The sequence below is a fragment of the uncultured Desulfobulbus sp. genome, from assembly GCF_963662935.2.
In the GTDB taxonomy this organism is placed as follows: domain Bacteria; phylum Desulfobacterota; class Desulfobulbia; order Desulfobulbales; family Desulfobulbaceae; genus Desulfobulbus.
On sequence record NZ_CAXXTL010000001.1, the window covers coordinates 288,358 to 403,700 of the forward strand.

The window sequence follows — 115,343 nt, forward strand, 5'->3', positions numbered from 1 at the left end:
CATTGTCGAGCGGGCCATTGCCTTTATGGCTGGTTACGGGATCAAGGGCTATTTCATCGTCCAGGACACCAAGCAGCTCAATTCCGCCTACGGCCAGGATAATGCTCTGATGGCGAACTGCCATGTGCGCATTGCCTATGCACCGAACCTGCCGGAGACCGCTGAATATCTCTCCAAGCTCACCGGCACCACCACGGTTGTCATGAAGAAGCATTCCATTTCCAGGGGCAAAGGCGGCCGCTCCAAAACGACCTCCGTATCGGAGACCTCAAGACCCCTGTTGACACCGGATGAATGCCTGCGGCTCCCCGGACCACAGAAAGACGCCACCGGCAAGGTCACCGCTCCCGGCGACATGCTCATCTTTACCGCCGGGCAGTCACCGATCTATGGCCGTCAGATTCTCTATTTTCTCGACCCAATCTTCTCAGTACGCGCCAAGATCCCCAGCCCAACCCGTTCCGACAGCCTGTACCTGAGGCAGGTACCTAAACAACAGCCGAAACCGGTCGCCGAAACGGTTCTGGACATTCAAGCTGATTATGAAACGTACCTTATATCTTAGCCTGAATGCGTTGATCCTGCTGACGATAACGTGGGTACTCGGATTCCGAATGAACGTCACCCCTTCGTTGCCTTACGGCATTTACCGGTTCACAGCCAGACCCATTGTGCCTGAATGCCTCGCTTCGTTCTGCCTGGCATCGGAGTTCAGTAATTTGGCTCGGGAACGGGGCTACCTGGCAGTTGGATCCTGCCCCTCGGGTCTGCGGCCTCTTCTCAAACAAGTCGCTGGCCTGCCAGGTGATGTCATCGAATTTCGAGATGGTTTGATTTCGCTCAATGGCCAGGTCATGGCCAACACCGCAATGGCTGTCAGCGACAGCCAGGGCCGCCCTCTGCCCACCTCGCGCCTGCGAGCTGGTGTCATTCCCCAGGGACAAGCATTGATGCTCTCGCATCGCAGCGATAGTTTTGACAGCCGTTACTTCGGCCTGGTGCCACTGGACGATCTCCAGTGGGTTAAGCCGATTCTTACCTTTAATAAAAAGTGAGGAGGAACTCGTATGCAATCACAGGAGCAAGAATATCTGAGTGCTGCAGCACAGCTGGTTGAGCAGCAGGCCTTGGATAATCCCGGCATTGGCATCCCCGTGGATCCCGACTTGGCTGACTTCATGGGAGCTTTTGAAAGTTCAGAAAATCTTGGTGAGGTGGTGACTGCCAACCTTGGAGGGCAGAAAGATGACCACTGAGAAAACAACCCGCAAAAGTATTGCCGAAGAATTTGCCGGCCGAATCATCGAAGAACTCAAAGCAGGAACGGCTCCCTGGCAAAAGCCGTGGGAGGCCGGAGAGCGGACTTTGCCTTTCAATCCGTCAACCGGGACGGTCTATCGGGGCGTCAACACAGTCATGCTGGCCCGGCATGGGTATGCCGATCCTCGCTGGATGACCATGCGGCAGGCAAACGATCAGGAATGGCGGGTAAAAAAAGGCTCAAAGTCGCAACAGGTCGTCTTCTGGCAATGGACAGATCGTCAGCCGGTCCTTGATGACTCCGGCAAGCCGGTCCTCAAGGACGGCCAGGAAGTAAAGGAAACCGTGCAGCTTGAGCGGCCGCGTCTGCACGTGTATTCGGTGTTCCACGCCAGCCAGGTGCAAACCCGGGACGGTGAGGACATTCCGCCCTATGAACCTCAGGAGCTCGCCTGGGACCCCTTTGACCGGGGCGAGGCCATGCTGAGGAATTCCGAGGCATCGATCAGCCACGATCAACATGATCGTGCGTTTTACCGGCTCGATACCGATGAAATTCATCTCCCGCCGCGTGAGCATTTCCCGGACGCTGGTAACTACTACAGTACCGCCCTGCATGAACTGGGTCATTGGACTGGCAGTGCTGATCGCATGAACCGAACCTTCGGCCCGCATGGATCGGAGCTGTACGCCAAGGAAGAACTACGTGCGGAAATCGCCTCCTGGATGCTCAACCAGGAATTAGGCTTGCCGCACCAACCGGATCAGCATGTGTCCTACGTCGACAGTTGGGTCAGCGTCCTACAAAAAGATCCGTATGAAATCATGCGTGCCTGTCGGGACGCTGAAAAAATTAAGGAGTACGTCATGGGTATGGAACAGGTGAAAGACCAGGCAATAGAACAGGATTTGACAGCAGCAAGGCCAGAACCGGTTGATATAACGTCAGCATCTCCGGAACAACGGGGCGAAATTATCGCCCCGGAAGGTGGGCAAGGCTCTGAAACGTATGAGGAGAAGGGACACCCTGCATTTATTATTGCCGACGATTCGTTCTCTATGGTGACCGCTGAAAATGGCTTCGGTACCACGGAAGAAGCTGTCAAGTTTACCGATCTTGCCACGGCCCTGGAAACGGCCCTCAAGGTGAGGGCCTTACAGCAGGAAAGATTGGAAGGGACGGAACTGTTCATCTACACAGTGGATGCAAATAATGACCTCTCAGAAAAACCCGTCATGCAAACCGGAACCCTTCATGAAATGGCCTTAGCCTGGCGGCTTGACAGAGGACCGAATCTCCCTTTGTTCCTCCAGGAAGAACTGGTGCAACACCATGCCAAGGGAGAGCAGGGCAAAGTGTATCTAACCGTGCCCTATAAAGAAAAAGACAAGGTCAAGGCCGCGGGCGCAAAATGGGATAGAGAGGCTAAGCTCTGGTATGCACCAGAAGGTTTAGACTTAAAACAGGTGGCAGCCTGGCTTCCCATCAATGAACCTATAACCGTTCCCGGCCAGTCTCCACAGGAAGAATTTGCTCAAGTGCTACAGAGCGCCGGTCTGATCGTGGATGGTCTACCGCTGATGGATGGTCAGATACACCGGGTGCCGGTCGAAAACTCTAAACCCGGGGCCAAGGATGGGGCGTATTGCGGCTATCTGGATGGTCACCCCAACGGTTGGCTGCAAAATCATAAGGCCGGCACCAAAGAGAAGTGGGTTGCCACCGGTCAACTCCTCTCCGCGGAACAGAAAGCAGTCCTCGCAAAGAATACGGCCGATCAATTAGCCGAGCGGGACCGGGAGATTCAAGAAAAACAGATCCATGCACGAAAAAGAGCTTACGCCCGGTGGATAAACGCCCAGGAGGTCTCGGAACATCCATATCTCACAGCCAAGGACGTTGCAGGGTTTGGGCTGAAACAGGACGAGAACGGCAACCTCCTGGTGCCGGGTTTTGATCTCCAGACCGGCAGATTACAAACCCTGCAACGGATCAGCCCGCAAGGGGAAAAACGGTTTGAAGTAGACTGCCCGAAGAGTGGCGCGGTCTGTCTGATTACTCCCAAGGAGAATGCAGACAAGCAGCTCAATGGCGAAATATTAATCGTCGAGGGTTACGCCACTGGTGCAAGCCTCCACCAGACAACCGGAATCCCCGTCGCCGTGGCCTTCGACGCCAACAACCTGTTGGATGCAGCCCGCAACATCCGAGCAAAATATCCGGCAATCGGGATCACCATTTGTGCCGACGACGACCACAACAACAAGCTGGGCGTCAATGTCGGCGTCGAGAAGGCGGAAGAAGCCGCTTTGGCTGTTGGCGGCAAGGTCATTGTGCCGGTGTTCTCCAAAGAGGAGAAGGAAAAGGGGTTGACTGACTTCAACGACCTGCATCAGTCCAGGGGTCGAGACGCCTTGGCACGCACTTTCCTTCGCTCCAGGAATGACGGAGTGGAGCGGTGAAAAGAGCGGCAATTACCTTTGTCCTTCTTCTGGTTCCTCCATCTCTATTGGCGGAACAACAATCCCTGACCCCGATGTTTCAGGAGGCCGCCCAAACCTGGGGCGTCCCGGGCGCTTTAACCCAGGCCATTGCCCGGGTAGAAAGCGGCTTCTCCCCCTGGGCAATCAATATCGAGGGACGGAGCTATATTTTTGTCTCCAAAGAAAAAGCCCTCGAGAAAGGCCAGGAGGCTCAAAACGCCAACCGGTCGTTTGATTCCGGGGTCATGCAGGTCAACAGCTTTTGGTTGAAAAAATATGGCATCCCCCTGGAAGCGGCCTTGGATCCCGGAGCGAATATCTTTCTGGGATCATGGATATTGAAGCAGGAAATTGAACGGCTCGGTCAGACCTGGAATGCCGTGGGCGCCTATCATTCGCCCAATGAGGCTAAGAGCCGCCGATATATTGAGTTGGTCAAGGCTGCCCTGGGAAAAGAACCCGTGAAGGTTGTGCGCCCAACCCGGCCTGTCCCACCAGCGCTATCACCTACGAAATTGACTGAAGCCCGGCAGCCCGCGGAGCAATCGCCCCTGGTCGTTGTTCGCCGGGGCAACCCGGTCAAACAGGTAGGCGATGCGTCCTTTGTCCAGCGGCCAAACAGAAAAGGGATATAAGCAGGCAAAAACAATCTGGCCGTTCCGGTTCTCCGTAGCGTGCATCTTTTTTCAGGTGCGATTCCGGAAATTGTTTTTGTTGAAACAAGCCCGGCTGGCGGTTGTTCAGCTTGCGGTGTGCTGCATTGGGCCACATTGCCAGCCCTGGCCGGGCTTCATTCTCAAATGAAACGAGTCATGCCAAGCGTAAACCGTAAAGTAATAAAATCCTACCTGACACCTGATGAGTATCGGGAAGTGGCGCGCTCAGCGATGAATGCGGGCTTATCCGTCTCGACTTTCGTCAAACGAATCTGTTTGGCGCAGGTTGTCCACAGCATAGTGGATCATCAAGCAGTCCTCGTGTTGGCCAAGGCTAATGCCGACATGGGCCGGTTAGGCGGGCTGTTCAAGATGTTTTTGTCGGAAGGACGAGCCGGGCAACATGCTGACGAATTACGGGCGGTATTGCGATCAATCGAGACCACTAAGGATCAACTGGCCAGGGATTATGAGGCTGTTGCGAGAGGGTTTAGCCGGAGAGGCAGACGCTAGTATGACCACGCGGTTCAAGAGGAGGTAAACAATGGGACAAGGTCTGATATTCTTCTTCTTTTATGCTTTATTTCAGATTGTGGTGTGGATAGCTGGGGCTATTGGATACCTGCTCGGGTTTCTCATTGTTGGAGTTCAATCCGTATTCAACCTTGTTTTCAAAAAAGTGAAGAAATTGTTGATGGGAAGCAAGAATGATCGCCAAACGAATTAAAGCAAAGCCTCAAAACGATAATTATGGCCAGTTGGGCAAATACATTGCCGATGCCAGTCATGAGGGTGAAAAACTGCTATTTGCCTGGCACGCCGGTTGTCTGTCCGAGACCTATGAGACTGCCTTGATGGAGATTCAAGCAACCCAAGCCATGAATACCCGTTGCAAGGGGGAGAAGACATATCATCTCGTCGTAAGTTTTCGACCAGAAGATGAAGCGAAATTAACGCCTGCAGCGTTCCAGGATATTGAAAAGGCCATGGCCGAGGCACTTGGACTGGGCGAGCATCAACGGCTTTGCGGTGTGCACCAAAACACCAACAATATGCACCTGCATATTGCCTACAACATGATCGATCCGGAACGGTTCACTAAAAAAGAACCGTACCGTGATTTTTACAAGCTCAGCGAGGCCTGCAGGGCCATGGAAGCAAAATATGGCTTGGTTGCTGATAACGGCATCAGCAAAGAACGGGAAACGCAGCAGATCTGCCAGCGAGCGGCTAGCATGGAAGCGCAGTCCGGGGAACAGTCGTTTCAATCGTATGCTCTGGAGCGCAAAACTGCCCTCCTGGAGGTCTTAGAAAAATCAACAAGCTGGCGGGAGATTCATGCCGCGCTAGCCGAGTATGGCATGGCCATTAAGCCACATGGCAACGGCCTGGTGGTGGTGAATATGCATGGAAAAGGAACGATCAAAGCCAGCGCTATTCATCGTAGCTTGTCCAAGAAATGCCTCGAGGACCGATTTGGAGCGTACACCGCTTCCACCGAAGGAGCGTCGCCCTCTCAATATAACCGGAAACCCTTGCAGCCAAAGACTCCTGAGCGCGAAAAACTGTATTTGGAATACCAGAAACTTTTGGAACAACGGCAATCACAGCTTGATGCAATGCGGAAACGCAACGACACAGGCTGGTTATCAATAAAGGACAGGTTCTGTGGCGAGCAGAAGGCCTTGGAAATGCGCATCCTTCCGCGCAGGACTAAAAACAGGCTGCGGCACATCCTCAAGGTAAAAGAGCAGCAAACCGTGGAAGAGTTTCGGTCAACCGGGCAGGGCAGGGTGAAGGAGATTAGGGATATATACCCCTTTCACAACTGGAACGGATTTTTGAAGTGGCAGGCGGATAAAGGGAACGAAACCGCTCTGGCCGTGCTGCGCTCGCGGAAACTTGAGACTGAATCAGTCGAAAGGGAAACCCCGGAAACATATTATGCAGCCCGGCGAGAGATCAAGCGATTGGCTCTGGAAAAAGAGCTGCAGATTGTGGGCTCATCGATTGGCTGAAAACATCAAAGCGGACTGGTCGCCATTACGCGGATGGAACAGCTTGCGGCACAGGAAATCCTGCAACGGGCATCAGGCATGGGCGACCAAGCTCACATGTTTTCCAGAGTCCAGCACACCATTGATAATAGCGGCATAATCATTTTTCAACTGATCAACGGAGGAACGATCCGGGACACGGGCAAGAAAGTGTATTTTTCTTGTGACGAGACCACACGCAAAGCCGCGTTGATTTACGGGCAGATGCGATTTGGCAAGAACATCCAAATAAACGGTAACACCATCGAACGGAAACCTCATGGAAAACAAAACCGATACTGGGCAGGAGATCACAAGCTTCGTCTTGCTGTCATTAAACAAATCTGTCGAAACGGTTTGCGCACACTGTCCGAACTCAATGTGGTTCGGTTCGGCAAAAGAACAAAAATGCTTTTGTCGGGTCATGCACGCCCTGACCTGGAGCGTTGAAGAAAAATATCAGATTACGCACTGCGATGGGGAACTCTTAAGGGGAGAATAAAAGTTGAATATAGACATTATCCATCAAGAGCTTGGAAAACGTATGACCGTTAAAGAAGTCGCAAGTCTTTTCGGTGTTGACGTAAGGTTTGTCCGCCAGCATTATACTGAGCTGGGTGGAATGCGCCTTGGTAACCGAATTTATGTTTTTTTTGAAAAGGAGGTTGTCAATGCCATACAAAGACAAAACAAGCACAAAAACGCCGTGGGTCGGGCAGGTAAAGATCAACGGAAAGAAAATCAAGCACCGCTGCCAAACACGAAAGGAGGCAATAGAATGGGAAGCGGCACAAAGGCAAAAAACAGCAGGAGAGAGGTCGGAGACCCATACAATCTCACTGCTTGAATGGGCCACGGCCTATCTGGAGTTCTGCGAAAAGAAATTTGTGGTAAATACCTTTGAGGAGAAAAAACGGGCTTTCAGAATACTCTTTGCCGGAGGGGTGGATCCTCAACTACCTGTCGAAACCCTTCAGCCATTTGTTTTACTTAAGCATTTCCAGAAACAAGCTGGAGAACGTTCTGGTAACGCGGCTAATAAGGACAGAAAAAACTTGTCAGCAGCATGGAACTGGGGGCGGAATTATCTCGGGATACCGTTTGAGAATCCATTCCAGCGTACCGGAAAACAAGGGGAGGTTAGGCACGATCGGAGGATTCCGACACTTGCCGAATTTTGGAAAGTATTCGAGACGACAACCGAGCTGCAAGATAAGAGAATGCTGCTCTGCTACCTTTATTCAGGAGCTCGAAGAGCCGAACTTTTTCAACTTAGATGGCAGGACGTTGACTTTATTAATGGCCGGATTCGCTTGTATTGGAAAAAGAATCAGCTTGGCACGATGAAAACAGCTTGGCTCGCCATGACTGATGAAGCCATGGATGCACTGCGCGAACAACACAGATCAACAGGAAAAAGCAAATGGGTGTTTGTCGAACCTGGGACAGACCATCCATATAAGTACCGCCTGCAGTGGATGCGCAGATTGTGTAAAAGAGCAGGCGTTGATCGGTTCGGATTCCACGGTATCCGACACTTGTGTGCCTCGATACTTGCGGGGAAAGGTGTTCCGTTGGTTGACATTCAGGATCATCTTCGGCATGACCATCTTTCTACTACTGAAAGATACATCCATAAAATAAAAGAAACCCGATCAGTGGTTAACGCACTGACCGGGTTAAAGGGTGCTTTTTCAGGTGAAGGCCCCCAAGAGGCCCCCGAAAAAGTTGATACAAAACTTACAACTGTCAGCAAGTAGCTGGAATTACTTGGTGACCCCAAGGGGACTCGAACCCCTGTTGCCGGCGTGAGAGGCCAGTGTCCTAGGCCACTAGACGATGGGGCCATGAAGAGTGGGCGATATCTAAAATATCTCGGAGCCTTTGTCAAGTTGCTTTCTTCCACACCGGCTAGATTCGAGAATTCTTTTCTGTTTTTTGCTGCAGTTTGGAGTTTCATCCCGCCTACCCGTGACCAATTTCTAGAAAGCGCGGGAATAAAAGATAAACAACCGACCCCAGGAGGGGCCGGTATTGATTACCCTCTGAAAGGGGAAAAGCAATTTATCCCCATTCCTTGTCAAAATAGGAGTCCTTGTTGTTCTTGCCGACGTTCTTCCTTTTCCTGATACTTTATGTATTTTCGCGCCATTTCATCATCGAGCCCAACGGTATCAATACAATAATCTTTGGACCAAAATACAGCCAACGCAAAGCGGCATCATTTTTTAGTCCGGAGGCCGGGTTGAATAGTGCACAGAGCTCGTCCCCCCTGGCTCCTTACAGCCAATCCGATAATGATAGCCCTACCCCCACCCGGTTGACGTACTGATCATAGTCGATCAAACTTTCACCATAACCGCTGTAATACTGGACATAGCCGCGGAGAAAGGGCCAATTGCCGAGCGGAAAGCTCCAGCTGGCCTGGACAGCACCCCGATGAAAATCAGATTCAAAACCGTTGCGGGTCATCAGGCTGAAAGTGTGCTCATCCCATTTGTACGCGGCCCCGATTTCGTAATGCCCCATGTACTTGGTAATATCAGGATTATCGTCGTCACCCTCGCTTTCCGGGATCCGGTACCAGGGGGTGAATGAGAGGCCGAGGTCGCCGTATTCAAAACCGAGGGTGGCAATGAGTCGATTCCAGCTTCGTGACAGATCACCACTCTGACCGTTGGATTTGTGGTTGATGCCGAAGGAATTGCTGGTGTTGACAATGCCGAAAAGTTCCCAGCCTGGGTTAAACTGCACCCACGCCTCGGGTTCATGGTTGGTTTCACGAAACGGCGCTGAGATATCGTTGTTATAGACCTGCCAGAAGCTGTGGTTAGTGTAGGCGGCATAGATATCCATGGAGTTGTCGAAGAGTCCGACCACCAGCGGCGACTTGATGCTGATCTGAAATTGGGCCTCGACCGGATCAAATTCGTACGAACTGTCTCCATTGCTCCGTTGGTGATGTTCAGCGTTATACCCATTCGAGTTGTAGGCCAGGGGAAGAATGTAGTTGGGCCGGTGCGGCATTATGCTAAAAGACCTGGCCACATTCTTCCGTTCCTGCTCCAGCCTTTTTTCCACAGCGCCCTGCCGTTTCGGAAGGCTGCGCTCGACGCCGACCGCATTTTGCAGACATTGCCGCCGTAGATCGCCAACGGTGACACTATCATCGGCTGAGGCCAGCTTTCCCTGCACACACTGCTCAAGCTCACTGGCCTGAAGTGTCTTTAAGCTGAAACAACAGGGGCTGAGGGCTGCCCCGGTGAAAACGACGCAGCAACGAACAATTGAACGAAGAATAAAACGATTCATAAGAGTGGATGTGTTTGGTGCGCGAACCGGTCAGCGCCGGTTGACGTTACAGGATTGAACCTGGGCCATGATGACCGCCAGGTTTTGAAAAAAGTTCTCGCTTGCCAGATCGTCTGGGTATTGCTCCCGACGCTGTTCATACCGGGCAAACAGTTGGGTCAGCACCTGCAGGGCCTGATCCTCTTCGAGTGAACCGAGCGCTTCCCAGAGGTCGTTGCTGTTCATATCATTTCCCTTCCCCGCGATTTTCCGTCTCAGGCCCCGTATTGTGATCACCCGGTTCCTGATCCTCCAGGATGTACCCCAAACCCAAGCAAGCCGGGCACTCTTCACGGGTGATAAAAAAACGGCTCTCGCCTTGGAAAAAGCCGATCTCACCGCTGCCACCGCAGGTGTTGCACATTTTTTTGGATTCACTCATGGCCGACCTCGATCAAGATCAAACAATCCCCGCTGCCTGCTTGGCGGCCTGCAGGGTGTTTTTCATCAGCATGGTGATGGTCATGGGTCCAACGCCACCGGGAACCGGCGTGATGGCTCCTGCCTTGTTGACCACATCGGCAAAATCGACATCACCGGCGAGAATGGCCTTACCGCTAGGTGCCTGTCCGATGCGGTTGACGCCAACATCGATAATGACGGCGCCTTCCTTGATCTGATCCGCCTTGATCATTTTGGCAACCCCGGCCGCCACAATCAAAATGTCGGCCCTACGGGTGTGAAAGGCCATGTCCCGAGTGCGGGTGTGGCAGATAGTAACCGTGGCATTGCCGCCCGGCCGTTTCTGCAGCATCAGGTTGGCAATCGGCTTGCCGACAATATTGGACCGTCCGACCACCACCACCTCAGCCCCGGAGGTTTCGACACCGGAGCGTTGCAGCAATTCAAGAATGCCGTGCGGGGTGCAAGGCAGGAAGCAGCGTTCGCCCAGCATCATCTTGCCAACATTGACCGGATGGAAGCCATCGACATCCTTGTCCGGGTCAATGGTGCACAGAACCTTAGCCTCATTGATATGGCGCGGCAGCGGCAACTGTACCAGAATGCCATGAATGGCGGAGTTACGGTTATACCCGTCAACAATCCGCAGCAGTTCGGCCTCGCTTGTTTCCGTCGGCAGAGTGATCTGCTCGGAATGAATTCCCAGGGCATGGGCGGTCTTATTCTTGGCGGCCACGTAGGATTGAGAGGCGGGATCCTCACCCACCAGGATGGTGACCAATCCGGGGACAAGACCAAGTTTGTTTTTAAGATCGGCTACTTCAATGGCGATCTCTTCGCGGATGGCTTTGGCGGTTTCAACGCCGCTGATAATTGTTGCTTGCATGGTATGTGTACAAATTCCAATAAAGGAGGGCAAAAAAGAACCCAGGGGTGTCAGGAGCCGCTTAGCCTAGCACAATGGGTGTTTTTTTCAAGTTGAGACTGTTCAAATCTTTGGCACTTTTGATGCGCCTCTTTCTTTCCGTGGCTCTCAGGTCACGACTGGACGATATTCGCGGATCAGCAGAGAAAGCGCGGTCTGACGTTTGGAGGTGTCTTGATTATGTACCGCCATGGCTAAGGCTTGACGGGAGCCGACCAGCACCGCCAGTTTTTTACCCCTGGTTAGGCCGGTATAGAGAAGGTTGCGAAAGAGCATACGAAAATGCTGACTGAGCACCGGGATAATGACCACATCGAACTCTGACCCCTGGGATTTGTGGATGGTGATGGCGTAAGCGAGATCAAGCTCGGCGATCTGGTCGCGATTGTACTCGACCCGCCGTTGGTCAGGAAAAAAGGTGACCACCAGACTGAGGTTGACATTGTCGATGGTCGCAATCAGGCCGATATCGCCGTTGAACACGTTCAATTCGTAATTATTGCGGCGATGAATGACCCGGTCGCCGGTGCGGAACAGACGTTCACCGATGGCAAGTTCGGCCCTGTCCCGGTCCGGCGGATTCGTGCTTTGCTGCAACATCGTATTGAGGTTGGCAGCACCGAGCGAGCCGCGGATCATCGGGGTCAGCACTTGGACTTCAGCCCCGGGAAAATACTTGGGAATCCATTCGCCGTAGAGTTTGCGCACCACGTCGAGTGCGGTCAGGCCGTAATAAAGCGAGGACCAGGGATGGGTTTTTTTGGCCAGGACCAACAACTCAGAAGCTGCCGAATCGGCGGTGACTAGGGCCCCCAGGGAAACATGCTGAAATTGCTCCGGGATAGCGAATGTATAGGCCGTCGCCTCCTCCTGCAGTTGCGGATCGTAGGGTGTTTGGGCAAAGAGGGCTTCCCGCTCCTCAACGCCGCCATAGCGCAGCTTCACCCGATTGATAAACTGCACCTGCTGCTGGGTGGCCTCGGCGGAATCGATGAAAAAACAGTCAGATTGCTTCCATATCTCTGGCGACTTAAACGGTGACTCCAGAGTGGGCATCTCACCGCGATTGACCTGGTGGGCGGCATTGATAATCACCGACTGCCTGGCCTGGCGAAAAATGGTAGTCAGGCGGAAGCAGGGCAGGCAGCCGCTGCCGATCAGATCGCGGAGGACATTGCCGGCTCCCACCGAGGGCAATTGGTCGGCATCGCCAATAAAAAGCAGGGCAGTTTCCGGGGCCACCGCCTTGAGCAGGGCGGCGGTGAGCGTGATATCGAGCATCGAGGTTTCGTCTATGATCAGAAAATCGGTGTGCAGTGGGTTCTCCTCGCACCGCTTAAACCCGGACCCTTGAAATTCGAGGAGACGGTGGATGGTCTTGGCTTCCCTACCGATCACCTCGCCCATGCGCTGAGCGGCCCTGCCTGTGGGCGCTGTCAGGGTCACCCTGAGATGCAGGGCTTCAAGCAACGCCACAATCACCTTGGTAGTGGTGGTCTTGCCGCAACCCGGCCCGCCGGTCAGGATCGAACAGCGCTGATCAGCCACCGCGAAGACCGCTTGAGCCTGCTCGGCACTGAGTGCCATGCCCTGCTGCTCGGTGTAACGGTGCAGCCAATCCGAGGCCCTGGAGGTATCAATGCCGCAATTACCAACCGATTCGGCCAAACGTCGGGCCACATAGTCCTCATCGTAGTAAAGCGATTTGGCGTAATAACAGGGGACCGGCTCGCCTGTTTGCATCTCCGGCAAGATCCGCACCCGCAATTGGTCTTGCCGCTGCATGGTTGCCAGATGGTCCGGAATGGCCTCGGTCAGTTGCAGACTGAGCAGTTCCTCGACCTGGGCGGCAATCTGCGCGCGGCTGAGATAACAATGCCCCAACTCGCGGGAGGCAGAAAGGACATGACGGATGGCGGCCCGAACCCGGACTTCGGAATCCGGAGCAAAACCAATGGAGAGGGCCACCCGGTCGGCGGTAAAGAAGCCGATGCCGTAGAAATCCTGGGCCAGTCGATACGGGTTTTCACAGACCATGGCTATCGAACGGTCACCGTACTGCTTATAGATGCGAACCGCAAACAGGGTGGAAATACCGTGCGACTGAAGAAAAATCATGACATCGCAAATGGCCCGGTGCTCGACCCAAGCCGCCTTGATCATGGTCAGTTTTTTTTCGGCAATGCCGGGAACATCGGTCAATTGGCCTATATCCTCCTCAAACACCGTCAGAGTCTGGTCACCGAAGTGGCGGACGATGCGTTTGGCGATCTTGGGGCCTACCCCCTTGATGAGGCCCGAACCCAAATATTTTTCCAGGGCTGCAGCGGTTGCCGGTTTCAATTCGGCGGCGAACCGGGCTTTGAACTGACGGCCGAATTTCGGATGCAGCGTCCAATTGCCGGTGAACTCCATGGTCGACCCGGCAAAGACCCTGGTTTGATGGACAGTTACGGTTTCCAACTGGCCATAACCGCGGAACGGAGCGACTTTAAGAACCGACCAACCACTAGCGTCATCATGATAGGTAACACGCTCGACTATACCACTGATTTTTTCTTGAATTTCCGACTGTTGCAACTCTGATGACCTGATATTGAAATTGTTTTGTTGTCTGATCGTTCTAATGATGCTATATTCGCCCCATTCATACTACAAGATTGCAATGTGGTAAAGGAGTCATTCATGCAACAATTACAGGAAACTGTTGAAAAAGTACTGGGGCAGATTCGCCCCACTCTCCAGCGTGACGGCGGCGACGTCGAATTCGTCGAACTTGGCCCAGATCAGGTGCTCAAAGTTCGCCTCACCGGGGCCTGTCAGGGATGCCCCATGTCACGCGTTACTTTGAAGGAGGGTATCGAGAAGTTCGTCAAGAGCGAACTCCCGACCATCCGGGCCGTAGAGGCGGTTGAATAATTTTATGCCTATTGGTTTTGTCGAAAGCCTGCTCTGGCTGAGTCTCAATGTCTACCATGAATCACGGGGTGAACCCGAAATCGGCCAGTTGGCCGTGGCCCATGTGACCCTCAATCGCGCTCTTGAGGACAACAAAAGTTTAGCCGACGTCATCTTGGCGCCTAATCAGTTCAGCTGGACCTTCCAGAAAAAAGCCTATGCGCCCCTGGAAATCAACCCTCTCCAGGAGAGCCTGCGCGTTGCTCTCAAGGCCATGGCCACCCCCGATTTCACCAGCGGTTCCACCTTCTATCACCATGTGGATGTCGCGCCGAAATGGACCACGGGCAAATCGTTTATTGGCCGGTATGGGTCACATAAATTTTACCGCCACAACGATCCGCCCATATCAGCTGCTGCCTTTTAAAACGGCAACATCGCACCACTTCCCCCTGTTTTTCCTTTCCATCTCGTCCAGGAGTTGACAAACCTCCTTATCTTTTTTATAGAACAAACCATCGCTAGGGGTGCATCTCGCTGAGAGGAAACCATCCAACCCTATGAACCTGATCCGGCTAATACCGGCGAAGGGAAGCGGACAAGACAACGAATATCCGGAAATATTCCGGTTTTCCGGCCATTAAGCCGCTTGCCCTTTCCTGAAGGACAAGCGGCTTTTTTTATTTGGAGGGAACGGCATGGAACTGTTCATTAACGGAGAGAAGGAAACCGGAGAGCCCGGCACCATTGCCGAATTGGTGGTGCGCAAAGGGTTGGCGCCGGGGGCGCTGGTGGTGGAGTTGAACCAGCAGATTATCAAACAGGAGCAGTGGCCGGACATCCAGCTCAAAGCTGGCGACCGGCTTGAATTACTTAGTTTTGTCGGCGGAGGCTGAACCATGAAGGACGACGTACTGATACTTGGCGGCAAAAGCTTTACCAATCGCCTGCTGACCGGAACCGGCAAATTCTCCGCCAATACCCAGATCCCAAAGATGCTGGCGGCCAGCGGTTCGCAGATGATCACCGTTGCCCTGCGGCGGATCGACACCACCACCCGGTCGGAAAACATCCTCGATTTTATTCCTAAAAATGTGACCCTGCTGCCCAACACCTCCGGGGCGCGGAGCGCGGAGCAGGCGGTTCGCATTGCCCGTATCGCCCGTGAGGCCGGGTGCGGAGATTTCATCAAGATCGAGGTGATCACCGACATGAAGTACCTGATGCCGGATAACTGGGAGACCCTGAAGGCCACCGAGATTTTGGCCAGAGAGGGCTTTATCGTCCTGCCCTATGTGCTGCCGGATCTGCCGCTGGCTAAACGACTGGAAAATGCCGGGGCGGCAGCGGTGATGCCGCTCGGCGCACCCATCGGCACCAATCGAGGACTCGAGACCAAGCCGCTGATCGAGATGTTAATCGAAAACTGCCGTGTGCCAGTCGTGGTTGACGCCGGTATCGGCAGACCATCACAGGCAGCAGAGGCCATGGAAATGGGCGCCGACGCGGTGCTGGTGAATACGGCTATTGCTACGGCTCGCGACCCCGAAGCCATGGGTCGGGCCTTTGATCTGGCGGTCAAGGCAGGCAGGACTGCCTACCTGGCAGAACTGGCTGCAGAGTCCACTGTAGCCAGAGCCTCGTCGCCACTCACCGGATTTCTCGACGATTAACGGTTTCACTTTTCCGAGGATCAGACCATGTCATTCTTTGAGGTTGTCGAACAGTACAAGGACTTCGATTTTCCCCGTTTTTTCGATCAGGTGACCGATGCGGCTATTGAGCAGAGCCTGGCCAAAGAAAAACCTGGGCCCATGGATTTTCTTACCCTGCTCAGCCCTCAGGCTGCCGGGTATCTCGAACCCATGGCACACAAGGCCCACCAACTGACCGTGCAGTATTTCGGACGAACCATCCAGATGTTCATCCCGCTCTACATCTCCAACCACTGCAACAATCGCTGCGCCTACTGCGGTTTTAACCACAGCAACCCAATTCTTCGCCGTAAATTAAGCCTCGAAGAAATCGAGAGCGAGGCGCAAGCAATTGCCCATTCAGGCATGCAGCATGTGCTCTTTCTCACCGGCGAGGCACACCACATAACCCCTATGGACTACCTGGTGGAGGCGGCGCGCTGCCTCAAACGCCACTTTGCCTCGGTAGCCATCGAGGTTTATCCGCTGGAGGTTGCAGAGTACCGGCAATTGCAGGAGGCCGGGGTCGACAGCATGACCGTTTTTCAGGAGACCTATAACCAGGAGGTTTATAAACGGGTACATTTAGGCGGCAAAAAGATGGATTACCACTGGCGGCTCAACGCTCCGGAGCGGGCGGCCCAAGGCGGTATGCGGGCGGTGAATCTCGGAGCATTGCTGGGCCTGGCCGAACCGCGCAGCGAGATCTTTTTCACCGGTCTCCATGCCCGGTACCTGGAAAACAAGTATTTGGAAACCGAGGTGGCCCTCTCGCTGCCGCGCTTCAACGAGGCTGAAGGCGATTTTCAGCCCGATTACCTGGTAAATGACAAAACCTTTGTCCAGTTCATGACCGCTTTGCGGATCTTTCTGCCGCGAGCCGGCCTCACCATCTCCACCCGGGAAAGCGCGGCCTTTCGCGACCGCATCCTGCCTTTGGGCGCGACCCGCTATTCCGCCGGTTCCAGTACCGGAGTCGGCGGCTATACCGAGATCAAGGTGGAGCAGACACCCCAGTTCGAAATCACCGACGACCGGAGCGTCGAAGAAGTGGCACGAGCCATCGTTGCCCTCGGTTACCAGCCGGTCTTCAAGGATTGGGATCTGATCGTATGAACATCGGCATTGCAGGCGTTGGGGGCATTGGCTCCAATGTGGCGGTCAATCTAGTACGCAGCGGCGTTGACACCCTCAAGATTGTCGACTTCGACCGGGTGGAGCTCTCTAATCTCAACCGGCAGTTCTATTTTTTTGATCAGATCGGTCGGCTCAAGGTCGAGGCCCTAAGCGATAACCTGCAACGCATCCGTCCGGAGTTACGCATTGAGGCGCTGCCGGAACGGATTGATCATACCAATTGCCGCGCAATTTTTGCTGACTGCGACCTGATCGTTGAGGGCTTTGACCGGCAGTGGGATAAAAAGATGCTGCTGGAAACCTTGGGGACTGACCTGATCGTGGTCTCGGCCTGCGGCATTGCCGGCAGCGACCTGGATGCCATTCGAACGCGTCGGCTCGGTAACTGCTGTATTGTCGGCGATTTCACCACTGATTGTGCCGACGCCCCCCTTTTTGCCCATAAGGTGACCACCATCGCCAACCACATGAGCGCATTTATTCTGCATCAACGAGGGAAGTTCCATGAAACAAAAAACGCCCAGTAAACCTGCCTTTCCCACCGGCGTCTACGGCATCACCGCCGCCAAATTTTCTGCCGGCCGCTCCAATGTCGAGGTGGTCCAGCAGATGATAAAAGGCGGTATTCGCCTGATCCAGTACCGCGAAAAACGGCCGCACAAAAGTTTTGCCGAGATGCTGGAGGAGTGCCGGGCCATCCGCCACCTGACCCGCGAGGCCGGCGTTCTCTTTATTATCAACGATTACCCGGCTATTGCCCAACTGGTCGACGCCGACGGCGTTCATGTCGGGCAGGACGATTTCCCGGTCCCTGCGGTGCGCCAACTGATCGGGCCCCACAAACTGATAGGCCTCTCCACCCACGGCCCCCAGCAGGCCGCAGCAGCCGTTGCAGCCGGAGCCGACTACATCGGCGTTGGCCCCATTTATAGCACCCAAACCAAAGAGGATGTCTGTGCCCCGGTAGGGCTCGGCTACCTTGACCATGTGGTGCGTACCTGTCCCCTCCCGTTTGTCGCTATCGGCGGCATCAAGGAGCATAATTTGGGCGAGGTCCTGGCATACGGCGCTACCACCGTCTGCCTGGTCACTGAAATTGTCGGGGCTGCTGATATCACTGCTACATCCAGCCGGTTGCAGGCTGCCTGCTTGTAAAAAATTAAAATAAAAAATCTTCATTCAAACAAGGAGAAACAAACATGGTCCATGCAACCCAGATGGCTGCCGCCCGCAAAGGCATCCTCACCCCGCAGATGCAACAGGTACTGGCCGCCGAACGAATCCATGAGGCCGACCTGGTGGAGCGGGTCGCCAACGGCCGGATTGCCATTCCGGCCAACCGCAACCATAAAAATCTCATTGCCAAGGGCATCGGCCAGGGGCTCTCGACCAAAATCAACGTTAATCTCGGTGTTTCCGAGGATTGCTGCAATGTTGAGAACGAACTCAGCAAGGTGCGTCGCTCGATTGAACTCAAGGCCGATGCGATCATGGACCTCAGCACCTTTGGCGATACCCGCGCTTTCCGCCGCCGCACCGTTGAAATCAGCCCGGTGATGATTGGCACTGTGCCGATCTACGATGCGGTGGCCCGCTACGGAAAAAAGGTCGCCAGCATCTCGGTGGAGGATTTTTTTGATGTAGTCCGCATCCATGCCGAGGACGGGGTTGATTTCATGACCATCCACGCCGGTCTGACCCAGATGGCAGTGCAGCGGTTGCGCACCAATCCCCGCCTCACCCATGTGGTCAGCCGGGGCGGCTCGTTGCTGCTCGACTGGATGGTGACCAATGAACGGGAAAATCCCTTTTATGAGCATTTCGACCGGCTGCTCGAACTCTGCCGGGAATACGACGTGACCCTCAGCCTAGGTGATGGGCTGCGGCCTGGTTGTCTTCGCGACGCCACCGACGCCGCTCAGATTCAGGAATTGATTATTTTGGGAGAACTGACCAAACGCTGCTGGCAGGCTGACGTCCAGGTAATGATTGAGGGGCCAGGTCATGTGCCGCTTAACGAAGTGGTGGCCAATATGCAGTTGGAGAAAAAACTGTGTCACGGCGCACCGTTCTATGTGCTGGGCCCGATCGTCACCGATGTGGCACCAGGCTATGACCACATCACCTCGGCCATTGGCGGGGCGCTCGCTGCCACATACGGCGCCGATTTTCTCTGTTACGTCACCCCGGCGGAGCACCTGCGTTTGCCGGATGCGGACGATATGAAGGAGGGCATCATCGCTTCCCGCATCGCTGCTCATGCCGCCGATGTGGCCAAGGGCATTCCCGGCGCCATCGACTGGGACAACGCCATGAGCCAGGCACGTAAGGAACTCGACTGGACCAAAATGTTTGAACTGGCCATGGACCCGGAAAAGGCCAAGGCCTATCGCGCCTCTTCCCAGCCCATCGATCAGGAGGTCTGCACCATGTGCGGCGATTTATGCGCGGTCAAACGCAGCCGTAATATCCTTGAGAAATAATTATTGATTCCCGTGACTGCATCAGGGAAATTTGTCGGTTGACAAGCAGCTGGAACGGGCAAAGAGTATGGACTAATAACAAAGGGATCATATCGAATGTCGCAAGTGCCTTTTTGTTCTACTAACTCGTTCTGCGCCACCGATTGATTGATTCGATTTCTTTAATGCCCTTTTCCAGGAGACATATATGAGCCACTATCAAATTGCCGTGATTGTCGGCAGTCTGCGTAAGGATTCCTTTAACCGCACCCTGGCAACAGCCCTTGCCAAGCTGGCGCCGTCGGAATTCACCTTCAAACAGGTGGGAATCGGTGATCTTCCCCTCTACAACCAAGACGATGACGGCAATCCCTCCGCATCTGTCAAACGGCTGAAAAATGAAATTGCGGCGGCACAGGGCTTACTGTTCGTCACCCCGGAATACAACCGCTCCATCCCCGGGGTGTTGAAAAACGCCCTTGACCAGGCTTCCCGACCCTACGGCCAGAGTGCTTGGGCCGGCAAGCCCGCCGGTGTCATCGGCATCTCCGTTGGAACCATTGGCACCGCGCTGGCACAACAGCATCTGCGCAACATCCTGGCCTACCTCGATGTGCCAACCCTGGGTCAGCCCGAAGCCTTTCTGCAAGTTAAGGAAGGCTTTTTCGATGCAAGCGGCAATATTGGCCCGGAGAGTAAACCCTTCCTCCAGGGCTGGATGGACCGCTACGTGTCTTGGGTGCAGCAACACGCAGGTTGAGACACCGAATAACCTGCACGGTGAACTCTCCCACCCTGCAGGAAGCGCTGTACGTACCGGAAACACAGGAAGGTGCGTACAGTGTCCCTTCATTGGCTGAATACACCACGATGTTTTTCATAAAAAAAGGGTTGGCGCTCACCAAACGCGCCAACCCTTTTCTTGTTTTTTTGAGGCACTCCATCAGAGATGCCTTTTCCTTCCTCAATAAACAGAAGGAAAAGATTTGGCCGCATTTTCTATCTGATCGTGGCCAGGCAGGTCTCGTTGACGCGCTCCCAGCTGATCACATTGAAGAAGGCCGAGACATAGTCAGGGCGCCTGTTCTGGTAGCGCAGACAAGAGGCGTGCCCAGAGAGATCGATACCGAGGATGGGGATTGTGCAGGTCATTATTGCCGGGCAATCCTGGTTGGCAGCGCATGGATCATGCGCAACTTGCCGTTATCGGCCACTAGCCAGGACCAGCCGTTGCCACACAGCTTGACCGCAGCCGTGGAAAGCGGGAGGACGGTTTTTTGGGTCGCTGTCCCGATAGCCCTTTTCTTCCGAGGATGCCGGAAAAGGAAACAACAGTGCAAACCGTTACTCGCCAACGGGGGGCGGCATCTGGGCGCGGGTTTTGCTGCGCTCGATGGATTGCAAGGCCAAGTAGTTAATGCCAAATTTTTTCATATTACCCAATTCGACGTCGTACTGGTCATAATGGCGCTCTTCGTCGACCACCAGAGCTTCAAATAATTTCTTAGAGACGCTGTCGGCGTTGGCGCCGCACTCGTTAGCCCAAAGGTTGTAATGCAGGGCACTATCCAACTCCATCTGCCGGGCCATGACCAGCATTTCGTTGACATCCTGAGAGGGGGTGACCTCAGCGGAGGCTTTCATCACTACGTCACCACCGAGGAAGAGGATGCGTTCGGCCAACCGCTCGACATGGAGCATCTCCTCAATTTAAACAGGCCGGCCAGGAGGTCATAGCCCTGGTCATCGCAATGAAAATGGAAATACATGTACTGATGGAGAGCAGTGATTTCTTCGCTCACCGCCTGGTTAAGGAGCTTGATGCTGTTCTCGTGCATACGGTTCACCTCAGTATTATTGAAGGAAAGGAGTAAAGATAACTGCTGATTCTATAATATTTTTCAAAAATTGAGTCGATAAACAACCAAGGGGTGGGCCGATTATCTCGACCCACCCGTTCCAGTTGAAAAAAAAATGCCGCAATCAGTTGAGCTCAAACCGGTCCAGATTCATGACCTTGTTCCAGACGGCGACGAAGTCGCGCACAAACTTTTCCTTCGCATCGTCCTGCGCATAGACCTCGGCCAAGGCGCGCAACTGTGAGTTGGAGCCGAAAACCAGGTCTACGCGGGTCCCTGTCCATCTGAGCTCGCCCGTCTTACGATCGCGGCCTTCGTAGGTGTCCTTGACTGCGTCGATGGGCTTCCATTCGGTACTCATGTCGACCAGGTTGACAAAGAAGTCGTTGGTGAGCGTTCCGGTCCGCTTCGTGAACACCCCATGCTGTGACTGGCCGATGTTGGCACCTAATACACGCAGACCGCCAACAAGTACGGTCATTTCCGGTCCGCTCAGGGTGAGAAGTTGGGCTTTGTCCACCAGCATTTCCTCGGCCGAAATGGTATAGGCCTTCTTCCGGTAATTGCGGAAACCGTCGGCCTCGGGCTCCAGCACAGCAAACGAGTGGACGTCGGTCTGTTCTTGGGTGGCGTCGGTACGTCCAGGAGTGAAGGGGACATCGATGGCGTGCCCGGCAGCCTTGGCCGCCGCTTCAACGGCAGCGCAGCCGGCCAGCACGATGAGATCCGCCATCGAAACCTTTTTCCCACCCGTCTGGGCACTGTTGAAGGATTGTTGAATGGATTCAAGCGATCCCAGCACCTTGGCCAGTTGCGCCGGCTGGTTGACCTCCCAATCCTTTTGCGGCGCCAGACGAATGCGGCCGCCATTGGCACCACCACGCTTGTCGGAGCCGCGGAAGGTCGATGCCGAGGCCCAAGCAGTGGCAACCAGTTCCGTCACCGACAGACCCGAGGCCAAGACCTTGGCTTTGAGTTCGGCGATGTCCTTGGCATCGATCAGGGGGTGATTGACAGCCGGGATAGGGTCTTGCCAGATCAGGTCTTCGGCCGGGACTTCCGGGCCGAGGTAGCGGGCCTTGGGCCCCATGTCGCGATGGACCAGCTTGAACCAGGCGCGGGCAAAGGCATCGGCAAAGGCCTCCGGATTCTGGTGAAAGCGGCGGGCGATGGGTTCATAGATCGGGTCGAAGCGCAGCGAAAGGTCGGCCGTGGTCATCATGGGCCGGTATTTTTTCGCGGGGTCATGGGCCCCAGGAATCATGTCCTCTGCCTTGACATCCTTGGCCAGCCATTGCTGGGCGCCGGCCGGGCTTTTGACCAACTCCCACTCGTAGCCGAACAGCATGTCGAAATAACCCATATCCCATTTTGTGGGGTTGGGTTTCCATGCACCCTCAATACCGCTGCTGGTGGTGTCGCCGCCCTTGCCGGTGCCAAATGCGTTCTTCCAACCCAGTCCCATCTCCTCAAGCGGCGCGGCCTCGGGCTCCGGACCGATCAGCATCGGGTCTCCAGCGCCGTGGCACTTGCCGAAGGTGTGGCCGCCGGCAACCAGGGCGACGGTTTCTTCGTCGTTCATGCCCATGCGGGCGAAGGTTTCACGCACATCGCGGCCCGAGGCCACTGGGTCAGGATTGCCATCCGGTCCTTCGGGATTGACGTAGATCAGGCCCATCTGCACGGCGGCCAGCGGATTTTCCAGATCCCGCTCACCGGAGTAGCGGCTGTCCGGTTTGTCGCTGGTTGCCAGCCATTCTTTCTCGGCTCCCCAGTAGGTGTCCTCTTCGGGCTGCCAGATATCTGCGCGGCCCCCACCGAAGCCAAAGGTCTTGAAGCCCATCGACTCCAGGGCGCAGTTGCCGGTGAGGATAATCAGGTCTGCCCAGGAAATCTTGTTGCCGTACTTCCGTTTGATCGGCCAGAGCAACCGGCGCGCCTTGTCGAGGTTGACGTTATCGGGCCAACTGTTGAGCGGCGCGAAGCGTTGATTGCCGGTACCGCCACCGCCACGTCCGTCAGCGGTGCGGTAGGTGCCGGCGCTATGCCAGGCCATGCGAATAAACAGACCACCATAGTGGCCCCAGTCTGCTGGCCACCAGTCTTGCGAGTCGGTCATCAGTGCGTACAGATCTTTCTTTACGGCGGCCAAATTTAGCTTCTTGAATTCTTCGGCATAGTTGAAGTCAGGCCCCATCGGGTTGGAGGCCGGCGCGTGCTGGTGCAGGATGCCCAAGTTGAGTTGGTTGGGCCACCAATCGCGGTTTGTTTTGCCTCCACTGGCAGGAGTTTTACCGGTTTTTCCTGTTACGGGACACTTGCTGTTGTCGCTCATCGTCGTTCTCCTTATATGGAAGAGGTTACACAACTCAGGTTCTGGTTGCCGGGGAGCGGAGCACCCGCGTTAACGGTCAGTTTCTTTTTGTCCTTTGACATCGGGGACCTCATTGGTTTGGGGTGAACATCATCTTCCTGAGGGGCGATTGCAAGCAGCCATCATCTGAGTAACAACCTAACGTACGACTTAATTGATGTCAACATCAAATAAGAAGTATTATTAAAAAGGAACTGGGGTTGATTTTAGTCGGTTGTGACGGAGCTCACCCTGGAAAATCCTTTTTCTAAAAGAGGTGCAGGAGAAGAAGCAGGGGAGAGTGGGGTAAGGGTTCCGTCATCCCGTACCAGCCAATAGGCGATGTATTCATTTTTTTGGTTGATTTTTCGGTGTGCTCCATGGGAATGCTCTCTGTGCAGGTAGAACTGCGAAAAACGAAGCCGCCTATGAATGCTTGTACCCGAGGATGGAGATCATCATGCCCAAACAACGAGCCCAGCGAAATGCAGCTTCCTACGCCGCCGATTTGCACACCAAGGATAAACTCCTGTCCTCGATTCATAAAATCTCCAGCCTGCTCACGCGTCCCATCTCTCTCGATACCATCCTGACTTCAATCGTTCAAGAGACCGCTCTTGTTTTCGGTTTCATGCGGCTGGCCATTTTCCTAGTCGATAACGATAGGAAATTACTGGAATGCCGTTATATTCATGGCTTTAACCCTCATGATTCGGAAAGGGCTCTGCGTTTTCCGTACCGGTTGGAAAGCCATGATTGCGTTGAAACGCGAGTCGCGAAATACGGAAAAACCATTTTTGTGAAAGACTATCTCAACGATCCCAGGATCACCCCCGTCGACCTTAAGGTCAGCCGTATCATGCGGCGTGTTTCGACGATCGCGGTGCCGCTGAAGATCAAAAAAGACATTATCGGATTGATCACGGCTGACAAGGACGAGAGCGGGCTCTCCTTGACCAAGAAGGACATCGACACCTTGTCCACTTTTGCCAATCAGGCAAGCATCATTATCGAAAATGCCCGGCTGCAGGAACAAAACCAGAAAAAGATCAAGCAACTCCTCACGCTGCAGGAAATCAGCAAAAAAACAAGTTCCACTTTTCATCTTGAAAAGTTGTTCCAAGTGATCAGCGCCAGTGCCCTGAAACTTACTAAAGCAACCAGCAGCGCTCTCTTGTTGCTCGATGACGAAGGCAAACATCTTACCATCGCCTCTGCCAAGGGATTTGAACCTGCGGACAAGGAACTTTTTAGGCTCAAAGTTGGCGTAGGCATCATCGGTTGGGTGGCTCAAACAGGCACTCCTGCCTTGGTCAATGATGTGCGCAACGACCCGAGATACCGTGAAATCATCGAAGGAGTTGTCTCGCAGCTCTCCGTTCCCCTGATGAATGACAAGCGTGTTGCCGGGGTTTTGCATGTCGCCAGTCATGTTCGGGCTGCCTTCTCCGAGGATGATCAAAAACTACTGTTGATTTTTTCCGGCCATACGGCCAGCTTGATAAAAAATGTCCGGTTGTATGGCCAGGTGATGACCGAGAGGAATTTTAGGGAAAACATCCTCGAAAGTTCCCCCAACAGTGTGGTTACCATTAATTTGAAAAAGGAAATTTCTTCAATCAACAAAAGAACCGAGGAAATGTTCCACCTGAGGAGAAAGAATGTTCTGGGGGCTCAGTCGAGCACGGTCTTTGAAGACGACATTACCCGAATTGTTGATCTCGCCCTTGAGCACCACGCAGTCGTTGACAACAAAGAGATTCAAAGGGTCCGCACAGATGGCAGCCTTGCTCTTTTGGGGATCACGTCCTCTTTACTGCGCAATCATCAAGGGAACCTGATCGGGGCGATGATCATTCTTCGCGATTTGACCGAAGAGAAGAAAACCGAAGAATTGATTCGAAGAATTGACCGGCTGACCTCGCTCGGGCAGTTGTCCGCCGGGATTGCCCATGAAATCAGAAATCCCCTCGCCAGCATCAATTTCAATGTCCAACTGCTGGCCAAGAAAGCCGACCTGCCGGAGACTGCGCTCAATCTGATTAAGGATACCCAGGAAGGCATTGATCGAATCAGAAACCTGGTCAAAGGGATGCTCGACTTTGCCAAACCCTCGCGCCCGTGTCTGAAACGCTATGCCCTTATTCGCGTTGTCCGGGAATCGATCACGTTGATGGATTCTCAACTCAAGGAAAAAAAAGTTGAGGTTCTCTGTGCGCTGCAGGACAACCTGCCGGAAGTCATTTTGGATGCACACCAAATTCAACAGGTGTTGGTCAATTTATTGCTCAACGGCATGGAGGCCATGCCTGAGGGGGGCACTATTCGTATTTCCGGTCAATGGGAGAAAAAAGGCCCGAGGAAGCGCTGCGAGCAGATCGTCCTGCAGGTGGCTGACCAAGGAACCGGCATCTCCCGCGACGATCTGCCCCGAATTTTTAACCCTTTTTTCACAACCAAACCTGAGGGAACCGGGTTGGGCTTGTCCATCGTGCACAAAATACTCGAGCAGCATAGTGCCTCGGTGGACGTTTTCAGTGACAAGAACAGGGGGACGACCTTTACTTTGCGATTTCCCATCCACTCAGACGAGGAAAAGCGATGTACCGATATAAGATCCTAATTGTTGATGACGATAGGCTGCTCCAAAATTCTCTGCGAACCATCCTTTTCGAAAAATATGAGACGCTGATTGCCGGAAGCGGCGAAGAGGCCCTTCGTCTGCTCAAGAAAAATCCAGTCGATCTAGTGTTGCTCGACATACGGCTGCCGGGGATTGATGGCATCGAAACTCTCCAGCAGATCAAGGCGCTGAACTTGGATCTACTGGTTATCATGATGACGGCCTACGAAGATATCAAGACGGTCATCACCTCCATGAAGATTGGCGCCTATGACTATCTGGTCAAACCCTTGGAGGTAGAGATATTTGAGTTGGCGATCGAAAAAACCCTGGAGAATCTCAGGCTTAAAAAGGAGGTGGAGGAGTTACGCCGGGCCTATCGCAAGAAGTTCAATATTGAGAACATTGTCGGCGAGAGTGAGGGATTCAAGAAGGTATTGGAATTTGCGGATAAGGTGGCCAAGGGCTACGACACCACGGTGCTGATAGAAGGGGAAAGCGGGGTGGGGAAAGAGGTCATTGCCCGGTTGATTCATTACCGGAGCGTCCGTTTCGATAAGCCTTTTGTGGGAATCAATTGCGGGGCCATCAGCAAGGAGCTCCTGGAAAGCGAGCTGTTTGGCTACGAAAAAGGCGCTTTCACCGGCGGCCTGCACGAGGGTAAAAAGGGGAAGATTGAGATGGCGGACAGCGGCACCCTGCTGCTCGACGAAGTCAGTGAACTGCATCCCTCCGCCCAAGTCAATCTGTTGCGTTTTTTGGAGGAGAGAGAATTTTATCCGGTGGGCGGCACCCAGAAGAAGAAGGTTGATGTCCGGGTCATCGCCGCCACCAATAAAAGCTTGGCTGCCCAGGTGCAGGCGGGGACCTTTCGGGAAGATCTCTACTACCGGTTGAATGTTGCCCAGGTGGTCATCCCCGCGCTGTTGGCAAGAAAAGCCGACATTATCCCCCTGACAGAATTTTTCATGCATAAGTTCAATGAAAAATTCAGCAAGAACTTTCGCGGGATCGTGCCGGAGGCCCGGAAAATGATGGTGCAATACCCCTGGAGAGGCAATATCCGAGAGCTGAAAAACGCGGTTGAGCGAGTGATCTTGATGGAAGACGGTGAGCAGGTCGAACCTGCCCATCTCGCTTTCCTGGCCTTTCCCTACCGTGCAGCCCAGCAGCAAGAAGAGCCGGGGATCAAAATACCGCCCGAGGGAATCCAACTCGACGATTTGATCAAACGGCTGATCGTCCAAGCCCTTGAACTTAGCGGCGCCAATAAGTCTCGTGCCGCCAAGTTACTTGGCATTTCAAGACCAACCTTGATCTACCGCATCGAAAAGCATGGCATTGAGGTGACCGGGAAAATCGGAACAACCGCCTGAACCAGGATCTTCTGTTTGTTTTTCAGCAGCCAAGAGTCGTGTTGGGGATTTTATCGGCCTCACATGGCCTATCTCACCGCATGCAGGGCATGACCTGAAGGATGCCATCCCCTGTTCTTTAGCCCCTCAACTGTACGCCTCGCTGTAGATGCGGGCGTCCGGGCAGCGTTGGTCGAGCAAATGGGTCATGTCGGTGATCATTGTCCTGGAACCGCAGAGATAGAAATCATACAGACCGGGCTGAAGGTGGCGCTCAATATATTGGGTGACATGCCTTTGCTGCAGATCCGGTACGGCTGTTTCAGCGTCGAACGTTCCGGAGACGCAGGGAATATATCGTTTAGCGGCGGCGATGAGTTCCCGTCGGTAGAAAAGCCCGGAAACCGTCCTCGCCCCATGGATCAAGGTGAAACCGGTGACACCGGCCGCAACCATGGCCACAAAGGGCGCAATCCCTACCCCGGTGGCCACAAAAAAGACCGGGCGATCCGGTGACCGATAGGTCAGGTAGCCCTTTGCCTTGCTTATGTTGAAAACCGTGCCCGGCGCACAATCTCCCAGGGCGCCGCTCAGCTTGCCCCCCTCGATTCGTTTGATCAGAAACCTCAACACCGAAGCCTCCGGCGGCGAAAGGAGAGTGTATTCCCGCGCCTCTCCCCCAAACATGATCGAAACATACTGACCGGCTTGAGACTGAAACCCTGGAGGGCAACTGCAGGTTAAGATAAAAACCTCCTCATTCAGCCAGTCTCTGCTGATCACAACCACAGTATGATTGAACAGGACCGTGTCGATCATTTCTTCCAGGTTTTGTCAGCGGTCCCCAAAACCTGATTGAGATAGCGGGCGAGAACAAAAAGATAGTCGGAGAGCCGGTTGAGATACACCTGGATAGCAGCCAATTCGCCGTTGCTGCTATTGGAGACCTCTATCAACTCGGTCAGGCGCCGTTCGCAACGCCGGCAGACTGTTCTGGCCACATGTGACCAGGCAGCCACCGCCTGCCCGCCGGGAAGTATAAATTCCTTCAACTCTGGCAGCACCTCGGAAAGGGCATCGATGCGCTTTTCCAGATCCTTGGAGACGGTTTCCGGTAAAACGGTGAGGTACCCCGTCGCGGAAGACTCGGGGGTGGTAGCCAGCCAGGCTCCGGCAAGAAAGAGATTGGACTGAATACTGTCAAAATCGTCTCGGACAGCCTGCTCGTCCGCCGGTAGGGAGGCGGCCACGACACCGAGCATGGAATTGAGTTCATCGAGATCGCCATAGGCTTCGATGCGGATATGATGTTTAGGCACGCGCTCACCTGAAAAAAGACTTGTTTTCCCCTTGTCACCGCCGCCAGTATACACTTTCATCCGAGGACTCCTTTGATTGTATTAGTTATAGGGCTCCTGCCTCTTGACCTACCAAAAAAAAATATAGAGACTACCGAAAAAAACAACACAAGCCCCATTGAGAGGGGGTGCCTTGGGTCTACTTGATTCACAAGGAGAGAATGGGGAAGAATGCTCTGACCGAAGACGCCTTGTAGCCAAAGCTCGCAGCGCCCGCTATTTGCCCCATAAACAGTGAGAGGTTGTACTCGAAAACAGATTTCGCCACAATATGGTATCTGGTGCAATCCCTCCTATTTATTTATCGGCGGAGGCTGCGTCGTTGGCTTTTCCCAGGTTGCCAAGACCATTACGATCCGGAAAAACATACGAGAAGCAACGTCTTTTAACTGGCTATTTTAACGTGTAATGCTTGCTAGCCCTTCAGCATGGCTCATTCTTCCTGCATTTTTTGCTGTTGACAAAAAGCCCAATCTCAAATAGGTAGTTGCTACGTTTAAGTTAATTAGTTCTAGCTTGTTATTCGTCTTTTCCGTCTGATTCTGCGTTCGAGGATTTTACCGGAATTTTTTTATTGTCGAAACCTGCCTTAATACACCTTTGCGCAGGGTAGAAAAAAATGAGGTCGCACGAAAGAAAGAGTTAGCTAAAGGCTTTTCCAGCCAAACATCAGGAAAAGACCTGTTTTTCCCTTGCAGTCGAAATCTGGTTCGTCTTCTCTCTGTAGAATCCCAACCGGCAGGGCATATCATCTGAACATACCCCATTTTTGGGGTAGAACCATTTGAGGAAAATTGGCTCAACGTATGACAGGAAGAATAATCACAAAGGCAGTACATCTTTACCGATCGAGTCAGAAAGAAGGCCGGCAAAATATCAGCTATTAAGCTGATATTTTCCGGCTTTTTTTTTGTATAGGGGGATCCGGGAGCCACGAGGCGTGGCAAACGGGTAATAAAAACGCTCACAGATAGGAAGAGGTACACATTGGAAACTAGCGCAAAAATGTTTTGGACAGGTTTATCACCCGACGATGCAAGGGAAGCACTTGTCAACAAAGACAAGTCAAAAAAAGACAAACGGATGACGCTGAAAGAGGCTGTTTCCCGTTTCGTTAAACCTGGCGACAATGTAGGTATAGGCGGCTTCGTCAACGTCCGGCAACCGGTAGCTATCTGCCATGAGATGGTCCGTCAAGGATTCAAAGATCTGACACTCTCCTTTCAATCCGCAGCCATGGGACCTGAGCTTTTGGCGGGCGCGATGATGATCAACCCCGATCATTGCTCAATTAAAAGAGTTGAACTGGCCTACTGGGGTCACGAGGCTTTTGGTCTCTCCCCGGCATGGCGCTATCTGGCTGAGCGCGGCATGATCGAGTTCGAGGACTGGAGCAACTACAATATGTCCGCCCGCTTCAAAGCAGGCGCCATGGGCTTACCTTTTATTCCTTCCCGCGGCCCGCTGGGCGGAGACATTAAGGATTCCAACCGCACCAAGATTATGGACTGCCCCTTCACCGGCCGTCCCATTGCACTCTTGCCGGCATGCCATCCCAACGTGGCTCTTATTCACGTCCAGGCAGCCGACATGTATGGTAACTGCATCATCCGCGGAACCGACGCCACCTGTGCGGAAATTGCCATGGCCTCAGCCCACACCATCGTTACCTGCGAGCAGCTCGTCTCCCACGAATTGATCGTCAGCAATCCGAAAGATGTCATGATCCCCTTCCCAGCTGTTGACGCGGTCATCGAGGTTCCCTTTGGCGCCTATCCGGGTGCTTGCCGCCGGCACTACTATTTTAATGGCGACCATATCCGCGAGTTCCTTGCCTGCATCGCACCGATGGTCAAAGGTGGATCAGCCGATGCGTTGAAAGCCTGGTATGACGAGTACATTTTCGGCGTCGAGAACTTTGAGGATTACATCGAAAAGTTCCCGACCAAGAAGCTGATCGCAGATCAGGCCGCAGAAAGTTACCACTGCGAACGTTTTTTCTGATCTTCAACACGTCATTACTATTGCATCGGAACCTATAGATAAGGAGTCATCATGACAGTTTCAACAGATTATACCGCCCAAGAGATCATTGTTGTGGCGGGTGCAAAAGCTCTCGAAGACAATAAAATAGTCTTTGTCGGGACGGGCCTCCCCATGGTTGCCTCTCTCCTGGCTATTCTTACTCATGCCCCTGGATTGATACCGGTTTTTGAGGCTGGCGCTGTTGGTCCGCCCCTCAAACACGGCCTCCCCATCTCGGTTGGTGATTCAAAAACCTTCACCGGCGCTTCGTATGTCAAGGGCCTCAACGGAGCTTTTGAGTTGACCCAACGCGGTTTTGCCGACTTTGGTTTCATCGGCGGCGCTGAGGTTGATATGTATGGCAACCTCAACTCCACCATGATGGGTGATTTTCCTGGAGGATATGGAAAACCGAAAGTCCGGCTTCCCGGCAGCGGCGGTGCCAGTGACATGGCCGCCTCCTGTGAACGAACCATTCTTATCGTCCCCCATGACAAGAAAAAGTTCAACGAGAAGCTGTCCTACATCACCAGCCCCGGTCATCTCGACGGTACCCCTGGCGCCCGCCAGAAAGCTGGTATGCAGGGCAAGGGTCCCTATCGCTTGATCACCACCAAGGGCATCTTCGACTTTGAAGAGAAGACCAAGAGAATGCGTATTCTCCACACCTTCCCCGGTGAAACGATTGAAAGCATTCAGGCTGCAACCGGATTCGAATTGCTGGTTGCCCCTGATGTCACCCAGTTTGCACCGCCGACCAAGGAAGAAGTCCGCCTGATCCGCGAAGCAGTTGATCCGGGTGGAGTCTTTGTCAAACGTGCTGCAAAATAAGTAAGAACAACCGGGCAGTGCCGCTCATCCGGCGGCACTGCCCTCCATTTTTACCAAATTTTTCTTCGAGTAAGAACAAAACGCTTTCCCCGAAATACTTTTTTAGCAGTCTGCAGAATCATCTAAAAGGAAAAACAGACCGGCTTCACAGACACTTTAAAATGGAAAACGAAGGACTGTTTATTGGTTTGGAACCAATAGGCACATTAAATGTTGAGTACCCCCCCGGCATGAACCGGTATCTTCGCTCAGCATAAACCTGTACCTCTCTTTAAATAACTGACCGAACATTTAACGAAAAGGAGCTGACAGTATGAAAATTCTTAAAATTGATCACCTTGGTATTGCAGTGAACAGCATGGAAGAAGGGAGCAAGTTCTGGACAGATGTAATGGGACTCAAACTTCATGGTTCCGAGACCGTTGAGGAGCAGAAGGTCACCACCGCCTTTTTTCCGGTTGGTGAGAGCGAAGTAGAACTGTTGATATCGACCTCTCCCGATGGTCCTATCGCTAAATTTATTGAGAAGAATGGCGGCAAAGGTGGATTCCAGCATGTTGCCTTCCAGGTAGAAAACATCGAAGAAGCTTTGGCTGAGTTGCAGGAAAAAGGGGTAGCCCTCATTGACAAGACTCCCCGGATCGGCGCCGGCGGATGCAAAATTGCCTTCCTCCATCCCAAAGCAACAGGCGGAATCTTAGTCGAAATATCGCAGCGTGGTTAAGTGAATCTGCCTTGTGGTTTCGCGGCAACGAAACCACAAGGGTCGTAAACTTCTGGTTCCATCCTAGCCCATTCTTGCTCAGTAGGGATTTATGGTTGGGGGGGACCAGATTGTTATTTTCCAACTAGGGGATAATCCCTGATAATTACAAGGAGCATGTGACATGGCAAATAGTCCCGAATACCAAAAATGGTTTGAAATGGCCTCCAAGCAGATGAAAGGCAAAACCCCCGACGATATGGCCTGGAAATCGCCGGAAGGGATCATGATCAAACCGCTGTATGAAGCAGCAGATATTGAAGGTTTGCCAACCGTAAATACTTTCCCCGGTATGGCACCGTTCACCCGTGGGCCGATGGCCACCATGTATGCCGGTCGCCCCTGGACCATCCGTCAGTATGCCGGTTTTTCCACCGCCAAGGCCTCCAACGAATTCTATCGCAAGAATCTGGCCGCCGGGCAGAAAGGTCTGTCGGTTGCCTTCAGCCTCTCCACCCATCGCGGCTATGACTCCGACAACCCACGCGTCTCCGGCGATATCGGTAAAGCTGGTGTTGCGATTGACTCCATCGAGGATATGAAGATCCTCTTTGACGGCATTCCGCTGGACAAAATGTCCGTTTCCATGACCATGAACGGCGCGGTTATCCCGATTCTGGCCATGTGGATCGGCGCTGCCGAGGAGCAGGGCGTTAAGCAGGAGCAGTTGGACGGTACCATCCAGAACGATATCCTCAAAGAGTACCTGACCCGGAATACCTATATTTATCCGCCCGAGCCTTCCATGCGGATCGTCTCCGACATCATGGCATACGCATCCAAGAATATGCCGAAATACAACACCATCAGCATCAGCGGCTACCATATCATGGAAGCCGGTGCCGATTCAGTGCTCCAGACCGCTTTCACCCTGGCAGACGGTGTGGAATATGTTCGCGCCGCTATTCGCTCTGGCATGGATATCGATACCTTTGCACCGCGCCTGTCCTTCTTCTTCGGTATTGGCATGAACTTCTTCATGGATATCGCCATGTTGCGTGCCGCTCGTTTCCTCTGGCACCGCTTGATGCAGCAGTTCAACCCGAAGAACATCAAATCCTCGATGCTGCGGACCCATTGCCAAACCTCCGGTTGGTCCTTGACCGAGCAGGATCCGTACAACAACGTTATTCGGACTACGCTCGAGTGCATGTCCGCTGTTCTCGGCGGCACCCAGAGCCTGCACACCAACTCCTTTGACGAGGCTGTCTGTCTGCCGACCGAGCTTTCCGCCCGGATCGCCCGGAACACCCAGATCATCGTCCAAGAAGAAACCCATGTTTGCAAGGTCGCTGATCCATTAGGCGGTTCCTATTATGTTGAATATCTGACCAACAAGATCGTTGAGGAAGCCCAGAAGATCATCGATGAAATCGAAGAGATCGGCGGCATGGCCAAGGCCATCGAGTCCGGTATGCCGAAGATGCGCATTGAAGAGTCTGCCGCCCGTCGCCAGGCCCGCATCGATCAGGGTAAGGACGTCATCGTTGGTGTGAATAAATATCGTCTTGCCGACGAAAAAATGGACTTCGATATTCTCGAAGTACCCGATTCTGTCCGACTTGAGCAGATCGACCGTATCAACCATATCAAGAAAACCCGTGACACCGCTAAATGTCAGGCATGTCTCGAGGCAGTAACTAAAGCCGCCGCCGGTGATGGGAACCTTCTTGAAGTTGCCATCGCCGCTGCCAAGGCCAGAGCAACCGTAGGAGAAATTTCTGACGCCATGGAAAAAGTCTTTGGCCGCTATGTGGCAACCACTCAGTGTGTATCCGGCGCGTATTCTTCAGAATACAGTGAAGTCAGCAGCGACGCCGCCCAAGTTATCGAAGGCCTGCGCAAACGGACCGGTGATTTCTTGGCCAAAACCGGACGTCGTCCGCGTATTCTCGTCACCAAAATGGGCCAGGATGGTCATGACCGCGGAATCAAGGTTGTTGCCTCCTCCTATGCTGACCTCGGTTTTGACGTGGACATCAGCCCGATGTTCCAGACTCCGGACGAGGCTGCCAAAATGGCCATCGAGAATGACGTTCATATCGTCGGTGCTTCCTCTCTGGCCGCCGGTCACAAGACACTTGTTCCCGAACTCATCGGAAAGCTCAAAGAGAAGGGCGCAGGCGAAATCATGGTCGTTGCCGGTGGCGTTATTCCGCCGAACGATTATCAATTCCTCTATGACGCAGGCTGCAAGGGTATTTACGGTCCGGGAACCCCGATCACCGAATCTGCTGGCAAGGTCATGGATATGCTTGAGGCGCAGTACTGTAAGTAAGACGTAACTGTTCGGCATATTGGTAAGTCTGCAAACGGACGGGCGAAAATCCGTCCGTTTGTATGTTCTCATGACGGAACCTCCACCACAGGTCAGATATGCATAAAGATCCCAGTTATTATATCCAAGGCGTCATGGATAATAATCGCCTGATGCTTGCTCGTACCATCACCTTGGTCGAAAGCATGCTTTCCTCGCATCAGGAAATTGCCAAACATGTCATTAATGAGTTGCTGCCCTACACGGGAAAGGCAGTCCGCCTAGGTATAACCGGTGTGCCGGGTGCCGGAAAGAGCACCTTTATTGAGAGTTTCGGCACCATGCTGACCAAACTGGGGCATCGCGTCGCTGTTTTGGCAATTGACCCAAGCAGTACCCGTAGCGGCGGTTCTATTCTGGGTGACAAAACCCGTATGGAAAAGCTGGCGGTCAACGAGATGGCTTTTATCCGCCCCTCGCCTTCCAGTGGCAGCCTTGGCGGGGTCGCGCGGAAAACCCGCGAGACCATGCTGGTGTGTGAAGCAGCCGGATTTGACGTCATTATTGTTGAAACCGTCGGTGTCGGCCAATCGGAAACCACCGTCGCCTCGATGGTCGATTTCTTTCTTGTCCTGCAGATTTCCGGTGCCGGTGATGAATTACAGGGCATTAAAAAAGGCGTTCTCGAAGTAGCTGACGCCATTGTTGTCAACAAAGCAGACGGCGATAATGTCAACCGTGCTAAATTGGCTAAAAAGCAATATGAGACCGCGCTCCATCTTGTCACCCCCTCTTCACCTAACTGGTCCGTACCGGTCATGACCTGTAGCGCTCTTCAGGAAGTCGGCCTCATGGAAGTATGGGATACCATAACAAATCATAAAAAAATAATGACTGCATCTGGCGAATTGGAAGCAAAACGCCAAGATCAGGCCATGTCCTGGATGTGGTTCTTAGTTAACGAAGGCCTCGAACGTTGGTTTTATCAGCATCCTGAAATTCAAAAATTGCTTCCCGGCATCAAGAAAAGTGTCGAAGAGGGTAGGATGGCCCCTACCCGGGCCGCTGACGACCTGGTAACCATCCTCGGCAAAGGTCTGCTGCTGTAAATATTTCCTCAGCTCTCATTCCTGATTTTCCTCACCTTCCCCGCCCTTACCGGCTCGGAAGGTGTTTTTGTTTTCTCCGCAATCTTCAAGTATCACACACTTTTTTTCTTTTTTTATTCATAAGGACATCAGATGATTATCTTATTCTGATGTGTGGACTTTATCGGCAGCAACATCGTCCATATCCTCAACCGACTAGGGATCAATGACATTCTTGTGGTGCGGATCGTCGAGAAGTTGGATTGGTAAACCGCCGCTCACGTCATAACCTGCCGACAGCAGATCAGGTTATTTGTAATCGCAGAAAAGAAGGTGCAGTGCACTAACCACTGATGCCTGTTCAGTATTGGCATGCAGTTGCAGTAACAGGCTGACAGATAAAGGTCTATTTGGACAGGAATGTGTAGGGGAAATGCGGGGAGGAAGTAGTACGAGCGCGCCGGTGGGTGCTACTAACATCCTATGAAGGGTGCGTTCGCATTCCCACCAGCCTACCGCCGATGCCGTTAACGGGTTAGGCTTATAGCCTGTATTCTTCAGGAGCCGGAATTTTACCAGAGGCCGCACAAACTGTACTTTGATCTCAACAGGACATATGTGAAAGAACGAGCCAGACTCTCTGGGATCTCGGAATCACGAACTGCAGTCGATGCTTTCCAGCTTAACGTGCGTGGTATACGCCTCATTCACTGCACTCAATCAGACCTGGGACACGCGTTGCCGCTTATTTGTTCCCACCGTCAACGAGCCCGAAGGCTGTTAACACCGCAGTAGTACTCTTAATTCAAGACTATAGTCACCTCATAGTTGTCGTGCAATCGTAAAATGCAGGGTTACATTCTTTCAATTCATCAGTGTATCCGCAACAACTGGCGAGCTTTTCCGCAATATTCGTTATCGTGCTGTTCGGCCAGTTGCCGTAACAAACTGTTGCCTTGCTCCGCTTGGCCGTTCTGCTGTAATGCCAATCCATGATAAAAAATAAATTTGCTGGATTCTGCCACCGATCCGTTGATCAATGCCAGATGCGTCAAAGCGACATTCGGCTGTTGTGCTGATAAATAGAGCACTGCCAGATCGAGCCGCGAGGTTTCGTCATCCGGTTGCAGGGCCAGTAACCGTTCAAAAGAGGCGATGGCCTCTTCGCGATGCCCCAGGCTCAATCGAACCAGTGCCAGATGGCGCAACGCGTTGGTATCGTTCGGATTCAGCGATGTGGCGATTTCCAGTGCTTCCTGAGCGCTGCCCAGGTCATTCCGCAAAAAACGGGTGATCCCTAATTGCACCCAGGCCTCGCTGAAGTTGTTATCCCAAGCGATGGCCTGCTGGAAATATTGGATCGCTTCGGCAAACCGTTTTTGCGCCGCTACCGCCGTGCCAAGTCGGGTGAGCAGATGCGGACTATTGGGTGCCAGTTTGAGGGCGCGGCTGGCGGCATATTCACCGCCCTCAAAATTTCCCAGCAACAGGCGCATTCGTGCCAGATTATCCCAGGCAGTAGCATTGTCAGGATCGCAGGAAACCGCTGCTTCCAGATGTTCGATGCCTTGTTCAACCTGTCCGGTGGCTACCATCACCTGACCCAGATTGGAGTGCGCCATCGACAAGTTCGGATTCAACCGTATCGCCGTGCGCAAATGGGTCAGCGCCTCCGGCCATTGCTGCTGTTGACCTAATACAAAGCCCAGATTGTTGTGGGCGCTGGCGTTGTCGGCATCGAGTTCGAGCACGGCCTGATACAGCCGGGCAGCTTCCGCCAGATCACCACTCTGGTGAGCGTGGATGCCTTCTTTGAGCAGGGATTCGATTGTCGTCATTAGGTAATCCTGTTGATAAGACCACGGAGGATGTCGCTTGGTGAAATATCCGGCACATCGAATTGGACATCATCGAGGGAGATATCAAACGGCTGACCTTCGTGGTAGTGGATCGGAAGACTGATGCCGAAGCGGTAGTCGGAGCCAAAGGTGTAGGAAGCAAATTGCCAGCGGTTGTCATAGACACTGAACCCGAGAGCGCGCACGCTGACATAACCGGAGATATCAAAGTTGAACGCCGGTTGAGCGTGAACAGAAAGAGTGGCAGTAAGATCCAGGCCGGTCGTCGGGGTCCAGTCGATATGCACACCTGCCTCGGCGGCCCCTTCTATGCCAAGGGTGCCACCGATTTCCAGGCCACCAGTGACACTGGCGCCAGGAATACCCAGCCCGATGCCTGCACGTACAGATAAGCGCAGGCCCGCATCGGCCGGTACCTGCAGATGGGCATCGCCGGTGACACGGGTGTTTTCTTCGTGGGCCGGGTTATAGGTAATGCCGAGTCGCAGCTCATCAATGATACCTGGTCCGATACCGGCCACCGCCGACAAGCCGCCGCCGATCTCAGCCACGATTCCAGGAACAATGGGAATCTGCACCGCAATGTTAAGTAGGGACTTGTTGATTTCCCGGCGGGCAAAAATCTCCACATTGCTGGGAATGCCGATCTCTCCGGAGACAGTGACTTCACCGTTGGGATCGAAGCGGATGCCGGCGGTGCCTTGCAGCCAGGGAGCAATCTGAATAGTGGCCGAGCCGCTGCCGTAGATGTTGAGCGCGCCATCCGGTAAAGGTGCGCCGGAAGGACGTCCGTCTTCGCCGACGCTGCTGTTCGTAGCGCCAACGGTGACCGTGCCGGACAACATACCGCGACGGTACGAACCGCTGAATTCGGCAGTGAATGCACCGTCGTCGTAGGTGACCGTGAGTTGCGAATCGATGCCGGGAATCGCAGGTTGCGCTGTACCGGTGGCACGTACTTTCCAGTCCTCGCCGCGTTTATTGATGGTGACATCGATGGAGCCGGAACGAATGGCCGGGTTGGCAGTCAGTTGCAGATTACCGCCGATGGTGAGCCCCTCGGCTTCGGAATAGGCAACGGTAAGACCCGCCTGCTGGATGCCGGGGATGTTGGGTTGCACTTCACCGGATGCTGCAAATGCGGCCTCATTATAGCTGGCGGAAATATTGGCGGAACGAATGCCCTTGATTTTGTCGGGTTGATCGATACCGATCGTGCCTGTGCCGCCAAACTGGTTGTTGCGGTACCAGACCTCGATGCGGGCGCGATCGAAGAGTTTACTGTCAAAATCAAACGATCCACCAATGTTAAGGCCGGCACCCTGCGATACACCCACGGTCAGGCTACCGTCCCCCAGATTTGGCACGCTGAAGAACAGGCTGCCGGATGCTCCGAATCCATTTCTGGTAGAATAAAAGAGCATCACTGAAGCGTCATCAATGCTAATGCCCGGAATGGGCAGATTGAGTTGGCCACTGTTGTAAGTCAGACTGAACACCAGATCGTTGCCCGTGAGCGTGACCATGATGGGGGCGTTGAACAAAGGAACGGAGGGGGTTAGTTGCCCTTGAGCCATGAGTTGGCCTGCCTCCATTCGGACGCTGTCGAAATGTAAGGGCGACAGGCCTCGAAAATCCAGATCCAGGGGCGGAACCTGATCCGGTGCTCCCATATATTCCCCGGCGGATTTCAGATTCAGAGTAATATCCGGCGTGGCAGGAGTCCATTGCGCAGGGAGATCGTAACGGGCCGCAATGGTACCAATAGCAGCGCCTGCCGATGCGCTGCCTTCCGTGCCGTTAAGGGTAATCTGTCCTAAACGCAATCCAGAGATGGCGGTGGCCGCTGCAGCCGATGTCGCAAACGAACTCTGGGAAGCGCGATGGTTGATACGGGCCAGTTGAAAACCACCGGCACTGGAAGCCAGCACAAAAGTCGTGGCGTTTCCTTTGGCGGGATCCGGAGCTTCGCGGGCGCGATCGAGTGGTTTGATGGTTTCGATGTCATCCTGCGACCAGCCGCCTACGTTCACGCTACCGACATCACCACCTCCACGAGCATGTTCGAATGTGATTTCATGGCCGGCTAACCAGCTGCCTGCATCGGCCCAACTGGCTTTAGGATTGCAAGTCCGTGTTTTGTAAGGGTCCACAGTAGACAGATAATTTTGCACATTGCGCCGTATCGCCACCATCAAGGAACCGCCACTAGATCGATTCAGAAATGGATCAAACAATTCATAATTGACGATCGTGTCAACTTGGGGATCTTGCGATGCGACCTGATATTCAACTTTATGGTCCACTTGAAACCGGCGAGGACTGCCCAGTCGATCCCAGGTTGGAATTTTCAAATTTTCCGTCAATTCGGGAACGGTTTTTTCAATTCGTTCACGGCCATTGATGGAAAGCGCTATTTTACCGTTAGGATCGTTTGGAACTCCGATATTTTTCTCGGTAAGCTTGTTGCGTACGTTTGTTTCGGATACCTGAATAGAACTCATCCAGTTGCTGATTTGTGCGGTATTGCGCGCGACTTTTCTGCCTCGGGGGCGTTTGAGGCGATTCGCCGAGGCCCAGTCACGGTACATGGCAGCATGTTGAGCCTTGGGGGCCGGGATATCAACGGTAACCAGATTTTGGTAAGCGGCTGCTGCTGCGGCATCACCTGTGTGTGGTTGACCGTTGTCGGCGGGGTCCACGGTGCGGTATATTTTACGGTTGATACTATCATTTTGCTGTACGATATGGGTGAGTTCGTGGGCTAACAGTTCCCGTCCGGCTTCAGTTTCGGGAGCGAACTCCCCCGGTGCAAAATAAATATCGTTGCCGACAGTGAAGGCTCGGGCGTTAAGTTCTTTACTTAGTTCAGCTGCTTCAGTGTCATTGTGAACAGTCACAGCCGAGAGTTCCTGGCCGAACTTGTTTTCCATTTCAGCCAGCACGGTAGGGGGCAGCGGGATGCCTTTGCCTCGACTTTGATCAATGCGCTCTTCAACGGAATGTTTGACGCTGGTGTCGCTGGACTCACCAGCGCTGCCTGGAGCGGTTTCCGATTCAGGTTGTTGTGCTGTTGTTGAGTCGCTTGCACGCCAAAGCCGAGTGTGTGCTTTTTTCTCTTTTTCCTGTTCAGCGGTAGTAGCCCGCAGTACCCGTTTCTGTAAGGTCTTTTCATCTTCGGGCTTGGCGGGATTCGATTTACGGAAAATCAGCCGGGCCACAGGCTGTTCTTCTTGGGGCTCTTCGGTTTCCACTGAGCGGCGCACAGTGGCTGCTTTTTGTTCCTCTTCCGGTTTTTTGGCACGGCGTAGTTTGGGTTGCGCTTCTTCTTCCTCTTCTTCCGCTTGCCGGGCCACGGCACGATTGATCCGACGCAGCAGCCGCTGCGCGCTGGGCACCGGTTTGCTGGAGATCATTTCCTTGTTTTCTTTCGGTCCGGATTCCGGCTCTTTTGGCGCACGACTGACTTCCTGTGCCACTTGATCAGCTTCCTGTTCCTCTTTGTCGTTGGGCTGACTGACCGCCATCTTACGCTTCAGGTAAGCGGGTTTGCGGGCCTTTTGTTCCTCGTCCGGTTTGGCGGGCGCGGTGGCGCGGCGGGCTTTTTTCTTGCTGAGGCCGGGTGACAGGTTTGCCATAGGTTACCTCGCCAGTTGCTCCAGTTGCGCGGGCAGATTGCGGCCCAGTTTCTGATATTCGCGCTGCAGGGCGGACACCAGGTGCTGCCTGCTGATCAGTTGATCCGGCGTGCTGCAGCCGGCGGCGGTGAGCACCACGTTGCGGATCTGGCCGCCGCTGAGGTCGCAGTAGCTGGCCAGGGTTTTACACAGGTTGTCGCCGGGGCTGCGCTGTCCCAAATGGTTGTACCAGAGGTGCAGCCGTTCCTGAAAACCCGGCATGGGGAAATCGACGATGGCATCCAGCCGCCGGGTAAAGGCGCTGTCGATGCGCTCGCGGCTGTTGGTGGTGAGAATGACGATGCCGGGGTGGTTTTCAATCCGGGTGAGCAGGAAATTAGTGAGCATGTTGGCGTAGCGCTCGCCGCTCTGCTTGGCATCGGTGCGGCGGCCAAACAGGGAGTCGGCCTCGTCGAACAGCAACAGGGCATCGGCGGCGGCGGCCAGATCCAAGAGGGTGCCCAGATTTTTTTCCGATTCGCCGACATATTTGTTCATGATGGCGGCTAAGTCGACCCGGTACAGGGGTGCCCCGAGGGCGGTGGCCACGTAACTGGCGGCCAGGGTTTTACCGGTGCCGCTGTCACCGACAAACAGAGCCCACAGGCCGGGATTGCGCGAGGCCTGCAGGGTGATACCGAGTGCTTCCCAGAGGGATTCCCGGCTGTGGGATCGGGCAATAAAGTCGTTGAGATTCTGTTCGACCATGGGCGGAAAAACGATGGCCTCGCGCCTGATCTGACGCTGCACCGGTTGGGCCAGCAGCCGCAGACGTTCGGCTCCCAGATCCCTGCGGGCCTGGGCAATATGGTCGGCATTCAGGGGAACGCGGCTTTGTCCGGCCCGCAGACTGGCATTACGGGCTACCCGTTGGATCACCGGTCCGCTGAGCAAGGCAGTTGCAGCACGCTCGGCCAGTTCCGGCTGTTCCAGATAGCGGGTCCAGAGGGTATGGCGTTCCTTTTGATCAGGGACGCCCATTTCCACTTCCAACATATCCTGCCCGGCCACGGCATCGTTTATCCCCAGAACGATCACATGGGGAATGCGGGGGGTTATGGCCGGCAATTGCCAACTTTCCCCGGTTGCGACCTGAACCTTGATGACCGGTAACCATCGTGCCAGCTGGCAGGCGAGGGGGAAAGCGGGCTGCTGTTGCCACAAGTCGGGGGAAACTTCTATGGCGCAGAGGCCCAGCAGCCCGCCCAGCTCGGCGGCGAGAAGACGACGACCACTACTGTTGTTGCCGCGAATCACCAGTCCGCGAACGTCACCTTTGGCCAGCAGCGTGGCCAGATGGGGTAATTGATGGCGGATGCGTTGGGGCAGCAGTTCCCGCTCTTCCAGCGGCAAGGCATGGCAGCCGGGCCAAAGGGTGGGGCGGCCGCACAAGACGGACCACAAAGCGGGTTCCAGCCGCAGCTGCCGCATCGACAGGGGGCCGGAACCTTCTGGAAGCAGGATGTGCTGTTGTACCAGGGCGGTCCCATGGAGTTCCAGAGCGTCAAGAACACCGGCGCCGAACAGTTCGTCAAGGATACTCAGGGCCAGATGCACTGCCAGCCGATTGCCGGGGTTAGGGGCCTGCAGTTCGCTCAGGGTGAGGGTGACCAGATAATCAGTCTCGGCACAGCCCACCAGCGCCAGCAGAAACGCCTGGGGCAAATCGATATGTTGCTCCCGCACCCAGCGACCAAATGGGCCGGGCAAAGCTGTAAGCTGACGTGGGGCGGCGTCTCGGATCTGCGGCCAGGAAGGCGCGGTTTCCACACCCAGATGCACCGCAGCCTGCTGCAGCAGCTGATCAGCCAGTTCGGTGTCATCATCGGATATGATCTGCCGCCAGAAATGAGCGAGGCCGATCCGCACCAGCGGTGCCAGTGGCTGGCGCTGGGTAAGAGGGATGAGCGTATGAATCGGTGCGGCTTTGGCAGCAGTGCTGGTGTCAATCATAATGAAAGGTTACAACCCGGCCCAGCCAGGGTAGCCAGCCGGGATTGATATCAAGCCCGGCCAATCGCACCGGCAGTTGCACGGTGCTCAGAGGAAGGAACATATCCACATGGCTGGGAGTGAAGTGGATGCGAGCCGTCAGGAGCAAAAGATCCGGTTGCCACAGGGCGGCCCGGCCATACCAGCGTCCGGCCAGTTCCAGCAGTTTCGTGCGTACGGGTAAAGGCGGCAATTGTTCCAGTTCGGTTCGGTGATCAAACCCCAGTTGGGTGGCGAGGAAGGAAGTGATCGGGTCGGTTTCATCCAATTGCAGTTCCTGTCCCAGCCGGTAGAGCCAGCCCCAACCGTTGGGGAGCTGGTGCCACCATTTTTCCATCAGAGATTGTATCTCGCTGCGGTTGAGGACATTGAGCAGATAGAGCAAGCCGCCCTGACCGGTGTGGAACTGGTCAAAGGCCAGGTCGTGATCCTGGGCCTGAAAGCGCAGCCTGGGCAAAGGTTTTGCGATGGGCTGTGCTGATTGATTTGCCGATGGGTCATTCTGATTGCTGCGGCAGGCCGCGTCAGTGGACAAAAGGCTTCCATCAGCACCGACTGCAGTGTCGGTCCGGGTTGAACGGGATACGGGGGGCTCTTTGGGGGGGATTGTTGCCGGATCACCAGGGTCAGGCGTTGCATGAGAGAGAAGGTCACTCACTTCGTCGTGTAGGGTGGCTGCAGCGCTTACCGTATCAACGGGAGCCGCTGCAACAGAGACATCTTCCCTGAGCAGGAGCATTGGCTGCGGGAGCTGCTGCGCCGGTGATGTGCCGGCGGCGACCTTAGCATGGTCGTTAAGGCGTACGGTGTCCCGTGACCCAAACATATTAAGCAGCCGGGCCAGTAGGTCAGCCGGCGCCTGTTGGAGCATCAGAGGTGCAACCTCTTGGCCTATCACCAGCAGTCCCAGCTGATACCGGGCATCCGCTGCCGACAGTCCCTGCAGCAGCGGTTGCCAGCGACGGTGGACTGCCGAGCTGATACGCAATGCTGCTTTTTCTATACGTTGGTGTCCCTGCTCTTCCGCCCTTATGTGCTCGGCTTCAGGTTGGTATGCATGCCCGATGCGTCCCTGTACATGCTGAATCGCTTCTATTTTCGGCAGGGAAAACCCGCCTCTCCAGGCCAAGGCGTGTTGCAGTCTCCAGGCATTCTCTTCATCCAGGCTCAGCCAGACCTGCGCCAGTTTTCCGTGGCGGGCAAGGGTGGCGCAGACAGCGGGCAGATGAGCGAGATGATCCGTCAACAGGTCGGCAACCGCTCGGGGCAGCGACAGGGCAAACAGGTGCGCCCAGCGTTGCCAGTACCAGGGTCGCGGCGTTCCCGTTTGCACCAGATCGGTCAACAGGGCCGTCAGCATCTCGGTCAAACCGGTAAAGCGGACCACGTTGTCACCGCTGTCCCCCTGCACATGCTGTCGGGCGTCCTGCACCAGCTGCTGCACCACCTGGCTCCGTAACCCTTTGGCATGCAGTCGGCGGATGAACACCCAACTTTCTCCCGACGCGTCAGGCCAGTCGGCCCATTCGAGATCCTGCCGCAGCCGGGCTGCTTCCTGTGTCATCCTGGTGTTGTCCGCACCGGTCTTGCTGCAAATGCGCAGTTGGCGAATGGCGACGGTTTCCGGCTGCAGGGTGGTCATGTCTATGCGTCTTTAAAGTTTTTCTTTGGTGCGTTTGTTGGCCACCACACTGAAACGGGTGTTGATACGGATATTGGGGTCCATCAGATCGATAATGTTGACCTGGGTGTTGTCCGGTGTGTGATCTTCCACTGCCAGTACCGCCACCACGCGCTGGTCCGGATCGAGCAGCTGCAGCCGGGTGCCTGGAGCCGGGGCGCGGTTCAGTTTCACCTGAAGGCGTTCTCCTACCCGTGCCAGCCGGGGCGGTACATGCACATTGCCGCGCACGATATCCTGCGGGTCACCCAAGGATGCATGGATCAGCACGGCGCGGACTAGGTTGCGCAGGGCGCTGCGGCTGTTGGCGGAAGCGTCCGTTGCCAGCTGACGGAACCACCAGCTGATCAGCTCGGCCACGGTGCGGGTGGCGTTGAAGTCGTCGGCTTCGGCCCGTTCCAATCCCGGCCACCAGGAGACATCTTCCACCCGAATCTGGTCATCTTCGGCCAGCTGGCCCCATTGCAGGCGCACGGAGCCCGGCAGCAGGTTGATATTTTCCAGCAGGCAGGAAACGCCGTGCTCCAGTTGGTCGTGTAGCTCCTGGGCTTCTTTGCGCAAGGGGCCAGTGGTGAGGGCCAAATCTTCCAGCGACAGCACCTTGGCCGCCTCAGCCTGGGTTTGCAGGCTGCTGACGGTGAAGGCGGGTAGAGTGTAGGCGGCCCACTGCTGAAGCACGCTGCGGTTCTGCAGGTGAATGGTTTGCAGCCGGGCCTGCAGGGTGTCGGCGCTGCCGCTGGTGGGCAGTGCTGCCGGCCGTGCCTTGAAGCGGGACTGGCGCAGCTGGCCTAGATAGTCGAACTGGTGGAAAGGCGGCAGCTTGGCCTTGAGGGGCTTGAGTCGGGCCCAGTCGTCCATGGGGATTTCGCAGACAGTGTTGAAAAAGACTGTGAGGGCATCCGGCAGGTCAATGTCTTCCTGCCAGTCGCAGCCGGGCACGATGTCGCGGCTGCTGCCGTGGCGCAATTGCAGGGGGTCAGCCAGAGCCGCACTGATCGGCGTACTGCGCACCCGCACATAGTACAGGCCGCGCAGATCGGTGGTGAGAATACGGGTGCGTTCCTGGGTGATGGCATACACCTGGCGCCAGTCTTCATCGAGCAGGCGCTGAGCCACGCCGTAATCCCCCAGCTGTTCGATACGGAAACGGTCCACATTTTCCAGGGTTTCCCGTGCCACCTGGATTAATCCTGCCAACTTGTCGATCTGAGCGATTTTTGCCACCTGTTCGCGCAGTTTGCCCTGCAGTTTTCGCTCAATATTGTTGTAACGAGCTTCGCAGATCGCTATCCACTGGGTGAGAAGCCGGCCCGCCTTGAACAGGGCATGGTAGCGGTATTGGCTGAGCAACAGCGAACGTTTTTTGGCATCGCCGCTGGCGGCCGCAGTGGCCAGATTATCCAGTACTTCTGGAGATTCCAGTCTGTTGCTGCGCTCAAAGGGGTTCTGGTCGCCGGGACCTTCGCCGGCCTCATCAGCCCTTCCCACTTTTTGCAGCTGGTTTCGAAGACTGGCGGCATCGGTGGCGTCGAACAGGTCTTTCAGGGTAGCCAACAATTCTTTCATGCCGTAATAGGCCTTGGCGTATTCGTTAATTTCCGGACTGATATGGTCGATTACGCCGAAACGGTACTCCTTGGCCTCATAGGCGGGTTTGGCCACCGCTTCCCGAGTGATGCGTGATAACTGGTCGAGTCGGGTTTTATTGATGCCCAGTTCAAAAGCGGAAAAGGTTTGCGGTCGACTGGTCAGCAGCAGTTTGGATTTGGAGGCGGTGGATGTAGCAACCTGGGCTGTACTGAACAGATTGGTGCTGAAACTGCTGCCGGAGACGGCTGACTTAACCGCATTCAGATTCACGGCGGCTGCCATCAGGGGCTGAGCCGTTGCGCCCTGCGCCGTTGTGGCCGCAGTGCTGCTGGTGGGCGTTTGCGATGTGTCCAGGCTGGCATAGGGCAGCCAACGGGCAACCTGCAAGCCGCCGCCGTCTCCCGCCACACCGCCGGCCAGGGCGGCCAGGGCCACGGTTTGGGAATCCAGCTGCTGACGCATCAGCAACAGCAGGTCACGGCTTTTTTCCACACGGCTGCGAATGGCTCGAATCTGGTTTTCTATGGCTTCCAGTTCCACCAGACCCACGGCATAACGGATCACCAGGCCATCTTCGCTGGGCGCGGGAACAGCGGGGGGCGCACCTGCCACCAGCCACTGGGTGTAGAAGACAGGAGGTGCCGGTACACCCTTGTTGAAAGGATAGGGAATGGTATTGTTGTCCGGGTCGAGTTCGGCATCGGCGCGGTTAATCACGGCCGTAAAAAAATTAACGGGAGGAACGGGCGGCGATTCCGGGGCGGGCAGCCCTAGTTGCTTCAATTGAACAGGGTCGAGCACCGAATGAACCGGTTGTTCTTCGGTGGGCTCCAGATAATAGAGTTGGTTGAACTGCTGGTGCCATTTGCGCCAGGCTTCGTAAGCGCGCATATAAAAGCGGTAGATGTCGGCTTCCAGCTGGCCGTCGGTGGGAGGAATATCGAGCAGGTTGCCGCGATAATCCGGTTCGTTCACTGCCAGCAGCAGCCGGACCTTGTCGCCGGAGGGTTGGCGCAGGTCAATCACCCGGCGGGCGATATGGCGGTTGACCAGTTCCAGTACCGCCTCTTCCGGCACCGGCACCATATCGATGCCCAGATGCTGGGGCAGCCATAACAGGCTGGGCGTGGTGGAGGCCGGATTCTGCAGCCATTCCAGCGGCAGTTGTCCGGCGGCGGGCAGAAAGTCCAGGTGCAGGTTATCGGTCAGAAACTGGGACAGCGGAATGGCGGCATTTTCTTCGAGCGCGGCCTGCTGCATCACCCGGCGAAGAGCGGCGCTGGTCTGATTAAGCAGCACCCGGTAGCCGCTGTGGGGCAGTGCTTCGTAGCGCCCGGATTCCTGCGACAGCCACAGGGGAGTGAAGCCTCCATTGCTGTCAGGGCCGATGGCCAGCAGGGCCAGGGGCACGGCTGTGCCCAGGGCGGCCATGAAGTTGGTATCCACGCGGTCGGCAGTCACCCAGTTTTCGATCAGTTCACGGGGGGTGGTGGTGACCGCGCCGGGGACGATATTGAGCCGCTGCAGGATCAGGGTGCCTGTGACCACCAGCCGGGTATCCCGCGTGGGGTCAAGTTCGGCGCGCTGACAGGGCTCGGTGCCGGGGCTGTCCACTTCCCGGTTGGAACGTTTCAGCAGCAGATAATAGACCCCGGTGGCGTCATTGGTGGTGTTCGCATCGAGGAAGGCATTGATCAGTGGCTGCCATTCCGCCCGCAGGGGGTAGTACAGATTGACGGCGCATCCGCCGGCGTCCAGGCCTAGTCCGGGATTGACAGTGAAACCGTCGGCGTCAATGCCGTTTGGCCCCAGATTGATTTCCAAACCATGCACGATCCCGCCCTTTCGACCCCGCAACAGGGATGCCAGCCGCAGGTCGGCGTAGACCTGCGCACGGTCGAATTCCTCTTCTCCCAGGTGGCGGCCGGGAAACATGTGGACCCGTTCGAATCGGCGCGGAAGGGGAGGGATGCGGAAGGGCGTGCTGGCGACCGGATTATGGAGCTGTATCAATGTCATAGCGGGCTACTCCTCGGTTCAGGCCACGAGCTTGGACCATTGATTGAGCAAATTGGTATCGAGGCCCAGATCGCTGCCCAGGTTAGCGACCACCTTGGGAGTGACCGCCTCGACATCGGCCGCAAGCAGGCCCCGAAGGAATTCGGCCAGCAGCTTGCCATCGGCTAGGGCTAGCAGGGTTTGCCAGATCAGGCTGTCGTACTGGCGTTCGATGCGCATCAGGATGCTCGCGCACTGCTGCGCCACCAAGGCATCTGTCCCGAAGTTGCCGAGCAGTTTGTCAAAGGCATCGTTACTCTCACCGGCATTGGGCGGACGTAATTCGGCCAAAGTTTTCAGATTGATCCGTTCGAGGAAAAGGGCGTTTTCATCTTGTACCAGGCCGCCGCTGTCGGCGGGGCCGCCCCCAGGTTCATCTATCTCCACCGGTGGCGCAGGCATGCTGGCGCCCAGTGCGAGCACAATGCCGCTGATGGCGGTTTCTGCGGCACGGGTGGGACGGCGCACGTAGAAGGGGGGAGTATCTCCCAGACGGTTCCAGATATTGGTCCAGGCGTTCAGATCCGCATCCAGGGCATGGACCGGCCGAACCGGGTACAGTTTAAGTTTCAGCAGATCGATCTGCGGCAGGCGGCGGTTGACGGGATCAATCACTCGTTCCAACTGGGCGGCATAGTGGCCGTAATCGAGATTGCTCAGAGGAACCAGCACCACCACATCCACTGGTTCGCCGTTACTCAGATCGATTGGAGGCAGATTGAGGGATTCGGCTTTGATCAACTCCACGTCGGACTGGCGGATGGGGGCGATGACCACCTGGTAGTTTTCGGGGAAATACCCCTGGCGGCCGCTCATCGGATCCACCGCATCCTTGGGCACGGTACCCACCGGCGGAATCAAGGAAAAGTAATCGGCGGCGTGAAAATCACCGTTGAGCCCGCCGCTGCGGCGGGCGGTGAGAATATCCGCCAGCAGCTGTTCATACTGGCGCTTCAGATCGGCCTGCAGATCACCCAAGCCCGGTTCTGCCTGCACCGGATGACGCAGCAGTTCCGCATCCAGCCATTGGGGCGTGTCGTTTTCGATGGCCAGCACGCCCAAGGCCACGGCGTCCTCGGGTAGCAGGCTGCTGAACTGATCGTTGCCCAGGAATTCCCGCATAAGGCGGCTTCGGATGAGCAACGGGCTTTGCTTGGGCAAGGGCACCGGCAACGGCACCAACCCCATCTGCACAGATTCGGTAATCAGGGCGTATTGGAAACCGCGTGTGGCCCCCAGGTCTTTAGGGAAGACCTCGGCGATGTCGGTGCCCACGTCCACATAGCGCAGCACCACGGCATACAGGGCCCGGTTGAAACGGCGGTAGTTGCCGTCATTGAGCTCTGCAATTACGGCTCGTTCGCCAAGATTTACCTGGAGCGTACTGCCCAGTTCCAGGACGCGGCCGGCCGGAGTCAGTGCCTGGCCCGGCTGCAGGGTGAGCAGGCCGGTGAAGCGGTCCAGGGACAGCTCCAGACCGCCCATGATACCGCTGCCCAGCACCCGACCCAGTTCCCGTAAACGCTGGTCGAGATACAACTGGTCCCGGGTCAGGTCTTCGGCGGTGAGCAGGCGACCGTCGAAGTAATGGGTCCGGGTGAGGCGCGGATCAATGTCGGCGATATGGTCGAGCCCTTCGCCGCTGGCGACGGGGTTGCCCAGGGGTTGAAACAGGATGTCGCTCATGATGACCTCCGTGATCAGGGCTGGCGGCTGAGCCAGGCCAGCTGGCTGGCACTTGCCAGAAAGGGCCGCACCAGGTTGTTAATCGAAATACGTTCAGGGTTCACCACGATGGCATTGATATCGGTGGTGGTGATGGCAATTCGGGCCAGCAGCAGGCGGGCGCCGAGTTCAAATTGGTCGTTGAGTTCTTTGATGCTGACCCCACTGTGCTCCAGGGCGTGCAGCAGATGGGCGTGCAGGGCCAGTTGGGCGCCGGCCGCTGCACTGACGGCAGCGGTATCGTCCAGGGTTTGCTGTTCGGCGGTACTCAGCGTCAGGGCGCCCTGGTTCAGCGGTTCGTGGCAAGCCCATGGCTGGTAGCGGGTTTCAGCGTTTGTCGGCAGTTCCGGAATCAGTTCCAGCATCACGCTGTCGGCGGTGCGGCTGGGCTGCACGGCGTCGGTGCTGAGGTTGAGTTTACGTGCCAGCACGGGTTGCTGGGCGACCGGGCAATCTTTCTGGCGGACGCACACCTTGAGCCACAGCAGGTTGTCGGCGTCACTGTATCCCTCCCGCAGATGGGATTCTGTCTGAGCGGTCAGCCATTCCCCCATATTGATGCAATAGGTTTCATGGATCAGCACTTCGCGGCCCAAGCCGTCAATACCGATGCCGGGGCTGACCAGTATCCGCACGGTGATCGGATCGGTGTCGTTAGGGTGGGTATCCGGAGAAATGATTACACGCATGCCGGCCAGGGTGCCATAGCCATGAAGCCAGTACTGATGGCGGTTAAGACGGCGGCGGTGATACATCTGTTCGTCGCGCGTGGCCTCCAGGCCGAGCATCATGCCCGCTTCATAGGCCACCCGGCGCAAAGGTTCCGCGAGGGTGGCGTCCTGTTCCAGCGTGTTGTAATCGTTTACAGTATCCATTATGCCTCCTCGGCACTCTCAGAGCGAGAGCGCGTTAATATCGGCAGGGTAAAAGGCTGCGGGGTTTTTCAATACGCCTTCTTTTCCCAGGTAGGTGTCATCCAGTCGCACCCGGCGAAAATCCGGGGTTGTTTCAATAAAGGTGTCCACTGCCAGCAGGGGTGCGATGCCCAGCACGAACGGATGCTCGGTGGCAAAAATCCGCCACTGCAGATGAGCGGGCATCTGCTCGGCCAGCACTGTTTCCACAGTGGTGCGTAAATTCACCCCCCGGCCGTGCAGCAGTACGGTGACCTGATGGGCGTACTGCTCGAAAAAGGCTTTAACGAGGGCCGCCTCTTCCTTGGTGGCCAGATCAGGAGAAAAGAGGGCCAGGAATTCGCGGGCGTCGGATTCCGACAGGATCAGACTGTCGCCGATGATACTGTTGCCGCTCATGCCGGTGCCCAGGGTCAGCGGGTGATCGGCATCGTCCATGCTGATGCCGAGAATGATCGCCATGGTGCGGCGCAGGCGGAAATTTTCCACCAGGACGATTTCTCCGCGCTGGACCGCGCCGTCACAGGCGATGTCCAAGGCCAGCTGCACCCCGTAAAGGGTGCCTTTGTATTGCTGCACTAAAGTGGTTTCCCGCACCAGACGCCGCTGCCGGGACTCCGGCCAATGAGCAGGCATAAGGGTGCCGAGTGCCTCCGCCAGCCAGGGAAGGTGCTCCGGCAGGGTCGAATCAGGGGAGGCCAGCTGGTCGCTGGCTGCGATACGGCCCTCGAGCGGGGTCAGTATCCCTTCAAAGGCTGCCAGCAGTCGTTCGCGGGTGTCGGGGCCGTTGGCTGCGCCGGTGCTGTGAGCGGGATCAAAACTCAACTCCTGACGGTACAGTTCCGGCAGATAGGCTTCCTGATAGGAAAAGCGGGGGTAATAGACACGGAGAGCGTGCAGGCACGGTGTCTGGCGGCCATTGCCGCGCAGGGTAACCTGCAGCTGCAGATAGCGGCCGGTCAAGCGCCGAATCGGGCCTTCGGGCCGCTGCAGCAGGATTTCAAACAAACCGCCGGTGCCAGTTGCGCTTTCTGCCAGGGATCGGGCGAACGGGAGTTCAGACGGCAGCGGATTCCACAGGGGAACAGGCTGGGGAATCAGAGCGGCGCTGCCGCGTTGATCGGGCGTGGCATAGACTCGGGCGGCGATTTCGAGACTGCAGCCCGAAGGAATGTGGGCATCCAGATACAGGCGGTGCCAATGGGTGTCGGCCTGGCCGGAATCGAGCACGTGCAGCAGCAGGGCGGAGGCTTCCAGGTGGAATCGAGGCCGGCGCAGGGCATGCAGTTCACGGGGACGCGGATCAAAGCCCGGAAAATCAGGATCCACTGCTGCCTGATAGCGCAGCTGGCCATCGGCGCTGGTGACAAATCGTGGCACTGCAAGCGACAGCATGGGATAGCGCTCATGCACCAGCATGACTGTGCCGGTTGCTGCTGAATTCCAGCGCAGTTCCAGGATGGTGGCATCGCGTTGGGTGAAGGCGGTGTCACCGGTTTGTTGAGGAGCGAGCGCTGCCAGCCGCCCTGGTACCGGATAGCTGGAGTCGGCTGCCAGTGCCAGATCGATCACAAAGGGGACTGCATCTTCACAGGCGAATAGGGTAAAGGCGCTGTCAGGGCGATCGCTCAGAGGCCGGGTCAGAACGGCTTGGTTGCCGCCGCCGTCATGGACTAGCAGATAGAGTGTTTCAGTCTCGCAGCACAGCGCCAGCGCTTCCCAGCCAGTGGGCAGCGGCTGCACCCATTGCAGCTGCAGGGCATCAGGGTTCATCCGTTCCGGCTCAAAACGAGCCGGTTGCGGGTTGTAGGGCAAGGGCAGGGGCTCACCGCTGCAGAGCAGCAGATGGTGGGCGGTGACCAGCCAGATCCGATTATCGGTATCGATGGTGGCACGACGAGGCGGCGGCAGGGCAAGACCTTCTTGGTCGATGCTCAGGTCGCAGGCGGTCTGCCAGCGCCGGGCCAGATGAAACAGCACCAGACCGTGCTGGGTTCCATCGGTGTACGGCAGGGCCAGGCGGCCGCTGCCCCCCAGGGCCATATCAATGAATTCTCCGGTCGGCGCCAGCACATCCGCCATCTCCTCATCCTGCAGGGTCAGAAAACCGCGGCCGCTGTTGCATTTCACGGTGGTACGGTCGGCACTCAGGCGGCCCACTTGATTGAAGCCGTCCAAAGCCAGGGGGGTGCTGGTCTGCCAGGCTGCGAGAGCCGCTGTCGGGTCGGACGCAGGCAGGCGCAGGTTCTGGTTGGGTGCCAGCGTCAGAGCCTGCAGGGCACGGTTCCACTGCAACCGGCTGGAGCCCTGTTCGAACTCTTCGGCGCTGCGCAGCAGAAAATAGGGGGTGTTATTGACATCCATACTGCACTCCCGTCAGCACACGTCCGGAATAACGGGAACCGGCACGCCCCGGGATGTGGTGGGGGGCGATTGCCCTTCCAGCGAGCCGATGCCGTCCGGCAGAACCGGGGTACCGCTGCCGCTCTCCACCCGTACGCCGGTCAATTCCGGCAGCTGGTACTCTTTGAGACGGATCACCTCGTTGTCCTTCAAACGACGCCAGCCTTTTTTGGTTTTATGGAACAGGCTGAGGGTATTCACCGCCAGCACGCCATCCACTCGGGCCGCCTGGGTGATCAATTCGTTCACCCGCACCTCGCCGCCCATGGGCCAGCCGGTACCGCGGGATCCTCCCGGAGCCAGAGGCCACAGATAATCCACCAGGGCATACTGCACCTCGCGCAGGGTTTGCTGCTCGGTTTCCGCATCCCGGACCTGGACCTTCACGCTGATGGCCACAGGCACGAACTGCGGGCTGAGCACGTAGAGTTCGGTGCCGATAAGCACTCGGTTGAGCAGGTAGGCAAACACGTCTTTCAGCAGGCCCTGGGTGGGTTTGGGCGTATGGCCCAAGGCCGGTTCGCCCGGGGGCAGCACGAACACGCTGACCACGCCCGGCACGTTGTTTCGAGCCGCTTCGATGCGGGCGCCGGGCAGAAAGCCTACCTTCACTTCGGCACGAGCCACGGGGTTCACCGGGTTGGTCTCGCTGATATGTTTAAAATCCTCTTTGGTCACTGCCCGGTTGCGATGGGTGAGGAACTGGGGAATGCGTTTTTCCGCCTGCTCAACGGTTTCCGCATCCAGGCCGCCCTGCAGCGGCCACTCGTGGCGTAGCTTGTGGCGTGGGCTGCCATTGACGATCTCCTTGATGGTGCCCGCACTCATATTCCCTTCGCTGCCGCCGCCGAACAGATAGGCGGCGATGCGGATGCGCGCTCCCCGAGACGGTCTGCGGCCGGCAGAGATGCCGTCGCCGAATGTAACGAAACCGTTCGGGGCATCCAACTGATATACCCGGGCATCAGCTGCCTGACCGGCGAGGAAATCGACCCGCTGCCAGCGTACCCAGGCGCCGTTGTCTTCCACGTCCAGTTGCAGGGAACCGGCTTCGATCTGCCGGTCCGGCAGAGCGATCACCTGATCCGGTTGACCTGTGCCCAGACCCACGATCAGATCTTGTTTGAATCCCTGGGCCAGCACATCCACGGCGTTCAGACCCAGATATCCCAGCTGCAGATCAGGGTGTTCCGGACAGCGCAGGCGCAGCCACAAAGCGACCCTGGCCGCATCCACCTGATCCGCCAGTTCCGGCGGTTGATCGCCCACTCCGCCGAACATGGGGTCCGTGGGAGCAAAGGATTGGAACAGGGCGGCATTTTTTGGGAGACGCAATCGGACGACGCCGGTCTGCCGGCCGCCATGAGAACTGTCGGCCAGTACATCCAGGGGCAGGTACAGAGGTTCGCCTTCTTCGCCGGTCGAGGCCAGTTCCCACACCAGCGGCCGCGGCGTCAGCTCTTTGATGGCGTTTTGCTCGAGGTCGTCGGCAGGAGCGAGGGCAATATTGAGGGTAATGCCCGCCAAATGCTGCCGGAGCTGGGGCAGTTGCCCTGCCAGTTGTTTTGGGGCGATGCAGGCCAGATAAAAAGCGCTGTCCAGACTGTTGGTCAGAGAGAGGGGCTCCTTGCCGGGCTCAAATCGGCGAGGCTGGAATGGGGTGGGATTTTCACCTTTGCGCAGGCCGAACTGTTCCTGCAGGTCCTGCAGAGTCAGGCCCAGGGCCTTGAGGTCGGCGGCGTTCATCTTTTCTTTAATCGCCACTTGCAGGCTCAGGCAGGTTGGCTGCAGGTCACCGACGGCGGTAAGGGTTTGTTTGCCCGCTTTCAGCTGGCTGCCATCGGTCAGTAACGGCGGCAGCAGGGCGCTGGCAGGGCTGGCATCCACACAAACAATGCCGCGGGCAGCGCGAGCAGGCCGCACCGGAATCTGCAACAAGTTGAGGAACACCCGGCGCAACCGCTCCGGAATCAGATTGGCGCGGTAGAGGATGGTTTCGGTGAGCCAGGCGAACAGGTCGACAAAACTGTGCATCGGATCGCCGGGGGCGATGTGGGTCAACTCCGGCAGATGCGTGGCGAGGCGGGCTTTGGCTTCGGCCACCAGATCGTCAAAACGGCGATCATCCAGATTCGGTATCGGTAATGGCATGGCTCTGCTCCTCTTTAATTGGCCGTCATGCGGCCGGGCCCAGGTTGAACGTAAAACCCAGTTCAGTCGGGATCTGGGAAAACCGCATGCGGTAACGGATATTGATGTGTACATCCGCCACACCGGTGGGGCTGGGAGCAACATCCACCCCTTCGATGATGACCCGTGGTTCCCACTGTTCCAGGGACTTGCGAACCACCCCCGCGATCAGGTTACGGGTGGTTTCATTGTTGGGCTGGTGCACGAAATTCAGCAGGCCTGCGCCAAAACCCGGTCGCTGCAACCGTTCGCCGGGGCGGGTCAGCAGAATATTGAGCATCACTTCACGGATGCTCTGGTCATCGCTGGACCAGCACAGCCGGCCGTCTGCATCGACACTGCCCAGCGGCCAGCTTTGAATGACGGGAATCGGTGTGGACATCAAACAGACCTCACTTCATCTTGGGAAAGGGGAGACAGATGCGCACCCAGGGCATCCAGAAAAAGACAATGTTCAGCAGTGAGATCATGATCATCAGCAGGATCATAGCCACCAGGGTGATGACCGGCAGGCTGAAAGAGCAGATCCACTGGACGCCCAGACTTGGTCCCGGCTCGCCTTCGGGCACCGTATCCGGTCCGACGCCCTTGTTCAGTTTTAACCGGTTTATCAGATTGAAGGTGTCTGCCGGGGTGATCATGGCCGCGCCTTTGGCGAGTCCCCGCTTCAGATCGCTCAGGGAGGGCATCTGGATCAGAGAAGGGCGGCTGGCCTCGGGGTCGAAGGGAGCGGCGACCCGGAACACGATGCTGCGGGCATCGGGGTCGGCCCATCGAATCTGTTCGCGGCCTTCCTCGTTGCGGAAGCGCACCAACGGAACGATCTGGTAGAGGTCATCAGCTGTCTGGCTGAACTTGGGCAGAGGGATTTCCTGCACCAGTCCCAGGGCTTGGTCCCGCAGGCGCTGACCGAGCAGGGTGCGGATTTCCTGGGCATCGGAGGCCAGGATAAACAGGGAATACGGCAAGTCGCCTTTGCCGGAACTGGCGGGCAGTTGGTCGAGTTGCCCCAGTTGGTCGAGATCGCCTGCCGCATCAATGGCCCGCTCCTGTTGGATGATCCAGCGCACCAACGGATTGTCGTCCTGTAGCGCAAAGCAGGCTTTCAGGTAGCTCAACAGGTCCAGTTGAATGCGGTAGGGGACGAACAGCGTATGGTTGCTGTCGTTGTAGGCCTGGCCGCGCAGGTTGGCGGGCAGGTGAGCGGCATCGTGCAGCCAGAGACCAGCGCAGTATTTTTCCAGGGCGGCGTTGTCTGCAATCCCGGATTCGCCCAGATGGTAGCGGTTGACCAGCAGGCGCAGCAACTCGAACATCGCCTTGCTCGGGCGTCCCTGATCGATCAGGATGCCGTGTTCGGGCTTCCAGGTGGTCTTGAGCGGTTTGCGGAAGCCGAAGGGCCAGGGGAGTGATTCAGCGGCGGCATTTTGTGCAGCCTGCATGGAAACGGCGTCGACTGCGGCGTTGGTGTCGCGCTGATAGGAGAAGCCGCCCAAGGGCACGTAACCGAACAGCAGGGTATGTATTTTACCAGCATCGTCCGTGGTTTTCATGGGATGGAGCGGGTGGACCTCTTCGCCGGAAAACGAAGGCTGGTCCCCCCGTTTATGCAGGACGCCATTAGCACACAGACGGCGATGCACGTCCGGATCACGGAATTCAGTGGGGGCGTCCTGCCAGCCCAGCGCCTCGCCGTCCTCCAACATCCAGGCCTGTTCGCGGCCTCCTCTGAGCCGGCGCATCACGAATCCTGCCGAGGTGATCTTGCTCGGATCCAGGGCCGGATAGCCCAGGCGGTCGCACACCACCTCACAACTCACCAGGTGGAAGGTACGGTGCAGGGGCAGGCGCAAGACCGGCTGCTTGCCGTAGCGGCTGTGGCGTTCGTCTTCCTGCCAAAGCGCAAACTGAGTCAGGCTGAACTGGCGGCGCTGCAAATCCTGCTTGAACCGGTTGACGAAATCCGGATCCAGGTAGCGGTGCAGGCCGCAGTGGCTGCCGCTCTGGTAGAAAGGGGACTTGATGCGGGGGGCGTGTAAGAGGTGCGCCTTGTTCATGTCAATCTCCTGTTACCAGATGTTGCCCGCGCCGGGGGTGTAAGAAGTGCCCACCACCGATGTGGCTATGACCGTGTCCGCCTGAACCACGCCGCTGAAGCGCGACATGCTGGCGTTAACGGTGACCGTTGAAGCATTGACCGTCACCGTGCCGGCATCCACCGTCACGCTGCCGCTGCTGCGCACCTCGATGCCGCTGGGTCCGAGCTTGACGCTCTGTTCCCCTCGCTCGATGGTAATCTCGCCGCCGCTGCCTTCATTGATGGTGATGTGGTAGCCGCTTCGAGTGGTGAGCTTCACTTTGGGGCTATCGCCATCATCGAAGTCCAGGACCGTGGCCTGGGGGGTGCGGATGACGTAATGATTCTCCTGCGGGTCGGCATCTTCGGGCCGACTGCCGCCGCCTGACCAGAGACTGCCCAGCACCAGGGGCAGTTCCGGGGCGACAAAGGCCAGCACCACCATTTCATTGATCCGCGGCACGAAGCTGACGCCGTAATTGCTTCCTGCTGAAGGCGCCACCACGCCGGCCCAGATTTCCATAGGGGTGGCGACGAGCCGCACTTTAATGCGGCCGCGGTCCTCGGGATCGACGTTGTCGGTCACCAATCCCAGTTGCAGGCTGTGCAGGTTGCCGGGGGAATGGAGATTCATACCTGCCACCCACCTTTGTTCACTTTCAGATGGGTTTCATAGCCCAAGACGTTGTCGAAACGGTGCACACAGTGGACGATCTGATACATGCCGCGCAATCGCGGCGAAACCCCGGATAGATCGATTTCCTTGCCAGCGGTGAGGCTGGGCTCTCCCTGGCAGATGATGTCTCCCTGGATAAAGCGTTTGCCCTGACGGTGAAAATGGACTTTGGCATAGGCTTCGGCTTCCGCGCTGCTGCGGGCGAATGGCTGGGGCACGATCTCGTCGCTGGTCCAGCTTAATGCGTTCAGCGTTGCCGCTGCCGTGGTGCCGCCAGGGGCGGGTGTCATGCTTTCAGCGGTAAACTCGGCGTCGGCATCATCCGCCAGGTTGTAGCCGTTGACAGTTGAGCGGACGGGCTGGTGATTGAGGTCAGCGATCAACCGTACCTTCAGAGCACTGTCCTGGGCACTCAGCGCCACGGGATTCGGATCGGTTTCTTCAGGTTTAGCGCGCAGCGTGTTGGCTATCAGCCGCAGGCCGATGTCGAACCGGCCGGCGATGCGCAGTAAAAAGGCCAGATCACTTTCATTCAACTGATGCCAGGTGGCGGTGAGGCTCGATAGGCTGACGTCGGTCTGAAACCCCGCTTCCCCGGCTATGCTTTGCACCAGATCGTCCGGACTCTGGTCCTCAAAACTGCGGCAGTGGCGGAAGCGGGCCAGCCGGTGCAGCTTATCCTGCAGCAGCAAAACCAGGGTGGGCGCGCCTTCACCATAGCGTTCCTCGATGGCGGTAATCTCGCCCTTGAACAGAGAGACCGGATTGTCCTGACCCATCAATATCTCCACTTCGTTGCCCAGGCCGATGCCATCGAGCACAAAGTCCGGGGCCTGTTGCCCTTCCGGAATACCCCAGTTGGTCAGGTGCAGCTCGCCGTGGCTGCAACCGTGCAGGGGCCGGTGGATGACCATGCCTGTCAGGGCCTGTTCAAGGTCGGCCCGGTTTTCACCGTCGAGCTTGAATCGGGGCCGGGTGCTGATAAAGGCGCTGTCTCTCATCCTGTGGGTATGGTTTTTTAATCAATTTTCAGTCTGTCCTGGCGCTGTTGGATCAGGGCCAAGGTTTGCACTACCTGTTGTTCCGCCGCTGCCACCGGTATCTGTTGCGGTGCCGGCTCTGCCTCGCCGTGCTGGGTGACGCTGTCGACGGTTTCGATACAGACTTCATCTATCAAGACGGGCATGGTGCTTTTCTCCTGTTAATCAAAGCCAACGCCCGTATCAGGGCTGTTTTTCAGGAGAGCGGCAACGGAAACGCCCTGCTGCGAACGTGGGCTGACACTGCCGGCTCCGATTTTGCTCTCTGTACTCGCGGCTGGGGTCCGCAGTTGCAGACTGCCGTGCTGCAGGCTCGACGCTTTCAGGCTATTGTTGAGCGTCGAGCTGAATGCGCCGGGGATGCGGGTGCCCAGGGCAGCGGAATGACCGAATTTGAAGGCGGGGGGGACGGCTGGTGCCGGTGTACCGGCTGCGGCCTTGCCGATGGAGGGGCCGCTGGTTGTCCCGGTCGCAGTCCCGCTGCCAGGACCGGCCGATTGAGCAGCAGTCGATGGGTTTGCGTTGCCGCTGCTGATGCCAAAGCCCAGGTTGCTCCCCATTGCCGCTCCTCCGCTAATGCCGAAGCCGCTCGATGCACTTATTCCCACCGTGGGCAATGCCAAAGAGGTTGCCGAGGGCAGGCGTGGTGATTCAATGCCGTTGAACATCGCGTTGTCGCGCCAGCTGCCGGGACCATCTTTACTGCTGCCGGGCACCGGGTTGACGTTTTGGTTGGGTGCAGCGGCACCGTTGCCCGCGTGACTGCCGCCGCCGGGATCTCCTGAACCGGCGCCGTTGCCGGTAAAACTTAGGCTGGGTGTCTGTTCGGCATCACGGGCCGCGCTGTCGTTGCTGCGGAACTGATAGCGATCCTCGCTGAGTTTCAGCGAGACCGTAGCCCGCAGCGGCCGTCCCTTGGGTGAGAAGAAATCGAGGGTTTCGTCGTAACTCTGGACCATGCCGATAAATTCAAACGATCCCCATTGGAACAGCGCACGGCTGGGGGCCTGCAAATTGGAACCGGATTCCACCGGTTTGATAAACTTGTCGGCAATTTTTTTTGTTTGCAGGCGCACATCGGAACCCTGCTCAATCTGGTTGCGGCTGTTGCTCTGGGAACTGTTGTCGCCTTGGCCGCTGTCAGCGGCGGCTTCGATATACGTGGTGTCGAACATCAGTTCCACTGTCAGGGTGGAAGAACTCTTGTCAACGAACTGGGCAGCCCGGCTGTTTCCCTGGCTGGTATTGGCCTTGAGGGTGTTGGACAGATTCACCCTCAGGGTAACCGGGTTGAACTGCACATCAATGGCGTTATTCATGTCCGGTGTATCGTTGTTGCCGGAGACGGGAATCAGTTTGGCGCGTTCCAGATCACTCATGACGCTCTCCTCAGGCGTTTGCCGGCGCCGGTCGCTGCAGTTCCAGTCCTTCGTGAACCAGCTGCAGTTCCTCGATCGCTACCTGGCTGGCCGTGGCATTCAGATCCGGACCTTTGAATTTAGTGGGCAGTACGCCGGTGAGTTTCCACACCATCACCGCGTTGTCGGCTACCGTCTGGCCGGCGGTGGGATTGCCCAGTACTGTGATCTCGCCGGTCAGGCGGTAGCCGTAATTGGCCTGGCGGGTGGTGATGTCGAACCAGGTCCACAGGTCGTTGATGGTGGTAACGCCACGCTTTAAAATGATCGGTGAGAACTTGGTGGGACCGGAGCGCTGGTGTTCACCCCAGTTGAGGCCGCCTTCCTTAATAACCCTGGGTTCCATGGTCAGTTCAAAGCCGGTCACTTCACTGAAAGAGCCGGCGCACAGCAGCTCGTTGCTGTCGCTGCGGTACAGGCTCACCTTAAATCGGAACGGGACGAATTCACTGAGTTCAGCCACCATTGACCTCCATCTGCCATTCACCATTGGTATTGATAAAGGTCAGGAACAGGCGATCGATGGGGAACGCCGGTGCTATCTGAATATCAAACTGGATAGCTCCTTCCTGAGTTTGCCGTGGCTGGTCTATCTGGTAGGCTTCTTCCGGCACCTTACCGCGCAGGGCGCCCTGGTTGTACAGGCGGCGGAAAAACTGTTCCAGCAGCAGTCGCGGGCGGGGGTCGTTGACATCGGCGTTAAAGACCAGGTGGTCCCCCAAGGCCTGCAACTGGCGGCGAAGAAAACCGAGAAAACGCATAATTTCGGCGGCACGGAAACCATCAAAACGGTCTATATTTTCGGCCTCCGTATAGTCCGAAGGCGGCAGGGCCGGCATCACCAGGCGTTCGTCATCCAGGCATAACTGGTCGCGGCCGGAAAAACCGGTGCGGACTTGCAATACCCCAACCCCCGGTTCTTCCCGCAGAATCAGCATCTGCGCAATGGATTGGCGCGGATAAGGTAGGCCTTCGCTGAGCAAGGGCAGGGCGCCGATGGAATACCAGGGGCCTTTGGCGCGCGTCACTGCCGCCTGTTTGCCGGCGATCAGGCCCACAGGAGAGCGAAGCGCAAAACGGGGGCCGCGGAGATAGGGAAACAGAAACTGCATGTGCCGCAGCAGATGGCGGCTTTCACTGTCCCGGTCTTTGCGGATTCTGCTGATCCGGCCAAGAGCACGCTGATCCACCACCGGGCTGTCGATCTCGCCGGAATATGCCAGGGGCAGGGTCAGCAGGGTCTGCATATCGGGGCGATGGCGAGCGGTCCATTGCAGCAATCCGCGTAGTACATCTTCCACCGGCCACGGATCAGGCATGCTGATCAACTCGCTCGGATAGCGTCGTTCCCGATGATCGTCCTCGGTATGGGCGCCACAGGGCAGAAACTGGGGGTTGGGATTCTCCAACCGCACACGGGGCACATCCGGCAGCCGCGGCGGGACCTGCAAACGCTCCAGATCGGGCAGCGCCACCACGGCTACGGAAGGAATCACCAGGACCGTGGCCAGCCCGCGCAGGGTGTCGATGTCATGCAGCCGGGTATCGGCAGCAGGCATAAACCCATTCTGCCCCTCGCTTTCCGGAATACGCACGACCCACAGCTTTTCGCCGCCGTTGATGAAAAAGTCATCCACCGCTTGCGCCAGCCAAGCGCGATCCCCGGCCAACAGGCTGACGTAGCTGGTTGTTTCGCTGGCTGCATCCGGAAAAATATCATGGAACTCGGCGCTGGAATGGAGCGGGATCGGATAATGGAACAACCCTGCCAGTTGCGCACTCAGCGCTGCCCCGCCCAACATTTTTTTTGCTGCAAGCGCATCCACTGCGGGACCGAAACCGGCCCCGCGCATGTCATCCAGGGCACCGGTCAGGGCACAGAGGCGCTCCAGCCGTACCCTGCCGGGGCAATGGCCCAGCATCGCAACTTCCAGAGCCGCGGCCCGGCGTTGTACCGGTCGGGGAGTGAGGGCTATCCGCGCCCCTGCGAGCCATTCCATCGCCCCAGTTCCCGCTTAACTTTGCACGATGTGTTCGACCGACAGAACCAGTTCCTCGATGGCCACATCACTGCCGCCTTTGGCCGTAAGGGTGGGGCCGGTCCACTTGATCGGCATGGCGTTCACCAGCTTCCAGGTGACGACCGCGCTGGTGCTTGAAGGATCTTCATTGCGCAGTTTGATGACCACGTCCCGTTTGGCGGTGACATCCCCGGCACGAATCTGATCCAGCCAGTTGTAGATATTGTCAGCACCGATGACGCCTCGCTTGAGGGTGACGTCTCCTGCCTTGTGGATGGCCGGAATTTTGCTGACATAGTTTACCTTGGCATTGCCGGCACGATATTCTGCCACGGTGATCTCGGCGTTGAGGCCCGATACCTCGGAAAAACCGCCCTGGATTTCCCCTTCGCTGCCGTCACCCAGATTCACCAGATAATTGAATACGCCATAGGGCGTTTCACGAAATTGAGCCATATTCCCATCCTCGTTACTTGGTTGTTAGCGTTGATCAGGCGTCAGCGGTTTTCTGGCCGATACGGAAGATCACAAATTCCGCGGGTTTCAGTGCGGCCACCCCGATTTCGCACACCAGGCGGCCGTTATCAATGTCGTTTTGGGTCATAGTGCCGCGGTCGCAGCGGACAAAGTAGGCTGTTTTTTCACTGCCCAGCAACCGTCCATTGCGCCATTCATTGTAGAGAAAGCTCTCCACCGTGGCGCGCACGTTATCCCACAACGGTTCACCATTGGGTTCAAAGATCACCCATTGGGTGGATTTGTCGATGGATCGTTCCAGGTAAAGGAAATAACGGCGGACGTTGACGTATTTCCACTCCGGATCGCTGGACAGGGTACGGCCGCCCCAGACGCGATGTCCGCGTCCGGGAAAAGAACGCAGGCAGTTGATGCCGTCGGGGTTGAGCAGTTCCTGCTGGAAGCGGTTGATGTCCTGGCTGAAACGCAGGGCGCCGATGACCGGTTCGTTGGCCGGCGGTTTGTGCACACCGCGCTGGACATCGGTATTGGCATAGACACCGGCAATAAACCCGGCAGGGGGTACGGTGATGGTGGTGAGGATGCCTCGTGGATCGGCGATTACAACCCACGGGTAATACAGGGTCAGGCGGCTGTCGTCGAAATTACTGCGGAAATCGCGTACTTCCGCCAGGGTCATATCTTTGCGGCTGTCAACAATACCGACCCTATAGCGCATCTTGCGGCAATGCTTCTGCATCTCCGCGACAATGGCCTGATGATGGGTGGCATCGGCGGCAGCGGCAGGGGTCATGACGATGGAAACATCTTCGATATCTTCCAGGGCAACAAAACCGGTGCTGCCGTTGAGTTCGTCGCTGACACCCCCGTAATGGATGGCGGCAGGTACATCGCCGTCAGTGCCGCCACTGAGGGTAATCAGGTAGCGGGGGCCGTCAATGGAGATACCTGTGGGATTCATGGCGGCATCGTCGAACAATTCCATCAGTGCGTCCATGACGTCATCGCCTGTGATACCCACATCGAGTTCACAACTGATCGGGCTGGTGAGTTGGTCGTAGTGCTTTTCCGGCTGCACCGCCAGGACTGTGGCTAGGCTGTTGCTGCCGGTGGGAGCAGATGAAATGTTACCGTAGGTGTAGATAACCTGCCCCTTGGCGCCGCCGGAGCGCACAGCGATGTCGAAGGTGCGCTGCACCATGATGGCGCGGACGTTGTTGGGGGCAGCAGCCAGCGCCGCCAGGGGAAAACTGAATGCGGTGACGCCGGGATTGACTGGATTGGCACTGACACTGAACTCGTTGTTGTTAACGTTGATGGTACCATAAATCGCGGTATTGGTGCCCCAGTCGCCGCCGGTGAAAGCACTCAGATCGGTGACCGCACTCAGGGTCAGACACGCCGACGTGCCATTGGTGAGCACCCCACTGGTGGGCTGCTTGGTGGTGACCCGAGTGAAACGCACCGTGGTGTTGGCATTGTTCACCAGGCCAGCCGTCATCAGAAAGCCATCGTCGCCGTCGGTTGCAGCTTCAGGGCGTAATTGGGTGCCGGTGGTGGGGGTGTCGTCAGCAGCGTCGATTGCACACAAATTGTCTACAATAACATAATGATCGCCTTCCCGTCGTACCACGGCACGGATACCCATGGGGAAACGGTCGTCAGGGCAGCGGGCGGCAACGGCATCGCCGGCAGCGCGGACCGCATTGGTCAGGCCGGTGACTTCCATAAAGACCACTTCACCGACAGCGGGTGCCGACACCACGTCCTTTTTTAACAGGTTTTCGCTATCCCTCCATTCGACTTCCAGGGTGCAATTACCCATGGTTCCTGGAAAACGGCTGCGGAAAGTCACCCCGCCGGCACTGTCAGTGACAGAGGCAAAACCGGTTGTCGGGGTGGCGAAGTTGCCGATCCGGGAGACGAACAGTTGCTTGCCGCCGCCATCAAAGAAGGCCTTGGCTGCAATGGCGGTGTGGTTGAGTGTTGCGGTGCCGCCGAGGGTCAAGTCCTGCACGTCACCATAGATACGGGTAAATTCACCCATACTGGTGACTACCTCCGGCTTGCCCCGCAACGGTCCGAAGCGGGTAGGACCAACCACTGCGGCGACACTGGTACCAACGCCTTCAATGGATTTGGCACGAAAACTGACTTCTTCCACAAACACACCCGGCGCTAGATATTCAGGCATGGTCTCCTCCTTTGCGTTGAAAATCAACAGGGTTGAACTGCTACATGGTCTCTGTTCGAAGATCGGATCAAACGAAGCTCACCGGGTACTATGGTCAAACCGATGGGGCTGGAAAATTGATTGTCCTGGTCAATCTCTCCCAGATCCATAGCTACCAGATCGGCGGGATCAATGGGGTTGTCGGCGTTGACGGCTGCCAGCGCTTCGATTCTGAGTTGGGCCGAGTAATTGTCGATACCTTCCGGCAGCGGCGGCAACCGGTTCAACGGGAGCATGAAATCGCCGGTTTTACTGGCCTGGCAGCAAAACGACAGGGTGGACCCCACTGCGTTGGTGACGACCAGGGTCAACCGTGCCCAGGAAACCGGCGCATTGCTGCCGTTGAAACGCAAGGTGCCGATCAGTCCACCGGCAGGACTGATTCGGGTGCCAAGAGGGGTTGGATACACCACCAGTCCATGGCCGACGCCATTGCCGGCAACAATGCTGAACCGGCGTGGAATATAGCGCCCTTCTGGATCGCTGACGATGCCTGCAACCGCAAAGGTGGGCTGCACCAGCCGCTGCTTGTCCGCAGCAGTCGCGCTGCCATTAATAATTGGGATGCCGGGGCGGCGCATGAACGCGGTCTTGCCGCTGCCGTGTACGACCAGCAGATCACGGGGACGGGTGGTGAGCTGCAGGGCCAGGGGCTGGGCAATGCGGAGCATGTCAGACGGGGTTTCGGCAGTGGTGCCGTCGAGCCAGAAGATCACGTCACTGGCATGGAGGATGTTGGTTTCCAACACCTTTAAGGAACTCATAACGAACCTTCGGGAAAGACCCGTGTGATCACATCGGGGCCGGAGCTGCGTTGCGGTTTTAGGCGTAGCCGTATTGTGCGCGCTACAAAGGGCACCGTGCTGGTGTAGGGGGATTCGAACACATCCCAAATCCGCATCAGATCTTCGGTGCTCATTTCATCGGGGGAAATATTGAGGGTTTCGTGCTGACCCCATTCGTCATCAATATCCTGTATATGAGAGATATCGATTTGGCTGTTGTTCGCCAGTTCCACCATGGCCCATGCCATCAGGTCCGCCTCGACCGTGGCGCTGGTGGCGTTGGCAATCAACAGGAAATGGAGGTTGACGGGAAGCTCGTGTTGACGGCCGTTCTGCGAGATTCCCTGTTGGGTGAAACTACGTGTGCGCCCATGGGGGTCGATGGTTATGCGGTGCAGGTAAATACCCAGCAAGTTGCCGGACAGGGTTTGCGCGATGTCGGCACTGCCGAGCAATGAAACCGTCGCGCTGACCGGTTCTTCGCTCAGTTCTGAAGGCAGGCGTCGCTTAAAGAAATCTTCCAGCGCCACCAGCGCACCCTGTACTCCTTTATACGAAGCCACCGTGCCTCCCTGAAGGACAAAATTTTGTCGAACCGTCGGTACTATGCTGCGCTGTCTAATGTTCCATTGTTGAGGATGATTTTAATAGTGATACCGTCAACATTGGTGCAGTCAGCCGTGCGTCATGCTTCGAAAAATGGTTTTTATTATGAACACATGCAGGGAGGATTACAATAGGTGAAAAAAAAGTATGTAATGGATACGCAAAATATCAATACTTACCATTTAAACCACCGGCTCTGCTGTTGAACTCCTAAAGTTTGCCAGTTCAGGGAGGATAGGGAAGCCACTCAAAGCTGAACCGATTAAAGTTCTAGAAGAGGAGACTTTCCTCTGCACGAAGGCCAAAGCCCAAGTCATGCCAAAGGGGAATGCAAGAACCTCGTTTTCTGGATACCGAAATATCAAAAGGAAGCTTTTTTTGTAGTGACCGGTAAGGAAATTGCAAAAAAACAACGCTAACAATTCAAGCCATCGGGTGTGCCGCTGGTGCCGAACTTTTCATTTTTGAAAAATAACAATTTCTCTTATATTGGAAATGAATGCGCAATGGGAAACAGGAGATCGTTTAAGATAACCTGGTAAAAAAAATCTACCGTGGAAGGACAAGCTATGAAGTGGCTGCAATTTTTCACCCCGGTTTCTTCCATCAACTGGGAAGAGGCGCATGCACTTGTGCAACAGTACCCAACTGGCGATGTGACCTTCCTCGATGTGCGACAACACAAGGAATATGAAAGGAGCCAGCTACCGGGAGCAAAACTTATTCCGCTTGGAGAACTGGAGAGACGTCTGGATGAACTCGACCGAGAAAAACCGATAGTCATATATTGAGCCATCGGCGGCCGCAGCCGGGTTGCTGCGCAGATGCTGGCAGGAAAAGGTTTCGATAAAACATACAATCTGTCCGGTGGGATCAAGGCATGGAATAAAGAGGTCGCCGTGGGCCCGGAAGATGTAGGCCTGCACCTCTTTTCACGGGAAACAAGCACCGAGGAAGCCATCGTTACAGGTTTCAGCCTCGAGACGGGACTGCGGGATTTTTACACCTCCATGCAGAAAAGAGTGACAAATGCGTCGATAAAAGCTCTTTTTGGCATGTTGGCGGATATCGAAATCCTTCATCAACAGCGTCTGGTTAAGCTGCATGCCGAGATGACGGACGCTGATATTTCCTTGGAAGACTTCGCAAAAATAATTGCATAACCGGCCATGGAAGGTGGACTGACCACCGAAGAGTATCTCCAACTCTACAAGACCGATCTTGAGTCCGAAACCGAAGTGCTCGGATTGGCACTGGCCATTGAAGCTCAAGCATTGGATCTCTATTCGCGGGCGGCGCAACGCAGCAAGGAGCATGAAGGGTTCCGGAAAGTCCTCCTACAGATTGCCGAGGAAGAACGCAGTCATATGGCGAGATTGAGCGAATATATTGATCGACATCAGGATGCGAGATGAAAAAGCAGCTTCTTCTTATCGGTGGCGGCCATGCCCACATGGTCACCCTTGCCAACCTCGGCGCTTTTATCAAGAAGGGGTACGGAGTCACCGTTATACAGCCGTCGGAATACCACTATTACAGCGGCATGGGGCCAGGCATGCTTGGCGGAACCTACACGCCGGAGGATATCCGATTTGCGACCCGAAAGCTTGTTGAGGCAGGGGGAGGGCGGTTTGTCCTCGGCAAGGCCGACAGGATCGATCCCGATCGGCAAGTCGTCTATCTGGAGGGATCGGAAGAAGCAATTGCTTATGACGTCCTTTCCTGTAATGCAGGCTCCTATGTTCCAAGGGAACTACTGCAAGGGAATACGGAAAACATTTTTACCGCCAAGCCTATCGAGGAACTGCTGGTTGCGCAAAAAAGAATACTCGAGTGCGCCGCAGGCGGAAAGATCACCATTGCCGTTATCGGCAGCGGCCCGTCATCTCTTGAGATTGCCGGAAATATCCATCAGTTGTGCCGGCAGAAGGCGGTAACCCTGCCGACGATTCGGATCTTTGGCGGACGGAATTTTCTGCCTGGAAGGCCCGAGCGAATTCGCAGGATCGCCAGGATCATGCTTTCGCGGAAAGGGGTGGAAATTATCCAAAGCGGTTATGTGAAGCGGATAGAGAACCGCTGGATTGTTTTAGAGAACGGCCAGGAGTATGCAGCCGATATTATTTTCCACGCTGTCGGTGTCAAGCCGTCGCCGATTTTTACCCGGTCCGGTTTACCTGTCGGGCCGGATGGAGGGCTGCGGGTTAACGCATATCTCCAGTCGGTCGACCATCCAAATATTTTTGGCGGCGGCGACTGCATCTATTTTGAAGCCGAGCCGCTGGATAAGGTCGGAGTCTATGCCGTTCGGCAGAACCCGATCCTCTACAGAAACCTGCTGGCTACGTTGGAGGGTGGACATTTGGAGAAATTTCACCCAGGAGGCAAATACCTGCTCATCTACAACCTGGGAGAAGGCGAGGGGATTTTGTCCAAAGGGTTTATCACCTTTTCCGGAAAACTCGCCTTTTATCTCAAAGATCGTATTGATCGCCAGTTTATCAGGACATTTCAGGTCAGTTACTAAAGATACCACCGGCAAAGCCGGTGGATTGTTGAACCGTTCAAAGCGATTGAAAACCTGAGGCCACCTAAAGGTGGCTATCGTTCAAACAGTATATGCTGATCAAGGTGTTTATGTTCATAATCGCTCATAAGTAGATAACTCATTGATATATATAAACATTTATTGAAAGCACTCGGTTGTGTCTCCGGAGCTAATATGCAGCTTTTTAAACGCATCAGAGAGGTCGTAAAGGTCCTGTTAGTCTATGATGAAGAGGCACGTGTTGATCTCTTTGAGGTTTTTCCTGCGATCAAGAAATTCTATAGCAATCGCCACAACCTCTTCTACCTCCGCACCTTTGGCGATATATCCTTCGGTATCATCATCCTTATGGGTCTTTTTGGACCTCAAGACCATTCCCGCAATGTCTCGCTGTTCTTGGCCTGGGGGGTATGGTGGGTAAGCGTGGTCATGAGTTGGTTTTTCTTGGGCAAATTCTGGTGCGGAATCTGCCCCTTTCCTGGTGTCGGGCGCATTTTGCAGACGCTGGGGTTAAGTCTCAATCGTGAACCTCCTGTTTTCTTGACAAAATATCGTGCATCTTTTGCCCTTGCCTTTTTGGCCTTTATCATTTGGGCAGAATCGGTAACGAACATGAAGAATTGGCCGTTCGGCACCGCCTTGCTCCTCTTAAGTATTCTCCTCGGGGCCTCGGTAATGGGGGCTCTCTTCAGAGGCCAGTCCTGGTGCCGGTATCTCTGTCCAATGGGAAAAATTATCGGGGCGGCAGCGACATTATCCATGATCGAATTACGGCCCGATCTCGGGAAGTGCAAAACCTGCAGATCGTTTTCCTGTAAAAAAGGGACAGCTAATGCGGCGGGGTGCCCTGTCTATCTTGGCACCTTCAACATCAGAAATAATATTGATTGCCTCATGTGCGGACGCTGCCTGTATCTCTGCGAAAAGGATAGTCCTCGCCTGAATCTGAGGAATCCCTTTGTTGAACTTGTCATCAATAAGGGGCGCTATATAACCTGTTCTTATATCATTCCCTTTTTAATTGGTTCTCAACTGGCAAGGTTCATTCAGCACTCCTCCTCGTATGGTACCGTTGAGCAATGGTTTTTCGGATCGAACACCTTGGCTTTCACCATGTTGCTAGGTCTGGGGTTTCTCTTCGCCTTACTCGTCATCCGGATTGGAGCATATCTTTTCAATACAACCGAAGACCCTTTGTTCGGAAAGTTCTCGCCGATGGTAGCGGTCTTGGTGCCCCTCGCCTTTACCGGAGAGTTGGCCTACCGCCTTGATTACTTCCTTGCAAACATAGGAAATGTCTTACCTACATTCGGTAGACAATTCGGGTTCAATCTCGCACACCTGCACTTTTCGATCTCTGCACCAGCGATTTATTCGATATGTTTGGCCTTGATGTGTATCGGCGCAGTTTCCAGTAACTACGTGCTCCACCTTTTCAATACACGCGACTTTGAAGGCATTATTTCGAAAAGTAACTATTATGGCCTGCATTTCCTGGTGCTGCTCGTTTACGCGATCTACGCTGTGCTGGTTTAAAATAGCTATGAAATATTATGACGTTAAATAAAATACCTTTTACGGCAATCGCCAATAAATGAGGTGGAATTTAATAGATAGCAAATTTTTGTCGAGCTCATTTTGAAAAGCAAAAATGAACGTTATTAGTTGTCGCAGCCAAGATAGAATAATGAATACGATCCCCAAAAGCTGCGGTATTACTTATCCTCGAAGATTGCGGATTACGGTCGTTTGCACCCAACAATAAATCTAGAGGCAGTTTTCTGCTTGTTCGTTCGTTCAATTTCTGTATAGTGTTTAAACATATGTTTAAACACTATGCAGGGGGAGCTTCAATGGAGGACAAAACCCTAAGCTGTTATTGGGAAACAGTTGTTGATATCATTCATGATGGAGTCATGATGGTCGACCCTGGCGGCATCATCGTCTCGGTTAACCGGGCCTTCACTGAAATGACCGGGTATGAACGCGACGAACTTCTCGGCTGCAACTGCTCGATCTTGAAGTGCAGCAGTTGTGAGAGGATTTACGATTCCACCAACCAGCATTGGTGTTTGCTTTTCCGCAATAGTACGGTCTCAATGCGTAAATGCCACTTGACCAGAAAAGATGGCAGTCTTGTACATGCCATGAAAAACGCCTCGGTTTTGCGCAATGAAGGCGGCGTTACAATCGGGGCAGTCGAGACGTGGGCGGATGTCACCGAGCTGATGGAAAAAGAAAGTCAGATCGCGGCATTTCGCCACGACCTGCAAGCTGAGGATACCTTTTACGGGATGGTTGGGATGTCGACAATCATCCGCCGTACCTTCGACCTTCTGGTCAATGTTGCAGCCTCCGATGCTCCTGCCTTCATTTTCGGGGAAAGTGGCACCGGTAAAGAACTGGCAGCCAAAGCCATTCACCTCCATTCGGATAGAAAGAACCAACCTTACATTCAGGTAAACTGCGCCGCGCTCAACGAATCTGTGCTGGAAAGCGAACTTTTTGGCCACGTTAAAGGGGCCTTTACCGGCGCGTATCAAAACCGGCAGGGGCGTTTTGAGGCGGCCCACGGTGGCGATATTTTTCTCGACGAAATCGGTGAGTTGCCTCACTCTATCCAAGTCAAGCTGCTTCGGGTCCTGGAAGAGAAAGTCATCGAACGGGTCGGTGACAACCGACCCATCCCGGTCGACGTGCGAATCATCACGGCCACCAACCGGAATCTTAGGGAATTGGTCGAAAAGGGGGTTTTTCGCAGAGATTTATATTATCGTATCAATGTGTTACCCATTGAGCTGCCCCCCCTGCGCAAGCGGCCTGAGGATATTCCCCTGCTGGCTGAGAATTTCTTCCGCCATCTACAATTGAAAAGCAACAAACAGATTCTTGGCATTTCCCCTGAGGCCATGCGTGCCGTGGTCCGATACCCTTGGCCAGGCAATATCCGCGAACTGAAAAGCGCCTTCACCTACGCCTTTGTGACCTGCACCGACGGACACATCGACCCTTCCCACTTACCGCCAGATCTTCTTACCCAGGCGACCGCCCCGTCTCTAGCCACTATTGCCGACGACGAACAAAAAAAGCAGGAATTACTCCAGGCCTTGACCCAAGCCAGAGGCAACAAATCCATGGCGGCAAAAATACTCGGCGTTTCCAGGGTGACAGTCTGGAACCGATTGCACCGCTACGGTCTTCTCCTCCGCGACTGAATCCTCCCACCAACACTTTTTCTCGGCTCTCCTGCCTTCTTCAACTGAGTGGCATGCCTTTTGCTAATAACCAAACGATTGATGCATGATCCGCTCTCGTTTCGCAGAACGGGTATCCGGCATCCATTGACTATGTGCTCAACCAACAGTGCTATTTTGTGCACATAGACATTTCAAGAAGACAAGATCGTCAGGGCAGGAAACTACGAAAGGAGGAGGAAATCATGAGGTTGAGTAAACCAAGAGAAAGGCTTGCCGGTCTAGCTGCAGCTTCGCTGATGCTAGCGTCGGCAGCGTTGGCTGCGGATCAAGCGCCGCCTGCAAAAGCAAAGGACGTCAAATCATGTGCCGTCTGCCATGCGCCAGAGGATGGGCAAATGCGGGCGTTTTTTGATGACGTTTCGATGAAGTCGCAGGTAATTCAACTCAAGCTGGATGCTACCACAGAACTGGTCAAGTTTGACGAGGACAAACTGACGATCGTCAATGGCTCAACACCAGGCGACGTCGAAAAATCCCTGCGCGACATCAAAAAGGGGAGTGAAGTCCGGGTAGCTTATATGGAGGCTCTCAATGGTTCCAAGAATATATCTGAAATTTCTATCAAACCGAAAATGACCGTTGCAGCGGAAAAGAGAATAAGTGTCGAAGGGGTAGAAAAACTCATTGCCGGACAAGAGAAATACACCCTTATCGATGCCCGTCCGCCGCTGAAGTTTCAGGACGGAGCCATCCCGACCGCTACTAATATCCCCTTTCCAGCCTTTCAGAAAAATCTCGATAAGCTCCCCAAGGACAAGAATGAACTGATTGTCTACTACTGCGCGGGGGTCACATGAGCGCTTAGTCCTTCATCTGCCCGTGAGGCAGAGAAAATCGGCTACACCAATGTCAAAGTATTCCTCGAAGGCATGCCGGAGTGGAACAAGCGTAATTCTAACACCCTGAATTCACAGGCCCTCAAAGAGGCGTGGCTCGACAAAGAACTGTCATTCGTATTGCTTGATGTCAGAAATGACAAAGAAACCAAGAAAGGCTACATCAAGGGCGCAGTGAGCATCCCGGAAAAAGATATAGAAAAAGCACTGAAGTCATTCCCGAAAAAGGAAATGAAACCCCCTATTGTTGTCTATGATGCAAAAGGGGATGGAAGTGCCGATATAGTGGCAATGAAACTTATCAAAGCAGGCTACCCAGGACCACGGGTGCTTATCGGTGGCTTTGACGCTTGGCAAACAGCTAAGTATCCGGTGGAATCTGGCAAGCTGTCGCATAAAGTAGTCTACGTTCCAAAACCGAAGGCTGGAACTATTTCGGCTGCCGAGTTTGACTCTTTGGCTAAGAATGTTCCGGCCAATAGCCAGATCATTGACGTTCGCAACACGGAAGAGGTTGAGGAAACGGGCAAGATCAAAGGTGCGATCAACATCCCTGCCGGTGACGTAAGCGACCGCCTCGCCGAGATTCCGAAAGACAAGGAACTGATCTTGTATTGTTCCACCGGGGCTCGTTCTGAAATGACCTATAATGTTCTTAAAGAAAAAGGTTACAAAGTCCGTTTTCTTGATGCCACGATTACCAACCACAAGGACGGCACCTTTAAGATGTAAGATGAGAAGGTAAAGAATATCAGCATTGTACACATAACAAGAAAGGCTCCTGAATATTCAGGAGCCTTTCTTGTTTTAAGCGAATGGGCAGAAATGCCTGTAGGTATCGTTGCGCAGATCATGGGCCATAAGCCATCGGCTAGCCGCTAACAATAATTCCGGGGTTAACGAAAATCTTAACGAGGATCAGGTACAGCAACAGCAGGAGATGAAAAGGAAAGAGACGCTGGATGACATGCAAATGCAAGCACAAAAACGGAAACAGCAACTGCAACAACAGAGCGCTGAAAGCAAAGGGCAACAGAACTCATTGAGGGGGGTGCTCCAATCGAGATTCATTGAGGATCTGGTTGCGCAACTGACGGACTCTGTGGATGTTGACCGGTTCGCCATGCTGTTCATGGCAATAAATCGCGAGCAGGAGATAAGTGATCAGGCCAGCAAGCATCTGGATCATCAGGCCATGGCGGCTTCTCGAAATGAGGTGGTAGACCTTGAGGTGCCGCTTCCACCAGGCAAAGAACGTTTCTATGTCCCAACGCAGCTTGTAGATCAGGGCGATTTGTTCGGCGGTGAGATCAAAGCGATCGGTGGCAACCCAGTAGGTCTTGCCTCCGACCGTGTAGCCGACCAGGCGCAGCGGGGTTTGCGTCTGATTGATTCCTTCCCGGCCAAGGAGAACCAGTGCTTGCCCGCTGCCTGGAGCTGATCGAAGTCGTGATGGCTTTGGTATCCCCGGTCGCTCACCCCGGTTTCCCCAGGCTGGACGATCCGATTGACAAAAGGACGCTCTCCGCCTTTGCCGTTGGTGAGGAAGATGGTGCGGGGAATACCTCGATTGAGGTCAAAGCCGATATGGGTCTTGGCCTTTTTGGCGCCTTTGCGGTAGTCGGCCCAGTCCATGGAAAGGACAGCGTCGATCAATGAACCGTCGACGGCGACCAACTGACCCAATTCGGGGTATTTGTCGGGCAGAACCTTGCTAGCCTGCTGTTGCAATGCTTCAAAGACCAGCAGGAATTGCTCGAGGCCACGTTCGTTCATGGCTTCGAAGAACGAACTCCTGGCAATACCTTTCTTCGGGGCAATATGCTCACGGGCAAAGGCATCTTCTTCCAGGGATTGGAGCAGATGCCTGCCGGAGGTATGCTCCTGCAGGTGAAAATAGATGAGCGCATGGAGCTGGTCTTCAAATTCCATTTGCAGCGGTCTATTGAGTCTGTCGCAGAACCGATGCAATAAGGCTCAATATATGTTATTGAATTAATGATATTAGTTGATGTTTTCAGTTTCTCGATCTGCCGAAGGGAAAAGCCACGCATCGCCGATTTCACAAGCCCAACCGGAGTCAACTGCATCTGCTGCCGATCTCGATCGACCAGTGGGTAGAGGAAGATCACCTTGCCCGATTTCTCTGGGATTGTGTGGAGCATTTTAATCTGGGGCAGTTTTACGCGGCCTACGGCGCGATGAAGGCGCCCCTCCTTATGATCCGCAGATGATGCTGGCCACCTTGCTGTACGCCTGGTGTCTTGGCATTCGCTCGTCTCGGCGGATCGCCAAGGCCTGCGAAGATCAAGTGCCGTTTCGATGTCTGACCGGCAATATCCGACCCGATCACTGCGCCTTTGCCCGTTTCCGCAGCCGTCTCATGAGGAAGCGATCAACCACCTGTTTGCCCAGGTGCTGTCGCTCTGTCATGAGGCGGGCTTGGCCAAAGTGGGCAAAGTCTACTTGGATGGGACCAAGATGCAGGCCAATGGATCCTTGGCGGCCAACCGAACGCTCGCGCATCTGGAGCAGGAGATCGTGAAGATGCACAAGGAAATGAAGGCGGCGGATGCTGCCGAATATGCGCGGCATGGCAAAGAGAGCCAGGGCGATGAGCTGCCCCCTGACTTGCGCAGCAAGCGCGAGCGCCTGACACGGTTGCAGGAGGCCAAGGAACGCCTTGAGCTGGCGGCGACAGCAGAGCGCTTGGTACAGGAGGAGAAGCTGGGCAAAAGAGCGGAAGAGGAGCAGCAGAGTGGCAAGAAGAAACCCGGCCGCAAACCGGCGAGTCCAGAAGCGGTGATCAACCATGATCGCAAGGCGAACCCTACTGACCCTGCGAGCCGGATTATGAAAACCCGTCAGGGACATGTGCAGGGCTTCAATGCCCAGGCGATAGTGACGGCGGGTCAATGTATAGTCAGCGCGGATATCACCCAGGAGGAGAACGACGTCCACCAGTTGGAGCCGATGTTGGCAGTGCTGGAGGCCACCTTGGAAGCTGCCGGGATCGAGGGCCGTCCCCAGGCGCTGGCAGCGGAGGCGGGTACTGGCATGACCAGCTTGATATAACCGAGCTGGAGCAGGACGGCCCTGGGTTGTTCATCGCCACGGCGAGCCGTTTGCGAGAAGCGCAGGCGCACCAGGCGGAAGGTTCTCCCCAGGGCCGGATCCCTGACGACATCACCCCGAAGCAGCGCATGACGCGCAAGCTGCGAACCCAGGATGGGCGGGCCGTCTACAAGTTGCGCAGCCAGACGGTGGAGCCGGTCTTTGGGCAGATTAAGAGCGTCATGGGGTGCCGGGACTTTCTTCGCCGTGGCCTGGATGCGGTGCAGTCGGAGTGGTCGCTGATTTGCGCCTGTTTCAACCTGCGCAAACTGTACATGGCGGCATATGGATGATCAATGAGCAACGAAAAATGGTGGAGAAGGCGCTTTTAATCGCCAGCCGATCATTATTGAAAGGCAAAAGCGTGGCCTATGGCAAGTCTCGAGAGAGCAAACGAGACTACAAGCAACACTCTTCTACAGAGAGACCCGCTTGAGGCCTGAGACTGAAATATCCCGTCAATAGTTCTGCGACAGGCTCTATTACTCCGGGATTTGAGTTTTGGAATGCGCTCCAGGGCCAAATGTAATGGAGGGCAGAAGCGTTTGTAGCTGTGAGCGGTTAACTTTCCTGACTTGAACGGGCGTGGCGCCATTTTTATAACTCCCTGTAATGAAAGGATATATATGAAAACAGACCGCGACGGCGCCTCCTTGCAAAATCTTAACCGGACATTGCTGAGAAATAATACATCCTTTTTTGGAGGAAAAGATGTCGCTGGAATTTTTTTTATACTCAGGCCTTGCTGTTAGCCCGGTATCTTCGGGGCGAACTCGATGGCTATCTGCCGGTCATCTTGAAATAACGGGAGGCCCGGCCATGATGGTCTTGGTGAGTTATGATGTGCGTACAAGCGAGCCCGGCGGCGCGAAGCGATTGCGGCGGGTGGCCAAGGTGTGTCGTAATTTTGGCCAGCGGGAGCAGTTTTCGGTGTTTGAATGTGTGGTAGACCCAGCCTAATGGACCAGGATTCGCCAGTTGCTGATCGACGAGATCGATATGGATGCCGACAGTTTCCGATTCTATTATCTCGGGGCCAATTGGCGCAACCGGGTAGAACATGTCGGCGCTAAGGAAAGTTTAGATCAGGAAGGTCCGCTTATTGTGTAGACTGGTCCGCGAACCTCTCGCAACCATAGAATTCCGGGAGGATCGCGATCGGTGCTGGAGCAGGTTTTGCGAGAAATAGAGCCGAGAAAAGGAGGTCTGTGCTTGGTTCCGCCGAGGGTGTTCGCGGAATATGTAGGAAAAGTTGTTTCACTACCTACGGTTATGGATCAGCAGTCGCCCCCCGCGCGGAGGCGTGGATTGAAATTTCTTAACTCCATCAGTTAAGGCCCTTGTGCAAAGTCGCCCCCCGCGCGGAGGCGTGGATTGAAATCCAGCCTTGTCTCGGTAGTCGAAGACGGTTGCCCGTCGCCCCCCGCGCGGAGGCGTGGATTGAAATGTCTTCTGGCCGTCGATCATCAGGACCGCGATACAGTCGCCCCCCGCGCGGAGGCGTGGATTGAAATTTCGCCCTTGGGTTCGCTTCGGCAATCTTCCTCGGTCGCCCCCCGCGCGGAGGCGTGGATTGAAATAACTTGACTCCGAAGGCAACCCGGTCACAGACAGAGTCGCCCCCCGCGCGGAGGCGTGGATTGAAATAGGTAGCTCCAAACGTCCAGGCCACCATTGTAAGTCGCCCCCCGCGCGGAGGCGTGGATTGAAATAAGGTTGAGGTCAAATTGACTGAGCCTGGAAAAGGTCGCCCCCCGCGCGGAGGCGTGGATTGAAATTGATGGAGTCCAAAACGGAGACGAGACAGGAGTTGTCGCCCCCCGCGCGGAGGCGTGGATTGAAATATACCATCATTTGGCGACTTGATCACCATCCAGCGTCGCCCCCCGCGCGGAGGCGTGGATTGAAATAAATCTGTATTGTCTATATATGAAAATGGAAGGGGTCGCCCCCCGCGCGGAGGCGTGGATTGAAATAAGCATCTCTCGCCCATTGCCGGACTCCCGTATTTGTCGCCCCCCGCGCGGAGGCGTGGATTGAAATATGGTGGCAACTTGGCGGGGTCCAGGGGCAAGCAAGGTCGCCCCCCGCGCGGAGGCGTGGATTGAAATCCTGCATCGGTAGTCATGGCAACCTGAATGGCCTTGTCGCCCCCCGCGCGGAGGCGTGGATTGAAATACGTTTCCGGCGAAGGATCAGCGGAACCCGAATAGTCGCCCCCCGCGCGGAGGCGTGGATTGAAATTGGCTCTATGGTGACGGGTTTTCCCATGGCGAGGGGTCGCCCCCCGCGCGGAGGCGTGGATTGAAATCACTTTATATACCAGCCATCTGCTACCACTGATGTCGCCCCCCGCGCGGAGGCGTGAATTGAAATTTCGTTTGCTTCTGCCCCTGGTGTTCCCGGCAGCAGTCGCCCCCCGCGCGGAGGCGTGGATTGAAATAACGTATCGGATTTGTGATATTCAACAGTGCTAGTCGCCCCCCGCGCGGAGGCGTGGATTGAAATTGATGAACGACAATTTCCTTTTCCATTGAGTATCGTCGCCCCCCGCGCGGAGGCGTGGATTGAAATACGCGCCCCCATTGATCCAAGTGCGGCGGCGAAAGTCGCCCCCCGCGCGGAGGCGTGGATTGAAATTTGCCAAAGGCCCAGTGCTCATCGACCATGACCCGGTCGCCCCCCGCGCGGAGGCGTGGATTGAAATGCTTCCCAACCATCCGGCGACCTGGACGTAATCTGTCGCCCCCCGCGCGGAGGCGTGGATTGAAATGCTGCGACCGGAAAGGTTGTCATTTATAACGGCTGTCTCCCCCACCCAGGGGATTTTTTTTTCGAGCCGAGTTCATAGGCAGCCGTTAAATTTATTTTTCAACCGGTCAGGACCTGCCGCATCCTGTCGACATGGCTGCCGGTCCAGTAGATTTTATCGCAGTGGCGGCAGATACAAAAAGTGTCGAAATAGCGGATGGTGAGCGGCTCAAGCCGGTGAAGGATGTCCGCTTTGGGCACGGGATCGAGCAGGGCGTTGCATTCGAGGCAGCGGGAGAGGGGATGAGGCAGTGCGGCGATGCCAAAGAGATCGAGCACTTCCCGTAGTTGTTCAGGCGGCGAATTTGCCCGGATGGCTCGGCCAAACACTACCTGCTTTCTTTTGAGCAGGTCCAGGTTGCGGCTGAGGAGGAGACGCTGCTCCAGACTCAAGGCCTGCAGGATATCCCGATCTTTCCAGGAAGGATGGTAGAGCGTGTCGAAACCGGCCATCCGCAGGTAACGGGCGAGCCGGCCGACATTGACATCGACAATGAATTTGAGGCTGTTTAACGGAGTGGGGCGCAGTAGGGTGGGGAGTGTCAGATCCCAGGGGGCGGCGGCCGGTAAAATATCGAAGTGCTGACTTGCCCTGACCGGCCAGGAAAAGTCGACCGGCCTGCCGTTGCAGGTGATTGCATGGACTTCGGTGTGCGGCAAGCCGAAGGCTTCGATCACATCCTTGATCGAGGCAGCGCGACTGACCGGCGCTATGATCGGGTTGTCTCCACGCCAGCGGCGCCGGAGCAGACGGGATAAATCACCATGGAAATGATACGTGGCCTGCATGTCGGAATCCTCTGGCGGCAAACTCCCGCCTGCCTGCTTGAACCGGTGAGCGCGTATGGCCAAGAGACTGAAACTGGGAGGATCGGGTACGTTCATCCCTTTGCCCGTAAGAGATAATCCCGGTTTATTTTAAATTGACACTTTCCGGCTTGTCATATCGACCGAACGGGAGAAATCGCAAGATGCCTCACGGGCGTTCGGAATGACAAATCCAGGGGTTGTGACCGCGTGAAATAGACATACTGACTAGGACATCTTAAATGCAACGGCGAAGAAGCAGTGTCGAAAATTGCCGACCGGGAATATCCCCGCTGGAAGGAGCGTGCAGGGCCTTGGCACCATCAATCCTTTTCGCGTCGCGACACATTGGGCATGTGGGTGACAGCCTCCTGCGCTTCATCCTGCTTTTTTTGGGAGAAAATCTCATTAATTGTTTTGGCTAGGTCAGAGACATTAACAGGTTTCATCAGGAAACCTGTAATACCGTAATAACCGGCGGATTGTTCGGTAACAGTTTCACTGTACCCGGTACAGAGAATGATGGGAATGGTGTTGTTAATTCGCCGAATCTCTTGGGTGAGTTGCACCCCTGTCATTTCCGGCATGGTCTGATCCGTAATCAGAAGATCATATCCGTGGGGGTTCTCCTGAAAGGTTTGGAGAGCGGTGGGGCTACTCTGAGTGGCGGTGACCTGGTATCCGAGCAGTTTGAGGCATTCCTCGATCACTTCCAGGAAAAAGGCTTCATCGTCAACAATGAGCACCCGTTCTCCGCGACCCAGAGGCAGGGGCTGATTCGCAGCTGTATTTTCTGCGGCGGAACGCCGGGTGAGCGGCAAAAAAACGTCCACGCATGTCCCCTTGCCCAGGTTTGTTTCAATCTCGATCAACCCCTGGTGGTTTTTGACAATGCCCCGCACCACCGCCATGCCCAAGCCGGAGCCCTCGTTGACATTCTTGGTGGTGAAATACGGCTCGAAGATGCGTTCCAGGACCGCTGGTTTTATTCCTGAACCCGTATCGGTCACTCTCAGACGCAGATACTGCCCCGGCGGTATGGTCATGGACATAAATTGCCGCCGCCTGGTCAAGGTGATGTTTTCCAGGGAAATGGTCAGTAATCCTCCGGTTTCCCGCATGGCATGGCAGGCATTGGTGGCGAGGTTCATGACGATTTGATGCATCTGGGTGGGGTCGCCGAGGACCCGATCACAGCCAACATCAAGCTGAAGCCGGATGGTCACGGTCGCCGGCAGGGTCGAGCGCAGCAGCTGGATGGATTCCCTGATCACCGGCGCTAGGTTTATGGGGGCCATGGCCACATTGCTGTGCCTGCTGAAGCGAAGGATCTGCTGGACCAGATCTTTGGCTCGGTTGCCGCCTTCGAGGACATGCTCGAGATATTCGCGTACTTTGTCGTCCACGGCCGAGGGATTGCGATAGAGCGCCAGTTCGGTGTAGCCGATGATGCCGCCGAGGATATTGTTGAAATCATGGGCAATGCCCCCGGCAAGCGTGCCGATGGCTTCGCTTTTCTGCGCCTGAATTACCTGTTTTTCCAGGGAGGCCTTTTCCGTCGCCAGGGCCAGTTCCTTGGTCAGGTTACGGATAAAGACCCCCATGTAGAGAGGCCTGCTTTTTTCATCCACCACCAGCCATCCCTTGGCGGCGACCGGGACGATGGTGCCATCCTTGGCAATATAGGAGAAATGCAGGGGCTCGCTGTGCGAAAGACCGGATTTGATGGCGAGAATGGCACCCTCGACCCTGACCTGATCATCGGTGGGAATAAACTCTTTGAAATGCCTGTGAATGCAATCCTCAGGGCTATAGCCGCTTTCCTGCAGGAAGGCTTGGTTGAGGTCGAGGAGAATCCCTTGGCAATCGATCAGCAATATTCCATCGGGATTGGTGTTGAAGAAGGAGCGGAAACGGAACTCACTTTTCCGCAGGGCTGTTTCCGTCATTTTCCGCTGGCTGACATCACGGACAATCGCCAGAATAGACTGCCCCCCAGAGAGTTCGGTGGCGTTCATGCTGACATCGGCATGGAACACAGTCCCGTCGAAACGGGAATGCAGCCATTCAAAATGCTGCGGCTCTCCTTGAAGAGCCTTTGCAATGGAGAGCGTTTCTTGCTCTTCATAGGTTTGCCCGTTAGCTTGCAGCGATGGGGAGAAATCGCGGGGTGACCGGCCAAGCATTTCTTGACGCGTACACCCGAACATCTCCAGCGCTTTGGTATTACAGTCAACAATCGTAACGCGCCTATCGATGTCGTCCATGATTAGGATGGCATCGCTTGCCGACTCAAATAGAGTTTGGAAGCGTTCTTCGCTCCTCCGGACCTGCTGGTTGGCATGTTGTTCCACCAGGACAGTATACGCCATTGAAGTTAGCAACTCGGCGGTAAGTTCCAACTGGCTGATGGTCTGCTGCAACCTCTGCGTTGAAAAGACAGGGAGGTGGGCTGCGGTGGTATGCTCGGCCGGCTCGGCGAACCGCTTTGCCGCGACTGTCGTTGGCTGGATTTCTTGTTCTGGGGGAGAGAGCGAAAACAGACCGGCAAAGATGCTGGCGACATGCAGGCCCTCAATGATAATTGGTGCGCCAACTCCATGAAATCCGCTCTTGCAGGTGAATACGCAGGATTTTGTATCGGTTGGCAGCCTGCCGGCAAATAAATGTTTGAGCTCAGTACAGCCTTGGCAAGCTGGAATCTGCCGTGTTGCCGGATTGTTACAAAAGCAGGGCCAATCTTCCTCGAGAATGACCTCTCCCTTGGGATCAATGATTATGCAGCCTAAGGCAACGGAGGTGGAGAAACGCTGCAGCGTCGATTGCAGTTTGGCCAAAGGGATCAACTGGTCAATTCGTCGGGTATGGTCTTCCATGGTCGTCTCACGAAGGCTTGCTGAAGGGAGAGAAGAGAGGTCCATTCAGGGGGGGGACGTTCCAGCAAAATGACGGCAAAGTATCCTCTCTGATCCTTAAAAAGGATCCTGCACCTCAAACCTGGCAACAGGTTGAGGTGCAGGTGAGAGGGGCATGCGTCGAGGAGCTGGCTCATTATGCGGTCTTGAACTGGCCTACCATCTGATTCAATTGGTCCGCCAGGGCGGAAAGCTCGTGGGCGCTGGTGCTGACCTGCGAACTGCTGGTGAACATCTCGCCGGCGATGGCGCTGACATCGCTGATTTCCTTGGCAATCTCGGTTGCGACCACGGAACTCTGATTGACGTTCTCGTTGACTTCGCCGATTCCCTGCGCCATCTGGTTGACATTGCTGGCGATTTCGGCGGTAGCGGCGGTCTGTTCCTCCACCGCCGTGGCAATGCTGCCCACTACCTCGTGCACATCGTTTATGACCGTGTTGATTTCGGAAATCTGCTGCACCGTCTTGGTGGTTGTGTCCTGGATGTTGCCGACCTTGTCTTTGATATCGTAAGTCGCGGCCGCGGTTTGTTTGGCGAGTTCTTTGATTTCGTTGGCAACGACTGCAAATCCTTTACCCGCCTCACCGGCTCGTGCCGCCTCAATGGTGGCGTTGAGGGCCAGTAAGTTGACCTGCTCGGAGATCTCGGTGATGGTTTCGATGACCTTGCCGATGGATTTAGCTGAATCTCCCAGCGCATTGATGTTTTCTGAGGCCTCGGTGGCCTTTTTGGTAGCGTTGCCGGAGATGAATCGGGCTTTTTCCGCATGCTGGGCAATCTCACCGATGGTGGAGGACATTTCTTCCGAAGCGGTGGCCACGATATTGGTATTGGTGGTCGATTGTTCCATGGCCGCCGCGACATTGTTCATGTTGGCGCTCATTTCCTCGGCGGCGACCGCCACATTATTGGATTTGTTGGACGCATCCTGGGCGCCCTGGTTCATCTGTTCTGAAATTCGAGACAATTCCGTTGAGGACAAAGAAAGGGTGTGGACTCCAGTCGAGACATCCTTGATGATATGCTGCAGCTTTTCGATAAACACATTGAACCAACGTTCAAGCTCGCCGATCTCATCTTTTGATGTGGCATCCAAACGCATGGTCAGATCGCCTTCTCCTTGGGCGATATCCTTCAGGCTGGCAACCGCGCTGTTGATAGGTTTGACAATGGTGTTTGCAACGAATACCCAAACAAGAGCCGTCAGGAGGAGGGAAACAAGCCCCACTAACGCGATCATTGTATTGCTGCTTTTTCCTATATCTTCCAGCATGTCTGCAACTTTCGTGAATTCTCCCTGGTTGGCCTCAGCTGCAATGATCCAGTCCCACGGTTGAAAATAGACGAACCGGGCATCGTGTTTGGTGGTTACTCCGCCATTTTTTAATGAAAAATTCTGTTTGCCAATCTCTCTGGCGCTGAGTTTTTTTGCAAGGCTAACCCGTTCTTTTATATATGTTTTCCCTTCTGCGTCCGCTTCCTTGGAAACATCTTCCCCGTCTTTTTTACCCCCATGGGCGATTACGTATTTGCCCGAACTGTCGAGAACGGTGACAAAGCCTTTCTCACCGATTTTCATCCCTGCAATGGCCTGCCGGAGACTTTTCACGTTCTCCTGGGGTATGCCCACATAAAGAACGCCTACTATATTTTTTGCACCATCAAGAATTGGCTCGTAGGCGGTGATATACCAACGGTCCACAACAAAAGCCCGGCCGCTGTATGTCTGCCCTTTAAGGATGGTTGATACAACAGGGTTAGCCGTTCCATCTGCATTGGCGCTGGGAATATAGGTGCCAATCGCCCGATTACCTTCGGCTGTGAGAACATTTGTGGAGACCCGTAACATATCTCCTTGGGGATTCATTCTCTGGAAAATAGTGCAGGTGACATCAAGCAGTTCCTTGACGGGATCTACAATAAAGGCCTTTTGGTTTGGGGCAGAGACTTGTCCTAGCCATGTATCTCCTACCATCATTTTGGGAATTTCAATCTTGGTGCTTGCCTTGGTATACTGGTTGACAGCAGACCATTCGACGGTTTCAGGGACGATGGTTATCCCGCCGCTTTTTATTAACAGGTCGCGGGCGACATTTAATGCAGCATTGATATTTTTCTGTGTTACTTCTTGATGTGATTCAGCCAAGGTATAAATGTTGTCGACGATGTGATCCAAGTCAGCATAAGCAAGGTTGAGACTTTCGCGTTGCCCTACCTGGAAGACCTTTTTATTTTGACTAAAGACCGTGACCATAATTATTGAGAGCGGAATTAATGTGACGACCACGCCAATCAACAGCAATTTTGTCCGGATCTTCATGTTTGCTAGTTTCATTTTTTCTCTTGTTCTCAGGTCAAAGGTTCATGATGGATATTTTTATGGGCAAAATGCCTAGAAATCATTTCTAAAGAGCTGATGAGCTCGGGATTAGCCAGAATTATGCCAGAACGGAAGTTTGAATTTTCATTATAAAAACAAATGGTTCCGTTGGACAGAAAGAGGGGCTGTCCTGAGAAAACGCTTTTTGTCCTGTTAAATCGGACAAAAAGCGCTGGGAGTCCGGTTGTTCCGGACAGAGGCCGGTGGGTTCGATCAGGGATGGCGTTTCAGCAGACCATACCCGAAGACATTGTTTGGAAATGAGGCCGGGCCTAAAACGATGCGATAAAAGGCGGTGTTGGGTCTTGGCATTCTACTACTGGACCGGCTACCAAAACTCTTTGGGCACGAGGCCATTGAACCGTGCCCGACAGAGAGAAGAACAACACAGCGGTCAACGCAAGATCCTGGTCTCCGTACCTGGAGGCACCTTTGGGTCATTGTGCGCACCGGGGCAACCGGCATGCTCGCTGACTCTGCTGCTTAAAAAGTAGTTCTGCCCAAGGGCGATGCGCTGTGAGGACGGGTGGTTGCTGACAGCCCATGTCGGTTGAGCAACCACCGTCGCCACGATGGTCATGCGGTCTTGAACTGGCCCACCATCTGATTCAATTGTTCCGACAGGGCCGAGAGCTCGTGGGCGCTGGTACTGACCTGCGAGCTGCTGGTGAACATCTCGCCGGCGATGGCGCTGACATCGCTGATTTCCTTGGCAATCTCGGTTGCGACCACGGAACTCTGATTGACGTTCTCGTTGACTTCACCGATTCCCTGCGCCATCTGGTTGACATTGCTGGCGATCTCGGCGGTAGCGGCGGTCTGTTCCTCCACCGCTGTGGCAATGCTGCCCACCACCTCGTGCACATCGTTGATGACCGTGTTGATTTCGGAAATCTGCTGCACCGTCTTGGTGGTTGTGTCCTGGATGTTGCCGACCTTGTCTTTGATATCGTAGGTCGCTGCCGCGGTTTGTTTGGCGAGTTCTTTGATTTCATTGGCAACGACTGCAAATCCTTTTCCCGCCTCACCAGCTCGTGCCGCCTCAATGGTGGCGTTTAGGGCCAGCAGATTGACCTGCTCGGAGATCTCGGTGATGGTCTCGATCACCTTGCCAATGGATTTCGCTGAGTTGCCCAGTTCATTAATGTTCAGAGAAGCCTCGTTGGCCTTCTTGGCGGCGTTGTCGGAGATATAGCGCGCCTTTTCCGCGTGTTGGGCTATTTCGGCGATGGTGGCGGACATTTCTTCCGAAGCGGTGGCTACGATATTGGTATTGGTGGTCGATTGTTCCATGGCCGCCGCGACATTGGTCATGTTGGCGCTCATTTCCTCAGCGGCAACCGCCACATTATTGGATTTGTTGGACGCATCCTGGGCACCCTGGTTCATCTGTTCCGAAATCTGGGACAGTTCTGTCGACGATGAGGAAAGGGTATGGACACCGGCAGCGACATCTTTGATGATGTGCTGCAGTTTTTCGATGAACACATTGAACCAATGGGCGAGTTCGCCGACCTCATCCTTGCTGGTCACCTGAAGGCGCATGGTTAGGTCACCTTCACCCTGAGCAATATCCTTGAGACTTGCCACTGCTGCATTGATCGGGCGGACGATTTTCCGGATAGAGAGAATCAACACTATAGCGGCAATGCCCAAAGCACCGACGATAACAGCCAAGATGATATTGCGGATATGATCCGCGGTACGAAGGAATTCTTCCGAATTTTGGGTGATGGCAATGGACCAACCGTTGACGTCGACCGGCGCAAAACCGGCAATCTTGTGTACACCTGTGAACACATAATCGCCAACCCCGCTCTTGCCGGCAATCATCTGTTCGATGATCTGCTGCATTTCCTTGATTGCAAAGAGATTCATGCTCAGCAGGTATTCGGGTTTCGGATGGGCGATAATAATGCCCTCCTTGTTGATCATGTAGGCATACCCAGTTTGCCCAACCTTTCTGCTGGGGATCAGGTTGGTGAAATAATCGGCTTTGAGGACTACTCCGATCACGCCGGTGAACGAGTTGGCCGATGATTGGATGGGTGCGGCGATGGGGACGATCAGTTGGGAGGTGGCTTTTGAACGGATCATATCGCCCACACTGACGTGGCCACTGGTCTTGGCCGTTTTGAATTCTTCGTTCTCCGCGACCGAGACCTTCTTGTATTCTTCCCCACCATTGAGAATGCCGGTGAGGATCTGGCCGGACGCATCCGCAATGAAAAGTCCCTGGTACTCCTGGGATTCATTGATCGTTTTGAATTTGTCCCGAAGATGCTCGAAGAGGGATTGGATCACCTCCGTTTTGTTGGCATCGCCCTCTTGTGACAGCTTTTCCATTGCAGCGATAACGATCCGATCTCTTGCGAGTAAAGTGGCGGTATTTTTTTCCGCATGCAGCAGATTGTTGACAAGGCTGGCCAGATCACCCGCCATGGTTTGAGCCTTTTCCTGAGACAGCGCCATCAGGGCATTCGACGATTTGGTCACGGAGAAATAGCCGACAACGAGTAAGGGCAACAGGACGGATAACAGACCGGTTGCCAGCAGTTTGAATTGAATTGATCGGACATTGAGTTTCATAAAGATCTCCTTTGTTGTGTGATGCGCTGGAATCATTGTTCCTGTTGAATGCACAGAGGAGATAGCCAGAAGTATGCCAAAATGAAGGCATGCGCTTTTATGTGTTAAATCAGTATATTGTGAAAAAAAGGAAGGGGCGGTGATTTTGGTCGGAGGGGTGTTTGTCCGGAAAAATCGGACAAAGGGGGGCGGGGTTGGTCCGATTATTCCGGACAGAGATCGGTGGTGCTGGTCAGGGAATGTAGTTTCAACAGGTCGTAGAGACGGGAGCGGCTTAATCCCGAAACGGTGCAGGCTGCGGCAATGTCGCCCTTGGTTTCACTCATGAGTCGCTGCAGGTAATGCTTTTCGATGTCGCTGACGAGCAACCGGCGATATTCTCTAAAGGGTTGCATCCTTTCAGGAAAGGCAATTTGGGAGGGTAGAGCCGAGGCAAGACCGGCTGGGGATTGCTCATGCTTCTTCGACACCATGGAGTGGATGCGGCATAGGCGGACCTCTGGGGGCAGATGGATGGGGTAGAGGACCGGATCATTGGGGTCGGCGATAATGGCTTTTTCCAGGGTGTTTTCCAACTCGCGCACATTTCCCGGCCAGGAATAGGAGGCCAATGTCTCGAGCGTCTCAGGAACCACCCCTTTTATAGGGAGTCGATTGCGTCGGCAGATCAAAAAAACGAAACTCATGGTAAGTTTTTCGATATCCTGTCCTCGCTCTCGGAGGGGAGGAAGGTGGAGGGTGAAGGTATTGAGGCGGAAAAACAGGTCGCTACGAAAAAGCCCCTGCCGAACCATCTCCGCCAGATCCCGGTTGGTGGCGGCCACTAGCCTGAAATTACTCGTCTGTTCCCGGTCCTTTCCCACCGGACGAAACACTCTTTCTTGCAGCACACGGAGAAAGTTCTTTTGTGTTTCCAGGGGGAGTTCTCCCGCTTCATCGAGAAAAAGGGTGCCGCCGTCGGCCTGCTCTATCAACCCTTTCTGGTCGCAGTTGGCACCGGTGAAGGCCCCTTTGGTGTGCCCGAACAGAAGGCTCTCGACAAGTGTTTCCGGCAAGCTGGCACAATCAACCACCACAAAAGGCCCCTTGGCACGGAGGCTGTTGGCATGAATCGCCCGGGCAAACAATTCTTTGCCGGTTCCCGTTTCCCCGGTAATCAGCACCCCGGTCTCGGTTCCCGCACAATGAGCGACCTGATCCAGGCAGTCGCAGAGCGCCTTGCTCTTGCCGACGATCTCGTCACGCTTGAGACTGATCTGGGGGGCGCGCAGCATCTTTTTTTCATGATACTCAAGTGCTCTTCGGATATGGAGGATAATCTCCTGGCGGGAAAGCGGTTTTTGCAGATAATCCCAGGCGCCGTTTTTGATGGCCAGTTCTGCGCCATTGGCGTCACCCATACCGGTGATGATGATCACCTCAGGGGAGGACGGGAGCCCTTGGACAAAGGGGAGCGTCTCCAGCCCGTTGCCGTCGGGCAAGCGGACATCGAGAAAAACCAGGTCGGTTGGCTGGCTGGTCAGGAGAGCTTTTCCTTCTGCGAGACTGCCGGCGACGCGGGCTTCATGCCCCAACAATGTGCAATGCTCAGAAAGAAGGACCCGGAAAATCGCATCATCGTCAATAATAACCACCTTTGCCATATTGTTCGCCTCGTTGATGGAACAATGTGATACGGCCCAATGATCAGCCGTGGTTTTTTCTGCCTGTTCGGTGGGGTGACAAAAAAGCCGGAGTAAAATTTTTGTAGATATATAAATTTTGACGAAATTTTTGCAAAAAAGCTATGGGTTTTCTTTGGTGTCAACCTTTCGTCCATCCCTTGCCGCCTTGGGTCCGGTCACCGGCAACCGTAATCTTGTTCCATTTGCTCTTGCGGCCAAAGACGAGCCAGCTTCGACCTATCCTTCACTTATATCAGCAGGCTTCCTGTTGCCTATAGATGGAGGGCCGGGTGAATGGCGATGGTTGCCGATAGAGATTTTGCGGGAAGTGGAGACGATAAAAGGAGGCCTGTGCTGGATTCCGTCAAGGGAATTTGCGGAATATGTTGGAAAAGCTGATTCAATACCTACGGTTATGGATCAGAAGTCCTCCCCCGCGCGGGGGCGCGGGTTGAAACATTGCCTTGGTATTGAGGTTCGGGACACAACGCCTGTTGGATTAGATCATGCCCTGCATGTAACGATGCATCGATTCGGCGGCATCCAGACCCTGGCAGACCGCCTTGGCCACGGTCTGCGGACCGAGGACGGTATCGCCGCCAGCAAAGATCCATTCCACGCTGGTCTGCAGGGTGACTGGATCGACCACATAGGTACCCCGTGAGGTAATGGCCACCGGCACGGTCTCGTCATGGACCGGGATAACTTTCTGGCCGACCGCGGCAATCAGGGCATCGGCCGGGAGGATAAATTCTGAACCCTCGATCGGCATTGGCCGGCGACGGCCCGAATGATCCGGTTCACCGGGTTGCATGCGGACACATTCAACTCCGGTCAACCGTCCGTCTTCGCTTAGAATTTTCACCGGCGCAGCCAGGAAAGTCAGGCAAACGCCTTCCTCTGCGACATGGTTGATCTCCACCACCGAGGCAGGCATCTCCTCGCGAGTGCGTCGATAGAGGATGGACACTTCTTTCCAGCCGGAGCGGAGCGCCACCCGCGCCACATCAATGGCGACATTGCCGCCACCAACCACCACAACCTTGTCGCCAAGCGCTATTTCACGGCCGGTGAGCACCTGACCCAGGTAATCGACACCGGACATTACGCCTTGAGTTTCCATTTCCCCTTCCAGGCCCAATCTGCGGCTTTCATAGGCGCCGATCCCTAGAAAAACGGAAGCGTATCCTTGATCCCGCAACTCGGACAGGGTCAGATCCTTGCCCACGGTGATACCGGTTTTGACATTGACGCCGCATTGCTGCAGGGCGTAGAGCTCGGCACCGATGATGTTACGCGGCAGGCGGTAGTTGGGGATGCCGACGCTGAGCATACCGCCAAAGAGCGGCAGTGATTCGAAGACCGTACAGCTGTAGCCCTTGTGGGCGAGCGAGTGGGCTACGGTGATGCCTGCAGGTCCTGAACCGATGACCGCCACCTTGATTCCGTTTTTCGGCGCGCAGCGGGGCGAGAGGTTCTTGCCGTTGATGATCATCCAGTCGGCCAGGAAGCGTTCCAGCAGCCCGATGGCCACCGGCGCATCCTTCTTGCCCCGGATACAGGCACCCTCGCACTGGAACTCATGGGGGCAGACCCGTCCACAAACAGAGGGCATGGAACTGGTTTCACGAATGACCCAGTAGGCCTCCTCGAATTTGCGCTGGCCAAGCAGTTCGATGAAACGGGGGATGTCGTTGCCGATCGGGCAGCCCATGACGCACAGCGGCTTGCGGCACTGCAAACAGCGCTGGGCCTCGATAAGAGCGGTCGGTTCGTCAAATCCTTTGGAAACCTCATCGAAATTATCGAGCCGTTCCTCGGGGTTGAGTTCGCGCGGCAATTGCCTGGGGATGGCCAGTTGTTCCCTGATGTTCATAACGGTACCGGTGAGTTTGAGTTAAGAGCTCTTCCTGATCCATAGCAGGAATGGTTTCAGATGGCAACAGGGAAGCCGGGGTTGACAGCAGGAGGTGATTCGGTGAGGACAACGAGATGCATGGCACGCGGGCCGTGGGCTCCAAAGACCATGCAGGCCTCGATATCTGCGGTTTTCGAGGGGCCGGAGATCAGTACCAGGGAATCGAGATCCTGTTCCCGGCGGATCAGGGCATAGGCCTCGGCCAAATCGGCCAGCAAGTTCGAGACCGGCAATACGGCGATATGGATCGACGGGACCAGCGAGGTGGAGCGCGGCCGACCAGGTCGAGTTAGCTGGACGATGGTGGCCGATTCGGCAATGCCCCAGTCCGCCACGGTGACACCTATCGAGGCGGCCAGGGTATGGTGTCGAACTTCGGGATTATTGCTGCCGGTCCAATGGCAGGCGATGTGGTCTTCTGTCAGCAGGGCATCCACGGAGAGGGCGCGCAGCAGGGGGTGGTCGTGGAAGATGAGGGCTTTTTCAGGGTGAAATTCCGGCTTACTTGCGCGGGCAATGGCGGCGATACAATCGGCAGCTTCGGGTAAGGTGGCACAGGTGTGGACCTGGAGGTTGAGTGGGGCTGCATTCTCGATGAGTTGTTGCAGCAGCGCCGTCTGCTGTTCCCGGTTGCGGCCGGCAAGGCGAGCTAAGATAGATTGGTCATCGGCCCGAGCCAGCAGCTCCTCCCAGGAAAGTCGTTGGTCGCGGGTATCCTGAACAGCGGTGCGAACCCGGTCGAGAAAAGCGGTTCGGTTATGCTTCATTTTTTGGGTCATCTTTGCGTTTTTTTTCCCTGTAGGAACGTCCTTTTCTCAGAGTGGAACGCCATTGTTCCCGGAAGGTTTGCGGAGCCACGGGCGGCAGGTCGCGACCTGCGGTCCAGCCGTCATTCAGGCTGGGCAGGGGGCCGATCACACCCTGTGAATCAGTAAAGGGGCGTTGCAAGGTGCGAACCACCCGGAGGATGGTTTCGTAGAGCCGGCTGTTGCTGATGGTCCGCTGCCAGAGTCTGAACCCCAGCGCCTCAAGCCGGTTGTGCGGTCGGACCTGCCAGGAGGAATCACCGTACGCCAGTTTGTGGCGCAATGCGGCCAGCATCCGGGGCAGGTTGTTGTCGACCGGACAAACGTCGCGGCAAGCCCCGCACAGGGTCTCGCCTTTGCACAGGTCGGCGTGCTGGTTGATGCCCTGGAGCAGGGGAGTGATCACCGCGCCAATGGGGCCGCTGTAGGGGGAATGGTAGGCGTGGCCGCCGATGCGGCCATAGACCGGGCAGATGTTGAGGCAGGCACCGCAACGGATGCAGGCCAGCACCTCGCGGAATTCCGGGTCAGCCAGGATACGCGAGCGGCCGTTGTCAACGATCACCAGGTGAAATTCCACCGGCCCATCGGGGTCACCTTCGCGGCGTGGCCCGCCGATAAAACTGACATAGGTGGAGAGTTTCTGCAGGGCTGCTCCCTGGGTGAGCAGCTGCAGCAGGTCGCGGTGATCGTCCAGGGTGGCGGCGATCCGCTCCATACCCATCACGGCCACATGCAGAGGGGGCATGGTGGTGGCCATGCGGATGTTGCCCTCGTTGGAAACCAGGCTGATCTGCCCGGTCTCGGCGCAGGCGAGATTGCAGCCGGTCAGTCCCATGTCAGCGGTGAGCAGTTTTTCCCGCAAAGCCTTGCGGGCCGCCCTGGTCAGGGTCGGGGGATCCTCGCTGGAGGGGATGCCGAGCCGGTCGGTAAAAAGCTGGCCGATTTGTTGCCGGTCCATGTGGATACAGGGGGCGATGATGTGCGAGGCCGAGCTGCCGGCGATCTGAACGATAAATTCCCCGAGGTCGGTTTCCACCACCTCGATGCCTTCTGCCGCAAGCACCGCGTCGATCCCGATCTCGGCCGACAGCATCGATTTGCCCTTGACCACCCGTCGCACCCCGCGTGCTTGGGTCAGATCGCGAATATAGGCGGTGGCCTCCCCGGCGGTGGCCGCGAAAAAAACATGGCCGCCCCTGGCCTCGACCCCCTCTGCCAAGAGTGCCAGCAGCCGGTCGAGATGGGCCAGGGTCTGCATTCGTCTGCTTTTAACCCGCTGGCGCAGCCCGGGGTCGGGCAGGTTACGCCAAATGTCGAGCGCTCCCTTTCCGTAACGGGCCTGGAGGCTGCGCAGACTTTTTTGCAGGCAGGGGTTGTCCATGCCCTCGCGGGCCGACTCAAGATACTCAGATTGAGGGGAAATATTCATAATGCTTCGCCGCCGGCCAGGACCTGGGCCAGATGCAGCACCCGGATTGTTTCGCCCCGCCGGGTCAGACGACCGCGTATCTGCATCAGGCAGCTGACATCGCAGCCCACTAAGGTCCCGGCCCCGGTTTGGAGAAGGGTGTCGATTTTGTCGTCCGCCAGAGCCAGCGAGATGTCCGGGTAACCGACGCTGAAGGCGCCGCCAAAGCCGCAGCAGGTGTCACTGTTTTTCATCTCCACCAGAGAAAGGCCACGAACATGACGGAGCAGTTGCCGAGGCTGCTCGCGGATCCCCAGGGTGCGTACCAGGTGGCAGGAGTCATGATAGGTGACGGTTCCGGGGAAGATAGCCCCCAGATCCGTGAGGCCAAGTACATCCACCAGATACTCGCTGAATTCGAAGGTTTTTCGCCCTACTGCCAGGGCGCGCGGGTGCATGACCGGGTCGTTGACAAAAAGTTCGGGAGAATGTTGCCGGACCATGGCTACGCAGGAGCCCGAAGGGCAGACGATAACCTCGGCATCCTCGAACAGATCGATGAACCGTCGCGCCGCAACGGCCGCCTCTTGCCGGTAGCCGCTGTTGAAGGCCGGTTGACCGCAGCAGGTTTGGCCTTCGGGGTAGGTCAGTGGAATGCCAATCCGGTCAAAAACCTGGATCATGGCTGCGCCCACCTCGGGGAAAAGCGCGTCCACCAAGCAGGGGATGAACAGGGAAACAAGTGGCTGTGGAGACATGAAAATCTCAGGTTGAGGAGGGCGTTATTGGAGACTGAGCAGGTAGGTGCGCAGGTTGGTGCCTTTTCTGCTCAAGCCGAGTTTGCGCCGTAGTTTCTTGCGATGAAAACTGATGGTGGCCACCGACACTCCGAGGACATCGGCGATCTCCTGGCTGCTTTTGCCCTGACGGACCATGGCGGCAACCTCGATCTCCTGGGGCGTCAGCAGCAGGTTGATGGCTGAGAGCCGGTTGAGAAAGGGTGAGATGATGTCGTCGAGATGATGGACAACGATATCGACCAGGGTGCGTTGCCGCTGCTCCAGGAGGCTGTCGAGCAGTTTTTGCAGATACGGCACTGCCAATTCCCGAATATTGGCCACAATGCGTTCTTCCAACTGCTCGCGGTCGCGCTGGCGATGGTCCAGCAATACCTTGAGGGCAATGTTGGTCTCCTCCAGCTTTTCGGTTTTCCGGTGGAGTTCCTTTTCCTGGCTCCGCAGTTTTTCTTGGGCAAGGATGATCGGGGTGATGTTCTCGTGGGTAACGATCACCCGCCGGGCCTGGCGGTCGCGATACGGCACCACCCGCAAACTGTACCAGCGTTGCTCACCCGGAGAGTGGCAGGGATATTGGGTGAGGAACTCCTCGATTTCACCGGCGATCACCTGGCGGATGGCCCTGCCGATCAGCAGGCTGTCCCCCTCGTCACAGGTGCCTGTTTCGCAGGTCGAAAGGTAATTGAGACCGACGCAGTCCACCGGATCGCGCATACCATTCTTGCGGGCAAACTCCTGCCAGGCGCGATTGGTCTCCACGATAATACCGTTTTCGTCCAGAACTGCCACGTGGGTCGACAGCGAATCAACAATCACCCTGTACATCTCTGCTCCCGCCATGTTGCTTCTCCTGGAAGATATTGTTCTGTTCATCTGTCAGCTACCACCCATAGCCCTAAACTGTCCATAGGGATTGAGCCAACCTTTCATTTTACTCTTGCGAAAACCAAAAAAAAAATGGCATAGTGGCGCCATTATGCACATCTCGCACAAAACGCAATCCCGCCTTGAAACGACGACCGCAGTCGTTTTCGGCTGCGGCAACATCCTGCTCGGTGACGACGGTTTCGGCCCAGCGGTGATTGAGCAGCTCCGGCAAGCCAATTTGCCCGAGTCAGTCCGGGCTATTGATGCCGGCACCGCTATTCGCGAGTATTTACTCGATTATTTGATGCTCCCGGCCCTGCGGCCGGCAATGCTTATTGTGGTTGATGCCTGGTCAGCGGAGGGCGACGCGCCAGGTCAGGTGCGGCAGTGCGTCCCGGCGGACCTGCCGGTGCAGAAAACGCATGATTTTTCGCTGCATCAATTTCCCACGGTCAACCTGCTGGCGGAGCTCGAGGAGGAGACCGGGATTGAAGTCGTGCTGATCATCGCCCGGACCGCGAGCATTCCCGACCGGATCGAGCCGGGGTTGTCGCCGGTCATGCGGGCTGCAGTGGACACAGCCTGCACGCGCATTCTGCGTATTGTCAGACCCTATACCGCCCTGGAGGAAACCACTTCATGATCTACGAAACCAAGGTCAACGATTTGGCCGAAGAGTTCGGGGTGCATCGCAATACCATCCGCAACTGGATCAACTCCGGGGTCTTGCCGGCCCAGGAGGGACCTGGCCGCCGCTACCTGATTCAATGGGAGGACTACAAGCGGCTCTGCGACAAATTCGGCCGGGAGCCCCGCATCTCTCCCGATCCAGCGGTTGACGGTGAGGTGCTCCCCGTACCGAGGATCAACGGTGCAGGCCCGGTTCCGGTTCGCCTGGAGGTCAAGACTAACCCGCTCTATACCTTACCCGCCATGGCCGATGTCTGCCTCACCTGCGGTTCCTGCGCCGGGGCCTGCCCGATCTCGGGGGTTGACGATCTTGACCCGCGTAAGATCATCCGCATGGCCTTCCTCGGCATGGACGACGAATTGGTGGAGAGCGACTGGCCGTGGAAGTGCACCCTGTGCGGCAAGTGCGAGGTGGTCTGCCCGATGAATGTGGAGATTCTCCAGTTGATGCGCCGTATCCGTGCCCGTCGCGACCGTGACAAGGTGCCGGCAGCGATCCAGAAGGGGGTTGTCACCTGTCTGGAAAAAGGCAACAATCTGGGGATACCCAAGGACGATTTCCTCCTGCTGATCAGGGAATTGGGCGAGGAACTGGCCCAGGGTTCCTGCCCCGGTTTCGTCACCCCCGTGGATGTCCGTGGAGCCCGAATGCTGGTGACCGTGAACTCGAAACAGCCCTTTGCCGAGCCGGACAGTCTGACCTGGTGGTGGAAGATCTTCCATGCCGCCGGCGAATCTTGGACCATCTCCTCCGAATACTGGGAAGGAATCAATTGGGGCCTGCATTCTTGCGATTACAACGCCATGCGCACCATCGTCAAGCGGATCATTGACAATATCGAGCGGCTGAACTGCAAGGCCCTGCTCCTGCCCGAGTGCGGCCATGCCTACTATGCCACCCGCTATGCCTTGGAGCGCTGGTTTCCTGAATCTTTGCAGCAATTTAAAATCTACACGATTTTTGATTTGCTGCTCGAGTATCTCAACGAGGGGCGGATCCGTCTCAATCCGAACATCCATACCAAGCTGGCTACCTTCCACGACTCCTGCAATTACGGCCGCAACTCGCTGAAAACCTTCGGCCAGGGCTATTTCGACGAGGCCCGTGTCCTGACCCAGGCCTGCTGCAAACGCTATGTCGACTTGACACCTGACCGGGAGGAAAACTACTGTTGCGGCGCCGGAGGAGGAGCTTGGGCCAGCCCTTTTGCTGCCGAACGGGTCTTTCACGGCCGGGTCAAGGCCCGGCAGATCAGCGAATCCGGGGCCAAGCTGGTGGTCACCTCCTGTCAGAACTGCCGGGACCAGATCCAGCGGTCGCTCAACCACGAATTCAACCTCAATATCGAGGTCCAATTCCTCTGGGAACTGGTTGCCAATTCCCTGGTCATGGAGCCGCGGCCATGACAACTTTTTTTTCGTCGCCAAAAGAAGCAACAACCGGACAGGCCCCGTTGGTACGGCCCACGTCTAGCCGGTCAGTAACAGGAGAGGTTCGCCATGACTGAGCAAGCCATGACCGGGGCAGTGTTGGTGGTGGGCGGCGGCATTTCCGGGATGCAGGCCTCACTTGATCTGGCCGATTCCGGTTATTTCGTCTATCTGGTGGAAAAGACCGGGGCCATCGGCGGGGCCATGCCCCAGTACAACAAGGTCTTTCCCACTAACGACTGCTCAATGTGCATCATTGCCCCCAAACTGGTCGAATGCGGCCGCCACCCCAACATTCGCATCATGACCCTGACGACCGTGATCGATATCAATGGTCAGGCCGGCAATTTCACCGTCCGGGTGCTGGAACATCCCCGTTATGTCGATCCCGCCAAGTGTATTGCCTGCGGCCAGTGCAGCGGAAGCTGCCCCAAGAGCGTCGACGATTCGTTCAACTCCAATATCGCCAAGCGCAAGGCCATCTACATCAAGTATCCGCAGGCGGTGCCGCTCAAATATCAGATCGACCCTCAGGCCTGTATCCGCCTCCAGCAACCGGGAAAATGTGGCGTTTGTGCCGAGATCTGCCCGCCCGGCGCGATCAATTTCGAGGACCACGGCCAAGAACACGAGCTCCGAGTGGGCGCGGTGGTCATGGCGCTCGGTTTCCAGACCTTCGACCCGTCCAAGGCCAAGGTTTGGGGCTACGGGGTCTACCCCAATGTGATCACCTCACTCCAGTTCGAGCGCTACCTCTCGCCCAACGGCCCCACTGACGGCGTCCTCAACCGGCCCTCGGACCACAAGCCGGTGAAGCGGATCGCCTTTCTCCAATGCATCGGCAGTCGCGATAAGAACCGCTGCAACAACGAGTACTGCTCCGCCGTCTGCTGCATGTACGCCATCAAAGAGGCGATGACCGTCAAGGAGGCCAATCCGGACCTGGAGGTGACCATTTTTTACATGGACATGCGGACTCCAGGCAAGGAATTTGACCGTTACCTTGAGCGGGCCCGGAATGAATACGGCGTCCGGTTTGTCCGCTCCCGCATCCACGGGGTGGAACCCAAGGGCCACAAGGGCGATCTGCGTCTGCACTACATCAGTGTGCAAGGCAAGCAGGTGGAAGAAATCTTCGATTTGGTGGTGCTGTCGGTGGGCCTGGAAACGCCGGATTCCATGGTCCGGCTGGCCGAAAAGATCGGCATCCACATGACCCCGGACCGCTTTGCCTCGATCTCGGCCTTCATGCCGGTGCACACCTCCAAAAAAGGTATTTTTACCTGCGGCGCCTTCAACGGTCCGCGCGACATTCCCCAGTCGGTGATTGGGGGTTCGGCGGCGGCAGCCAGCGTCTCGGCCCTGCTCACTCCGGCCCGGCATACCCAGACCCGGACCCTGCCTCCTCCGGCTGAGCAGGATGTCAGTTTGCAGGAACCTCGCATCGGCGTTTTTGTCTGCCACTGCGGCACCAACATCGCCGGCGTGGTCGATGTCGAGGAGGTGGCCGCCTATGCCGCCACCTTGCCGCAGGTGGTGCATGTCACCCGCAACCTCTTTACCTGTGCCCAAGATACCCAGGACTTGATGGTGCAGCAGATCAAGGAGAAAAGGCTCAACCGGATCGTGGTGGCCGCCTGCACTCCGCGGACCCATGAACCCCTGTTCCGCAAAACCCTCAAGTCGGCTGGGATCAATGAATACCTGATCGAGATGGCTAATATTCGCAACCAGAACGCCTGGGTGCATAGCCAGGAACCGGAGATCGCCACTCGCAAGGCCAAGGATCTGATCCGGATGGCGGTGGCCAAGGTGAGCAGCCAGACGGCCCGCAAACCGTTGCGTATCCCGATCGCCCCTTCGGTGCTGATCATCGGCGGCGGCGTAGCCGGGATGACGGCGGCGCTCAATTTGGCGCATCAGGGGTTTCGTGTTCATCTTATTGAAAAAACAACGCAACTGGGCGGTAATGCCCTGCATCTCTTCCAAACCTGGAACGGTGAGCATGTGCCTCGGTATCTCAAGGAACTCAAGGAGGAGGTCCAGGAGCATCCGCTGATCGAAGTGGCCTATACCAGCACAGTACTGGCGGTGAGTGGCCATGTCGGCAACTTCACCACCACCATCCGCATCGGGCCCACCCGCAAACGGATCATTGAGCACGGCGCGGTGATTATCACCACCGGGGCCAAACGCTACATTCCCGAGGAATTTGAATACGGCAAAATTCCCAAGGTGGTGGCCTCTATCGAGTTCGACAAGCTCCACATGCACAACGAGACCAGGGTGGCCAACGGCAAGTCCTTTGTCTTTATTCAGTGCGTCGGTTCGCGCAACCAGGAGCGGCCTTACTGCTCGAAATCCTGCTGCACCCACTCGATACAGAGCGCCATTAAGCTGAAAAAAGAAGCGCCGTCGCGCCAGATCTACATCCTCTATCGCGAGATTCGCACCTACGGCCAGCGCGAGCGGATCTACAACCAGGCGCGGGAGTTGGGAATCGTCTTTATCAACTACGAGCTGCACGGCCCGCCCCGGGTCAAGAAGGCGGACAACGGTGTGCTGGTGGAGGTCTGGGACCATGTCCTTCACCGGCCCCTGGAGATCAAAGCGGATGTGGTGATCCTCGCCGCCGCTACCCTTGCCAGCCCCGAAGCGGCGGCTTTGGCCAACCTGTTCAAGCTGCCGCTGAATGCCGACGGCTTTTTTCAGGAGGCCCATGCCAAGCTGCGGCCGGTCGAATTCCATGTTGATGGGGTCTTTGTCGCCGGGCTTGCCCACTACCCGAAGCCGCTGGAGGAATCGATCTCCCAGGCCCTGGCCGCCGCCGCCAAGGCCGGTCGCCTCCTGGCACGCAAGGAGATTGCCCTTGAGCCCAACGTCGCCCTGGTGGATCCGGTTCATTGCGACGGCTGCGGTCTCTGTATCGATGTCTGTCCCTACCGGGCGATCACCTTGGTGGAATACCAGGATGGGGAGGGGCACCCACTCAAAACCGTGCACATCGACCAGGTGCAGTGTAAGGGCTGCGGCATCTGCCAGGGCACCTGCCCGAAGCGAGGCGTTGATGTTGCCGGTTTCACCTATGCGCAGATCGAGGCCCAGGTCGAAGCCGCCCTTGAGCAAAGCGCACCGCTGGAGGAGGGCGTATGAATCCTGAACAGAAAATCATCGCCTTTTGCTGCAACTGGTGTTCGTATGCCGCCGCCGATCTCGCCGGTATTTCCCGCCTTCAGTATCCCGGTTCGATCCGGATCATCCGGGTGATGTGCTCGGGCATGGTTCATCCGGAGATGGTGCTTCATGCCCTTGACAAGGGGGCGGATGGAGTGATGGTCATCGGTTGCCATCTCGGGGAGTGCCATTATATCACAGGCAACGAGATGGCCCTCGCTCGGGCCGAGGTGATCGCTGACACCTTGGAGGATTTGGGCTACGAGAGCGAGCGTTTTCAGGTGGCCTGGATCTCGTCGGCCGAACCGGAACGGCTGGCCGAGGCCTTTCGGGAGATGAGCGGCCGTCTTGCCGCCCTAAGGGGTCTCTCACCCATCGAGACTGTCGGCGGGGATTGAGCGCTCACCATGCCGCCCCGGCTCAGTTTTGAATGGCTCCATGCCTGCTCCGGCTGCGAGATTGCCCTCTTGAATTGCGGCGAGCGGCTGCTTGGGTTGCTAAACCGTGTAGAGATCGTTCATTTTCCTCTGCTCATGGACCATAAATACCGGGGTTGGGGAGGCGGGGAAGGGGAAGTGAACTTGCCCGAGGCGGAGATCGGCCTGGTGTCCGGCGGGGTGGCCAATGAGGAGCATCTTTTGGTGCTGCGGGCCATGCGCGAGCAGTGCCGGACCCTGATCAGTTTCGGCACCTGCGCCACTCACGGGGGTATCCCGGCTCTGCGTAATCAATGGCCGATCAATGAAGCGCTGCGCACTGTTTTTGCTGGTCAGGAAGGCAAGGACCTTGTTCCGACCGAGATTCCAGCCCAACTCGACCGGGTCTATAGTATTGACGAGAAGGTCAGGGTCGATGTCAGCCTGCCCGGTTGCCCGCCCCGGCCGGAGATGATCCTCGAGGTGATCGAGGCCCAGCTGGAGCGCCAATCCCTGCACCTGCCCAGCAAAAGTGTCTGCGAAACCTGCCCCGCGGTGCGCACAGGCAAAGGGCAGGCGGCAGTCCGCCGTTTTCTCGCCAATGCCGAGTACGACCCGGAGGAGCCGGTCGACCGGATGCGGTGTCTGCTCGAACAAGGCCTGCTGTGCATGGGACCGGTGACCGCCGGCGGCTGCGGCGGTAAGGACACGCCGCTGTGCATCCGGGCCCGCGTCCCTTGCCGGGGCTGCTACGGTCCGGTGCGCCAGGGCGGCAACCAGTTGCTGGACATGATGAATGCCCTGGCAAGCAACGGTATTGATCACCGGGGTATTGTCGACCGGACATCGCTGCTGCGTTTCAGTGGTGCTCACGGTCTGCTCAGGCCGCGTCGCCATAAAATCTGACCCGATTTTGAAGATCTGAACGGCGCAAGGAGAGAGGGTATGGCCCAGGTTATCAGCATTCATCCGGTTACCCGCATCGAGGGGCATGCCCGTATCGATATCCATCTGGACGAATCGGGCGAGGTGAGCGACGCCCGGGTGGGTATTTCCGCTCTGCGGGGCTTTGAGCAGTTTGTCGTCGGCCGGCCCGCCGAGGAGATCCCCCGGATTGTCAGCCGGATCTGCGGCATTTGTCCATGGATGCATCATCTGGCCGCAGTTAAGGCCATTGATGGCTGCTTCGGCGTCACACCCACCCCTGCCGGTCACCTGTTGCGTGAACTCTGTCAGGTATTAGCCCATATTCACGATAAAATTCTTCATTTTTTCTTCCTCGCCGCTCCGGATTACGTCCTTGGGCCGGACAGCGATTATTCAGTGCGCAATATCATGGGGCTGGTGAAGCGCGAGCCGGAACTGGCCGCCCAAGTGGTGCGGATGCGTCAGTTGGGCCAGATGATGCTCGAACGCTTTGCCGGCAAGGCCATTCACCCGGTGGCCGGGGTGGTGGGCGGTTTTGCTAAGCCGATGAGCGAGGAGGAGCGGCGCGGCCTGAGGGTCGACGGCCAGGTGCTGCTCGATTTCGCCTCCTCCGCCCTTGACTATGCCAAGGCGAAAGTGTTCCACCGTTACCAGGAGGAGTTCCGTTCTCTCGGGACAATAACCACCGGTTTCCTCGGCACCGTCGACGATCAGGGCAATCTGCGGCTTTATGACGGCCGGTTGCGCCTGATGCATCCCGACGGAACCTGCGTCGAATTTCCGGCGAGCGATTATACTGATTTTTTGGCTGAACAGGTCGAGCCTTGGTCGTCCGCCAAAATGGTCTTCGCCAAGTCCTGGGGTGAGGGATTTTCCTTGGAGCCCGATGCCCCCAAGGGCGTGTACCGGGTCAATACCCTGGCCCGGCTCAATGTCTGCGACCGTATCGATACCCCCAGGGCCCAGGCCGAGTTGGAAGAATTTCGCCGTCAGTTCGGTCGTCCGGCCCAGGGGACGTTGCTCTATCATTGGGCCCGGCTGATTGAACTCATCTATGCCTGTGAACGCGTTCTGGAACTGTTGGCAGATGACCGGATAACCGATCCTGCGGTACGCACCCGGTCCACGCCAAAGGCAGGCCGGGGTGTCGGCCATGTCGAGGCACCGCGCGGCACCTTGATCCATGACTACAGTACCGACGATAACGGTTGTATTACCCGGGCCAACCTGATTGTCGGCACCACCCACAATATCGCGCCGATGAATCTGAGTGTGCGTCAAGCCGCCGCCAGTTTAATCAGCAAAAGCAAGGTGGATGATGGGATTCTCAACCGGATTGAGATGGCGGTCCGCGCCTATGACCCCTGAATTTCTTGTGCCACGCACCGCCTGGATGGCGGGCTCCCCATCACCGTGAACCTTGTTGATCATTACGGCAAGATTCTGCGCGTTCTGCAGCGCTGAACTTCTATACAACGGCCTGAACCCCCTTTGCGAGGTTGCCCCATGAATGAGAAGAGCGAACACCCCAATCGAACCATCGTCCGAGTTGAGGCGCCCAACTGCTCCTGCGGCTGTGTTGGCCATATGACCGCCGATGAACTCAAACAGCGGGCGGCTCACGACGATATGGACCTCAGTTGCCCAATCTGCGGCCTGATCCATCTCAGTCTCGAGGAGATCGAGGACCTGGAGAAGCAAAAGGTGGTCAATTCGAAACGATACCGGGAGATCAGGCGCCAGGCTGAAGCCGATGTTTAAAACGGATTCCTGGTGAGTTAACCCTGCTTATTGTGCCAATTGGGCGGAATGTTCGTCGGTTAAAAAAAGATGGTGCAATGATCCGCTAACTGCTACAGTAACGCCGCGTGCTACAGAAAACAGGCCGCTGCACTGAGTCATTTTACCTCACCTTTCTTAGAATTCCATGACCCTGGCCATGCAACCAAACGTCACCCTGTCTCCTGCCTTGAGGATTTCCGTCCACGGAATCGTTCAAGGGGTCGGGTTTCGGCCGTTTGTGTACCGGCTGGCCCACCGGTACGCACTGATGGGAACTGTGGTCAACAACGGTGAAGGGGTGTGCATTCATGTCGGGGGGCCGGCCGCGGCACTGGAAGCCTTTGTTGCCGCTCTGCAAAGCGAGGCACCGCCGGTTGCCCGCATCAACCATATCGAGGTGCGGCCTGCCGAACCGGTGACCGAAGACACCACCTTTCGCATTCTTCCCAGCCAACAGGGCGCACGGCCAAGCACCCAGATCGCCCCGGATATAGCCCTCTGCGCCGATTGTCTGCACGAGATCCTCGATCCGGGCAACCGTCGATTCGGTTATCCTTTCACCAACTGCACCAACTGCGGCCCCCGCTTTTCCATTGTCGAACGCATTCCGTACGACCGCCCTAATACCTCAATGCGGGTCTTTCCCATGTGTGCGGAGTGCCACCGCGAATATCATGATCCGCTTGACCGCCGTTTCCACGCCCAACCCAACGCCTGCCCGGTCTGTGGCCCCCAGCTGAGCTGGCACGACCGCGAGGGGCTGCCCCTTGCCGGTGACTGTCTTGCCCTGGCAGCCCATGCCCTGGCCGAGGGCCGGGTGGTGGCGATCAAAGGACTGGGCGGCTTTCACCTGGCAACGGATGCCTGTTCCGAGCAAGCGGTGACCACGCTGCGGGTGCGCAAAAACCGGCCGTCCAAACCCTTGGCGATCATGGTCAAGGATCTGGAGACAGCGGCGCGATTCTGCCGGTTAAGCGATGAAGAAGCCCGATTGCTCAGTTCTCCCGAACACCCGATTGTGCTGGTCGAGCAGCGAGCGGATTCCGGACTCGCTGCGGCAGTCGCGCCCGGCCTGGGTCATATCGGTCTGATGCTGCCCTACACGCCCTTGCACCATCTGCTGCTGAACCAGCCACAAACGCCCCTGGCCTTAGTGATGACCAGCGGCAATCGCAGCGACGAGCCGATCTGTACCGGCAACGAGGAGGCCCTGTCACGGCTCCACGGCCTGGCTGATTTTTTTCTCCTTCACAACCGAGACATCGTCACCCGAGTTGACGATTCGGTAGCCCGGATCATGGACGGTAAGGTACGGCTGCTGCGGCGCGCCCGCGGCTATTCCCCGGTTCCGATCCTCCTACGCCAGCCGACCAAAGACATCCTCGCCTGCGGTGCAGAAATGAAAAATAATTTTTGCATCGTCCGTAATAATGAGGCCTATATCAGCCAGCACATCGGCGAGTTGACCGATGTGGCCAATTACGATTTCTACCTGGAAAGCATCAATCATCTCCAAACCGTGCTTGCAGTTGCACCGGAACAGACCGCCTGCGACCGCCATCCCGACTACCTCAGCTCCCGCTATGCCCTTGGTCGATCCGCACTCTGCCGGGAGATTCAGCATCATCATGCCCATATCGGGGCGGTGATGGCCGAGCAGGGACTGGCTGGGCCGGTGCTGGGCGTGGTGCTTGACGGTTCCGGTTATGGCGGTGACGGCACCATCTTCGGCGGCGAGGTCTACCGTGCGGACCGTAACGGTTTTACCCGGCTGGCTCGGCTCTCTCACCTGCCGTTGCCGGGGGGCGACCGGGCGGCGGAGCAACCCTGGCGCATGGCTATGGCCCTGTTGTTTCAAGGGATGGGACCGGCAGCGCTTATCGAGGCCCGGCAACCAGCCAGCCTGCTGACCATCGCTCCCGATAAAAAACATCTGATCGGCCAGATGATGGCCAAAGGATTGAATTGCCCTCTTACCTCCAGTTGCGGCCGCCTGTTTGACGCGGTCTCTGCTCTACTGGGACTCTGCCTGGTGAGCGATTACGAGGGGCAGGCGGCAATGCTGCTTGAACATCAGGCTCATCTGGCCCTAGATGAAGGGGTTCCTTCGTTCTATCCACCTACTTTTCGCGAGGAGGAGGGGCTTTCCCTCATTGAGACGGCGCCGCTGGCCGCCCTGATCTGTCGCGATCTGGCGGCGGGTGTGGCCATCCCGGTCATTGCCCGCCGCTTTCATCTTTGGCTGGTGGCATCTTTAGGCGAGATCCTCAATGGTGTCCGGCAGCAAACCGGGATAACCGATGTGGTCCTCTCCGGCGGCTGTATGCAGAACAAACTACTGTTTGAAACCCTGGCCGAACAAGTGCGCGCCGCCGGTTTTTCGGTGCACGCCGGTGAATTGGCGCCGATGAACGACGGCGGCATCGCCTTGGGCCAAGCCTTAATAGGAGGTCATGAATGTGTTTAGCCATTCCCATGCAGGTAGTTGAGCTTAAAGGCGGCAGCGACGAGCTGTTCGATCCCCCGGTCGCTCTGGTGGAAAGCGATGGAGTGCGCAAGGAGATCCGCCTGGAAATGGCCGACCGGATTCCGTTGGTGGGTGAGTATGTGATCATCCACGCAGGCTTTGCCATCCGCACTCTGACCGTGGAGGATGCGGAGTACAACCTCAGCCTGATGCGTCAGATGGCCGAAGTGCTGGAAAGTCAAGGTCGTCTGCCCGGAGCGCCGCAGTGAAATGTGCCGATGAATTTCGCAGCCGGGCAATCACCGCGCCCCTGATCGAAGAGATCGCCCGCAGCCTGGTGCGGCCGGTGCGGATCATGGAGGTCTGCGGTACCCACACCATGTCGATTTTTCGTCACGGCATCCGCTCGTTGTTGCCCGAAGGCATTACCTTGCTTTCCGGGCCCGGCTGCCCGGTCTGCGTCACCCCGGCGCGCCATATCGACGCTTTTCTTTCCGCCGCCGATCGGCCGCAGGTGACCATTGCCACCTTCGGCGACCTGATCCGGGTACCTGGGGCCGAGCGATCACTGGCCGGAGCGCGGGCCGGCGGCGCCCGAGTGGAGATCGTCTACTCGCCCATGGACGCCTTGACGCTGGCGCAGCAGGAACCGGAACGGACCGTGCTTTTTCCGGCCATCGGCTTTGAGACCACGGCCCCGACCATCGCAGCCACTATCCTGGCGGCCGAACGGTTAGGGCTCACCAATTTTCTGATCATCGCCGCTGGCAAGACCATGCCCCAAGCCCTGGAGGCCCTGATGGCCGATTCGGAGTTGCAGGTCGACGGGTTGCTCTGTCCTGGCCATGTCAGTGCCATCATCGGCAGCGAAACCTATCGGCCTCTGGCTGACCGTTATCACCTTGCCTGCGCCGTGGCCGGATTTGAACCAGCCGACATCCTCGCCGGGTTGCTCAGCCTGATCCGGCAGATCAACCATGGCCAGCCCGGAGTGGAGAATTGCTACACCCGGGCGGTGACCCGTGAGGGCAATGTCAGGGCCCAGCAGCTGATCAACGAGGTCTTCGAACCGGCCGACAGCGACTGGAGGGGACTGGGCACCATCCCCGGCAGCGGTCTGATGCTCCGGGAAAAATACCGCCGTTTTGATGGCATGGAGCAACTGGACATTCCCATACAGGCGTCGCGGGAGCCTAAAGGCTGCCGTTGCGGTGAGATCCTCAAGGGAAAATTGCTGCCGCCGGATTGCCCACTCTACGGCACGGCCTGCACGCCCCTGCAGCCGGTCGGCCCCTGCATGGTCTCGAACGAGGGTACCTGCGCCGCCTACTTTCGCTACAGCGGCCGGAAAACGAGCACCGCTCACCAAAACACTAAACCCTTTTTTGCATCGTCGACAGAGCCTTCATGAAACCGGATTCGATCATCAGCCTTGACCATGGCAGCGGCGGACTGGCCAGCCAGAACCTGATCAGCGGCCTCTTTCTCAAATACCTGACCTGCCCCCAGTTGCGGGATCTGGAAGACTGCGCCATGCTCGGTGAGTATGCCGGCCGCATCGCCTTCTCCACCGACAGCTATGTCGTGGACCCGCTCTTTTTTCCCGGCGGCGACATCGGTTCCCTGGCGGTCCATGGCACCATTAACGACCTGGCCATGCGCGGCGCTCGTCCATTGGCCCTCAGCCTGGCCCTGATCATCGAGGAAGGTTTTTCTTTTGCCAGTCTGGAGCGGATCATCGCCTCGGTGGCTCGTGCTTCCGAGGAGGCCGGGGTGGCCATTGTCACCGGCGACACTAAGGTGGTGCCCAAGGGCAAGGCTGATGGTCTGTTCGTCAACACCACCGGCATCGGCATCGCCTCGCACCGTCACGACATTTCTGGCAAAAAGGCCCAACCGGGGGATGCGGTTATCATCTCCGGTACTCTGGCGGATCACGGCATTACCATCATGAGCCGCCAGGCCGGGATTGATATTGGCGGCGATATCCAAAGCGACACCCAACCCCTGCACCGGCTGGTGGGCGCCTTGCTTGAGGAGGATGCCAGCCTGGTCCATGTCCTGCGCGACCCAACCCGGGGGGGGCTGGCCACGACCCTCTGCGAGATTGCCAACGCATCGCAGGTCAACATCGCCATTGAGGAGGACCGGCTGCCGATCAGGGGTTCGGTCAGTACCGCCTGTGAGATGATAGGCCTTGACCCGCTTTATCTGGCCAACGAAGGCAAGTGCATCATCATCTGCGACCAGGACGGGGCTGAAGATATCCTCCAGCTTGTTCGCCGTATGCCCGAAGGCCGCGATGCAGCTCTGATCGGCTGGGTAGGCGAGGGGCAGGCCGGACGGGTCAGCCTCACCACCCGCATCGGCGGATCCCGTCTACTTGAGCCGCTCACCGGTCAGCCTCTGCCGAGGATCTGCTGAAATCATGCAGACGATAGAGCTTCTTGCAGAAATGAACATCTGCATGCTGTGTCATTTCGACCAAGGGGAGAAATCTCATGTCTCAAAGGACGAGAATTCTCGCTACCGCTCGAAATGACAAAAAAAATCAGGAGTTGCCACTATGCATGAATTATCCCTGGCCCAGAGCCTGATTGACCAGTTGTTTGGTCTTGCCAAGGAACACAAAGCCGACCGGATCACCAAGGTGCTGGTCACTTTGGGCCCTTTTTCGGGTGTGGTCCGCGACTCGTTTGAATTCGGTTTTGATGTGCTCAAAAAAGCAGACCCTCTCATGCGGGAGGCTGTGCTGGAACTGGAAACGCCGGACCCTGTGTACCTCTGTCTGGATTGCGGCAAGGTGTCGGTCATTCCCTTTTCCCGGCAGGGTGATCTGCTGGATGTCCATTCGTTCAGTCCGTATCCGAAAAAATGTCCCTGGTGCTGTCTTAACCGGCTCTCTCCCAAGGGCGGAAACGAGCTTATCCTTAACCATGTAGAAATGGAGTAACGTCATGTGTGATACCTGTGGCTGTCAACTGCACGACCACCATCAGCACGATAGCAAGGTGGTCGAGGTCAACCGGAGTCTCCTGGAAGCCAACCAGAAACAGGCAGATGCCAACAGACATCACATCGAACATATGGGCGCTGTGGCTATTAATATGATCTCCAGCCCCGGTTCGGGGAAGACCACGCTGCTCGAGCGGACCATCGAGGCCTTGAAGGACACAGTTAAAATTGGGGTCATTGAGGGTGATATCGAGACTGAGCGCGACGCTGACCGCATCCGCGCCAAGGGCGTGCCGGCGGTGCAGTTGACCACCGGCGGGGCCTGCCACCTCGATGCGCCCATGGTCCATGGCGGCCTCCATGTGCTCGAGCATTTTGCCAAGGGTGGTGGTTATGACCTGATTTTTATTGAAAACGTCGGCAACCTGGTCTGTCCGGCCACCTTTGATCTCGGTGAACACCGGCGAGTGGTCCTGCTCTCGACCCCCGAGGGCTCGGATAAGCCCGCCAAGTACCCGGCCACTTTTAAAAGCGCTGATCTGGTGCTGATCACCAAAACCGACCTCCTCCCATATTTTGACTTTTCAGTCGAAGAGGCAACCAAGGAGTCGCTGCGGCTCAAGCCCGAATTGGAAATCCTGACCCTCTCCGCTACCACCGGCGAGGGTTTTGACGCTTGGCTGACCTATCTGAACAACATGCTGCGGAAATAATCTCTGCCAACTAAGATTCCTCGCCTTCTCCATCCCCTGTCCCTATCAGCCGACATCTCGCCTCTTTAAAGTGATAACACAAGTTTCCACATAAAGGATACTTGTGTTATCATGTGTAAACATCCGGCAACAGTTCGTGCCGGGTATCGAAGCGTAACCCTCTTTAATTAATTGTTTTTTTTATTCCACTTACGGTGGCACGTCTTTTGATTGGCTTTTTTTGGCCAAGAAAAAGAAAGAGCATCAACACCCTTGGTCTGTGTTGCGGCTGGGAGCTGGAATGCTCTGTGAGATGTGGTGTGTTGAATTCGCAGCTGCGAGAGGTTCGGTCTTTGCCGGAAGTTGAATTTTCCAGGAAAGCGCATGCATATTCCAAAACCCCAAAAGATTCAGGCTAAATTCATCACCGGCATGGTCTTGGCTTCCTTGTTTCTTGGTGTGGCCTTTTCTCTGGGGTTCTACCTCCACATGCGCAACGTCTTGGAAGAAGAGGTTGTGGACAAGGCCAAACTTATTCTCACCCATGTGGATTCGGTGCAGCATTATGTCCGCGATGTTCTCCGGCCCACCATGTATGAACGGTTGCCGACAGCGTTTGTTATCCAGGCCATGTCGTCTTCGTATATCTCGCGAAAAATCATGGCCTCGGTCAATTCTCCGCAGGATGGCACCATTTTCCGCCGGGTTGCCATGGATGCCCGCAATCCTGATTACGAAGCAAACGATCATGAACGCGAATTGATTCAATATTTTCGCGAGAACCAGCAGCAGAACCTGTGGCAGGGCTACAGGGTTATCAACAGTGAAAAATACTATCTCATGGTTCGGCCGGTCCGTTTTGAACAGGGGTGCATGTATTGCCATGGCCGTCCCCAGGATGCACCCGCCGAATTGCTTCAATTGTACGGTGACCGCGGGTTCGGCAAACGGCTGGGCGACGTTGCCGGCGTTGATTTTGTCGGCATTTCTGTGCATGGCAGTGTCGGCCGGGTGGAGCAGACCATCCTGACTACGTTTGCCTTTTTCACCCTGGCGGTAGTGCTGGTTTTTTTTAGCGCCAATCTGCTCTTCAAGGTGCTGGTCGTCAATAATCTCAAACGTCTCAATACGGTCTTTCGCCGCAATATCAATGATGCCGAAGGTTCCGCCTTGTTGCGCCAGCTTGAACAGGGCGACGAGATCGAGGAACTGGTCGACGGTATGGAACAGATGAGCGAGCACCTGTTCGAGGCCCGGGGCCAATTGCAGAATTACGCCGAGAATCTGCGTCTGATGGTCGACGAACGAACCGATGCCCTGACCGCCGAGGTCGAGGCGCGGCGGGCGGATGTACATTTGTTCGTTCACCTGCTGGAAGACATGTTCAAGAGCAGGGCTAGAGCGGAACTTTGGCGGTTGTCGCTGCCACAGATCTGCAAGCGGTTCGGGGCCGTGCGGATCGCTTATGTCTGTACCATGGGCTCGCATAGCTCTTTTGTGTGGCCGGAATCAGAGGCTCTGCCGGCTCTGCCCGCAAATTTTGTGGAGATGTTGACCGGAAGCATCTGTGTTGCTCAAGACAGTCGAATTTTTATTCCGGTCGAGTCGAGCACCGGCAACGCCGAAGGCTTGCTGATTCTGTACTGGCAGAGTGAGGCCGAGGCGGAGCGACATGACCTCAATGTGTTGCAGGCCCTTGGTCGACAGCTGGGCATTGCGGCCGAGAATCTGACCGCCGTTGACAGCCTGTTCAGACAGATGAACGTTTTGGAGACCATTGTCGAAGGCATTTCCGATCCTCTGGTGCTCATGGATGCAGCCTGCACGGTGTTGACCGTGAATCAGGCGGCCAGAACGCTCACTTCGGAATTAACCGACAGCCAGCGAACCGATGGCAATGTCCTCTCTGTGTTCTTTGATCGTACCGCTGAGCAGGCATTCATGGAGGAGACCATTTCCCGGGGTAAGCCGGACCAGCGCGAGATCAGTCTGCCAGGCGGCCGATCTTTCGCCCTTTCCCTCTACCCCGTCTTTGGTCAGGACGAATCCGTTTCCCAAGTCGTGGTCTACCTGCGGGAAACGACAATGGAGAAGCGGATGCGCATCCAGGTCTGGCAATCGGAGCGCATGGCCACCGTGGGCAAATTGACCGCAGGCCTGGCGCATGAAATCAATAACCCTCTCGGGGTGATCCTCTGTTATACTAATCTGTTGAGGCAGACGATCACCGATCCGCAGCAGAACGCGGATCTGGAAATCATTGAGCGCCATACCCGACAGGCCCAGCGGGTCCTGCAAGATCTGCTCAACTTTGCCCGACCGAAGTCGGCTGGATCAGGCGCTGCCGACGCCGTGGCCGTTGCGTTATCTATGACCGAAGTTTTCTCAGTCCAGGCCACCAAGAAAGAGGTGCGTCTTTCCCTTGATATTCCTGCGCAGCCCTTGATGGTGCGCTTGGGGGTAGGGGAGATGGAACAGGTACTCAGTAATCTGATGATCAACGCGCTTGACGCCGTTATGGCCTATTCCGGTGAGATTCACGTCCAGGTGGCAGCGGCCGGAGAGGGCTTGATTCAGGTTGTAGTCGCCGACAACGGACCAGGTGTAGCTGATGACGACGCGCCGCATATTTTCGATCCTTTTTTCTCCACCAAGGAGATCGGTGCCGGAACCGGACTGGGGCTGGCTGTTGTGTATGCCATGGTGACCGATGCCGGCGGCACAGTTGAGGTAGGCAGAGCACCCGACTTAGGCGGTGCTCGATTCACGGTGATCCTACCTGAGGCGGGTAAGCCGTCTCTGGAATCATGATTCCATCTGAAGAGCACGAAACTATGACCACACTTTCCCCACCGACTGCGACCGACAGCCCTATAGGGATGGGCATTCTCATCGTCGATGACGAGCAGGATTTCGCCCGCGGTTTGGCCCGGCTCGTTGCCGGTCGATTCATCGAGGCTCGGGTGGAAGTGGCGCAGAGCGGGAAGGAGGCCTTGCAGATCCTGACCGCTCGCAAGATGCATCTGATGATCACAGACTTGCGCATGCCCGAGATGAACGGAATGCAGTTGCTGACCGAATCGATCAAGCTCCATCCCGACCTGAGCATGGTTGTGCTCAGTGCCTATGGAACCGTGGAAACAGCTGTGGAAGCCCTGCACGCCGGAGCCTACGATTTTCTCACCAAACCTATCGAGCCGGACCAACTGTTTCGGGTGGTGACAAAAGGGTTGGAGCGGAGTCGCCTGCTCGAGGAAAACAGCCAACTGCGGCAGATCCTTTCCCGGCAGGGGTCCCATGGGGAACTGGTGGGTGAAGGGCCAGCTATGCGCAAATTACGGCAGACAATCGCTGCCGTGGCCCAGTCGGATTATGCGGTGTTAATCCGTGGGGAATCTGGAACAGGCAAGGAACTGGTTGCCCGGTTGATCCACCAGACCGGGGCAAGAGCAGCCCGGCCGTTTTTATCGGTGAATTGCCCTTCCATTCCTGAGAATCTGCTGGAGAGCGAACTTTTCGGCTATGTCAAAGGTGCCTTCACCGGAGCGGACAGGAACCATAAAGGGTTATTCTCCGCCGCCCACACCGGCACCATCCATCTGGATGAAATCGGCGACATCAGTCCCGCCGTGCAGACCAAATTGTTGCGTTGCCTGCAAAACGGTGAGATTCGTCCTGTCGGCTCAACTGCCAATCAGAATGTGGATGTCCGGGTCATTTCCTCTACCAATCAGGATCTTGAAGCCTGCCTGAAGAACAAGACTTTTCGGGAAGATTTATACTATCGCCTCAATGTCTTAACCTTGAACTTGCCGCCTCTGCGGGAACGGGTTGAGGATATTCCCTTGCTGGCCCAATTTTTTCTTCGAGGAACCTGCAGGGAAATGGGCCTTGCCGAGAAGGAGATGGCACCGGAGGTCCTGCAGTGGATGTCGACTTGTCCCTGGCCTGGCAATGTGCGAGAATTACAGAATTTTGTCCGCCGGATGACGGTGTTCTGCCCCAGTGAGCGAATGGATATGCAACTGGTTCGCATTGTGCTGGAGGGGGGCAGCCGCTTGGTTTGTGATACGGATCGTGCAGATGGCCAGACGAGGCCGCCGAAAGCATACAAGGAGGCCAAAGCAGAGGTGGTTAATGCGTTCACCCTTGCGTATGTCAGGGACCTGCTGAGGCTGACCAGGGGTAACGTTTCCGAGGCGGCACGGATATCTGGCCTATCGCGGGTAGCGGTGCAGAAAATCCTGGCCCGGACGGGCGAGCATGCCGCGACCTTCCGCGCCTATGCGGGGCCTCAATAAGGAGCACTAACCGGCTTCGTAGTGCCGGTTTTGAACTGAATGTGGAGTGGGTGTTCAACTCGTGAAAACATCATCGTTTTCACGATACTGTCAATGAGTAAAAAAGGAGGTTCTATGGCTCAGGAAAGCGCAGAACAAAGTAAATTGGGAGAGGGGGGAGGCTGGATCAGCGAGGATTGGCTGGCGTTGATACTTGGTCTCATCATTTTTGGTCTCAGTTTGGGGTCGTTCCAGGGAATGGACCTCCTCGGATGGGGCGCCAAAGCAGGTGTCTGGATCGATCCGGGCAAAGCGATTACCACCATCTCCGCCAAGTATCAGACGGTGAAGGGTGAGATCACCAAGATCGATGGCCAGAAACTCACCTTGAAAAACAAGGAGGGCAAGGAATCAACCACAACCGTTGAGGGAGATGTCTCCAAACTGCAGGTAGGGCAGCAATACGAAAAGGTAGGCATGTCGCCCCTTATGTCGGTTGCCCTCACTTACCTCTTCGCCTTGGCGATCATGACCCTCGGCGCGGTGGCTTTGGGGGCCAATGTGCCG

The 115,343-nt window shown here is 56.0% G+C and carries 89 protein-coding genes, 1 tRNA gene, 5 pseudogenes, 1 CRISPR repeat array and 1 riboswitch (2 of these 97 only partly in view); of the genes and pseudogenes, 50 read left to right on the forward strand and 45 right to left on the reverse strand.

Annotated features, from left to right (window positions below; all coding sequences use genetic code 11):
* The 8 genes from ACHZCX_RS01255 to traI all read left to right on the forward strand — a co-directional run.
* Positions 1-565 carry the 3' portion of a type IV secretory system conjugative DNA transfer family protein gene (locus ACHZCX_RS01255; protein ID WP_319585427.1) on the forward strand. It extends 1,382 nt beyond the left edge of the window, so 565 of the gene's 1,947 nt are visible here — the last part of the coding sequence; its start codon lies off the left edge, out of view; the stop codon is at positions 563-565.
* Positions 543-1,055 (forward strand): conjugative transfer signal peptidase TraF, encoded by a 513-nt coding sequence (traF, locus tag ACHZCX_RS01260; protein WP_319585428.1) that lies wholly within the window; start codon positions 543-545, stop codon positions 1,053-1,055. Before ACHZCX_RS01255 ends, traF begins: the two co-directional genes overlap by 23 nt.
* 12 nt (positions 1,056-1,067) lie before the next feature.
* Positions 1,068-1,256, forward strand: coding sequence for a hypothetical protein (locus ACHZCX_RS01265; RefSeq protein WP_319585429.1), 189 nt, complete (start codon positions 1,068-1,070; stop codon positions 1,254-1,256).
* Complete coding sequence (locus ACHZCX_RS01270) at positions 1,246-3,723, forward strand: zincin-like metallopeptidase domain-containing protein (RefSeq protein ID WP_319585430.1); 2,478 nt, start codon at positions 1,246-1,248, stop codon at positions 3,721-3,723. The genes ACHZCX_RS01265 and ACHZCX_RS01270 overlap by 11 nt, the downstream gene beginning before the upstream one ends.
* The gene (locus tag ACHZCX_RS01275; RefSeq protein WP_319585431.1) at positions 3,720-4,379 is read left to right on the forward strand and encodes a lytic transglycosylase domain-containing protein; all 660 of its coding nucleotides are present in this window, start codon (positions 3,720-3,722) and stop codon (positions 4,377-4,379) included. Before ACHZCX_RS01270 ends, ACHZCX_RS01275 begins: the two co-directional genes overlap by 4 nt.
* A 177-nt stretch (positions 4,380-4,556) precedes the next feature.
* Complete coding sequence (locus tag ACHZCX_RS01280) at positions 4,557-4,913, forward strand: plasmid mobilization protein (RefSeq protein WP_319585432.1); 357 nt, start codon at positions 4,557-4,559, stop codon at positions 4,911-4,913.
* Positions 4,914-4,944: 31 nt separating this feature from the next.
* Positions 4,945-5,127, forward strand: a complete 183-nt coding sequence (locus ACHZCX_RS01285) for a hypothetical protein (protein WP_319585433.1) — start codon at positions 4,945-4,947, stop codon at positions 5,125-5,127.
* On the forward strand, positions 5,108-6,418 hold the full coding sequence (traI, locus tag ACHZCX_RS01290; protein WP_319585434.1) for a TraI/MobA(P) family conjugative relaxase: 1,311 nt from the start codon (positions 5,108-5,110) through the stop codon (positions 6,416-6,418). The genes ACHZCX_RS01285 and traI overlap by 20 nt, the downstream gene beginning before the upstream one ends.
* Before the next feature lie 72 nt (positions 6,419-6,490).
* Here the strand turns inward: traI and ACHZCX_RS01295 are convergent, their stop codons facing one another.
* A complete protein-coding gene (locus tag ACHZCX_RS01295; RefSeq protein WP_319585435.1) occupies positions 6,491-6,862 on the reverse strand; it encodes a hypothetical protein in 372 nt (123 codons plus the stop codon).
* A gap of 245 nt (positions 6,863-7,107) precedes the next feature.
* Here ACHZCX_RS01295 and ACHZCX_RS01300 point away from each other — a divergent pair, with 245 nt between their 5' ends.
* The gene (locus ACHZCX_RS01300) at positions 7,108-8,196 is read left to right on the forward strand and encodes a site-specific integrase (RefSeq protein ID WP_319585436.1); all 1,089 of its coding nucleotides are present in this window, start codon (positions 7,108-7,110) and stop codon (positions 8,194-8,196) included.
* A gap of 11 nt (positions 8,197-8,207) precedes the next feature.
* Here the strand turns inward: ACHZCX_RS01300 and ACHZCX_RS01305 are convergent.
* From ACHZCX_RS01305 to ACHZCX_RS01330, 6 genes are all read right to left on the reverse strand, one after another.
* A tRNA-Glu gene (locus ACHZCX_RS01305) sits at positions 8,208-8,283 on the reverse strand.
* Between the two features lie 433 nt (positions 8,284-8,716).
* Positions 8,717-9,748, reverse strand: a complete 1,032-nt coding sequence (locus tag ACHZCX_RS01310) for a phospholipase A (protein WP_319585437.1) — start codon at positions 9,746-9,748, stop codon at positions 8,717-8,719.
* Between the two features lie 30 nt (positions 9,749-9,778).
* Positions 9,779-9,973 (reverse strand): hypothetical protein, encoded by a 195-nt coding sequence (locus tag ACHZCX_RS01315; RefSeq protein WP_319585438.1) that lies wholly within the window; start codon positions 9,971-9,973, stop codon positions 9,779-9,781.
* A gap of 1 nt (position 9,974) precedes the next feature.
* On the reverse strand, positions 9,975-10,169 hold the full coding sequence (locus tag ACHZCX_RS01320) for a hypothetical protein (RefSeq protein WP_319585439.1): 195 nt from the start codon (positions 10,167-10,169) through the stop codon (positions 9,975-9,977).
* A gap of 18 nt (positions 10,170-10,187) precedes the next feature.
* Complete coding sequence (locus ACHZCX_RS01325) at positions 10,188-11,075, reverse strand: tetrahydrofolate dehydrogenase/cyclohydrolase catalytic domain-containing protein (protein ID WP_319585440.1); 888 nt, start codon at positions 11,073-11,075, stop codon at positions 10,188-10,190.
* 147 nt (positions 11,076-11,222) lie between these two features.
* Positions 11,223-13,694, reverse strand: coding sequence for an AAA family ATPase (locus ACHZCX_RS01330; RefSeq protein WP_319585441.1), 2,472 nt, complete (start codon positions 13,692-13,694; stop codon positions 11,223-11,225).
* 105 nt (positions 13,695-13,799) lie between these two features.
* Between ACHZCX_RS01330 and ACHZCX_RS01335 the strand changes: the two genes are divergently transcribed.
* From ACHZCX_RS01335 to ACHZCX_RS01375, 9 genes are all read left to right on the forward strand, one after another.
* Positions 13,800-14,033, forward strand: a complete 234-nt coding sequence (locus ACHZCX_RS01335; protein ID WP_319585442.1) for a NifU family protein — start codon at positions 13,800-13,802, stop codon at positions 14,031-14,033.
* A gap of 4 nt (positions 14,034-14,037) precedes the next feature.
* A complete protein-coding gene (locus ACHZCX_RS01340; RefSeq protein WP_319585443.1) occupies positions 14,038-14,439 on the forward strand; it encodes a cell wall hydrolase in 402 nt (133 codons plus the stop codon).
* A gap of 86 nt (positions 14,440-14,525) precedes the next feature.
* A riboswitch (TPP riboswitch) is annotated at positions 14,526-14,622 on the forward strand.
* An 88-nt stretch (positions 14,623-14,710) separates the two neighbouring features.
* Positions 14,711-14,908, forward strand: a complete 198-nt coding sequence (gene thiS, locus ACHZCX_RS01345; RefSeq protein WP_319585444.1) for a sulfur carrier protein ThiS — start codon at positions 14,711-14,713, stop codon at positions 14,906-14,908.
* A 3-nt stretch (positions 14,909-14,911) separates the two neighbouring features.
* Positions 14,912-15,685 (forward strand): thiazole synthase, encoded by a 774-nt coding sequence (locus ACHZCX_RS01350; RefSeq protein WP_319585445.1) that lies wholly within the window; start codon positions 14,912-14,914, stop codon positions 15,683-15,685.
* Positions 15,686-15,712: 27 nt separating this feature from the next.
* The gene (gene thiH, locus ACHZCX_RS01355) at positions 15,713-16,822 is read left to right on the forward strand and encodes a 2-iminoacetate synthase ThiH (protein WP_319585446.1); all 1,110 of its coding nucleotides are present in this window, start codon (positions 15,713-15,715) and stop codon (positions 16,820-16,822) included.
* Positions 16,819-17,370, forward strand: a complete 552-nt coding sequence (gene thiF / locus ACHZCX_RS01360; protein WP_319585447.1) for a sulfur carrier protein ThiS adenylyltransferase ThiF — start codon at positions 16,819-16,821, stop codon at positions 17,368-17,370. The genes thiH and thiF overlap by 4 nt, the downstream gene beginning before the upstream one ends.
* Entirely contained in the window at positions 17,348-17,998 is a 651-nt protein-coding gene (gene thiE / locus ACHZCX_RS01365; protein WP_319585448.1) for a thiamine phosphate synthase, read from the forward strand. The genes thiF and thiE overlap by 23 nt, the downstream gene beginning before the upstream one ends.
* A gap of 44 nt (positions 17,999-18,042) precedes the next feature.
* Positions 18,043-19,326: a phosphomethylpyrimidine synthase ThiC gene (gene thiC / locus ACHZCX_RS01370; RefSeq protein WP_319585449.1), complete on the forward strand. Its 1,284-nt coding sequence runs from the start codon at positions 18,043-18,045 to the stop codon at positions 19,324-19,326.
* 187 nt (positions 19,327-19,513) lie between these two features.
* Entirely contained in the window at positions 19,514-20,065 is a 552-nt protein-coding gene (locus ACHZCX_RS01375) for an NADPH-dependent FMN reductase (protein WP_319585450.1), read from the forward strand.
* Between the two features lie 89 nt (positions 20,066-20,154).
* Here ACHZCX_RS01375 and ACHZCX_RS01380 read toward each other — a convergent pair whose 3' ends face one another.
* From ACHZCX_RS01380 to katG, 4 genes and pseudogenes are all read right to left on the reverse strand, one after another.
* Positions 20,155-20,301 (reverse strand): hypothetical protein, encoded by a 147-nt coding sequence (locus ACHZCX_RS01380; RefSeq protein WP_319585451.1) that lies wholly within the window; start codon positions 20,299-20,301, stop codon positions 20,155-20,157.
* A gap of 3 nt (positions 20,302-20,304) precedes the next feature.
* Positions 20,305-20,469 (reverse strand): annotated as a pseudogene (locus ACHZCX_RS01385) (Fe-Mn family superoxide dismutase); the annotation flags it as partial.
* Between the two features lie 180 nt (positions 20,470-20,649).
* Positions 20,650-21,143: pseudogene (locus ACHZCX_RS01390) on the reverse strand (ferritin-like domain-containing protein).
* 145 nt (positions 21,144-21,288) lie between these two features.
* A complete protein-coding gene (gene katG, locus ACHZCX_RS01395) occupies positions 21,289-23,499 on the reverse strand; it encodes a catalase/peroxidase HPI (protein WP_319586052.1) in 2,211 nt (736 codons plus the stop codon).
* 478 nt (positions 23,500-23,977) lie between these two features.
* Here katG and ACHZCX_RS01400 point away from each other — a divergent pair, with 478 nt between their 5' ends.
* Together ACHZCX_RS01400 and ACHZCX_RS01405 are read left to right on the forward strand one after the other, a co-directional pair.
* Positions 23,978-26,140 (forward strand): GAF domain-containing protein, encoded by a 2,163-nt coding sequence (locus tag ACHZCX_RS01400; protein WP_319585452.1) that lies wholly within the window; start codon positions 23,978-23,980, stop codon positions 26,138-26,140.
* Entirely contained in the window at positions 26,119-27,516 is a 1,398-nt protein-coding gene (locus ACHZCX_RS01405; RefSeq protein WP_319585453.1) for a sigma-54 dependent transcriptional regulator, read from the forward strand. Before ACHZCX_RS01400 ends, ACHZCX_RS01405 begins: the two co-directional genes overlap by 22 nt.
* Before the next feature lie 126 nt (positions 27,517-27,642).
* On the opposite strand, the gene ACHZCX_RS01410 is transcribed toward ACHZCX_RS01405, so the two are convergent.
* Together ACHZCX_RS01410 and ACHZCX_RS01415 are read right to left on the reverse strand one after the other, a co-directional pair.
* A complete protein-coding gene (locus ACHZCX_RS01410; protein WP_319585454.1) occupies positions 27,643-28,314 on the reverse strand; it encodes an FAD-binding oxidoreductase in 672 nt (223 codons plus the stop codon).
* Positions 28,311-28,874: a cob(I)yrinic acid a,c-diamide adenosyltransferase gene (locus ACHZCX_RS01415; RefSeq protein ID WP_319585455.1), complete on the reverse strand. Its 564-nt coding sequence runs from the start codon at positions 28,872-28,874 to the stop codon at positions 28,311-28,313. Before ACHZCX_RS01415 ends, ACHZCX_RS01410 begins: the two co-directional genes overlap by 4 nt.
* A 966-nt stretch (positions 28,875-29,840) precedes the next feature.
* Between ACHZCX_RS01415 and ACHZCX_RS01420 the strand changes: the two genes are divergently transcribed.
* The 5 genes from ACHZCX_RS01420 (at position 29,841) to meaB (ending at position 35,838) form a co-directional block, all read left to right on the forward strand.
* Positions 29,841-30,857, forward strand: coding sequence for a CoA transferase (locus ACHZCX_RS01420; RefSeq protein WP_319585456.1), 1,017 nt, complete (start codon positions 29,841-29,843; stop codon positions 30,855-30,857).
* Between the two features lie 51 nt (positions 30,858-30,908).
* Complete coding sequence (locus ACHZCX_RS01425) at positions 30,909-31,709, forward strand: CoA-transferase (RefSeq protein WP_319585457.1); 801 nt, start codon at positions 30,909-30,911, stop codon at positions 31,707-31,709.
* 313 nt (positions 31,710-32,022) lie between these two features.
* Positions 32,023-32,433, forward strand: coding sequence for a methylmalonyl-CoA epimerase (mce, locus tag ACHZCX_RS01430; protein WP_319585458.1), 411 nt, complete (start codon positions 32,023-32,025; stop codon positions 32,431-32,433).
* A gap of 163 nt (positions 32,434-32,596) precedes the next feature.
* Positions 32,597-34,750, forward strand: a complete 2,154-nt coding sequence (scpA, locus tag ACHZCX_RS01435) for a methylmalonyl-CoA mutase (RefSeq protein ID WP_319585459.1) — start codon at positions 32,597-32,599, stop codon at positions 34,748-34,750.
* A gap of 98 nt (positions 34,751-34,848) precedes the next feature.
* Positions 34,849-35,838: a methylmalonyl Co-A mutase-associated GTPase MeaB gene (gene meaB, locus ACHZCX_RS01440; RefSeq protein WP_319585460.1), complete on the forward strand. Its 990-nt coding sequence runs from the start codon at positions 34,849-34,851 to the stop codon at positions 35,836-35,838.
* A gap of 851 nt (positions 35,839-36,689) precedes the next feature.
* Here the strand turns inward: meaB and ACHZCX_RS01445 are convergent.
* The 21 genes from ACHZCX_RS01445 to ACHZCX_RS01545 are packed head-to-tail and all read right to left on the reverse strand — an operon-like array spanning position 36,690 to position 67,196.
* Positions 36,690-37,655 carry a tetratricopeptide repeat protein gene (locus ACHZCX_RS01445; protein ID WP_319585461.1) on the reverse strand — a complete coding sequence of 322 codons (966 nt, stop codon included), beginning with the start codon at positions 37,653-37,655 and terminating at the stop codon, positions 36,690-36,692.
* Positions 37,655-41,314, reverse strand: coding sequence for a DUF4157 domain-containing protein (locus ACHZCX_RS01450; RefSeq protein ID WP_319585462.1), 3,660 nt, complete (start codon positions 41,312-41,314; stop codon positions 37,655-37,657). The genes ACHZCX_RS01445 and ACHZCX_RS01450 overlap by 1 nt, the downstream gene beginning before the upstream one ends.
* A 3-nt stretch (positions 41,315-41,317) precedes the next feature.
* Positions 41,318-43,306 carry an ATP-binding protein gene (locus ACHZCX_RS01455; RefSeq protein WP_319585463.1) on the reverse strand — a complete coding sequence of 663 codons (1,989 nt, stop codon included), beginning with the start codon at positions 43,304-43,306 and terminating at the stop codon, positions 41,318-41,320.
* Positions 43,299-44,987 (reverse strand): hypothetical protein, encoded by a 1,689-nt coding sequence (locus tag ACHZCX_RS01460; protein ID WP_319585464.1) that lies wholly within the window; start codon positions 44,985-44,987, stop codon positions 43,299-43,301. Before ACHZCX_RS01460 ends, ACHZCX_RS01455 begins: the two co-directional genes overlap by 8 nt.
* Positions 44,988-44,999: 12 nt before the next feature.
* A complete protein-coding gene (locus tag ACHZCX_RS01465) occupies positions 45,000-48,635 on the reverse strand; it encodes a hypothetical protein (protein ID WP_319585465.1) in 3,636 nt (1,211 codons plus the stop codon).
* 18 nt (positions 48,636-48,653) lie between these two features.
* Positions 48,654-50,360 (reverse strand): hypothetical protein, encoded by a 1,707-nt coding sequence (locus tag ACHZCX_RS01470; protein ID WP_319585466.1) that lies wholly within the window; start codon positions 50,358-50,360, stop codon positions 48,654-48,656.
* Positions 50,361-50,374: 14 nt separating this feature from the next.
* Complete coding sequence (locus ACHZCX_RS01475; protein WP_319585467.1) at positions 50,375-51,274, reverse strand: hypothetical protein; 900 nt, start codon at positions 51,272-51,274, stop codon at positions 50,375-50,377.
* A gap of 18 nt (positions 51,275-51,292) precedes the next feature.
* The gene (locus tag ACHZCX_RS01480) at positions 51,293-53,677 is read right to left on the reverse strand and encodes a phage tail protein (protein ID WP_319585468.1); all 2,385 of its coding nucleotides are present in this window, start codon (positions 53,675-53,677) and stop codon (positions 51,293-51,295) included.
* Between the two features lie 12 nt (positions 53,678-53,689).
* A complete protein-coding gene (locus ACHZCX_RS01485) occupies positions 53,690-55,867 on the reverse strand; it encodes a putative baseplate assembly protein (protein ID WP_319585469.1) in 2,178 nt (725 codons plus the stop codon).
* A 25-nt stretch (positions 55,868-55,892) separates the two neighbouring features.
* A complete protein-coding gene (locus tag ACHZCX_RS01490) occupies positions 55,893-56,288 on the reverse strand; it encodes a GPW/gp25 family protein (RefSeq protein WP_319585470.1) in 396 nt (131 codons plus the stop codon).
* Between the two features lie 10 nt (positions 56,289-56,298).
* Positions 56,299-57,963: a hypothetical protein gene (locus tag ACHZCX_RS01495; protein ID WP_319585471.1), complete on the reverse strand. Its 1,665-nt coding sequence runs from the start codon at positions 57,961-57,963 to the stop codon at positions 56,299-56,301.
* Positions 57,964-57,975: 12 nt separating this feature from the next.
* Positions 57,976-58,617 (reverse strand): phage baseplate assembly protein V, encoded by a 642-nt coding sequence (locus tag ACHZCX_RS01500; protein ID WP_319585472.1) that lies wholly within the window; start codon positions 58,615-58,617, stop codon positions 57,976-57,978.
* Positions 58,614-59,660, reverse strand: coding sequence for a phage late control D family protein (locus ACHZCX_RS01505; RefSeq protein WP_319585473.1), 1,047 nt, complete (start codon positions 59,658-59,660; stop codon positions 58,614-58,616). The genes ACHZCX_RS01500 and ACHZCX_RS01505 overlap by 4 nt, the downstream gene beginning before the upstream one ends.
* 17 nt (positions 59,661-59,677) lie before the next feature.
* Positions 59,678-59,845, reverse strand: a complete 168-nt coding sequence (locus ACHZCX_RS01510) for a hypothetical protein (protein WP_319585474.1) — start codon at positions 59,843-59,845, stop codon at positions 59,678-59,680.
* Positions 59,846-59,860: 15 nt separating this feature from the next.
* Positions 59,861-61,078, reverse strand: a complete 1,218-nt coding sequence (locus ACHZCX_RS01515) for a hypothetical protein (RefSeq protein WP_319585475.1) — start codon at positions 61,076-61,078, stop codon at positions 59,861-59,863.
* A gap of 10 nt (positions 61,079-61,088) precedes the next feature.
* Positions 61,089-61,583 carry a phage tail protein gene (locus tag ACHZCX_RS01520; RefSeq protein WP_319585476.1) on the reverse strand — a complete coding sequence of 165 codons (495 nt, stop codon included), beginning with the start codon at positions 61,581-61,583 and terminating at the stop codon, positions 61,089-61,091.
* Entirely contained in the window at positions 61,573-63,117 is a 1,545-nt protein-coding gene (locus ACHZCX_RS01525; RefSeq protein ID WP_319585477.1) for a hypothetical protein, read from the reverse strand. Before ACHZCX_RS01525 ends, ACHZCX_RS01520 begins: the two co-directional genes overlap by 11 nt.
* A gap of 15 nt (positions 63,118-63,132) precedes the next feature.
* Complete coding sequence (locus ACHZCX_RS01530) at positions 63,133-63,594, reverse strand: phage tail protein (RefSeq protein ID WP_319585478.1); 462 nt, start codon at positions 63,592-63,594, stop codon at positions 63,133-63,135.
* Between the two features lie 34 nt (positions 63,595-63,628).
* Entirely contained in the window at positions 63,629-65,809 is a 2,181-nt protein-coding gene (locus tag ACHZCX_RS01535) for a phage tail sheath subtilisin-like domain-containing protein (RefSeq protein WP_319585479.1), read from the reverse strand.
* A 23-nt stretch (positions 65,810-65,832) separates the two neighbouring features.
* Positions 65,833-66,612 carry a hypothetical protein gene (locus ACHZCX_RS01540; protein ID WP_319585480.1) on the reverse strand — a complete coding sequence of 260 codons (780 nt, stop codon included), beginning with the start codon at positions 66,610-66,612 and terminating at the stop codon, positions 65,833-65,835.
* Complete coding sequence (locus ACHZCX_RS01545) at positions 66,609-67,196, reverse strand: DUF4255 domain-containing protein (RefSeq protein ID WP_319585481.1); 588 nt, start codon at positions 67,194-67,196, stop codon at positions 66,609-66,611. Before ACHZCX_RS01545 ends, ACHZCX_RS01540 begins: the two co-directional genes overlap by 4 nt.
* 612 nt (positions 67,197-67,808) lie before the next feature.
* On the opposite strand from ACHZCX_RS01545, the pseudogene ACHZCX_RS01550 reads away from it, so the two are divergent.
* From ACHZCX_RS01550 to ACHZCX_RS01570, 5 genes and pseudogenes are all read left to right on the forward strand, one after another.
* Positions 67,809-68,654, forward strand: a pseudogene (locus ACHZCX_RS01550) (rhodanese-like domain-containing protein).
* The gene (locus tag ACHZCX_RS01555) at positions 68,651-69,766 is read left to right on the forward strand and encodes an FAD-dependent oxidoreductase (protein ID WP_319585482.1); all 1,116 of its coding nucleotides are present in this window, start codon (positions 68,651-68,653) and stop codon (positions 69,764-69,766) included. Before ACHZCX_RS01550 ends, ACHZCX_RS01555 begins: the two are co-directional and overlap by 4 nt.
* Before the next feature lie 195 nt (positions 69,767-69,961).
* A complete protein-coding gene (locus ACHZCX_RS01560) occupies positions 69,962-71,323 on the forward strand; it encodes a 4Fe-4S binding protein (protein ID WP_319585483.1) in 1,362 nt (453 codons plus the stop codon).
* 317 nt (positions 71,324-71,640) lie between these two features.
* The gene (locus ACHZCX_RS01565; RefSeq protein WP_319585484.1) at positions 71,641-73,002 is read left to right on the forward strand and encodes a sigma 54-interacting transcriptional regulator; all 1,362 of its coding nucleotides are present in this window, start codon (positions 71,641-71,643) and stop codon (positions 73,000-73,002) included.
* Positions 73,003-73,280: 278 nt separating this feature from the next.
* Entirely contained in the window at positions 73,281-74,612 is a 1,332-nt protein-coding gene (locus tag ACHZCX_RS01570) for a rhodanese-like domain-containing protein (protein ID WP_394708753.1), read from the forward strand.
* A 322-nt stretch (positions 74,613-74,934) separates the two neighbouring features.
* On the opposite strand, the pseudogene ACHZCX_RS01575 reads toward ACHZCX_RS01570, so the two are convergent.
* Positions 74,935-75,824: pseudogene (locus ACHZCX_RS01575) on the reverse strand (transposase); the annotation flags it as partial.
* A 289-nt stretch (positions 75,825-76,113) separates the two neighbouring features.
* On the opposite strand from ACHZCX_RS01575, the gene ACHZCX_RS01580 reads away from it, so the two are divergent.
* From ACHZCX_RS01580 to cas2, 4 genes and pseudogenes are all read left to right on the forward strand, one after another.
* Positions 76,114-76,425 carry a transposase gene (locus tag ACHZCX_RS01580; protein WP_394708754.1) on the forward strand — a complete coding sequence of 104 codons (312 nt, stop codon included), beginning with the start codon at positions 76,114-76,116 and terminating at the stop codon, positions 76,423-76,425.
* Between the two features lie 2 nt (positions 76,426-76,427).
* Positions 76,428-76,955: a hypothetical protein gene (locus tag ACHZCX_RS01585; RefSeq protein ID WP_394708735.1), complete on the forward strand. Its 528-nt coding sequence runs from the start codon at positions 76,428-76,430 to the stop codon at positions 76,953-76,955.
* Positions 76,956-77,005: 50 nt separating this feature from the next.
* On the forward strand, positions 77,006-77,287 hold the full coding sequence (locus ACHZCX_RS01590) for a transposase (RefSeq protein WP_319585487.1): 282 nt from the start codon (positions 77,006-77,008) through the stop codon (positions 77,285-77,287).
* 526 nt (positions 77,288-77,813) lie between these two features.
* Positions 77,814-78,104, forward strand: a pseudogene (gene cas2, locus ACHZCX_RS01595) (CRISPR-associated endonuclease Cas2).
* Between the two features lie 173 nt (positions 78,105-78,277).
* Positions 78,278-79,767: a CRISPR direct-repeat array (repeat unit 32 nt; unit sequence GTCGCCCCCCGCGCGGAGGCGTGGATTGAAAT).
* Between the two features lie 98 nt (positions 79,768-79,865).
* On the opposite strand, the gene ACHZCX_RS01600 reads toward cas2, so the two are convergent.
* From ACHZCX_RS01600 to ACHZCX_RS01645, 10 genes are all read right to left on the reverse strand, one after another.
* Positions 79,866-80,594: a Mut7-C RNAse domain-containing protein gene (locus ACHZCX_RS01600; RefSeq protein WP_319585490.1), complete on the reverse strand. Its 729-nt coding sequence runs from the start codon at positions 80,592-80,594 to the stop codon at positions 79,866-79,868.
* A 341-nt stretch (positions 80,595-80,935) separates the two neighbouring features.
* Positions 80,936-83,488 (reverse strand): PAS domain S-box protein, encoded by a 2,553-nt coding sequence (locus ACHZCX_RS01605; RefSeq protein WP_319585491.1) that lies wholly within the window; start codon positions 83,486-83,488, stop codon positions 80,936-80,938.
* Between the two features lie 175 nt (positions 83,489-83,663).
* On the reverse strand, positions 83,664-85,865 hold the full coding sequence (locus ACHZCX_RS01610) for a methyl-accepting chemotaxis protein (protein ID WP_319585492.1): 2,202 nt from the start codon (positions 85,863-85,865) through the stop codon (positions 83,664-83,666).
* A 621-nt stretch (positions 85,866-86,486) separates the two neighbouring features.
* Positions 86,487-88,499 carry a methyl-accepting chemotaxis protein gene (locus ACHZCX_RS01615; RefSeq protein ID WP_319585493.1) on the reverse strand — a complete coding sequence of 671 codons (2,013 nt, stop codon included), beginning with the start codon at positions 88,497-88,499 and terminating at the stop codon, positions 86,487-86,489.
* Between the two features lie 203 nt (positions 88,500-88,702).
* Complete coding sequence (locus tag ACHZCX_RS01620; RefSeq protein WP_319585494.1) at positions 88,703-90,142, reverse strand: sigma-54 dependent transcriptional regulator; 1,440 nt, start codon at positions 90,140-90,142, stop codon at positions 88,703-88,705.
* Between the two features lie 520 nt (positions 90,143-90,662).
* Positions 90,663-92,039 (reverse strand): NAD(P)-dependent oxidoreductase, encoded by a 1,377-nt coding sequence (locus ACHZCX_RS01625; protein WP_319585495.1) that lies wholly within the window; start codon positions 92,037-92,039, stop codon positions 90,663-90,665.
* Between the two features lie 56 nt (positions 92,040-92,095).
* A complete protein-coding gene (locus ACHZCX_RS01630) occupies positions 92,096-92,848 on the reverse strand; it encodes an LUD domain-containing protein (RefSeq protein ID WP_319585496.1) in 753 nt (250 codons plus the stop codon).
* On the reverse strand, positions 92,838-94,319 hold the full coding sequence (locus ACHZCX_RS01635; RefSeq protein ID WP_319585497.1) for a LutB/LldF family L-lactate oxidation iron-sulfur protein: 1,482 nt from the start codon (positions 94,317-94,319) through the stop codon (positions 92,838-92,840). The genes ACHZCX_RS01630 and ACHZCX_RS01635 overlap by 11 nt, the downstream gene beginning before the upstream one ends.
* On the reverse strand, positions 94,316-95,056 hold the full coding sequence (locus ACHZCX_RS01640) for a (Fe-S)-binding protein (protein WP_319585498.1): 741 nt from the start codon (positions 95,054-95,056) through the stop codon (positions 94,316-94,318). Before ACHZCX_RS01640 ends, ACHZCX_RS01635 begins: the two co-directional genes overlap by 4 nt.
* Positions 95,057-95,080: 24 nt before the next feature.
* Positions 95,081-95,935, reverse strand: a complete 855-nt coding sequence (locus tag ACHZCX_RS01645) for a LuxR C-terminal-related transcriptional regulator (protein ID WP_319585499.1) — start codon at positions 95,933-95,935, stop codon at positions 95,081-95,083.
* A gap of 136 nt (positions 95,936-96,071) precedes the next feature.
* On the opposite strand from ACHZCX_RS01645, the gene ACHZCX_RS01650 reads away from it, so the two are divergent.
* The 16 genes from ACHZCX_RS01650 to ACHZCX_RS01725 form a co-directional block, all read left to right on the forward strand.
* The gene (locus ACHZCX_RS01650) at positions 96,072-96,605 is read left to right on the forward strand and encodes a hydrogenase maturation protease (protein WP_319585500.1); all 534 of its coding nucleotides are present in this window, start codon (positions 96,072-96,074) and stop codon (positions 96,603-96,605) included.
* Entirely contained in the window at positions 96,605-98,059 is a 1,455-nt protein-coding gene (locus ACHZCX_RS01655) for a 4Fe-4S dicluster domain-containing protein (RefSeq protein WP_319586053.1), read from the forward strand. Before ACHZCX_RS01650 ends, ACHZCX_RS01655 begins: the two co-directional genes overlap by 1 nt.
* Before the next feature lie 93 nt (positions 98,060-98,152).
* Positions 98,153-101,236: an FAD-dependent oxidoreductase gene (locus ACHZCX_RS01660; protein WP_319585501.1), complete on the forward strand. Its 3,084-nt coding sequence runs from the start codon at positions 98,153-98,155 to the stop codon at positions 101,234-101,236.
* Positions 101,233-101,655 (forward strand): hydrogenase iron-sulfur subunit, encoded by a 423-nt coding sequence (locus ACHZCX_RS01665; protein WP_319585502.1) that lies wholly within the window; start codon positions 101,233-101,235, stop codon positions 101,653-101,655. The genes ACHZCX_RS01660 and ACHZCX_RS01665 overlap by 4 nt, the downstream gene beginning before the upstream one ends.
* A 9-nt stretch (positions 101,656-101,664) precedes the next feature.
* Positions 101,665-102,579, forward strand: coding sequence for a methyl viologen-reducing hydrogenase (locus ACHZCX_RS01670; protein ID WP_319585503.1), 915 nt, complete (start codon positions 101,665-101,667; stop codon positions 102,577-102,579).
* Positions 102,580-102,618: 39 nt separating this feature from the next.
* A complete protein-coding gene (locus ACHZCX_RS01675; RefSeq protein WP_394708736.1) occupies positions 102,619-104,064 on the forward strand; it encodes a Ni/Fe hydrogenase subunit alpha in 1,446 nt (481 codons plus the stop codon).
* Positions 104,065-104,106: 42 nt separating this feature from the next.
* Complete coding sequence (locus ACHZCX_RS01680; protein WP_319585505.1) at positions 104,107-104,361, forward strand: hypothetical protein; 255 nt, start codon at positions 104,107-104,109, stop codon at positions 104,359-104,361.
* A gap of 178 nt (positions 104,362-104,539) precedes the next feature.
* The gene (gene hypF, locus ACHZCX_RS01685; RefSeq protein WP_319585506.1) at positions 104,540-106,849 is read left to right on the forward strand and encodes a carbamoyltransferase HypF; all 2,310 of its coding nucleotides are present in this window, start codon (positions 104,540-104,542) and stop codon (positions 106,847-106,849) included.
* Positions 106,840-107,118 carry a HypC/HybG/HupF family hydrogenase formation chaperone gene (locus ACHZCX_RS01690; protein ID WP_319585507.1) on the forward strand — a complete coding sequence of 93 codons (279 nt, stop codon included), beginning with the start codon at positions 106,840-106,842 and terminating at the stop codon, positions 107,116-107,118. The genes hypF and ACHZCX_RS01690 overlap by 10 nt, the downstream gene beginning before the upstream one ends.
* Positions 107,115-108,260, forward strand: a complete 1,146-nt coding sequence (gene hypD / locus ACHZCX_RS01695) for a hydrogenase formation protein HypD (RefSeq protein ID WP_319585508.1) — start codon at positions 107,115-107,117, stop codon at positions 108,258-108,260. Before ACHZCX_RS01690 ends, hypD begins: the two co-directional genes overlap by 4 nt.
* Entirely contained in the window at positions 108,257-109,273 is a 1,017-nt protein-coding gene (hypE, locus tag ACHZCX_RS01700) for a hydrogenase expression/formation protein HypE (RefSeq protein WP_319585509.1), read from the forward strand. The genes hypD and hypE overlap by 4 nt, the downstream gene beginning before the upstream one ends.
* A gap of 142 nt (positions 109,274-109,415) precedes the next feature.
* A complete protein-coding gene (locus ACHZCX_RS01705; RefSeq protein WP_319585510.1) occupies positions 109,416-109,802 on the forward strand; it encodes a hydrogenase maturation nickel metallochaperone HypA in 387 nt (128 codons plus the stop codon).
* Between the two features lie 4 nt (positions 109,803-109,806).
* Positions 109,807-110,517, forward strand: a complete 711-nt coding sequence (gene hypB / locus ACHZCX_RS01710) for a hydrogenase nickel incorporation protein HypB (RefSeq protein WP_319585511.1) — start codon at positions 109,807-109,809, stop codon at positions 110,515-110,517.
* Positions 110,518-110,880: 363 nt separating this feature from the next.
* Positions 110,881-113,307 (forward strand): DUF3365 domain-containing protein, encoded by a 2,427-nt coding sequence (locus tag ACHZCX_RS01715; RefSeq protein WP_319585512.1) that lies wholly within the window; start codon positions 110,881-110,883, stop codon positions 113,305-113,307.
* 23 nt (positions 113,308-113,330) lie between these two features.
* Positions 113,331-114,797, forward strand: coding sequence for a sigma-54 dependent transcriptional regulator (locus ACHZCX_RS01720; RefSeq protein ID WP_319585513.1), 1,467 nt, complete (start codon positions 113,331-113,333; stop codon positions 114,795-114,797).
* 114 nt (positions 114,798-114,911) lie between these two features.
* Positions 114,912-115,343 carry the beginning of a putative sulfate exporter family transporter gene (locus ACHZCX_RS01725; RefSeq protein ID WP_319585514.1) on the forward strand. The gene runs 1,344 nt beyond the window's last position, so the window shows 432 of its 1,776 coding nt (coding positions 1-432); the start codon lies at positions 114,912-114,914; the stop codon falls past the right edge of the window.

Coding starts and splice junctions, on each gene's coding strand:
- ACHZCX_RS01295 (WP_319585435.1), bottom strand. CDS start 6,862: ATGACCCGACAAAAGCATTTTTGTTCTTTTGCCGAACCGAACCACATT.
- ACHZCX_RS01425 (WP_319585457.1), top strand. CDS start 30,909: ATGACAGTTTCAACAGATTATACCGCCCAAGAGATCATTGTTGTGGCG.
- thiS (WP_319585444.1), top strand. CDS start 14,711: ATGGAACTGTTCATTAACGGAGAGAAGGAAACCGGAGAGCCCGGCACC.
- ACHZCX_RS01455 (WP_319585463.1), bottom strand. CDS start 43,306: ATGATTGACACCAGCACTGCTGCCAAAGCCGCACCGATTCATACGCTC.
- ACHZCX_RS01490 (WP_319585470.1), bottom strand. CDS start 56,288: ATGTCCACACCGATTCCCGTCATTCAAAGCTGGCCGCTGGGCAGTGTC.
- ACHZCX_RS01645 (WP_319585499.1), bottom strand. CDS start 95,935: ATGGCGGGAGCAGAGATGTACAGGGTGATTGTTGATTCGCTGTCGACC.
- ACHZCX_RS01485 (WP_319585469.1), bottom strand. CDS start 55,867: ATGCCATTACCGATACCGAATCTGGATGATCGCCGTTTTGACGATCTG.
- ACHZCX_RS01335 (WP_319585442.1), top strand. CDS start 13,800: ATGCAACAATTACAGGAAACTGTTGAAAAAGTACTGGGGCAGATTCGC.
- ACHZCX_RS01340 (WP_319585443.1), top strand. CDS start 14,038: ATGCCTATTGGTTTTGTCGAAAGCCTGCTCTGGCTGAGTCTCAATGTC.
- ACHZCX_RS01315 (WP_319585438.1), bottom strand. CDS start 9,973: ATGAACAGCAACGACCTCTGGGAAGCGCTCGGTTCACTCGAAGAGGAT.
- scpA (WP_319585459.1), top strand. CDS start 32,597: ATGGCAAATAGTCCCGAATACCAAAAATGGTTTGAAATGGCCTCCAAG.
- ACHZCX_RS01510 (WP_319585474.1), bottom strand. CDS start 59,845: ATGCCCGTCTTGATAGATGAAGTCTGTATCGAAACCGTCGACAGCGTC.
- ACHZCX_RS01585 (WP_394708735.1), top strand. CDS start 76,428: ATGCACAAGGAAATGAAGGCGGCGGATGCTGCCGAATATGCGCGGCAT.
- ACHZCX_RS01555 (WP_319585482.1), top strand. CDS start 68,651: ATGAAAAAGCAGCTTCTTCTTATCGGTGGCGGCCATGCCCACATGGTC.
- meaB (WP_319585460.1), top strand. CDS start 34,849: ATGCATAAAGATCCCAGTTATTATATCCAAGGCGTCATGGATAATAAT.
- katG (WP_319586052.1), bottom strand. CDS start 23,499: ATGAGCGACAACAGCAAGTGTCCCGTAACAGGAAAAACCGGTAAAACT.
- ACHZCX_RS01620 (WP_319585494.1), bottom strand. CDS start 90,142: ATGGCAAAGGTGGTTATTATTGACGATGATGCGATTTTCCGGGTCCTT.
- ACHZCX_RS01665 (WP_319585502.1), top strand. CDS start 101,233: ATGAATCCTGAACAGAAAATCATCGCCTTTTGCTGCAACTGGTGTTCG.
- ACHZCX_RS01720 (WP_319585513.1), top strand. CDS start 113,331: ATGACCACACTTTCCCCACCGACTGCGACCGACAGCCCTATAGGGATG.
- ACHZCX_RS01285 (WP_319585433.1), top strand. CDS start 4,945: ATGGGACAAGGTCTGATATTCTTCTTCTTTTATGCTTTATTTCAGATT.
- ACHZCX_RS01705 (WP_319585510.1), top strand. CDS start 109,416: ATGCATGAATTATCCCTGGCCCAGAGCCTGATTGACCAGTTGTTTGGT.
- ACHZCX_RS01670 (WP_319585503.1), top strand. CDS start 101,665: ATGCCGCCCCGGCTCAGTTTTGAATGGCTCCATGCCTGCTCCGGCTGC.
- ACHZCX_RS01600 (WP_319585490.1), bottom strand. CDS start 80,594: ATGCAGGCCACGTATCATTTCCATGGTGATTTATCCCGTCTGCTCCGG.
- ACHZCX_RS01350 (WP_319585445.1), top strand. CDS start 14,912: ATGAAGGACGACGTACTGATACTTGGCGGCAAAAGCTTTACCAATCGC.
- ACHZCX_RS01325 (WP_319585440.1), bottom strand. CDS start 11,075: ATGCAAGCAACAATTATCAGCGGCGTTGAAACCGCCAAAGCCATCCGC.
- ACHZCX_RS01580 (WP_394708754.1), top strand. CDS start 76,114: ATGCTGGCCACCTTGCTGTACGCCTGGTGTCTTGGCATTCGCTCGTCT.
- ACHZCX_RS01465 (WP_319585465.1), bottom strand. CDS start 48,635: ATGACATTGATACAGCTCCATAATCCGGTCGCCAGCACGCCCTTCCGC.
- ACHZCX_RS01500 (WP_319585472.1), bottom strand. CDS start 58,617: ATGAATCTCCATTCCCCCGGCAACCTGCACAGCCTGCAACTGGGATTG.
- ACHZCX_RS01680 (WP_319585505.1), top strand. CDS start 104,107: ATGAATGAGAAGAGCGAACACCCCAATCGAACCATCGTCCGAGTTGAG.
- ACHZCX_RS01445 (WP_319585461.1), bottom strand. CDS start 37,655: ATGACGACAATCGAATCCCTGCTCAAAGAAGGCATCCACGCTCACCAG.
- thiE (WP_319585448.1), top strand. CDS start 17,348: ATGAAACAAAAAACGCCCAGTAAACCTGCCTTTCCCACCGGCGTCTAC.
- ACHZCX_RS01610 (WP_319585492.1), bottom strand. CDS start 85,865: ATGAAACTAGCAAACATGAAGATCCGGACAAAATTGCTGTTGATTGGC.
- ACHZCX_RS01715 (WP_319585512.1), top strand. CDS start 110,881: ATGCATATTCCAAAACCCCAAAAGATTCAGGCTAAATTCATCACCGGC.
- hypF (WP_319585506.1), top strand. CDS start 104,540: ATGCAACCAAACGTCACCCTGTCTCCTGCCTTGAGGATTTCCGTCCAC.
- thiH (WP_319585446.1), top strand. CDS start 15,713: ATGTCATTCTTTGAGGTTGTCGAACAGTACAAGGACTTCGATTTTCCC.
- ACHZCX_RS01495 (WP_319585471.1), bottom strand. CDS start 57,963: ATGAACAAGGCGCACCTCTTACACGCCCCCCGCATCAAGTCCCCTTTC.
- ACHZCX_RS01630 (WP_319585496.1), bottom strand. CDS start 92,848: ATGAAGCATAACCGAACCGCTTTTCTCGACCGGGTTCGCACCGCTGTT.
- ACHZCX_RS01270 (WP_319585430.1), top strand. CDS start 1,246: ATGACCACTGAGAAAACAACCCGCAAAAGTATTGCCGAAGAATTTGCC.
- traI (WP_319585434.1), top strand. CDS start 5,108: ATGATCGCCAAACGAATTAAAGCAAAGCCTCAAAACGATAATTATGGC.
- ACHZCX_RS01690 (WP_319585507.1), top strand. CDS start 106,840: ATGTGTTTAGCCATTCCCATGCAGGTAGTTGAGCTTAAAGGCGGCAGC.
- ACHZCX_RS01605 (WP_319585491.1), bottom strand. CDS start 83,488: ATGGAAGACCATACCCGACGAATTGACCAGTTGATCCCTTTGGCCAAA.
- ACHZCX_RS01310 (WP_319585437.1), bottom strand. CDS start 9,748: ATGAATCGTTTTATTCTTCGTTCAATTGTTCGTTGCTGCGTCGTTTTC.
- ACHZCX_RS01505 (WP_319585473.1), bottom strand. CDS start 59,660: ATGAGAGACAGCGCCTTTATCAGCACCCGGCCCCGATTCAAGCTCGAC.
- ACHZCX_RS01400 (WP_319585452.1), top strand. CDS start 23,978: ATGCCCAAACAACGAGCCCAGCGAAATGCAGCTTCCTACGCCGCCGAT.
- hypB (WP_319585511.1), top strand. CDS start 109,807: ATGTGTGATACCTGTGGCTGTCAACTGCACGACCACCATCAGCACGAT.
- ACHZCX_RS01640 (WP_319585498.1), bottom strand. CDS start 95,056: ATGTCTCCACAGCCACTTGTTTCCCTGTTCATCCCCTGCTTGGTGGAC.
- ACHZCX_RS01410 (WP_319585454.1), bottom strand. CDS start 28,314: ATGATCGACACGGTCCTGTTCAATCATACTGTGGTTGTGATCAGCAGA.
- thiC (WP_319585449.1), top strand. CDS start 18,043: ATGGTCCATGCAACCCAGATGGCTGCCGCCCGCAAAGGCATCCTCACC.
- ACHZCX_RS01535 (WP_319585479.1), bottom strand. CDS start 65,809: ATGCCTGAATATCTAGCGCCGGGTGTGTTTGTGGAAGAAGTCAGTTTT.
- ACHZCX_RS01515 (WP_319585475.1), bottom strand. CDS start 61,078: ATGAGTGATCTGGAACGCGCCAAACTGATTCCCGTCTCCGGCAACAAC.
- ACHZCX_RS01530 (WP_319585478.1), bottom strand. CDS start 63,594: ATGGCTCAATTTCGTGAAACGCCCTATGGCGTATTCAATTATCTGGTG.
- ACHZCX_RS01300 (WP_319585436.1), top strand. CDS start 7,108: ATGCCATACAAAGACAAAACAAGCACAAAAACGCCGTGGGTCGGGCAG.
- ACHZCX_RS01650 (WP_319585500.1), top strand. CDS start 96,072: ATGCACATCTCGCACAAAACGCAATCCCGCCTTGAAACGACGACCGCA.
- ACHZCX_RS01320 (WP_319585439.1), bottom strand. CDS start 10,169: ATGAGTGAATCCAAAAAAATGTGCAACACCTGCGGTGGCAGCGGTGAG.
- traF (WP_319585428.1), top strand. CDS start 543: ATGAAACGTACCTTATATCTTAGCCTGAATGCGTTGATCCTGCTGACG.
- ACHZCX_RS01450 (WP_319585462.1), bottom strand. CDS start 41,314: ATGGCAAACCTGTCACCCGGCCTCAGCAAGAAAAAAGCCCGCCGCGCC.
- ACHZCX_RS01560 (WP_319585483.1), top strand. CDS start 69,962: ATGCAGCTTTTTAAACGCATCAGAGAGGTCGTAAAGGTCCTGTTAGTC.
- ACHZCX_RS01460 (WP_319585464.1), bottom strand. CDS start 44,987: ATGACCACCCTGCAGCCGGAAACCGTCGCCATTCGCCAACTGCGCATT.
- ACHZCX_RS01280 (WP_319585432.1), top strand. CDS start 4,557: ATGCCAAGCGTAAACCGTAAAGTAATAAAATCCTACCTGACACCTGAT.
- ACHZCX_RS01625 (WP_319585495.1), bottom strand. CDS start 92,039: ATGAACATCAGGGAACAACTGGCCATCCCCAGGCAATTGCCGCGCGAA.
- ACHZCX_RS01615 (WP_319585493.1), bottom strand. CDS start 88,499: ATGAAACTCAATGTCCGATCAATTCAATTCAAACTGCTGGCAACCGGT.
- ACHZCX_RS01380 (WP_319585451.1), bottom strand. CDS start 20,301: ATGCGGCCAAATCTTTTCCTTCTGTTTATTGAGGAAGGAAAAGGCATC.
- thiF (WP_319585447.1), top strand. CDS start 16,819: ATGAACATCGGCATTGCAGGCGTTGGGGGCATTGGCTCCAATGTGGCG.
- ACHZCX_RS01565 (WP_319585484.1), top strand. CDS start 71,641: ATGGAGGACAAAACCCTAAGCTGTTATTGGGAAACAGTTGTTGATATC.
- ACHZCX_RS01660 (WP_319585501.1), top strand. CDS start 98,153: ATGACTGAGCAAGCCATGACCGGGGCAGTGTTGGTGGTGGGCGGCGGC.
- ACHZCX_RS01475 (WP_319585467.1), bottom strand. CDS start 51,274: ATGGATACTGTAAACGATTACAACACGCTGGAACAGGACGCCACCCTC.
- ACHZCX_RS01375 (WP_319585450.1), top strand. CDS start 19,514: ATGAGCCACTATCAAATTGCCGTGATTGTCGGCAGTCTGCGTAAGGAT.
- ACHZCX_RS01525 (WP_319585477.1), bottom strand. CDS start 63,117: ATGGAATGGCTCGCAGGGGCGCGGATAGCCCTCACTCCCCGACCGGTA.
- ACHZCX_RS01520 (WP_319585476.1), bottom strand. CDS start 61,583: ATGGTGGCTGAACTCAGTGAATTCGTCCCGTTCCGATTTAAGGTGAGC.
- ACHZCX_RS01470 (WP_319585466.1), bottom strand. CDS start 50,360: ATGAGCGACATCCTGTTTCAACCCCTGGGCAACCCCGTCGCCAGCGGC.
- ACHZCX_RS01415 (WP_319585455.1), bottom strand. CDS start 28,874: ATGAAAGTGTATACTGGCGGCGGTGACAAGGGGAAAACAAGTCTTTTT.
- ACHZCX_RS01480 (WP_319585468.1), bottom strand. CDS start 53,677: ATGGATGTCAATAACACCCCCTATTTTCTGCTGCGCAGCGCCGAAGAG.
- ACHZCX_RS01405 (WP_319585453.1), top strand. CDS start 26,119: ATGTACCGATATAAGATCCTAATTGTTGATGACGATAGGCTGCTCCAA.
- ACHZCX_RS01540 (WP_319585480.1), bottom strand. CDS start 66,612: ATGAGTTCCTTAAAGGTGTTGGAAACCAACATCCTCCATGCCAGTGAC.
- hypE (WP_319585509.1), top strand. CDS start 108,257: ATGAAACCGGATTCGATCATCAGCCTTGACCATGGCAGCGGCGGACTG.
- mce (WP_319585458.1), top strand. CDS start 32,023: ATGAAAATTCTTAAAATTGATCACCTTGGTATTGCAGTGAACAGCATG.
- ACHZCX_RS01635 (WP_319585497.1), bottom strand. CDS start 94,319: ATGAATATTTCCCCTCAATCTGAGTATCTTGAGTCGGCCCGCGAGGGC.
- ACHZCX_RS01265 (WP_319585429.1), top strand. CDS start 1,068: ATGCAATCACAGGAGCAAGAATATCTGAGTGCTGCAGCACAGCTGGTT.